Genomic DNA, 111156 nt, shown 5'->3' with positions numbered 1-111156 from the left:
TCTGGCGTTTCATCGGCAAGGCCGCATGGGCCGCCGCCCCGGCCGAGCGCATCAGCCCCGACAGCTGGCCGGACAGCTTGACCCGCGCCATTCGCGTGGTCTTGCCCCACGGCGAGTCCGGACGCAGCTGCAGCGTCAGGTCCAGTTCCGACAGGACGGCGGCGCACCATTCCGCGTCGGTCACGGCGGCCTGGGCCTCCGCCTCGCCCGGCGCCGACCCCAGGGCGCCCAGCCGCGCCACCCGTTCCGTCACCGAGGCCAGCAGCCGGTCGACGAAGACCGCCATCTCCGAATGGCTGAGCACCAGTTCGTTGCCGGCCGAGCGGCTGGTCCGGGTGACGACGCGCAGCATCCGTTCGGCGTCGGCCACATGGGCGAACAGGATGTCGACGATCCGCCGGCCGCCCTGCTCGCCGACGGCGTTGGCGTCCTGGATCAGCAGCCGCAGCCCCGCCGCCTGCTCGTCGTCGGGCCGCTCCAGCCAGGCCGGCAGGCGCGGCAGGGCGCGGCGCGCCAGCGGTCCCAGGTCGAAACAGCCGGCCAGTTCCTCGCGCGCCTCCCGCGGGGCGTCGGGCCAGACCTGGCCGTGGCGGTCGCGCACGGCGGCGGCGGCGGCGGCGCACAGCCGGTCGGCGGCCGTCGTCCAGTCGCCCTCGGTCGGGCCCGCCCCGTCCAGCAGCGGCAGCAGGTCGGCCTCGCGCTCGGCGGCGACGCGCCAGGCGCGGTCGCGCGCGCCCGGGGGGAAGGTCAGGCCGGCGACGCCGTCCTGGCGGGGCGCGAACATCGGGGCCAGGGGCGCCAGGGCGATGTCGCGACGGCGGCGGCCGCGCCACTCGTCCTCGATCATCCGGGCCAGGTCGGCGGTGCGGTCGTCGGCCGCCCCCTCGACCGGAAAGCCGCCGCGCAGGCCGTCCAGCACCGCGTCGCCGCAGCGCTGGATGAGGCCCGTCAGGACCGACCGTTGCGTTTCGGATAGCGTGGCCAACCCCGTCTCCGCCGTTCGGCGACATGGTGGGCCGCCGAGATTAACAAGCGCTTGGCGTCACAGTTCGGCGGCGGGCAGCTCCAGCACCACCTTCAGCCCGCCCATGTCGCTGTCCCCCAGCCTCATCCGGCCGCCATAGGCCCGCGTCAGGTCGTCGACGATGGACAGGCCCAGGCCCGATCCCGGCGCGTCCTCGTCCAGGCGCGCGCCGCGCTTCAGCACCTCGGCGCGGGCGGCCTCGGGCAGGCCTGGCCCGTCGTCCTCGATCACCGTGACCAGCCGTCCAAGCCCGTCCGGCCCCGCCGACACGCGCACGCGCCGTCGGCTGAACTTGGCCGCGTTCTCGATCAGATTGCCCAGGATTTCCTGCAGGTCCTGCCGCTCGCCCAGGAAGGCCAGGCCGTCGGGCGCGCGCCAGTCGATCTCCACCCCCTTGTCGCGGAACACCTGCTCGATCATCACCGCCAGTTCGTCCAGCACCTCGGGCACGTCGGTCTTCTCGCCCAGGCCGTGGGCGGCGCGGGCGGCGGCGCGGGCGCGGCGCAGGTGGTGATCGACCTGGCCCTGCATCACCTTGGTCTGGCGCCGGACCAGTTCCGGCAGCGTCCCCTCGGCCGTCCCCGCTTCGGCCATCATCACCGAGATCGGCGTCTTCAGCGCATGGGCCAGGTTGCCGACGTGGGTGCGCTGGCGCTCCACGACCTCCTGATTGTGGTCCAGCAGGCGGTTGACCTGCTCGGCCAGGGGCTGGATCTCGACCGGATAGCTGCGCCCGATCCGCGCCGCCTTGCCCTTGCGGACATCGGCGATCTCGTTCCTCAGATCATAGAGGGGGCGCAGGCCGACCTGGACCTGGATGAAGACCGCCGACACCAGGCCGAAGCCCATCACCAGCAGGGCGATCCAGGTCACGGTGGCGAACTGGCGGGTGTCGGCGTCGATATTCGACCGGTCCAGCGCGGCCAGGAAGACGACCGGCTCGTCGTAGCGCGGGATGGACTTCATGCTGGCGGCCGCGCGCAGGGGCTCGCCCTTGGGGCCCACGGTGTTGAAGCTGATGACGTCGCCGAAGGCCGCGTCCAACCGGTCGGGCAGGTCCGGCGGGGTGTCCAGGTCGTAGTTCCACAGCGAGCGGGACCGCTCCAGCATCACCAGCCGCCCGTCCGCCCCCTCGCGCGCGATCGCCCAGTACTTGCCCGACAGCAGGCGCAGGGTGCGGGCGTCCTGGATCTGGGGCACGGCCTGGTCGCGCGGCGTGCGCGCCGCCGCAACCACGATCTCGTCGACCGTCTCGTTCAGCACGTTTCCCAGCCGGCGCAGGGCCGATTCCTGGAAGGCCTGGGTCAGGAACAGGGCCGCGATCACCAGGGCCAGCAGGATCCACGCCGCCGCCAGCCAGATCAGGCGCCGGGTCAGCGAACGGCCGGGCCGCCCGAACCAGCGGCCCCAGTCCCGCCGCGGCGGCCGCGCGGACGCGGGGGCCGGGGCCTCGTTCACGCCGCTTCGGTCTCGCCCGGCAGGGGCGTCAGCCGATAGCCCAGGCCGCGCACGGTCTCGATCCGATCCGATCCGACCTTCTTGCGCACCCGGCCGATGAACACCTCGATGGTGTTGGAGTCGCGGTCGAAGTCCTGGTCATACAGGTGCTCGACCAGTTCGGTGCGGCTGATGACCCGGCCCTGGTGCATCATCATGTAGTGCAGCAGCCGGTATTCCAGGCTGGTCAGGCGCAGGGGCTCGCCGTTGACGCTGGCCCGCGCCGCGCGCGGGTCCAGCCGCAGGCCGCCGCACGACAGCGTCGCCGAGGCGTGGCCGGCCGAGCGGCGCAGCAGCGCGCGCAGCCGCGCCAGCAGCTCCTCGGTATGGAAGGGCTTGGTCAGATAGTCGTCGGCCCCGGCGTCGAAGCCCGCCACCTTGTCCGACCAGGCGCCGCGCGCGGTCAGGATCAGCACCGGCGTCGTCTTGCCCTCGCGCCGCCAGCGCTCCAGCACCGACACGCCGTCGATCTTGGGCAGGCCCAGGTCCAGCACGATGACGTCATAGGGTTCGTTCTCGCCCAGATAATGGGCTTCCTCGCCGTCCGGGGCGTGATCGTCCGCATAGCCGGCGTCGCCCAGGGCCGTCTTCAGCTGACGCGACAGGTCCGCGTCGTCCTCGACCAGAAGCACGCGCATCAGTTCGGCCTGCGACGCTGGGTGTTGTTGTCGTTTCCGCCCTGGCTGGTGCGGCCGGTCTGGCCGTCGACCACGACCTCGCGCACCCGGCCGTCGCGCTCGACCAGCACGGAATAGTCGCCGTTGCGGCGCGGCTGGGTGTCGATCACGCGGCCGCCGCCGGCCTGGCCGCCGCGTCGGCGGGCCTCGTCCGGGCTGACGCGCGGCGCGGGCCGCTCCTGCGACTGCTGACGTTGATCGCGCGACTGGGCGACCGCCTCCGTCGACAGGACGGGAGCGAAGGCCAGGGCCGCGACGGCGACGATGAGACTGGCGGGTTTGCGGAACATGGCGGTCGATCTAGCCCCGTGCGCCTGAACAGGCGCTGAATGGTCCGTATAGGTGAAATGGGCGGCGCGGCAAAACCAAGGAACGGTGATCGTGACCGATTTCTCATCTGGATGAACCGAACCTGATCGTCCCTGTTCAGATCGGGCTCAGCCGCCGGGTGGTCATCTGGCCTCATCGCTGGTCGCCCCGACCGGCGCCGAAAACGAGGAGTCCTCCCATGCGGAAGTTCGTCATCACCGCCGTCGCCCTGGCCGCCGTTTCGGTCGCCGCGCCGTCGTTCGCCCAATCCTATCATCGCCCGGCGCCGCACGCCGTCAGCTACGGCTCGTGGCAGTCGATCAACGCCCGCCAGGCCAATCTGGACCGCCGCATCGACCAGGGCGTCCGCACCGGCCAGCTGAGCCGCCGGGAAGCCACCCGGGTGCGCGGCGAATTCGCCAGCCTGCTGCGTCTGGAAGCCAACTACCGCCGCGGCGGCCTGAGCGCCTGGGAGCGCAACGACCTGGATCGTCGCTTCGACCGCCTGTCGGCCCAGGTCCGCTACGAGCGTCGCGACCGCGACAACCGCCGCGGCTGATTTCGTCACGACGACCTCAGGGGTCCGCGCGCTCCCGCAGCGCGCGGACCCTTTGTCTGAGGTGCGGCAGGACCTCGGCCTCGAACCAGGGATTGCGCTTCAGCCAGGCGGTGTTGCGCCATGACGGGTGCGGCAGGGGCAGGACCGCCGGGCCGTAGTCGCGCCAGGCCCGCACCGTCTCCGTCATGTTGGCCTTGGCCCGTCCGCCCAGCGCCCAGGCCTGGGCGTAGCCGCCGACCAGCAGGGTCAGCTCCACCCCCGGCAGGGCCTCCAGCAAGCGCGGCCGCCACAGCTCGGCGCAGCGCCGCGGCGGCGGATAGTCGCCGCCTTTCGGAGCGGTTCCCGGATAGCAGAAGGCCTGGGCCGCCACCCCGATGCGGGGATCGCCGTAGAAGGTCTCGTAATCCACCCCCATCCAGTCGCGCAGCCGGTCGCCCGAAGGGTCGGTGAAGGGCCGCCCGCTCTCGTGCACCCGCCGACCCGGCGCCTGGCCGCAGATCAGCAGACGCGTCTCGGGCGAGACCCAGACCACCGGCCGGGGCGTATGCGGCAGCGCCCCGGCGCAGGCGCGGCAGGCGCGGATGTCGGCGACGACCGCGTCGAGGTCAGTCGTCATCGCCTTCTTCGACCGGCGGGCGGCGGCTCAGGGCCAGGGCCGTCTCCTCCTCGGTCGGCAGCCGCAGCCGGGTCACGCCCCGGAAGTCGTCCGGATCGACGGGCTTGCCCTTCTTGGTGATGGTCAGACGGCCCTGGCGCATCAGCCCCAGCGCGGTCGTGCGCACCTTGGGCAGCATGCGCTGCCACTGTTCGGGCTGCAGCGCCTTGGCCACCTCGGCCGGCTCTATGCTCTTGCCCGGGCCGAGGGCGGACAGTTTTTCGAAAATTGCGGCTTCGATCGGATCGCTCATCGCGCCTATATGCTGCACCGCACGCTCAGAAGTAAGACCAAGACATGGCCAACAAGATCACCGTGACCGAGGGCGAGTTCGCCGGCTGGCAGACCTACGACCACCACGCCACCTTCGACACCGTCGTGGGACCCTTCTACGGCCGCCCGGACCCGGACGGCCAGATGCGCTGCGCCTTCCGCGCCGAGCCCAAGCACATGAACGCCGGCGGGCGGATGCACGGCGGCTGCCTGATGACCTTCGCCGACATCGCCCTGTTCCAGATTGCCTATCAGGAGCTGGAAGGCGCCTCGGGCGTCACGGTGCAGCTGGATTCCACGTTCATCGACGGCGCCTATGTCGGCGAACTGATCGAGGCGACCGGCCAGGTCAGCAAGGCCGGCAAGAGCCTGATCTTCGTGCGCGGCCAGATCACCGCCGGCGAGCGTCTGCTGATGACCTTCTCGGGCGTGATCCGGAAGTTCACGCCCAGGTGATCGGGTCAGACCAGCAGGACCTGGACGTCATAGTCGATCAAGGTCCGGTCGGACGTGACCAACGTCGCACCTTCTATCTGGGCCTGCGCGACGATCAATCGATCGAAGGGATCCCGATGAATCCAAGGCAGGCTGGAGACTTGCCAGGCATGACGAACGTTCACCGACAGGAACCGACAGTCCTGGGCCTGCAACTCCTCGATGAAGCGCTCGTTGATATCGAGCTTGCCGAGAGAGCGCTTGATCGCGACTTCCACCACGGACACGGCGCTGACGACTATTTCGTTGGACGTGTCGCCCAGTCGTTCAAGGGTTAAGCCCGACAATCTCTCGGGCTTCGCGATCAGCCAGATCGCGACGTTGGTGTCGAGCAGGTATCTCAATCCGTGGGGCTCGGATCGCCCGGAGAGATTTCGCTTTCATAGAACATGCGGGCGATCTCCTCGTTGGTTTCGGGGCTGTCCCAATCGTCCGCCAAGTGGATTTCGTCTCGCATCCGGCCGAACTCCCGCTTCCTTTTCGGACTCTCCTCCGGCTGGATCGGATTGAGCCGCACCAGCGGCCTGCCCGCCTTGGCGATCACCACCTCCTCGCCCGCCAGCGCGCGTTCGATCAGCTTCGACAGCGTGGTCTTGGCTTCGTGGATGTTCGCGGTGACGGCCATGCCGGTAAGCTAACCTAGCTAACCCGAATTTTCAATCACACCCCCGCCTGCGCCGCCGGCCGCGCGCGGCACGTCTCCAGCCAGCGCGCCAGGTTCTCCAGCTCGGCCGGCGGGCGGTATTTGATCAGCCGGCCGAAATCCAGGCCCACCACGGCGACGATGTCGGCGATGGTGAAGCGGTCGGCGATGAATTCGGTGTCGGCCAGGCGCCGGTCCAGCGTCTTCATGAACCTCTCGGCGCCCGCGCGATTGTACTCGGCCACCTGGGGCTGCGGCGTCTCCAGCACCGCCAGGGCCGGATGGCTGAAGCGCACGGTCAGCATCATCGGATTGGCCAGATAGATTTCGCACCGGCGCATCCACATCTCGATGACGGCCTGCTCCTTCGGGTCGCGGCCGAACAGGTTCGGCTCCGGATGCAGCGCCTCCAGATAGCGGCCGATAGCGATCGATTCCGTCAGCCGGGTTCCGTCAGCCAGCTCCAAGGCCGGAACGTGCGGCACGCCGAACTTCGCCCGGTAGTCGGGCGTGCGGTGTTCGCCCGACATGATGTCGATCTCGACGACCTCGACGTCCTGGATGCCCTTCTCGGCCATGATCCAGCGGACCCGGCGCGGGTTGGGCGCGCGGTGTGAGGTGTACAGCTTCATAGCGGCGTTCCCGTTGCGTTTGGAAACGCTACTGCGCGAACACCGCCGCGGGCAAGGCGCCGACGATGGCCGCGCTCATCAAGGTGGCCATGAAGCCGGCGAACAGGGCCTTCCAGATCAGGCCCAGCACCTCTTCGCGCCGCTCGGGCATCAGGACCGACAGGCCGGTCACCGTGATGCCGACCGAACCGATGTTGGCGAAGCCGCACAGGGCGTAGGTCATCAGCATCCGCGTGCGCTCGCTCATCTCGCCCGCCGGAATGCGACCCAGGTCGATGAAGGCGACGAACTCGGTCAGGGTCAGTTTGACGCCCAAGAGCCAGCCGGCCTTGCCCGCCTCGGACGCCTCGACCCCCGTCAGCCAGGCCAGGGGGGTGAACAGCACGCCCAGCATCCGCTCGACCGTCAGCGGCTCGCCGAACACGACGAAACCGCTCAGCATCACATTGACCAGAGCCACCAGCGCCACGAAGACGATCAGCACCGCCGAAATGTTCAGCACCACCATCAGCCCGTCCGACGTGCCTTTGGAGATGGCGTCGATGGCGCTGTCGTACTTCAGCGCGGAATCGTAGCTGATGGCCTGGGCGGCCTCCTTGTTGGGCTCCGGCACGATGATCCGCGCCAGCAGCACCCCGGCGGGCGCCGAGACGATGGAGGCGACCAGCACGTGCCCCGCCGCATTGGGCAGGGTCTGGGACAGGATGCTGGCGTAGGCCACCATGGTCGAACCCGCGACGGTGGCCAGGCCGACGGTCATCATCAGGAAGATCTCCGACCGGCTCAGCTTGTCCAGATAGGCCTTGATGACGATCGGGCTCTCGATCGTGCCCAGAAAGATGTTGGCCGCCACCGCCAGGGCCGAGGCGCCGCCCAGACCCATGGTCCGCTGGAACAGGAAGCCGAAGCCCCGGATCAGCCACTTCAGGATTTTCCAGTGCCACAGCAGGGCCGACAGGGCCGAGATCACCAGGATCAGCGGCAGCACGTTGAAGGCGAAGGTGAACAGCGCCCCCTCGTTGGCCACCGCATAGGGCTGCTCGCCGCCCGCCAGATAGCCGAACACGAACCGCGTGCCCTGGGCCGTGGCGGCCGCCAGGCCGTCGATGGCGCCCGTCACCGCCGCCAGCACGCCGCGCGATCCGGGGATGGCGAACAGGGCCAGGACCAGCGCCGCCTGCACCGCCACCGCGCCCAGCGCCAGCTTCCACGGGAACACCCGGCGGTTCTCCGAGATCGCCCAGCACAGGGCGACGATGACGACCAGGCCGAACAGGCTCTGGAGGTTCAGGAGGCTGAACATGAAGTCGGATTCCCACGCCGCGCGGCGGCTTCATCCGCTTCAAGGACAAGTTGACGCGGCTGGCAAGGGCGCCGGGGCCTCAGTCCAGACGGAAAACCCGATCCAGGCTGGCCGCGCCGGGCCCGCGCGCGATCAGATAGACCAGCGGCCCGGCCCACAGCAGGTGGGTGGGCCAGCCGGTCGGCACGACGAACAGCTGGATCACCGCCGTCATCAGCAGCAGGCCGATCGCCGCCGGCCGGGTCAGCAGGCCCAGCACCAGCAGGATCGGCAGGGCGTGTTCGGCATAGGTCGCCAGATGCGCCGCCAGGTCCGGCGGCAGCAGCGGCACGCGGTACTCCTCGGCGAACAGATACTCCGTTGACGGCGACAGGGTCAGCAGGCCGTCGACCTTGGTGCGGCCGGACAGGAAGAAGGGCGCGGCGACGCCGACGCGCAGCAGCAGGGCCAGCGGCCATTCGGGAACGGCGTCGGTGAGGCGCTGGTGGAAACGGGCGATGACGGTCATGGGTTCGGTCTCTGGATGGTTTCGAAGACGCCGAGCGCGATCAGGCCGGCGAACAGGGCGGGGACGTCCAGGCCCGGCTGGGCCGACTGGGCGGAAAGCGCGGCGGCGCCGAAGGCGCGGCCCTTGCGGCAGGCGCCCAGGAAGACCCATTCGGCGCGGGTCAGGCGGCGCGCCCGGACCTCGGCGTCCGGACGGTGGACCAGCAGGCCCTCCGGCTCGGCGCGCCAGGCCAGTTCGGCCCCGGACTGAGGATAGCGGTGCGCCAGCCACAGCGAAGGCGCGGTCCAGTCGAACCAGAACAGGCGCGCCGACGGGTGCAGCCGGGCGGGGACGCCGGTCAGGGCCAGGCCCAGGGCCGCGGCCTGACGGGCGTTCAGCGTGCGCGCGTCCGGCGCCAGGTGCGCCTCGGTCCAGGCGCGGTCCAAGCGCGCGGCCGGCGCCAGATAGGCCATCTCCCGCGCCGGCTCGAACCGGGCCAGCCAGTCGGGAAAGCCCGCGCCATAGGCGGCCAGGACGGGATCGTCGCCGGGCTGTTCCTCGACGAACTCGCGCGCGGCGGCGCGGAACCATTCGCCGCCAACCAGCTGCGACACGGTCGGATAGTTGGCCTCCAAGGCGTCGATGCGGCCTTTGATGGCGGTGTTGCGATAGACGGCGACGGCGCCCAGCGTTCGGTCGTCCGGCGCCAGATGCGGCCACAGATCGTCGAACCGGCCCTGAAGCGCGGTCTCGAAGGCGTCGTGAAAGGCGGTCATGCGTGGGTCTCCACGGCGGCCAGCGCGTCGGCGGCGCGGGCCTGTTCGGCCAGAAGCTCGGCAAAGGCGGGGACCTGTCCGTCCCGCTCGATCAGGGTCGGCCGGGCGCCGATGCGGTCGACTAGGCGCCGGTGCAGGCGCCAGACGGCCTCGTCGACCGGGGCGTCGTGGCTGTCGATCAGCAGGCTTTCGCCCCAGACCGGATCGGGGCGATGCCCCGCCAGGTGGATTTCGCCGACCAAGTCGCCGGGCACGGCGTCCAGCCACGCCTCGGCCGACAGGCCCATGTTGGCGGCGCTGACGTGCACATTGTTGACGTCCACCAGCAGGCCGCAGCCGGTGCGCCGGGCGATCTCGACCAGAAAGTCGACCTCGTCCCACTCATGACCGGCCATCGGCAGATAGGCGGTCGGGTTCTCGATCAGCAGGCGGCGTCCCAGATGTTCCTGCGCCTCTTCAACGTGGTCGCAGACCAGTCGCAGCATCTCGCGGCTGCGCGGGACCGGCAGGAGGTCAGGGTGATAGACGTTCCCGCGCCGCGACCAGGCCAGATGTTCGGACACCACGAAGGGCTCGAACCGATCGATCAGGGCGCGGAAGCGGGCCAGGTGCGCGCGGTCGGGGCGCTCGTCCCCGGCCAGCGACAGGCCCACGCCGTGCAGCGACAGCGGCCGGCGCGCGCGGATGCGCTCCAGCCAGGTCAGGCGCGGCCCGCCGGCGACCATGTAGTTCTCGGGATGGACCTCGAACCACAGGCCGTCCTGCGCGCCGACCGCCGGCTGGCCGTCCGCCTCGGCATAGTGCTGGGGCTTCAGACCGAGCCCGGCGGTCGGGGCGACGGACATCAGCGGTTCGGAATGGCGGTCAGCGAGCCATTGCCCTTGGGCGTCTGGATCGAGGTGCAGGTGCCCTTGGCGACCAGCTTCCAGGCGTTGCCCTGATAGTCGCGCACCGAGGTGCCGGCGCAGGTGGTGCCGGGGCCGGCGGCGCAGTCGTTCTGGCCGGCCTTGGCCACGCCGTAGCACTTCTCCATCGCGCGTTCCTGCTCGGCGGAGGGACGGTTTTGCGCGGCGGCGGCGTGGGCGCCCAGGGCCAGAAGGGCGCCGGCGCCGATCGCGATCTTGGCGGAGGTGGCGAGGGTGGTTTGCATCGGGGTCGTCTCCTGTAGGGGACCGGTCCGGGGCGGAGCGGCCTGACGGGAGAGGGTTCGTCGCGACGGCGGCGCAGGTTACGAAAAAAGTCCTCGAGGAATTTCCGCGCCGTCGTGTAACCATCGACCGGTCCGACGCGAATGGAACGCTGCGTGGTCGACAGGGAAGCCGAGCTCAAGCGTCTGATGTTGCGGGGTCTCGATGGCGACGCCGCGGCCTGGCGCGCCCTGCTGTCCGAGATGCGCGGCGCCCTGACCCCCTTCTTCAAACGTCGCCTGATCGGCTGCGAGGCCGATGCGGAGGATCTCGTGCAGGACTGTCTGATCGCCATCCACGCCAAGCGCGCGACCTATGACCGGTCGCTGCCGTTCACGGCCTGGGCCTATGCGATCGCCCGCTACAAGCTGATCGACCATTTCCGCCGCCTGGGCCGGCGCCCCGACGTGCCGCTGGAGGAGGCCTCGGTCCTTCTGGCCGAACACACGGTCGAGGACGGCGTCATCCGCCGCGACTTGAAGACGGTCCTGTCCATCCTGCCGCTGCGCCAGCGCCGCCTGATCGAGGACGTGCGCATCGGCGGTTTCAGCCTGGCCGAGGCGGCCGCCCGCAACGGCTTCACCGAGGGCGCGGCCAAGGTCAGCGTCCACCGCTCCATGAAGACGCTGTCCGCCAGCGTGAAGACCGATGAAGACTGACGACCTGATCGACGCCCTGGCGGCGGGACTGGAACCCGTCGCGCCCGCGCGGATGGACCCGGCATGGCTCTGCTGGGCGGGCGGCGCGGCGACGGTCGCGGTGGCCCTGCTCCTGGGCGTCCGCCCCGACCTGACCGAGGCGCTGCAGGCGCCGACGCCCTGGCTCAAGGCGATCTACACCGCCCTTCTGGCGGGGGCGGCGATCCGGCTGGCCACGCGCCTGGGGCGTCCCGGCATCGACGCGCGCCCGGCGGCGGCGATGCTGCTGGCGGTGGTGGCGGCCGCCGTCCTGTGGGGCGGGATTGAGACGGCGATGACCCCGGCGGACCAGCGCATGGCCGGCTGGCTGGGCGGAACCTGGACCGTCTGCGGGCGCAACATCGTGCTGGCGTCGGCCTTCGCCGCGCCGCTGGTCTTCCTGTCGGCGCGCAAGCTGGCCCCCACGCGCCCGACGGCGGCGGGCCTGGCGCTGGGCGTGGCGGCCGGCGGCATCGCCGCGACCGCCTACGGCCTGCTGCATTGCGGCGAGGCGACGGCAGCCTTCGTCGCCACCTGGTACACGCTGGGCGTGGCCGCGGCGGGCCTGATCGGCGCCGTGGTCGGCCGTTTCGCCCTGCGCTGGTGACGCCCTACAGCTGGCGGCGCACCAGCCTGCCGTAGTGCTCCATCAAGTCCAGCGACAGGGCGCCGGGCGTGAAGCGATAGTCGCCGATCTCGCTGACCGGGGTCACCTCGACCGCCGTGCCGGTCAGGAAGCATTCGGAGAAGTCCGACAGTTCCTCCGGCCGGATGTCGCGCACCACCACCTCGATCCCCTTGGCCTGGGCGATCTCGATCACCGTCTGGCGGGTGATGCCGTCCAGGATGTGGTCGACCCTTGGCGTGTGCAGCACGCCGTCCTTGACGAAGAAGACGTTGGCGCCGGTCGCCTCGGCCACGAAGCCGCGCCAGTCCAGCATCATGGCGTCGGCGAAGCCGCGCCGCTCGGCCGCGTTCTTGGACATGGTGCAGATCATGTACAGACCCGCCGCCTTGGCCGTGGTCGGGGCGGTGGCCGGATCGGGGCGGCGCCACTTGGACCATTCCAGCCGCAGGCCGCGCGCCTTGACCTCGGGGTCGAAATAGCTGGGCCAGTCCCACACGGCGACGGCCAGGTGCACCTTGTTGTTCAGGGCCGAGACGCTGGTCTGCTCCGGCCCCAGGAAGGCGACGGGCCGCACGTAGCAGTCGGTCAGGCCGTTCCGGGCGCAGGTGTCGTTGCAGATGGCGTCGATCTCGGCGACGCTGTAAGGGATTTCGAAATCGAGCAGTTCGGCCGACCGCTTCAGGCGCTCAGAATGGGGCGTCAGCTTGAAGATTTCGCCGCCATACATACGCTCACCCTCGAACACGGACGATCCGTAATGCAGGGCATGGGTCAGAACGTGCGTTTTCGCTTCCCGCCAGGGCACGAAATCGCCATCTACCCAGATCCAGCCGTCACGATCGTCGAAAGGAACGAAGGCCATTGCAATACGTCTCCCGCGGAACTGAGGGTGTTAGACCCGCCCGAATCGCTCAGGTCAACGCCTTGAGCGGGGAGAAGGCCGCATGAGCCTGACGGAATCGCGTCCTTACGGCCGTTCCGGGCCGATCGCGGGACCCGGCGTGGGCCGCCATCTGCTGATCGTCGACGACGACGACCGCATTCGTGAGCTGCTGAAGGAGTTCCTCTCGCGCGAGGGCTACCGGGTCACGGGCGCCGCCCACGCGGCGGCGGCCAAGCGGATGATGGAGCTGATCGAGTTCGACCTGGTCGTGCTGGACGTCATGATGCCCGGCGAAAGCGGCCTGGACCTGACCACCTGGGTTCGCGAGAAGGCCGAGACCTCCAAGACCCCCGTCCTGCTGCTGACCGCCCGGGGCGACGCCGAGGACCGGATCGAGGGCCTGTCGCGCGGCGCCGACGACTATATGGCCAAGCCGTTCGAACCGCGCGAACTGGTGCTTCGGATCGAGGCCATCCTGCGCCGCACGGGCGGCAAGCCCCTGACCCCGCGCGAGATCAAGCTGGGCGCCGCCGTCTTCGACATGGAGCGGCTGGAGCTGACCCGCGAGGGCAAGCCCCAGCGCCTGACCGAGGCCGAGGCGCAGCTGCTGAAGACCCTGGCGCTGCACGCCCACGCCCCGGTCGAGCGGATGAGCCTGTCGCCCGACACCGCCGACATCACCGGCCGCGCGGTCGACGTCCAGGTCACGCGCCTGCGCCGCAAGCTGGAGGCCGACCCCAAGAACCCGCGCTATCTCCAGACCGTGCGCGGCGTCGGCTACATGCTGGCGCCGGACTGAGCCCCGGAGCGCGCCCATGCGGCTGCTGCCCGCCTATCTGTGGCCGCGCTTCCTGAAGCGGCGCCTGCCCACCTCGCTGTGGGGCCGGTCGCTGCTGATCATCGTCCTGCCGGTGCTGGTGATGCAGACGGCGGTGACCTGGATCTTCTTCGACGCCCACTGGCAGACCGTGACCGCGCGCCTGTCGGAGGGGCTGGCCGGCGACATCGCCTGGGCGGTCGAAAGCTACGAGGACGATCCGACGCGCGAGAACCTGGACCGGATCGCCGAACGGGCCGAACGATCCATGTCCCTGTCCATCGCCTTGCAGGAGGACCGCACCCTGCCCACCGAGCAGCGCCGCGGGGCCATCGGCGTGGTCGACCGGGTGCTGGACCGGGCGCTGGCGGGCCGGCTGGACCGCCCCTACTGGTTCGACACCACCCGCTACCCCGCCTATGTCGACATCCAGGTGCAGGAGCCGCAGGGCGTGCTGCGCATCATCGCCCCGCGCGAACGGGCGGTGGCGACCCAGGCGCACATCTTCGTGCTGTGGCTGGCGGTGGCGACCATCCTGCTGATGGGGGTGGCCATCCTGTTCATCCGCAACCAGGTGCGCGCCATCGAGCGGCTGGCCGACGCCGCCGAGGCCTTCGGGCGCGGCGAGACCGTGCCGCGCTTCAAGCCGCACGGCGCGCGCGAGGTCCGGGCCGCCGCCACCGCCTTTCTGGCCATGCGCGACCGCATCCAGCGCCACATCGACCAGCGCACGGCTCTTCTGGCCTCGGTCAGCCACGACCTGCGCACGCCCCTGACCCGTCTGCGGCTGGAACTGGCCCTGGCCCCGCCCTTCAAGCGCCAGGCCGCCATGCGCGGCGACCTGGACGAGATGGAGCACATGATCGACGAATACCTGGACTTCGCCCGCGGCGAGGCCGGGGAGCCGCCGGCCCCCGTCGTCATCCCCGATCTGCTGGAGGCCGCCGCCGCGGACGCCCGCCGCGTGGGCGCCGAGGTCGAGGTGGTCGCCCCCGCCGGCCTGACCACGGCCGTGCGCCCCCTGGCCTTCAAGCGCGCCCTGGTGAACCTGACCGGCAACGCCGCCGCCCACGGCGACCGGGTGCGGCTGTCGGCCCGTCCCCTGGCCTCGGGCGGGCTGGAGATCCTGGTCGAGGACGACGGGCCGGGCATTCCCGAGGGGTTGCACGAGGAGGCGTTCCGCCCCTTCTCGCGCCTGGACGAATCCCGCAACCAGAACCGCAAGGGCGTGGGCCTGGGCCTGGCCATCGCCCGCGACGTGGCGCGCGGCCACGGCGGCGAGGTGACCCTGGGGCGCAGCGACCTGGGCGGGCTGAAGGCGATCATCCGCCTGCCGACGCCGGTTTCCACCGCCGCCCCCTCTAGCGAAACGGCGCCCTAGGGGTCATCTTCAGGTCCGACAGGGACTGGAGATGGATCACCATGCGTAAATCGCCTTTCTTCGCGCCCGCCGCCGCCGTGGCCGCCGCCCTCGCGGTCGCCGGCGCCGCCCAGGCGCAACCGGAGGCCGCTCAATCGGCCGTCAACGTCACCCTGGGCGCGGAGCTTCAGAGCCGCGTCGACAAGCTGGGCGACCGAGAAGTCGGCGAACAGGTCGCGCGCCTGCAGACCGAGGTCGAACAGGCCCTGTCCCAGCGCTATCCCGGCGCCTCGGCCCAACTGGTGCTGACCGACCTGAAGCCCAATCGTCCGACCATGCAGCAGATGCGCGACACCCCGGGCCTGGACCCGATCCGCAGCGTCTCGATCGGCGGCGCGGCGGTCGAGGGAACCATCGTCACCGCCGACGGCGAAAGCCGCCCGGTGAAGTTCTCCTACTTCTCGCCCAGCATCCGCGACGTCTATGGCTACGGGGTCTGGCACGACGCCGATCGCGCCTTCGACCGTCTGGGCGCGGGCATCGAGCGCGGGCGCTACTGACGCCTTAGAGCGTCAGCCCATCTCTCGGTTGCGGCGCACCGCCGCCGCAACCGTTTCCCGCAACGCCGTCGTCAGCCGGCCGTCCTGGTCCAGGGCGTCCAGACCCGCCCGGGTCGAGCCGCCGGGCGAGGCGATGCGCGCGATCAGGGTCTCCAAGGCGTCGTCGCCCATGGAGTCCGCCGCCGAACGCAGGGTCGCGCGCGCCAGCACGTCGGCCGTCTGCTTGTCCAGGCCCGCCGCCTGGCCGCCGCGCGCCAGCGCTTCGGTGAAGGCGTACACATAGGCCGCGCCCGATCCGGCGACGGCGGTCGCGGCGTCCATCAGGCCTTCGTCCGGCAGGTCGACCGTCTCGGCCATCGGCTCGAACAGGGCGCGTCCCAGCGCCCGCGCCGCGGGATCGGCCGCCCAGACCGAGGCCACGCCCCGGCCGCGCGACACGCCCGTCGTCGGCATCACCCGCCCGATGGGCCATCCGCCCAGCCCTTCGGCCAGGGTCGGCGCCGTCACGCCCGCCATCACCGACAGGATCACCGCCTGGTCGCCCAGGAAGGGCAGCAGCGGCGGCATCACCGTGCGCCACATCGCCGGCTTGACCGCGATCACCACGGCGCGCGCGTCCCTCAGCGCCTCGGGCTCGGGATTGATCCGCGCGCCGCGCGCCCGCGCCGCCTCCGAGGCCGGCTTTTCGGACGGGGTCAGGACGATCAAATCGGCGGGCGCGACCGCGCCGGTCAGCAGCCAGCCCTCCAGAATGGCGGACCCCAGCCGGCCGCAGCCGACCAGGACGACGGGACCGGAAACCGCCATCAGGCCGTGCCGACCGTCTCGAACAGGCAGGCGTCGATCGCCTCCTGCGGCTTCTTGTTGCCCCGGACCATGAAGTCGAAGGCGGGATAGTAGCGGTCCGCCGCCTCGATGGCCGCGTCGATCATCGACGCCGCCTGGGCCAGGGTCGGCCGCTCGCCCAGCGGCAGGGCCAGAGAGTGGCGGAAGACGATCTCGCCGTCCTCGGCCCACACCTCGAAATGGCCCATCCAGGTGCGCTGGTTGATCAGTCCGACCAGTTCATAGGCCGCCGTCTTGCGGCTCTTGGCCACGCGCAGGTCCAGGGCGCAGCACAGCTGCAGGCAGTCGCCCTCGGGCCGCCAGGCGAACCACAGCTCGTAGTCCTTCCAGTCGCCGGCCAGGGAAAAGGCCAGGTCCCCGTCGTCGGTGCGGTCGAACGGCAGGTTCTCGGCCGTCAGCACATGTTCGACGACTTCCAGCGGGTCGACGGGGATCTCCACCTCTTCGGGCCGGGCTGCGTCCATGGAGAGCAATCTCGATTCTGACTCAGGCCACGCGATTCGCGACCGTTAACGGGACGTTAGGCGTGTTCGCGGATTCGGCTCAACCGGCTGCGTCCTGCGGGGGAGTTCCGCCTGTGGACGTTCCCTTGCGAGGCTTGCCGGCGGGCTTTTCCGCCGCCTTCAGCGCCGCGATCTCGGCGCGCAGGGCCGCGATCTCGTCCTTCAGCACGTCGAATTCGTCGCGGCGCACCAGATCCATCTCGGCCGCCAGGCGGTCGGTCTGGGCGCGCCAGGCGGTCCTGGCCTCTTCCCCCGCCGCCTGGGCCAGGCCCATCGCCCCGGTCGTCAGCTTGGCGAACTCGTCGAGGAGGGGATTTCGGGTCTGCATGGTCGGCTCCGAATCGAGCAGGGTTAACGAAGGTTTGCGCCATATGGTGAACGAAACCTTGATGGCCATGCGATGGCGTCGCGCGAACGGGCGAAGCGCCCTATATCCCCGGCGATGACCGAGGAGCCGCTCACCGACCTTAAGGCCGCCGCGCTGATCGCCGACGAGGCGCGGCGCGCGCCCGACAAGCCGGGCGTCTATCGCATGTACGGCGAGGACGGGACGTGCCTCTATGTCGGCAAGGCCCGCAGCCTGAAGAAGCGCATCGTCCAGTACGCCCAGGGGCGGTTCCACACCCAGCGCATCGGCCTGATGGTGTCGCTGACCCGGTCGATGGAGCTGGTGGTCACGGCGTCCGAGACCGAGGCCTTGCTGCTGGAATCCAACTTCATCAAGAAGCTGAAGCCGCGCTTCAACGTGGTGCTGCGCGACGACAAGTCCTTCGCCGAACTGATGATCCGGCGCGACCACCGCGCGCCGCAGGTCCGAAAGCATCGCGGCGCCCACACCATCAAGGGCGACTATTTCGGCCCCTTCGCCTCCACCTGGGCGGTCAACAACACGCTGAACACCCTTCAGAAGGCCTTCCTGCTGCGGTCCTGCTCGGACAGCGTCTATGAGACCCGCACCCGCCCGTGCATGCTGCACCAGATCAAGCGCTGCTCGGCGCCCTGCACCGGCCTGATCAGCCTTGAGGACTATGGCGAGCTGGTCACCGAGGCCGAGCAGTTCCTGCGCGGCAAGTCGCGCGCCGTCATCGGCCGCCTGTCCCAGGAGATGCAGGCCGCGTCCGACGACATGGACTTCGAACAGGCGGCGCGCATCCGCGACCGCATCCGCGCCCTGTCGGCCATCGCCATGGAGAATTCCGTCAGCGCCGAGGGCCTGGCCGAGGCGGACGTCTTCGCCCTGCATTCCGACGGCGGCCAGGCCTGCGTCCAGGTCTTCTTCTATCGCGCCGGCCAGAACTGGGGCGGGCGCGCCTATTTCCCGCGCGTGGACAAGTCGGACACGGATCCGGAGATCCTGGCGTCGTTCCTGGGGCAGTTCTACGAGGACAAGCCGGTTCCGCGCCTGATCCTGTCCAACGTCCGCCCGCACGAGCTGGAACTGCTGGAAGAGGCCTTCTCGATGAAGGCCAAGCAGGCCGACGGCCGGCGCGTCGTCGCCATCGAGCGTCCCCAGCGCGGCGACCGCAAGGCCCTGGTCGACCACGCCCTGACGAACGCCCGCGAGGCCCTGGGCCGCCGCCTGGCGGAAAGCTCGGCGCAAGGGAAAATCCTGGACGAGGTGTGCGAGGCCTTCGGCCTGGAGGCCCGACCCGAACGGATCGAGGTCTATGACAACGCCCACATCCAGGGGACCAACGCCGTCGGCGGCATGATCGTGGCCGGGCCCGAGGGCTTCCAGAAATCCCAGTACCGCAAGTTCAACATCCGGGGCGACGACCTGACCCCCGGCGACGACTACGGCATGATGCGCGAGGTGCTGCGCCGCCGCTTCTCGCGCCTGGTCAAGGACGAGGCCGAGGGCGAGGAGGTCGTGCGCCCCGACCTGCTGCTGATCGACGGCGGCGCGGGCCAGCTGGCCGAGGTGCTGGCGGTGATGGCCGAGATGGGCGTCGACGACATCGCCGTGGTCGGCGTCGCCAAGGGGCCGGACCGGGATGCGGGCATGGAGAAGTTCTTCATGCCCGGCAAGCCGCCCTTCATGCTGCCGCTGAAGTCGCCGGCGCTCTACTACCTGCAGCGCCTGCGCGACGAGGCCCACCGCTTCGCCAACGGCGCCCACGCCAAGCGCCGCTCGATGGACATCAAGAGGAACCCGCTGGACGAGATCGAGGGCGTGGGCCCCGGCCGCAAGAAGGCCCTGCTGCACGCCTTCGGCTCGGCCAAGGGCGTGGGCCGCGCCTCGGTCGCCGACCTGGTGAAGGTGGACGGCGTCAGCCAGCCCCTGGCCGAACGCATCCACGCCTTCTTCCGCAAGGCGTGAGCGGCCTTCACCACTCCAGCAGCGTCAGTCCGGGAATGTCGCGGAAGTCGTCGCCGTTGCGTGTCACCAGAGCCGCCTCGGCCGCGATCGCTTGAGCGGCGATCATCCGGTCCAGAGCCTTCCGGCGCGAAAACCCACAGGTCTCGACAATGGTGCGATAAGCCCTCGCTTCGGCCTCGCCGAACGGCAGGACGGGCACCGCGTCCAGCAGGGCGTCCAGCCTTGCTCGCCGATTGTCGGCGTCTTCATCCGCCCGCCCGAGATCCGCCTCGAGCTCTATCCGGGTGATGACGGAAAGCAGAAGCGGCGGATCCAGAGCATCCACCCGTTCGTCGATCCGCTCGTCGCCATCCCGCAGATGGATGGCGACGTTGGTGTCGAGCATATAGGCCAAACCTAAAGACCTGAACGTTCGGGGATTTCGATTTCGTGGCGGACGCCGACGCTGGACGGCTTCGGCAAGCTCCGCAGCTTCGCCAGCATCTCTCTCACCGATTTACGCTTGGGTGAAATCGTCACCACATCGCCCTTGCGCTCGATTTCGACCTCCACGCCGGGGCCGAAGGAGATTTCCTTGGGCAGGCGCACGGCGTCGCTATTGCCGCTTTTGAAAGTTCGACTGGTGACGGCCATCGCGCGCTCCCTGGTATATACGCGTATACACGATTTTGCAGCGCCGCCCAAGGCGCTACACGACGCTGCATGTGCGACCATCATGACGACGAACTGACCGCCGGCTATCACCGTTTCCGGGCCGATCACTGGCCCGAAGCGCGCGCCGAGTACGAAACCCTGGCCGAGAAGGGCCAGAAGCCGCACACCCTGATCGTGGCCTGTTCCGACAGCCGCGCCGACCCGGCCCTGATCTTCGACGCCAAGCCGGGCGAACTGTTCGTGGTGCGCAACGTCGCCAATCTGGTCCCGCCGTATGAGCCGGACGGCAAGCTGCACGGCGTGTCGGCGGCGCTGGAGTTCGGGGTCAAGGTGCTGGGGGTTAAGCGGATCGTCGTCATGGGTCACGCCCACTGCGGCGGGGTCAACGCCATGATCAACGGCGCGCCCGACGTCGTCGCCGATTTCGTCGGCCCCTGGATCGCCCAGGGCGCGCCCGTCGTCCAGCACGTCGCCGAGACCGTCGCCCCCGACCAGCTGGAACGCGCGGCCGAGGAAGCCATCGTGCGCCTGTCGATCCGAAACCTGCGCACCTTCCCCTGGATCGCCGAGCGCGAAGCCAGCGGCGCCCTGCGGCTCAGCGGCCTGCACTTCGGCATCGCCGACGGCGTCCTGACCGCTCTGACCGACGCCCCCCGGTTCGAACCGTTGGCCTGAGTTGCGCAAAGTAGTGTCTTCCACTACTTTAATCGCATGGAACGCACGGTAACCGCGACCGAGGCCAATCGGGACTTCTCCCGCATCTTCCGCGATGTGGCGCGCGGCGAGCGCTATGTCATCACCGCCCACGGCAAGCCCATGGTGCGGATGGAGCCTGCGGCGGAGCCGGCGACAGTCGAAGACCGCGCCGCGCGCCTTCGGGTCCTGGCGGACGAACTGGCGGTCCTGCCTGGCCGGGCGCCGGGTCCGATCACCCGCGAAGACGGCTACGCTTGAAGGTCGCCCTGGACACCAACGTCCTGGGCTACGCCGCCGGCATCGGCGACGACGAGGTGAAGCGGCGGCTGGCGCTGGGGCTGATCCGGGCTCTCGCTGGATCGTCCATGGTTCTGCCGACCCAGGTCGCGGGGGAATTCTACAACATCCTGACCCGCAAGGGCGGCCACGACCCGAAGACAGCCCGCGGCGTCGTCCGGAACTGGGCGGACGCCATCGGCCTGACCGCGCCGACCGCCGCGACGATGGAGGCGGCTTTGGAAGGCGCGGCCTTCTTCAACCTGCAGATCTGGGATGCGCTAGTTCTGAGCATCGCCGCCGAGGCGGGCTGCGCGCTTCTGCTTTCCGAAGACATGCAGGACGGCTTCGTCTATCGAGGCGTGACCGTCGCCAATCCGTTCGCGGAAACCTTGCACCCCCTGCTGGCGTCGCTGCTGGAGACCCCGTCATGACCGCGCCCGCCCACCGCGCCAATCCCATCCCCAACATCCTGACGGGCCTTCGCCTGTTCGCGGGCGTGGTGATGTTCCTGATCCTGGCCGGCGCCACCAGCGGCTTTCCCTTCGCCGATCAGTGGATGAGCCCGGACGATCAGTTCGCCCTCTACCGGACGGGGTTCTGGATCTTCGTCATCGCCGCCTCGACCGACTGGTTCGACGGCTGGCTGGCGCGGCGCTGGAACGCGACCTCCAACTGGGGCGCCATCCTGGACCCGATCGCCGACAAGGTGCTGACCACCGGCGCCATCCTGGGCGTGCTGACCTCGGGCTCGGTGCCGCAGATCATCATTCCCTGCGGGCTGATCCTGTTCCGCGAATTCGCCGTCTCGGCCCTGCGCGAGACGATGGCCGGCCGCATCGAGCTGCCGGTCACCCTGGCCGCCAAGTGGAAGACGACGCTGCAGATGGTGGCTCTGGGCTGCCAGCTGTTCGCCCGCAACTGGGACGGCTTCGGCCTGTCGTTCGAATATCTGGACGAGTTCCAGTTTTTCTCGGACGTGCTGATCTGGCTGGCGGCCATCATCACCCTGTGGACCGGCTGGCAGTATTTCCGCGAGGCGCGCCGCCAGATGCGGGCGATCTAGGGCCGCAAAATCAGGGCCTCAGGGTCAGGCCGTGCGGCGTGGCTTCGAAGCCCGACAGCCGGCCCAGGAAGCTCATGCCCAGCAGCGAATAGGCCAGGCCTTCCTCGACCACCAGGGCCTCGACCGCCTCGACCCGCGTCCCGCCGACGGAGACGGAGGACAGCCGCACCGGCGCGGCCCGCGCCAGGCCCGAGGCCGTCTGCACCTGCCGCGTGAAGGCGTCCGGGCCGGGATCGACGCCCAGCCGGCGCGCGTCCTGGCGGGTCAGGGCCACCACCGTGGCGCCGGTGTCGACCAGCACGTCCACGGCCCGGCCGTCGATGCGGGCCTGGGTCCAGTAATGGCCGTCGGCGCCACGCACGACCTGGGCCGAGGCGCCGCTGGCCTGGGGCGGCCGGGGCGCGACCACGGCGGCCTGGGCCTGGCCCGCGCCGTCCAGGCTGCGCACCGCCAGCGCGGTGGCGCACGAGAGCGTCAGGGCGACGCCGATCACGATGACGGACTGCAGGTCGAACCGGATCATGGCCCCGGTCTAGCGGACCGGTCTTGGGATGCGGTGAAGCGACGTGGCTGACGAAACCTTACCCGCCCAGCTTGACCGGGTCGATGCGCCCCCGCCGCGACGGCAGGTCCGCCATCACCGCCGCCCGCTCCGCATCGCTCAGCGCCCGCCAGCCCGCGATCTCCTTCAGCGTGCGAAAGCATCCCAGGCACAGGCCGCTCTCGCCGTCGACGGCGCAGACCATCACGCACGGGCTGGCGATGGCGCGCGGCGGCCCCTCGCTCATTGTGACATCGAAGCGAATAATGCTCCGACCTCGGACTTATAAATTTGCAAATTCACGAAACCGCCTTATATTGTCCGATGACGCGAAACGACTGAGGGTGAGACCCCCATAAGTACGACGCGTCTCTTTTCATCGTTCTGCGAAAGGAGACGCCAAGATGAACGATAAGGAGCGCAACCTCCAGCACGCCATGATGTCCTTCGCCCTGTGGGGCGGGATGCTGGTGAACAGTCGGCATATGCCGTCGAACGCGGGCCGGGTGGTCAGCCATCCCTCCAACTTCGTCCCCTATCCGATCAAGAAACGCTGAAGCCGCCCGCGGCCGGCGATACGAAAGCCCCGGTTCGACCGGGGCTTTTGCAATTCCGGGCTTGCCTGACCCGGCGTCCAGCGTCGATGACGGGGCCAGCCGAAGGAGACGACGCATGGCCCCGGTCCCCGAACATCGCCTGATCCGTCACGACCGCCAGGGCGGCGTCCTGATCTGGACGCTGGACCGCGAGCATCGGCTGAACGCCCTGCCCGACCTGACCGACGGCGAGGAATTCGCCGCCGCCTGCGCCGAGGCCAATGCGGATCACGGCGTCCGCTGCGTGGTGCTGACCGGCGCGGGGCGCGCCTTTTCCGCCGGCGGCGACCTGACGGCCATGCGCGACGGGCGCGACCTGTTCGCGGGCTCGGGCGCCGAAATCCGCCAGCGCTATCGCCGCGTGGTTCACCGCATCGTGCGCGCGCTCTACGATCTGGAGGTTCCGCTGGTCTCGGCCGTCAACGGCCCGGCCATGGGCCTGGGATGCGGCATCGCCTGCACCGCCGACATCCGCATCGCCTCGGACCGGGCCAGCTTCGGCGTGCCCTTCCTCAAGCTGGGCATCATCCCCGGCGACGGCGGGGCCTGGCGGCTGCCGCGCGACGTCGGCTACGCCCGCGCCGCCGAAATGCTGTTCACCGGCCGCAGCGTCGACGCCGAGACGGCCGAGCGCTGGGGCCTGGTCAATCGCGTGGTCCCCCACGACCGGCTGATGGACGAGGCCCTGCTGACCGCCGGCCAGATCGCGGCCCAGCCGCCCCACGCCCTGCGCATGGCCAAGGCCCTGATGCGCCAGGGCCGCGACCAGACCTTCGAGCAGATCCTGGAGTTGTCGGCCGCCCTGCAGGCCCTGGCCCACCAGACCGACGACCACCGGGAAGGCGTCGCCGCCGTCCTGGAAAAGCGCCCCGCCGACTTCACGGGGCGCTAGTCGAGGTCGGGGGTCGTGCGGCCTACTGCGGCCGCACCATCGCCCGCTCGGGGCCGACGCCGACGGCGGCTTCGCGCTTGGCGCCCGCGGTCTCGCCCGGCTTCATGAACTTGACCAGGACGCGCTGGCCGATCAGCAGCGGCGCGTCGCCGGCCGAGGCCACCACCTCGACCACCCGCTCGTCGGTGCGCTGCGAGGGATCGTCGGACGCCAGCTTGCGCGCGCCGAACACCGCCGCCCGACGCATGACCGAGCCGACATAGACCTTGGACGGTTCGCCCTCCGGGGTGATCTCCACCGCCTGGCCGTCGGTCAGGTTGGGCAGGTCGCTCTCGACCACCTCGGCGCGGACGATGCGCGGCGCGTCGGGCTCCAGGTCGAACATGGTCGAGACGTTCAGGGTCGAGGCGCCGGCGCCGGGGTTGGCGTAGCGACGCACGATGCGGCCCGCGGTCGGGGCGCGGATGACCGTCAGCTCCTCGTCATAGCGGGCCTGGGCCAGCTGGGCGCGGGCGGTCTGGACGGCGGCGGTCTGCGATCCCAGCCGGGCCTGGGCCGTGGCGATGGCGTCCTGGGCCTGGTCCATGCGCTGGGCGGCGACGAAGTTGGTGGCGACCAGTCGCGACAGGCGATCGTGCTCGCGCTGGGCGGTGCGGATGTCGACCTGGATCTGGGCCAGTTGGCTCTCGGCCTGGTTGACGGCGGCCTGGGCGCTCTGCACGGCCAGGCGCGCCTCGTCGTCCTCCTGGCGGGCCAGGATCTGGCCGGCCACGACGCGGTCGCCTTCCTGCACCAGGACGTCGCGCACCACGCCGCCGCGCCGGGCGGCGATCTGGATGATGCCGCCCTCGACGTCCACCTTGCCGTTGGCGATGGCCGCATAGGGGCTTTCGACCTTGGTGGCGGCCGCCTTCTCGGCCTCGGCCTTCTTGGTCTTGGCGGCCGACTGGAACAGCATGAAGCCCACCACCAGCACGATGATGACCAGCAGGCCGAGCCAGGTGCGTTTTTTCTTCAGGAAGCCGGGCATGGGGCGTGTCGTCCTAAGGGGTTCGTCTTGGGGGTTCAGTGATGCGACGCCAGGACGGCGTCCGGGTCGGGATTACGGCGCTGATCGTCCAGGATCTTGCCGTCCTCGATGTGGATCACTCGGTCGGCCCAGGCTTCCAGGCGCGGGTCGTGGGTCACGCAGATGACGGCCGCGCCGTGTTCGGTGGCGGCCCGGCGCAGCAGCTTGATCACCACCTGCCCGTTCTCGCCGTCCAGGGCCGAGGTCGGTTCGTCGGCGAACAGGATCTTGGGATCCTTGGCCAGGGCGCGGGCGATGGCCACGCGCTGCTTCTCGCCGCCCGACAGGGCCGCCGGCCGCTGGTGCAGGCGATGGCCCAGGCCGACCTCCTCCAGCGCCGTCGTGGCGCGCTTCTTGGCCTGGCCCGAGGACAGGCCCTGGAACTTCAGCACCGTCTCGACCTGCTGCAGGGCGGTCAGCGACGGGAACAGGTTGAAGCCCTGGAAGATGAAGCCGCAGTTCTCCAGCCGGAACCGGTCGATCCGTCCGGTCGACAGCTTCCACAGGTCGTCGACGTCCAGGGCGTCGACGCGCCCTTCCTCGGGCTTCAGCAGGCCGGACAGCGCCGCGATCAGCGTCGACTTGCCTGAGCCGGACGGCCCCATGACCATGGTCAGGTCGCCGTGCCGCGCGTCGAAATCGACGCCCTTCAGCACCTCGACGAAGGCGCGGCCCGACTTGAACCGCTTGATCAGGCCGGTGGCCTCGATGGCGTAGTCGCCATGCTTGCCGTGGGTCTTGGTATGGATCATCGCAGCAAATCCGCCGGTTGGCTCTTCTTCAGGACGCCCAGCGACAGCAGGCCCGACCCCATGGCGATCAGGACCAGACCGACGCCGACCACCAGCAGCAGGCTGAACGGCAGGGCGATGATGACCCCGCCCATCCGCGCCAGCAGCGACAGCAGCCACGTCAGCAGGACGGCCGCCGCCACCCCCACCAGACCGACCCAGAAACTCAGTTCGACGACGATCCGGCGCAGGCTGCCCATGCCCACGCCCAGGGCCCGCAGCGAGGCGAACTCCTTGATGTTGGCCATGATGGCGCCGCGCAGGGTCTGCCAGGTGATGGCCACGCCGATGATGATGCCCAGCACCACGCAGCCGCCGATGATGATGACCAGTATGCCTTCCTCGAACATCGACTTGGCGTTGGCGTCGGCCAGCTCCTGACGGGTCCAGGCGCGCCACTGGCCCTTGCCCATCTCGTTCAGCTGGGCCGCGACCACCGTCGCCTTGGCCGGGTCGCGCAGCTTGATCATCAGCGGGCCGCCCATGGTGTTGCCCCACGACTGGCCCAGCATCCGCAGCGAGTCCCGCGACATCACGATGGTCGGCTGCATCATGTTGGGATAGCCGCGCAGCACCCCCACCACCGTCACCGTCTGGCCGGCGTAGATGGCGCGGTCGCCCAGCTTGACGCCCAGGGTTCCCAGCGCGGTCTCGTCCACCGCGATGGTGAAGGGCTGGCGCAGCGCCGCGACCAGTTCGTCGGAATAGTCGGTCGGTATGGTGACCGAGCCGGGCTGGGTGTCGATGACGTTGACCATCACCTGACGCGACTTGGGCGCGCCCTGGCGCGCGCGCTCGGCCTGGCTCATCGTCGGATCGACGTCGCGGACGTTCTGCAGGTTGCCGCCGTTGATCTCCATGGCCCGCACCTCGACCACCTCGGGGTGGTTGTAGGCCAGGGGGATGAACCGCCGGGGCACGCCCATGGAGCCGCCGAACAGCTGGGTCGCGCCGGGCTGCATGATGATGACGTCGGCGCGCGACCGCTCGATGGCGGCGGTGAACCCCTTGCCGATGCCGATGAACACCCCGGTCATGGCCAGGACCAGCAACCCCGACAGCGCCAGGGCCATGACCGCGGCCATGTAGCGACGCCATTCGAACAGCAATGTAGATAAAGCGAGCGACATGAAGCGCTGAAATCCCCCGAACCGAGTTCTATCTGACCGCGCGCTTGCTCGCGGCCAAGTTAAATCGGGGTAAGGCGGCGCCGACGCACCGACTTGCCCACGCCGCGGCGGCGGGTCTAGTTACAGAATAACGGCCGGATCGACCCGATCCCGGCGCCCGGAGAACACGCCCGATGTCCCTGCCTTCGCTTCGTCTCACCGCCTCGCTGGCCGCCCTGGGCGCCGCGACCGCCGTCCTGTCCGCGCCCGCCGCTCCGGCCAAGGCCGAGGAGGGAATGTGGACGTTCGACAACTTCCCGATCGCCACGGTGAACCAGACCTATGGCGTGAACATCGACCAGGCCTGGCTGGACCGGGTGCGTGAGGCGGCGGTGCGGCTGCAGGGCTGCTCGGCGTCGCTGGTGTCGGGCGAAGGCCTGATCCTGACCAACCACCACTGCGTCGTCGGCTGCGTCCAGGACCTGTCGGACGCCCAGCACGACTACGTCAAGAACGGCTGGATGCCCGCGACCCGCGAGGACGAGAAGAAGTGCCCCGGCCAGACGGCCGAGATCCTGACCGACATCACCGACGTCACCGAACGCGTCCAGGGCGCCGGCCAGGGCCTGGAGGGCGCCGCCTTCGTCCAGGCCCGCAACGCCGAGGCTGAGAAAATCCAGAAGGAAGGCTGCGGCGACGATCCGAAGTGGACCTGCCAGGTCATCAGCCTGTACCGCGGCGGCCAATACAAGCTCTACAAGTTCCGCAAGTACGACGACGTGCGCCTGGTCTTCGCGCCCGAGTTCCAGGCCGCCTTCTTCGGCGGCGATCCGGACAACTTCAACTTCCCGCGCTATGCCCTGGATAGCGGCTTCCTGCGCATCTACGAGGACGGCAAGCCGGTCGCCACGCCCAACCACCTGACCTGGAATCCGAACGCGCCCAAGGAAGGCGACGTCACCTTCGTCGCCGGCAACCCCGGCACGACCCAGCGCCTGCTGACGGTGGCCCAGCTGGAGGCGCTGCGCGACCAGCAGCTGCCGATCAGCCTGATCCAGTTCTCCGAACTGCGCGGCCGCCTGCTGGAGTATTCGACCACCGGCGATGAGGCCAAGCGCGTCGCCGTCGATCCGATCTTCGGCCTGGAGAACAGCTTCAAGGTCTATTACGGGCAGCAGGGCGCCCTGACCGATCCGGCCTTCATGGCCAGGAAGCGCCAGGAAGAGGCCGACCTGCGCCAGCGCGTCGCCGCCGACCCCGAACTGGCCGCCCGCATCGGCGACCCCTGGGCCGACCTGGAGCGCGTGGCCCAGGCCCAGCGCGACCTCTACCTGCCCTATCGCCAGCTGGAATCCGGCCCGCGTTCGCAGCTCTACAGCTACGCCAAGGCCATCGTCCGCGCGGCCAAGGAACGCGCCAAGCCGGTCGCCGAACGCCGCCCCGGCTACACCGACGCCGACATCGCCGCCCTGGGCCGCCGCCTGGCCCAGAACGCGCCGATCTCGAACGACATCGAGGAGATCTACATGGCGTTCTGGCTGTCCAAGACCCGCGAATACCTGACCGTCGACAATCCGCAGGTGAAGGCGCTGCTGGGCAAAGACAGCCCCGAACAGATCGCCCAGCGCACCGTCTCGGGCACCCGCCTGGCCGACCCGGCCTTCCGCGCCCAGGCCCTGGCCATGACGCCGGAACAGCTGGCCGCCTCGGGCGACGCCATGATCCAGTTCGTCCTGGCCAACGACGACGCGGCCCAGGCCATCCGCACCCAGTGGGAATCGGCCGTCTCGGGCCCGACCAGCCGCGCGGGAGAAAAGATCGCCCAGGCCCGCTTCGCCGCCTACGGCACCAATCTCTATCCGGACGCCACCTTCAGCCTTCGCCTGTCCTACGGCTCGGTCAAGGGCTGGACCTACCAGGGAGTGACGGTGGAGCCCTTCACCTACATCGGCGGCCTGTATGAGCGGAACACCGGCGCCGAGCCCTTCAACGCGGCCGAGGACTGGCTGGCGGCCGAGGACAAGGTCAACAAGCAGACCGTCTATGACTTCGTCTCGACCAACGACATCATCGGCGGCAACTCCGGCTCGCCGGTGATCAACGCCAAGGGCGAGGTGATCGGCGCCGCCTTCGACGGCAACATCCACTCGCTGGGCGGCAGCTTCGGCTACGACGGAAACCTGAACCGCACGGTCACGGTCTCCACCGCCGCCATCACCGAGGCGCTGCGCAACGTCTATCACCAGCCCCGCCTGCTGGAAGAACTGGGCGTGGAGTAAGAACTAGAACGCCCCTGGGTATCGCCTCCGGCGATCCCGAGGATAAACTCCGCAAGACGGATGAGGGGGCTGGTTGACCCGGCCTCCCTCTTTCCGTTCTGGATGCGGACAGAGCCCCCTCATCCGAGCCCTTCGGGCCCACCTTCTCCCTCAAGGGGAGAAGGATTAGGAGTTTTCCCATGCGCCTCGCCCTTCTCGCCTCCGCCGCCGTCCTCGCCTTCGCCGCCTCCTCGGCTCGCGCCGAGGAGGGCATGTGGACCTTCGACAACTTCCCCATCGCCCGCGCCAACCAGACGCTGGGGACAAACATCGACCAGGCCTTCCTCGACCGCGTCCGCCTGTCGTCGGTGAAGTTCGGCGGCTGCTCGGCCGGCGTCGTCTCGGGCCAGGGCCTGGTGATGACCAACAATCACTGCGTCGCCACCTGCGTCGCCAACCTGTCCACGCCCCAGGTCAACTACGCCGAGACCGGCTTCACCCCGAAGTCGCGCGAAGAAGAGCTGAAATGCCCCGGCGCCTCGGCCGAAATCCTGACCGACATCTCCGACGTCACCGAACGGATGCGCAAGGCCGGCGAAGGGCTCGAAGGCCAGGCCTTCACCCAGGCGCGCGACGCCGAGGCGGGCCGCATCGAGACGGAAGCCTGCGGCGACGACGCCAAGGTCCGCTGCCAGGTCGTCAGCCTGTATCGCGGCGGCCAGTTCAAGCTCTATAAATTCCGCAAGTACGACGACGTCCGCCTGGCCTGGGCGCCCGAGGATCGCGCCGCGACCTTCGGCGGCGACCTGGACAACTTCTCCTTCCCGCGCTTCGCCATCGATGCGGCCTTTATCCGCCTCTATGAGGACGGCCGCCCGGTCGAGACCCCGATCCACTTCGCCTGGAACGCCGACAAGCCGACCGAGGGCGAGGCCGTCTTCGTCTCCGGCAATCCCGGCGCGACCCAGCGCCTGCTGACGATGGACCAGCTGGCCACCATCCGCGACGTGGTCCTGCCGCTGGACCAGCTGATCGCCTCCGAACTGCGCGGCCGGCTGATCCGCTATTCGGAAGAGGGCGAGGAACAGGCCTTCATCGCCATGGACCCGATCGTGGGCCTGGAGAACACCTACAAGCGCGGGCGCGGCCGCATGGCCGCCCTGATCGACCCGGGCTTCATGACGGCCAAGGCCGCGGGCGAGGCCGACTTCATGCAGCGCTACGCCGCCGCCAACGGCGACGGGCCCGACCCGTGGGGCGCCCTGGAGGCGATCCAGCCAACCGCTCGCGAACTGTATCCCGCCATGGCCCTGCTGGAGGGCGGCACGGGCCTGGGGACCACCTCGGTCGCCGGCGGGTCGCAGCTGTTCGCTTACGCCCGCACCCTGGTGCGCGGCGCCCAGGAGCGGGCCAAGCCGTCCGACCAGCGCCTGCCCGAGTTCGCCGACAGCCGCCTGTCCGGCGTCCAGTCGCGCCTGTTCGCCGAGCGCCCGACCTATCCGGAGCTGGAGCAGATCCGCCTGGAATGGTGGCTGTCCAAGACGCGCGAGTGGCTGACGGTCGACAATCCCTACGTCGCCACGCTGCTGGGCAAGGACAGCCCCGAGGGCCTGTCGGCCCGTCTGGTCGAGAGCACGAAACTGGCCGATCCCGCCGTGCGCCGCGCCCTTTGGGAAGGCGGCCTGGCCGCCGTCCAGGCCTCCACCGACCCGATGATCCGCTACGCCCTGGCCGTCGACGCCGACGCCCGCGCCGTGCGCGCCGAATGGGAGGAAAAGGTCCAGGCCCCGACCGACCGCGCCTCCGAGGAACTCGCGACCGCCCGCTTCGCCGCCTATGGCGACAGCGTCTATCCCGACGCCACCGGCACCCTGCGCCTGACCTACGGCCTGGTCGAGGGGTCGGACGTGCCCGGCCAGCGGTTTTCCGCCTTCACCACCTTCGCCGGCCTGTGGGACCGCGCCACCGGCGCCGAGCCTTTCGCCGTCGCGCCCAAGCTGCTGGCCGCCAAGGACCGCATCGACCCGAACGCGGTGATGGACATGGCCGTGTCCACCGACACCATCGGCGGCTCCTCCGGCTCGCCCGCCATCAATGCGCGGGGCCAGATCATCGGGGCCAACTTCGACTCCACCGTCCTGACCCAGAGGAACGCCTACGGCTACGACCGCGCCGTCAATCGCAGCGTCATCGTCACCACCCAGGCGGTGACCGTGGCCCTGCGCGACGTCTATGGCATGGACCACCTGGTCGAGGAGCTGGGCGTCAGCCAGTGAGCGACCTGACCTTCCGCGCGGCGACGCCCTCCGACGTCGCCGCGCTCCATCCCCTGATCGAACGCGCCTATCGCGGCGAGACGGCCAGGGCCGGCTGGACGCACGAGGCCGACCTGCTGTTCGACGATCGCACCAGCGCCGACGAACTGTCCGCCCTGATCGCCGATCCCGACCGCGTCATCCTGCTGGCGCGCCGCGACGACCGCCTGATCGGCTGCGTCCAGGTCGCCCGCGCGGGTCCGGACCGGGCCTATCTGGGCATGCTGACGGTCGATCCGGCGCTGCAGGCCTCGGGCCTGGGCCGCCATATCCTCGCCGCCGCCGAACGGGAAGCCGTGGCCCGCTTCGCCGCCCGGCGCATGGAGATGACCGTCATCCATCGTCGCGCCGAGCTGATCGCCTGGTACGAGCGGCGCGGCTACGCCCCCACCGGCGAGCGCCGCCCCTTCCCCGTCGACCCGCCTCGCCCGGAGCTGGATTTCATGGTGCTGGAGAAGGGGCTGGCCTGACCCCTTGCAAAACGGACACGACTGTCCATTTAGCGGGACAGAATGTCGCGCCCCACCCGAAAAGACGCCGTCCACAACCGCGCCGCCCTGCTGAAGGCCGCACGCGAGGTGCTGTCCGAGCACGGTCTCGACGCGCCGCTGGAGCTGATCGCCGAGCGCGCCGGCGTCGGGCGCGGCACCCTGTATCGCCATTTCGCCGACCGCACCGAACTGGCCCTGGCCGTGCTGATCGACGGCGTCGACGACCTGGACGCCCGCACCCGCGCGCGCGGCGATGATCCGCAGGTCTTCTTCTGGTTCGTCGAGGAGCTGGCCGATCTGGTCATGCGCAACGCCGGCTGGTCCGACGTGCTGCGGAACGTCCGCTCGCCCGACGCGCTTACGCCCTTGCGGCAACGCTTGATGGAGGCGGGCGCCGGTCCGCTGGCGCGGGCCCAGGCGGCCGGCCTGGTGCGAAAGGACCTGGGGCCGATGGACGTGCGTCTGATCGCCACCCTGCTGGGCTCGGGCTTCCAGGGCGCCGACGAGGCCGAGCGCCGCGCCGTGTCCGCCCGCACCCGCCTGATCGTCCTGTACGGACTGAGAAGCCGCTGATGGCCCGCAACTGGCATCTGCCCTGGGAAGAATACGTCGAGACGCTGAAGCCGCACGAGCGGCCGATGATGCCCGGCAGCCCGGCGACCCCCGACCACCCCTGGCCCCGCCGCCTGCAGTACGCCGCGACCGGCGTGCTGGTCGCCCTGGTCGGCAGCCTGGGCAATGCGGCGGTCACCGCCAACATCCAGAACCTGCAGGGCGCGCTGGGGATCACGGCGACAGAGGCCGCCTGGCTGCCGGTCGTCTTCGTCATGACCAACGCCTGCATGAACCTGATCCTGGTCAAGTTCCGCATGCAGTACGGCCTGCGCCTGTTCACCCAGATCTTCCTGGGCGTATTCGTGCTGGTCTGCGCCGCCCACCTGCTGGTCGACAACTATGAGTCCACCCTGCTGGTCCGCGCCGTCGCCGGCATGGCGGGGGCGGGCCTGTCCAGCCTGGGCTTCCTCTACATCATCCAGGCCTTTCCCGCCGCGCACCGGCTGAAGGGGCTGATCATCGGCATCGGCCTGGCCAGCTTCGCCGTGCCGATCAGCCGCCTGGTCATGCCGACCCTGCTGGACCTGGACGGCTGGCGCGGCTTCTACATCTTCGAGTTGGGTTTCGCCCTGGTCGCCTGGGCCGCCGTCCAGGTGCTGAAGCTGCCGCCGTCCGAGCGGCTGAAGGTGTTCGACCGGCTGGACTTCGTCACCTTCGCCCTGTTCGCGCCCGGCGTCGCCCTGCTGACCGCCGTGCTGGGCCTGGGCCGCATCGTCTGGTGGACCGAGGCGGCGTGGATCGGCTGGGCCCTGGTCGGCTCCATCGTCCTGCTGACCGCCGCCCTGACCGTCGAGCACAACCGGACCAACCCGCTGATCAACACCCGCTGGCTGACCGGCGCCGACATGCTGCGCCTGTTCGGGGCCATCCTGCTGATCCGCATGGTGCTCAGCGAACAGACGTCGGGCGCCGTGGGCTTCCTGACCGTCGTGGGCCTGGGCCCGGACCAGCTGCACGGCCTGTTCGTCGTCATCCTGCTGGCCATGATCGCCGGCACCGCCGTCAGCGCCTTCACCCTGAACATGGAGAAGCTGAACAAGCCCATCGCCATCGCCCTCGGCCTCATCGCCGTCGGCGCCTTCATTGACAGCCATGCGACGGTCCTGACCCGCCCGGCCCAGCTCTATCTCAGCCAGGCGATGATCGCCTTCGCCTCGGCCATGTTCATCGGCCCGGCGCTGATGATCGGCATTTCCCGCGTCCTGCAGCAGGGCAAACAGAACCTGATCAGCTTCATCGTCATGTTCAGCGTGCTTCAGAACGTCGGCGGCCTGGCGGGCGGCGCCCTGACCGGCACGCTGCAGATCGTGCGCGAGAAATATCACTCCAACCAGCTGGCCGCCGACATCGTCGCCTCGGATCCACAGGTGACCCAGCGCCTGGCCCAGCTGTCGGGCGCCTATTCCCACACGATCACCGACCCCGCCCTGTTGCGCGCCGAGGGCGTGGCCCTGCTCAGCCGCCAGGTGACCCAGCAGGCCAACGTCCTGGCCTATGACGACGTGTTCCGCATCATCGCCGTGCTGGCGGCCCTGGGCTGCGCCTGGGTCACCGTCACCCATCTCAGGCCCCGTTGGCGCGCCCGCGCCGAGGCCCGTCGCACCGCTCGAACCCCCGACGCCTCCGTCGTCTCCGCCGCCGTCGACTGAAGACCCAGAAGAAACGATCATGACCGACACCCCGCCCCCCATCGCCTCCCAGCCCGCGCCCCAACCGGCCGCCGCGCCTCCGCCCGCCGCCGCGCCGGCTGCGCCCGCCTCCGAGCCGAAGAAGCGCGTCCTGTGGACCGTGGTCGCCGGGGCCGTCGCCGTGCTGGGGGTGCTGCTGGTGCTCTACGCCTGGCGCCTGCCGCCCTTCACCGGCGACATCCAGCGCACCGACAACGCCTATGTCCGCGGCCAGGTCACCCTGATCAGCCCCCAGGTGAACGGCTATGTCACCGACGTCCCGGTCAAGGACTTCCAGACGGTCCAGCCCGGCCAGCTGCTGGCCCAGGTCGACGACCGCATCTACCGCCAGCGGGTCGAACAGGCCGAGGCGACCCTGCACGCCGCCGAGGCCGCCCTGGCCAACTCGGCGCAGTCCCAGGCCTCGGCGCGCGGTTCGGTGGCGCAGTACCAGGCCTCCATCGCCGGGGCCGAGGCGACCCTGGCCCGCGCCCAGGCCGACGCGAACCGCGCCCGCACGCTGAAGGAAGGCGGCTGGGTGTCCCAGGCCAATGTCGATATCGCTGAGGCGGCGCTTCGCAGCGCCCAGGCCCAGGTCGCCCAGGCCCGCGCCCAGCGCGGCATCGCCGAGACCGGCGTCGAGAGCGCCGTGGTCAACCGCGACGCCCTGGCCGCCCAGGTCGAGAACGCCCGCGCCGCCGTGCGCCTGGCCCGGATCGACCTGGCCAACACCCGCATCGTCGCCCCCCGCGCCGGCCGCCTGGGCGAGGTCGGCGTCCGCCAGGGCCAATACGTCACCGCCGGAACCCAACTGATGGGCCTGGTCCCCGACACGATCTGGGTCACCGCCAACATGAAGGAGACGCAGATGCGCGACATCCGCGTCGGCCAGCCCGTCGAACTTTCGGTCGACGCGCTAGGCGGCCAGACCCTGCGCGGTCATGTCGAGCGCATCGCGCCCGCCGCCGGCAGCGAGTTCAGCGTCATCCGCCCCGACAACGCCACCGGCAACTTCACCAAGGTGGCGCAGCGCATCCCCGTGCGCATCGCCATCGATCCGGGCCAGGCGGCGGCGGAGCGCCTGGCGCCGGGGATGTCGGTGGTGGTCAGGATCGATACGGGCGCATGAGGAGCCGGGGCGGTTGATCAGGGAGCACGCCCCTCACGTCACGCCTCGCAACGCGCGCGACCGGCGTCACGCCTTTTCGATGGCCGCCGCGATCTGGTCGGTGGAGTGCCCGGTCAGGTCCTTCGCGACCTCTCCGACCAGGCGTGACGCAGTCTCCTTGTGCCAACCCTTGCGGAGCTGACCCAGGGTCTTGGGCGCGGCGATGACGAGCAGGTGCTCGACCTTGTTGGTCAACACCCATTTGTTGAGAACTTCAGCCACGCCCATGGCGAAGCCGTCTTCGGCCTGGGTGTCGTTATCGGGATTGGCTTCGCTGGAAATGCGGCCCGCCGCGCCAGATACGCGGTCCTCGATCGGCGGAGTCGGCACCGCCTCGAGACGGACGTCCTGCTGGCCCGTATTGCGAAACAGGGCGAGCTTTTCGCCATCAACGACGGCCACGAGGGCGTTTTGTGCAAGTTTCATGAGTGGACTCCGTAACTGTGGCCGCCTGAAACGATCCGCAGCCGCCGCGGTTGCCCTCAATGTCCAGATCGCCGCATCCCGACCGGATGACAAACGCCGGACCGCGGGCAAGGCGCGGGGGTCCATCCACCCCTCACCGCCTCCCCATCCGCGCCGCCAGCAGGTGCACCTCGTGCGCGCGCATCCGTTCGAAATTGCCCAGCCCCAGCGCCAGGGCGCGCAGGATCTCCAGGCGGCGGGTCTCCTCGGGGTGGAGGGGCAGGTCGGGTTCGGCGCGGGCCAGTTCCGCGTCCATCTGGCTCACCATGTCTGAAAGGGCTCGGTCGTTCATCTGATCCTCCGTCGCGCCGCCGACGGGACCAGAAAGCAGAACCAGAACGAAAAGGGAACACACATCCGCGCCCGCCCTGTGGGCGACCGCTTGACGCGTGTGGATTGCAGCGCGGGGTGGAACGGGCGCCCTCTCTCCCCAGCGCGGAGGAAGAAGCCGGGCTCTATCCGATCAGGGCCTCGGCCGCCGCGCGGGCGGCGTCGGTGATCTCGGCGCCCGACAGCATCCGCGCGATCTCCTCGCGGCGGCGCGCGTCGTCCAGGGCGACGACGGTGGTGGCGGTCAGGCCGTCGCGGTCGGCCTTCATCACCTTCCAGTGGGCGTGGCCGCGCGCCGCCACCTGGGGGCTGTGGGTCACGACCAGCACCTGGGCGCCGCCCGACAGCCGCTGCAGCCGCGTTCCCACCGCCTCGGCCACGGCGCCGCCGACGCCCTGGTCCACCTCGTCGAAGATCATCACCGGCTGGCGCAGCTCCTGCCGGCTGGCCAGCGCCGCCTTCATGGCCAGGGCGAAGCGGGCCAACTCGCCACCGGACGCAATGGCGTCCAGCGGGCCGAAGGCGGTCCCGGCGTTGGTGGCGATCTGGAAGCGGACGGTCTCCACCCCCTCGGGGCCCCGCCGGCCTTCGATCGGCTCCAGCGCCACGCGGAAGCGCGCGCGCTCCAGCTTCAGCGGGCCCAGTTCGCCCATCACCGCCTCGGTCAACCGCTCGGCCGCCGCCTCGCGCGCCGAGGTCAGCAGGGTCGCGGCCAGGTCGTACGCCTCCAGCGCGGCGGCCGCGTCGCGCCCGGCCTGGGCCAGGGCGTCGGCCCCGTCCTCGATCAGCCGCAGCTGCTCGCGCAGACGCTGGCGCAAGGACGGCAGGGCGTCGACCGTGGTGTTCAGTTTCCGCGCCGCCGCGCGCAGCGCGAACAGCCGCTCCTCGGCCTTGTCCAGCCGGCCCGGCTCGTAGTCGAAGGCGTCGGCGGCGGCGTCCACGGCGGCGATGGCCTCGGCGGCCTCCACCATCGTGCGGTCGATGGCGTCGACGGCGGCGGACAGCTTCTGGATCACCGGGTGGTCGCCCTCGGCGCCCGCCTGGCCGGCCCGCTGGCGGGCGTGTTCGACGGCGCGCAGGGCTGCGCCCAGCTTCTGGCTCAGCTTGTCGCCGCCCAGCTGGGTGCGCGCGTCGGCCAGGTCGGCGATGGCCTTCTCGGCCGCGCCCAGCAGGGCCCGTTCGCCGGCCAGTTCCGTCTCCTCGTCGGCGCGGGGATCGAGCGCGTCCAGCTCGGCCAGGTTCAAGGCGATTTCTTCGGCCCGCGCCGCCGCATCGGCCGCCTCGGCCTTCAGCTCCGCCAGCCGCGCCTCGGCCGCCTTCAGCTTCACGGACGCCGCCGCGACCCCGTCCAGCTGGGGCTTCAGGCCGCCGTAGGCGTCCAGCAGGCCGCGGTGGGTGCGCCAGTCCAGCAGGCCCACGGTCTCGTGCTGGCCGTGCACCTCGACCAGGGCGGCGCCGATCTCGCGCAGCGCCGTCACGCCCGCCGGCTGGTCGTTGACATAGGCGCGGCTGCGGCCGTCGGCCGACAACACCCGGCGCAGGATCAGCTCCCCGCCCGGCTCGATCTCGAAGCCGCGCTCCGCGATCAGCGCGATCAGGTCCGGATCGTCGGGCGCGGTGAACACCGCCGTCGCCACGGCCTGCTTCGCGCCGCTGCGCACCAGGCCCGCGTCGCCCCGCCCGCCCAGGGCCAGGCCCAGCGCGTCCAGGATGATCGACTTGCCCGCGCCCGTCTCGCCAGTCAGCACCGTCAGCCCGCCCTCGACCTCGAGGTCGAGCGCGTCGACCAGGACGACGTCGCGGATGGATAGGGCGGTCAGCATGGGCTCGGAACGATTCGCTTGGCTCGATCCTAGCGGGGTTCGCCCGCCGGCATCAGCCCGGGATGATGCGCTGCAGCCAGCTTTCGCGCTTGGCGCCCGGCGCCGTCTCCGGCCGCTGGCCGTTTTCGGTCAGCAGGGCGTAGGCCTCGGCGTACCAGGGGCTGCCGGGGTAGTTGTAGCCCAGCACCGCGCCGTTGCGGGTCGCCTCTTCCTTCAGCCCCAGCTGCAGGTTGACCTCGACCAGGCGGTACAGGGCCTCGGGCGTGTGCGAGGTGCGCTGGAAGTCCGGGTTGGCGATGACGGCCTTGTAGCGATTGATCGCCGCCAGCGGCTGGTTGGCGCGCTGGTAATAGCGGCCGATGTTCATCTCCTTGCCGGCCAGCTGGTCGTTGACCATGTCGATCTTGACCGCCGCGTCGGTGGCGTAGGGCGTGCCGGGATAGCGGCGGGCCACGTCGCGCAGGCCCGTCAGGGCGGCGTTGGCGTAGCCCTGGTCGCGGCCCACGTCGGTGATCTGCTCGAAATTGCACACCGCGCGCATATAGAAGGCGTAGGCCGCCGACGGATTGCCCGGGAACAGCTGGATGAAGCGATCGGCCGCGGCGATGGCCTCGGCGTAGTTGTTGTTCTGATAGTAGGCGTACACCTGCATCAGGATCGAACGGCGGGCCCAGTCCGAATAGGGGTGCTGGCGCTCCACCTCCTGGAAATAGTCCACCGCGTCGCTCCAGCGGTGCTGCTGAAGACGCTCGTAGCCGGTGTTGTAGAGCGCCTCGACGGGCCGCTCCTCATAGGCCAGCCGCGGCCGCTCGCGGCCCGCGCAGCCCGAGATCGTCATGGCGGCGAGCGCGGCGGCCATCAGCACCACGCCGGAACGGAACTTGGAAGCGAGCAAGGACGACCTCATGACCAGCGCAAGGCGCGCACCCCGGCGGCCTGTGGAACAACGCGGCGATCTCTAGCACCCGTGACCGAGACGCGCCATGCCGACAAAAACGCCGTGCACGACTTGCCCCGCCCGGCCTCGCTGGTAAAGAGCGCGCCAACCGACGTCCGTCATTGGGGGTCGGATGACGGCGAAAGGATGACCGGCCGATGAAGCTGCTTTCTGGCAACTCCAACCGCGCGCTTTCCCAGGCCATCGCCGACCACCTGGACGCCCCGCTGACCAAGGCCCAGGTCAAGCGCTTCGCGGACAACGAGGTCTTCGCCGTCATCGAGGAGAACGTCCGCGGCGAGGATGTCTTCATCCTGCAATCGACCAGCTATCCGGCCAACGACAACCTGATGGAACTGCTGATCATGACCGACGCGCTGGTGCGCGCCTCGGCCCGGCGCATCACGGCGGTCATGCCCTATTTCGGCTACGCCCGGCAGGACCGGAAGACCGGCGGGCGGACCCCCATCTCGGCCAAGCTGGTGGCCAATCTGATCACCCGCGCCGGCGCCGACCGGGTTCTGACGATGGATCTGCACGCCGGCCAGATCCAGGGCTTCTTCGACATTCCGACCGACAACCTGGTGGCCACGCCGGTGCTGGCGCAGGACATCAAGGAGAACTATCCGCGCGGCGACGACCTGATGATCGTCTCGCCCGATGTCGGCGGCGTGGTGCGCGCGCGCGCCCTGGCCAGCCGCCTGGACGCCGACCTGGCCATCGTCGACAAGCGCCGGCCCAAGGCGGGCGAGAGCGAGGTCATGAACATCATCGGCGACGTCGAGGGGCGTCGCTGCATCCTGTTCGACGACATCGTCGATTCGGGCGGCACGCTGGTGAACGCCGCCAAGGCGCTGATCGACCAGGGCGCGACCGAGGTGTCGGCCTACATCAGTCACGGCGTCCTGTCGGGCCCGGCGGTCCAGCGCATCACCGACGGGCCGCTGAAGGAACTGGTCATCACCAACTCGATCGAGCAGCCCCACGAAGTTTTGAACTGCAAGAAAATCCGAGCGGTTTCCGTGGCTCCGCTGATTGGTGAAGCTATCCGTCGGATCGCAAACGAGGAATCGGTTTCCAAGCTGTTCGATTAACCTTCGAACAACCACTTTTTGCGCGTTATAAGACTTCCGTAACCCTGACGTTCCCCCGCGTCCCCGTGTAACTGGAAGCTTAGCCGATGACCCAGCGTTTCGTGAGCCGCGGCCTGACCCTCGCCGCCCTCGCCGCCGTCTCCGTTCTCGCCGCCTGCGAAAGCGGTCCGTCGAAGGCCGAACTGGAGGCCCAGCGCCTGGCCGCGGAGGCCGCCGCCCGTCAACCACCGCCCATCGCGCTGAACGACGGCGTGGCCCAGGCCGCCTCCATCTACGTCGCCTATCTGCGCGAGGCGGGCACGATCCAGCCCGGCGGCTTCGACAGCGCCGAGGCTATCCAGTCCGCCCTGCGCAAGGGCGTGGCCTACGACCCGGCCCAGCTGTCGCGCGGCCTGATCGCCTATGGCGCCATCCTGGCGCTGCAATCGCCCGAGTTCGTCGCCGGCGTGCGCCAGTATGCGATCGACCCGGCCCAGCGCCAGCAGATCGTGGCCCAGATCGTGGCCGACCCCGCCTACGCCGCCACCTTCCCCGGCGCCGACGCGGCCGCGGGCCTGATCACCGACGCCATCAGCAAGGACGCCCTGGCGGTGCGCGTGATCGGCGAAGCGATCGAGCAGGACGCCTATACGATCCAGGAGCGCAGCGACCCGCGCCGTCGCTGGGCCGTCGCCCACATCCAGAATCGCGAGGAGCGGCTGGAGGGCGCCAAGACCCTTTCGGCGGCGCAGATGCTGCCGTCGGCCGAGGATTCCGCGCGGCTGCTGACCGCCGCCTCGTCCGGATCCGGCCTGGGCGTGACGCCGTCGCGCAAGGCGCCGCCCTACACCCCGGCGGTGACCCGGTCGCTGGCCATCGCCGCGCTGGCCGCCCTCGGCGCCGCCGGCGACGAGGCGCGCGCCAATACCGAGGCGCTGACGGTGGAGACCAACAACGAGTTCTGCCTGAACATGTCCAAGCTGATGCTGTACCAGTGCCTGGCGGCTTCGCGCCCCAGCTATGAGGACATGTTCTGCCTGGGCCGCCACGTGGTGCGCGACGTGGCCAGCTGCACCACCACCGCCGTCCTGTCGCCGATCATCACCGTGGGCGACCCGCAGGAGACGGGCGTGACGCCGGCCGCCAGCGCCGCCCAGACCGCCGTCGCCGTCACCCCGGCCCCGACGCAGACGCCCGCTCCCTCGAACTGACGGGCGTCTCTCGCCCGGTCAGTGGTTGTCCCTCGGCAGGCCCAGGGTGTCGACGATGCGGTGGTATTTGACGGCGGGCTCCAGCACGGCGCCGGTCTCCAGCTCGCCCACCATCGACCGCTGGATCTCCTGCCAGGGCGTCTGGGACGCCGGGTATCTGTAGCCGCCCGCCGCGTCGAAGGCCCGGCGACGTTCGGCCAGTTCTTCGGCGTCGATCAGCACATCGACCTTTCGCGTCTTCAGGTCGATGCGCAGGCGGTCGCCGGTCTTCAGCAGGGCGATGTTCCCGCCGGTCGCTGCTTCCGGCGAGGCGTTCAGGATGGACGGGCTGCCCGAAGTGCCCGACTGGCGGCCGTCGCCGACGCATGGCAGGGCGTGCACGCCCTGCTTGATCAGGTATGCGGGCGGACGCATGTTCACCACCTCGGCCGCGCCGGGGTGGCCCACCGGCCCCGCCCCGCGCATCACCAGGATGCTGTCGGTGGTGATGGCCTCGGCCGGATCGTCGATGCGGCGGTGATAGTCCTCTGGACCGTCGAACACGACCACCGCGCCCTCGAAGGCCTCAGGGTCGGACGGATCGGACAGGTAGCGGTCGCGGAACTCGGGCGAGATCACGCTGGTCTTCATCACCGCGCTGTCGAACACATTGCCCGACAGCACCAGGAAACCCGCGTCCTCGACCAGGGCGTCGTCGAAGGTGCGGATGACGTCGGGCAGCACGATGCCGGCGTCGCGGCAGTTGTCGCCCATCGACCGGCCGTTCACCGTCAGGGCGCCCTCGTGGATCAGGCCGTGCTTCATCAACTGGGCCACGACCGCCGGCACGCCGCCCGCCTGGTGATAGTCCTCGCCCAGATATTTGCCCGCCGGTTGAAGGTTCACCAGCAGCGGCACCTTGTGGCCGACCGCCTCCCAGGTCTGCAGCGGCAGGTCGACGCCGGCGTGGCGCGCCAAGGCGGTCAGGTGGATGGGGGCGTTGGTCGAGCCGCCGATGGCGGAGTTGACGACGATGGCGTTCTCGAACGCCTCGCGGGTCAGGATGTCCGAAGGCTTCAGATCCTCGCGCACCATGTCGACGATGCGCAGGCCGGTCTTGTAGGCCACCTGCGGCCGCTCGCGGTAGGGCGCGGGAATGGCCGCCGATCCGGGCAGGCTCATGCCCAGGGCCTCGGCCAGGCTGTTCATGGTGCTGGCCGTGCCCATGGTGTTGCAATAGCCGACCGAAGGCGCGGAGGTGGCGACCAGATCGATGAACTGCTCGTAGTCGATCTCGCCGGCCGCCATCATCTCGCGGGCCTTCCAGATGATGGTGCCCGAACCGACCCGCTCGCCCTTCAGCCAGCCGTTCAGCATCGGCCCGACCGACAGGGCGATGGCCGGGATGTCCACCGTCGCCGCCGCCATAAGGCAGGCCGGCGTGGTCTTGTCGCAGCCGATGGTCAGCACCACCCCGTCGATCGGATAGCCGTAAAGCAGTTCGACCAGGCCCATGTAGGCCAGGTTGCGGTCCAGGCCCGCCGTCGGGCGCTTGCCGGTTTCCTGGATCGGGTGGACGGGAAACTCCAGCGCGATCCCGCCCGCCTCGCGGACGCCTTCGCGGACCCGCTTGGCCAGCTCGATATGGTGGCGATTGCACGGCGACAGGTCCGACCCGGTCTGGGCGATGCCGATGATCGGCTTGCCTGAGCGCAGCTCCTCCAGCGTCAGGCCGTAGTTCAGATAGCGTTCCAGATAGAGCGCCGTCATGTCCGGGTTCGACGGATTGTCGAACCACGCACGGGAACGCAGAGGCTTGGTCATGAGTCACTCGGGCAAGCGAAGATTACTCAGACAAATAGACGCCCCCGATGCGCCTTGGCAATGCCGCTAGCGATCCTCCAGGGCCTCGGCCGCCTGAGCGCGCGAATTGGCCACCAGAACGTCCATCGCCTTTCGCGCGCCGCCCGCGTCTCCCGCCGCGATGGCGTCGAAGACGGCCCAGTGCTCCGGCATCGGGTCCGGCGGCAGCTTGTGCTTGCGGCCCTTGTAGAAGGTCGTCCAGCGCACGCCCGCGCCGATGGTCGAGGCGAGGCTGACCAGGGGCGCGTTGCCGGTCGCGTCCAGCACCAGCTGGTGAAAGTCGCGGTCGGCCGACTGACCGGCCTCGGTCTTCAGCCCCGCCCGCTCCATCGTCTGCAGGGCTTCGCGCATGGCCTCGATCTGGGGCCCCGTCCGGCGTTCGGCGGCCAGGGCGGCGGCGGCCGGTTCGACGATCATGCGCAGTTCGAACAGACCCTCGACCAGCGCCCGCGCGGGCTCCGCCTCGAAGAACCAGGCCAGCACGTCGGGGTCCAGCAGGTTCCAGCGGTTCATCTCGGTGACGCGCGTCCCCACCCGGGGGCGGCTCTCGACCAGCCCCTTGGCCGCCAGGATCCGCACGGCCTCGCGATAGGCGCTTCTGGACACCTGAAGCCGCTCGCTGAACTCGATTTCGTTGGTGAGGATGTCGCCGGGTTGGTGGCGGCCGGAAACGATCTCGACGCCAAGTTGATGGGCGATGGAGCCGTGCAGCCTTTCCTTGCCCGCCTTGCGGCGACCCGGCCGCGCCTGAACTGGAGATGCTGACATCGAAACCTTCCGTGAATCGCTCACATCTAGCACGGTGCGACACAAGGCGCCGATTGACGGCTAGAGCATATCCGACCTATCGTGAATGGTAGCGCTATCATCGCTGGACGGACGTCGGAACCGGCGGGGCACAGGGAGAGAAGATCATGACCATCGCCGATGGCCGCACCATCACGCTTGCTCGCCGCACCTTCGTCACGGGCCTGCTCGGCGCCGTCGCGGCGGCCCCCCTGGCCGGGCCGGCGCGCGCCCAGGCCGGTCGGCCGGAAGCGGGCGCCCTCTACAAGGACGCCGCCCAGCCCGTGGCCGCGCGGGTCGAGGACCTGCTGCGCCGCATGACGCTGGAGGAGAAGGTCGCCCAGATGGTCGGCATCTGGGAAAAGAAGGGCGACATCCAGACGGCCAACGGCGACTTCGCGCCGGACAAGGCCTCGCGAGCCTTCCCGCACGGCCTGGGGCAGATCTCCCGTCCGTCGGACTTCCGCGGCGTCGATCCCAGCCAGAACGGCGCGGCCGGCGCCTCGGGCGAGGCGGTCAATCGCGACGCGCGCCAGACCGCCGACTACATCAATGCGGCCCAGCGCTGGGCGGTCGAGCAGACCCGCCTGGGCATCCCGATCCTCATGCACGAGGAGGCGCTGCACGGCTATGTGGCGCGCGGCGCGACCAGCTTCCCGCAGTCGATCGCCCTCGCCTCGACCTGGGACCCCGAACTGGTCACCCGCGTCTTCTCGGTGGCGGCGCGCGAGATGCGGGCGCGCGGCGCCCAGCTGGCGCTGGCCCCGGTCGTCGACGTGGCGCGCGATCCGCGCTGGGGCCGGATCGAGGAGACCTATGGCGAGGATCCGCACCTGGTCTCGGAAATGGGCCTGGCCGCCATCCGCGGCTTCCAGGGCGAGACCCTGCCGCTGGCGCCGGACAAGGTGCTGGTCACGCTGAAGCACATGACCGGCCACGGCCAGCCCGAGAACGGCACCAACGTCGGCCCGGCCGACATCTCCGAACGGACCCTGCGCGAGAACTTCTTCCCGCCGTTCGAGCGGGCGGTGACCGAACTGCCGGTGCAGGCGGTGATGGCCTCCTACAACGAGATCGACGGCCTGCCGTCGCACGCCAACCGCTGGCTGCTGCACGACGTGCTGCGCGGGGAATGGAGCTACAAGGGTTCGGTGGTGTCTGACTATTTCGCCATCCGCGAGCTGAACACCCGCCACCAGATGTTCGGCTCGATCCAGGAGGCGGCGATGCGCGCGCTGGACGCCGGCGTCGACATCGAACTGCCGGACGGCGAGGGCTACAACCACCTGCCGGAACTGGTGCGGTCGGGCCAGGTGACCGAGGCCCAGATCGACGAGGCTGTGCGCCGCCTGCTGACCATGAAGTTCCTGTCGGGCGTGTTCGAGACCCCCTATGTCGATGCGGCGGCGGCGGAGGCCAAGGAAGCCACGCCGGACGCCGTGGCCCTGGCGCGCGAGACGGCGCAGCGGGCGATGGTGCTGCTGAAAAACGATCAGGGCGTCCTGCCGCTCAAGGCCGACCGCATCCGCAAGCTGGCGGTCCTGGGAACCCATGCGCGCGATACGCCGATCGGCGGCTATTCCGAGGTGCCGCGCCACGTCGTCAGCGTGCTGGAAGGCCTTCAGGCCGAGGGGCGCGGCAAGTTCGAGGTGGTCTATTCCGAGGCCGTGCGAATCACCGAGAGCCGCGTCTGGGCCGCCGACGAGGTCACGCTGGTCGATCCGGCGGTCAACGCCCGGCTGATCGAACGCGCGGTCGCCGACGCCCGCGACGCCGACGTGATCGTGATGGTGCTGGGCGACAACGAGCAGACCAGCCGCGAGGCCTGGGCCGACCAGCACCTGGGCGACCGCGACTCGCTGGAACTGCTGGGTCAGCAGAACGACCTGGCGCGGGCGATCTTCGCCCTGAACAAGCCGACCGTGGTGCTGCTGCTGAACGGCCGCCCGCTGTCGGTCAACTATCTGGCCGAGAACGCGCCGGCCCTGATCGAGGGCTGGTATCTGGGCCAGGAGACCGGCCACGCCGTCGCCGACGTGCTGTTCGGCCGCGTCAGCCCCGGCGGCAAGCTGCCGGTGTCGATCGCGCGGTCGGTCGGCCAGCTGCCGATCTTCTACAACTACAAGCCCAGCGCGCGGCGCGGCTATCTGTTCGACACCACCGCGCCGCTCTATCCGTTCGGCTACGGCCTCAGCTACACCACCTTCGAAATGTCCGAGCCGCGCCTGGCGCGCGCCTCCATCGGCATGGGCCAGAGCGTCCAGGTGTCCGTGGACGTGCGGAACACCGGCGGGGTGAAGGGCGACGAGGTGGTCCAGCTGTACATCCGCGACGACCAGGCCTCGGTCACCCGTCCGGTCAAGGAGCTGAAGCACTTCAAGCGCGTGACGCTGGAGCCGGGCGCGCGAACCACGGTGACCTTCGAGATCAGGCCGTCCGACCTGTGGTTCTGGAACATCGACATGGAGCGGGTGGTCGAGCCCGGGACCTTCACCATCAGCGCCGGCCCGAACTCGGCCGAGCTGAAGTCCACGACCCTGACCGTGACGGAGTAGGATCGATGCCGCGTCCTGTCGTCGCCGCCGTGACCCTTCTGCTGGCGGCGACGCCGGCGGTCGCCCAGACGCCCGCCGCCCCCAGTCTGGCGCCCCTCTTTTCCGACCACGCCGTGCTGCAGCGCGACCGGCCGATCCCGGTCTGGGGCGCCGGGACGCCGGGGGCGGCGCTGACCGTCGAGCTGGACGGCCGAACGGCGCGGACCGTCGTCGGCGCGGACGGCCGCTGGCGCGCGGAACTGCCGGCCCATGCGGCGGGCGGCCCCTATGAGCTGCGCGTCCGGGGCGCCGGGGGCGAGGCGACGGCCGGCGACGTGCTGGTCGGCGACGTCTGGCTGTGCTCGGGCCAGTCGAACATGGAGCTGCCGGTCGAGCGGACGCTGAACGCGCCCAGCGTGATCGGCGCGGCCAATGACGACGGCATCCGGCTGATCACGGTGCAGAAGGACTTCGACGTCGCGGCGCAGGACACGTTCCGCAATCCCCTGGCCTGGGCGGCGGCGTCGCCCGCCTCGGTCGGCGGCTTTTCGGCCGCCTGCTATTATTTCGCCCAGGAGCTGAGGCGCGACCACGACGTGCCCACGGGCCTGATCAGCAGCAACTGGGGCGGCTCGAACATCGAGACCTGGATGTCGCCCAAGGCGCTGGCGGCGCAGGGCTATGGCGACCAACTGTCGATCCTGTCGGAGATGGCGACCGATCCCGTCGCGGCCCAGGGCCGGTGGGGTCTGAGATGGCAGGCGTGGTGGGAAGGCCTGGCGACCGACAGGCCCTGGTCGCCGGATGACGCCGGCGAATGGACGCCGGTTCCCGTCATGGAGCCGTGGGAACGCTGGGGCGTCCCGGCGCTGGCGAACTACAACGGCATGGTCTGGTATAGGCTGGACATCGACCTGACGGCGGACCAGGCGGCGGCGGGGCGGACCCTGTCGCTGGGCGGCGTCGACGAGGCGGACCAGACCTGGGTCAACGGCGTGGCGGTGGGGGCGTCCGGATCGGGCGACCGCCTGTACGCCCTGCCCGCCGGCCTGCTGAAGGCCGGACGCAACACCGTGGTCGTCAACGCCTATGACACCTGGGAGGTCGGCGGCCTGTACGGGCCGGCCGAGAAGCGGGCCCTGGTGCTGGCCGACGGCGGGCGCGTGCCGCTGGACCCGGCGGGATGGCGCTATCGCGTGGCCGGCGACGTGACCGCCGCGCCGCCGAGAGGGCCGTGGTCGTCCACCTCGGGCCTGACGACCATCGCCAACGCCATGATCGCGCCGCTGCACGACTATGGGCTGCGGGGCGCGCTCTGGTACCAGGGCGAGTCCAACACCGGCGCGGGGAAACAGTACCAGGCGCTGCTGACCGGACTGATGGCCGACTGGCGCGAGCGGTTCGGGCCGGACCTGTCGTTCCTGGTGGTGCAGTTGGCCAACTTCGGCGCGCCGCCGTCGGCGCCCGGCCCCTCGGGCTGGGCCGAACTGCGCGAGAGCCAGCGGCTGGCGGTGGCGGCGGACGACAACGCCGGCCTGGCGGTGGCCATCGACCTGGGCGACCGCTGGGACATCCACCCGGCGCAGAAGCAGGAGCTGGGCCGGCGCCTGGCGCGGGCCGCGCGGCACGTCGTCTATGGCGACCCGGCGCCGCCATCGGGGCCGGTCCCCGCCTCCGTCCGGCGCGAGGGCGGCGAGATCGTCGTGGCCTTCGACGACGTGACCGGGACGCTGAAGACGCTGAGCGGCGCCCAGGCCATCGGCTTCGAACTGTGCGACGGCGACGCCTGCCGCTACGCCGCCTCGGCCGCCGCCTCGGGCGCGGAAGTGCGGCTGGCCGCGCCCGCCGGAGATTCGGTGTCGGAGGTCCGCTTCTGCTGGGCCGACAGTCCGGTGTGCAACCTCTATGACGCCGCGGGCCTGCCCGCCGGGCCGTTTCGGATGGAGGTCCGCTGATGCGACGGTCCCGCCTGTCTGTCGCGGTCGCGGCCGCCGCCCTGGTCCTTTGCGCCGGAGCGCCGGCCGTCGCCTGCCAGGGCCTGGTCGCCGTGTGCGAACAGGCGTCGGCGGACGGCGCGTCGCTGATCGTCGGAGGACGGCCGGCGCGGGTGCTGACCGATCCGGGCGACTGGCCCGGCGTGATCCGCGCCGCCCACGACCTGCAGGCGGACCTGGGCCGCGTCTCGGGCGGCGGCGCGCCGGCGGAGGACGGGCCGGTGGTGCTGGTCGGGACGGCCGGGCGCAACGCCGTCATCGACCGGCTGATCGCCGAGGGCCGCCTGCCCGCCCCGACCGGCTGGGACGGCTTTGTCCAGGCGGTGGTCGAGCGGCCTATGGACGGCGTCGCCCGCGCCCTGGTGATCGCCGGGGCGGACAAGCGCGGGACGATCTACGGCGCCTACGACATCTCGGAACGGGCAGGCGTGTCGCCCTGGGCGTGGTGGGCCGACGTGCCGGTCGCGGTGCGCCGCGACCTGTCGCTGACGCCGGGCCGGCGCGCCGATGCGCCGGCCGTCCGCTATCGCGGCGTCTTCCTGAACGACGAGGAGCCGGCGCTGGGCGACTGGGTGCGGCAGACGTTCGGCGGCTTCAACCACGCCTTCTACGAGAAGGTGTTCGAGCTGATCCTGCGGCTGAAGGGCAATGTCCTGTGGCCGGCCATGTGGGGCAAGGCCTTCTACGACGACGACCCGCTGAACGCCGTGATGGCCGACGAATACGGGGTCGTCATCGGCACGTCGCACCACGAGCCCCTGGCCCGCGCCCATGTCGAATGGGAGCGCTATGGCGAGGGCACCTGGGACTGGCGGACCAACCGCGAGGTCCTGAGCCGATTCTGGCGCGATGGCGTCAGACGACGCGGGACCACCGAAAGCCTGGTCACCATCGGCATGCGCGGCGACGGCGACGAGGCGATGAGCGAGGACACGGCCATCCCCCTGCTGGAAGACATCGTCCGTTCGCAGCGCCGGATCATCGAGGCCGTCACCGGACGGCCCGCTGCCGAGACGCCCCAGGTCTGGGCCCTCTACAAGGAGGTGCAGGACTATTACGACCAGGGCATGCGGGTCCCGGACGACGTGACCCTGCTGTTCGCGGACGACAACTGGGGCAACATCCGCCGCCTGCCCGCGCCCGGCGACCGGGCCGGCGGGTCGGGGGTCTATTATCACTTCGACTATGTCGGCGGGCCGCGGAACTACAAGTGGCTGAACACGACCCAGAACGAGCGGACGTGGGAGCAGATGCGGCTGGCGTGGCAGGCGGGGGCGGATCGGCTGTGGGTGGTCAACGTCGGCGACCTGAAGCCGATGGAGGTCCCCATCGACTTCTTCCTGGACCAGGCGTGGGACCCGCAAGGCATGACGGTCGAGCGGATGGCCGGGTGGTCGCGCGACTGGGCGCGGGCGCAGTTCGGCGAGGCGCAGGCGGACGAGATCGCGGAGCTGATCGACCTCTACACCCGCTACAACAGCCGCCGGAAACCCGAGCTGATCGGGCCGGACACCTTCAGCCTGGTCAACCACGGCGAGGCCGACCGGATCGAGGCCGAATGGGCCGAACTGGCGGCGCGGGCGGACAGGGTCCGGGCGAGCCTGCCTGCGGAATACGACGACGCCTTCGTCCAGCTGGTCTGGTTCCCGATCCAGGCCAGCGGCAATGTCACCGCCCTGCATATCGAGACGGGTCGCAACCGGCTGTACGCCGCCCAGGGTCGCTGGCAGGCGGCGCAGGCGGCGGCCGAGGCCGTGCGCGCCCGCTTCGCGCGGGACGTGGAACTGGAGGCGATCTACCACGGGCTGAAGGGCGGCAAGTGGGACCACATGATGTCCCAGACCCACATCAGCTATGACGACTGGCAGCAGCCGGAGCGGGACGTCCTGCCCGAGCTGGCGACGGCGCGGGCCGAGCGCGGGGCCCGGCTGGGCGTGGCGGTGGAAGGCCGGGCCGAAGCCGTGGCGGCGGGCGCCGGGGCGCGCCTGCCCGAGCTTTCGCCCTACAGCGCCGCCCGCTGGATCGAGGTGTTCGACCGGGGCGACCGGCCGGCGGATTTCCGCATCGAGGCCGGGGCGCCGTGGCTGAGGCTGTCGCGGACGGAGGGGCGCGCGGGAGAGACGACGCGGATCGCGGTGTCGGCCGACTGGGCCGCCGTCCCCGCCGGTCGGCACGAGGTCCCGGTGACCGTGACCGGGCCGGACGGCGCCGTCGTCGTCACCGCCGTGGTGACCAGGCCCGCCGAGCCCCCGGCCGCGGGACGCTTCGTCGAGAGCGACGGGGCGGTGGCGGTCGAGGCCGTGGATTACACCCGCGCGATCGGCGGGCCGGGTGTGGACTGGCAGGCGGCGCCTGGCCTGGGGCGCACGGGATCGGCGGTCACCACGGCGTCGTCGGACGCGGTCGGGTTGACGCCGGGCGGCGACGGGCCCCGGCTGGAGTACGACATCCACCTGACCGAGGCGGGCGAGGCGGAGGTGCAGCTGTGGCTTTCGCCCACGCTGGATTTCCGTGGGCGCGACGGCTTGCGCTACGCCGTGTCGATCGACGACGGCCCGGCCCAGGTCGTGACCCTGGACCTGCTTGCGGCCGGCGCCGGAGAGAATGCGGACTGGGACCGCGCCGTCTCGGACAATCTCGCGCGGACGGTGTCGCGCCATCGGGTCGCGACGCCGGGACCGCACACGGTCAAGGTCTGGCTGGTCGATTCCGGCCTGGTGTTCCAGCGGCTGGTGGTGGCGACGAAGCCCCTGCCCGACAGCTATATGGGACCGCCCAACAGCGCGAGGGCGGACTAGGTTCGATCGACATCCGGTTCCGGGACCAAAGCGGTGGCCAGCGACCGGCCCCTTCAATGTCGGTTGGGTCCAGGTCAGAACGCCGACTGGGCGAAGGGGCCGAAGACGGCGCCGACGAAGCCGCCGGCCGTGCGGGTGCTGAGCAGCGTGCCGTCCGCGCCCGCCAGGACGGTGGACCAGTCGCCGTCACCCTGCGCGACCGCGAAGTCGTAGGCGTCGCCGCGTCCGGCGATGCGGAACCGGATCGGCCCCTCGCCGGCCAGCGGCCGGCTGGCCAGCAGTTCGCCCCCGCTCGCCTGGTCGGGTCCGGCGCGGCGGCGCAGTTCGACGATGGCGCGGCCGTCCTGGCGCACCACGGACAGGGCGTACCAGTAGTCGTCGCTCTGGAGCACGGCGAGGCCGGCGCGGTCGCCCTCGCGCGTCGGCGCGGCGCGCAGCACGGTCTGGGCTTGCGCGTTCTGATGCTGCTGGCGGCGAGCCAGGAAGGAGGGGTTGGCGTTGTCGCCCAGGCCGACCGGCCGCGCCTTCAGCGTCAGGGCGCCGGGATGGCTGTCGAGGTCGAACCAGGCCTCGCGCGGATTGCGCAGCATCATCCAGTAGGGCGGCAGGGCGGGCCCGTCGAACGCGTCCACGACCTCGAAATCGCCGCTCGTGGGCACGTCCGGCGCGGGTTGGGCCGGCAGGTTCGGCCGCTGGCCGACATACGGAATGGCCTCGCCCCGCTTCAGGATCACGGGCCAGTCGCCCGACCAGTCCACCGGCAGCAGGAAGGTCTCGCGCCCGGTGTTGTAGAAGTCGCCCTCATAGGGCCGCACCGCCAGGAAGGTCGCCGCCCACGCGCCGTCGGGCAGTTGCACCAGGTCGGCGTGGCCGGCGGAGGTGATGGGATTGGGCCGATCGCGCGGCAGGTCGCGCTGGGTCAGGATCGGATTGCCGGACCAGGGTTCGTAGGGGCCGTCGGGCTTGCGCGAGCGCAGCACGACCTGGGAGTGGCCCTCGGCCGTGCCGCCCTCAGCGCAGACCAGATAATACCAGTCGCCCTTGCGGATGAGGTGCGGCCCTTCGATCCAGATCGGGTTGGTCGAGGGATCGACGCCGCCGTCCACCAGCACCTTGCGCGGCCCGACGGTCTTTTTCCCGACGGGATCGAAGCGCTGGATCCAGATGGCGCGGTGGCCCTCGTAGCGGGGCGTTCCCTCCGGCGGGCCGTTGTTGACGATCCAGGCCGAGCCGTCGGTGTCGAAGAACAGGCCTGGGTCGATGCCGCCCTTCAGATCGGGCAGCCAGACCGGATCGGACCAGGGACCGGCCGGACCGCTGGCGGTGATCAGGAAGTTGTCGCCGCAATCGACGCAGGTGTTCAGGATGTAGAAGGTCCCGTCCCTATGCTCGATCGTCGGGGCGAACACGCCGCGCGACAGGCCCAGGGTTCCGAAATCCAGCTGATCCGGCCGGTCGATGGCGTTGCCGATCTGGGTCCAGCTGACCAGGTCGCGGCTGTGAAAGACCGGGATGCCCGGGAAGTAGGCGAAGGTCGAGGTGACCAGATAATAGTCGTCGCCGACGCGCGTGATCGACGGGTCGGGATAGAAGCCCTGCAGGATCGGGTTGCGGTACTGGTCGGCCGTCGGTTCGGCGCCCTGATGCGCGGCGTCGGTTCCGCGATAGACGAAATGGTCGAACACCGCCTCCTGCGCCGTCGCCCCGCCCGCGACCGCCGCCAGGGCGAGGGCCGCCAGGGCCGCGCTGCCTGTCCTCCTCATCCGATTGTCCTCCCGCGATTATTTTTCACTTGTCTGAGTTTTTGCATTCGGCTCTTGTTAGCGCAACCACAAGGAGGAAGACGATGACCCAGGGCCTGACCCGTCGCGACCTGATGGCCGCCGCCGGCGCCGTCGCGATCGCCCCGGCCGCCGCGCCGGCCTTCGCCGCCGAGCCCAGCCTGAACGATCTGGCGCGCGCCAACGGCCGCTTCTTCGGCAGCGCGGTCGGCGCCGGCGACGCGGGCGTCACGGCGTCGCTGGGCGATCCGACCTATCGCCGCCTGCTGACGCGCGAGTGCGGCCTGCTGGTCTGCGAGAACGAAATGAAGTGGTACGTGCTGCGGCCCGACGCCCAGACGTTCGACTTCTCCCGCGCCGATCGGATCGCCGACTTCGCGCGCGAGAACGGCATGGACCTGCGCGGCCACACCCTGCTGTGGCACCATCCGCAGTGGTTCCCGGCCTGGGTGGCGAAGCACGACTTCGGGCCCCAGCCCGCCACGGCGGCCGAGGCCATGGTGGTCGATCACATCCAGCGCGTCGCCGGTCGGTATCCGCAGATCCGCTCTTGGGACGTGGTCAACGAGACGGTGGACGCCGAGACCGGCGAACTGCGCGAGACGCCGCTGTCGCGCGCCATGGGGCAGTCGGTGCTGGACGTGGCCTTCCACGCCGCGCGCGAGGCCGCGCCCCAGGCCCAGTTGGTCTATAACGACTACATGAGCTGGGAGGCCGGGCACGAGAAGCACCGGGCCGGGGTGCTGCGCCTGCTGGAGGGCTTGAAGGCGCGCGGCGTCCCGATCGACGCCCTGGGCGTGCAGAGCCACATCGGCTCGGGCAACAGCGACGACTCGGTCGGCTTCGACACCGCCCAGGAGCGCGAATGGGGCGCCTTCATGGACGAGGTCGTGGGCATGGGGCTGGAGGTCGTGATCACCGAGTTCGACGTCCACGACAAGAACCTGCCCGCCGATATCCCCTCGCGCGACGCCGCCGTCGCCGAACTGGGCCGGCGGTACCTAGATCAGATGCTGGCCTACCCGCAGACGACGGGCGTGGTCGCCTGGGGCATGGCGGATTCCCACAGTTGGCTTCAGGGCAACTGGCCCCGCGCCGACGGCCTGCCCAAACGGCCGACCCCCTATGACGCCGAGGGCCGCGCCAAGCCGCTGCGCACGGCGATCGCGGACGCCTTCCGCGCGGCCCCGCCAAGACCCGCATGAGCCGCCCTTGACGCTCGGGCGTCCGCCCGCGATGATAGCGCTAACACTCAAGAACCGCTTCGCATTGACGGAGCTGGCGGGGGGGAAATGACGACGCTTATCCACGATCTGCCCGGCGATTGGCGCGAGGGCGTCTTCCTCGGCCGGCTGGCGCTGCCTGAGGGACCGACGCCGGTCCTAGTCCGCAAGGGCCGGGTGCACGACATTTCGGCCTGGGCGCCCACCTCGGCCCAGGCGGCCGCCCGCCCCGACCTGGCCGACGCGCCGGGCCGGGACTTGGGCGACCTGGAAACGCTGGCGCTGAGCCCCGCGTGGAACGACGCCGACGTCGCGCCGCGCCTGCTGTCCCCCGTCGATCTGCAATGCATCAAGGCCTCGGGCGTCACCTTCGCGATCTCGGCCGTCGAGCGCGTCATCGAGGAGCGCGCGCGCGGCGACGCCGACAAGGCGCTGGCCATCCGCGAGGCGCTGGCGGATCGCGTCGGCGCGGACCTTTCGGCCGTGAAGCCCGGCTCGGACCAGGCTTACGCCCTGAAGGACGCCCTGATCGCCGACGGCCTGTGGTCGCAATACCTGGAAGTCGCCATCGGCAAGGACGCCGAGATCTTCACCAAGGCGCCGGTCCTGGCCTCGGTCGGCTGGGGCGAACTGGTCGGCGTGCGTCCAGACAGCGCCTGGAACAACCCCGAGCCCGAGGTCGCCATTCTGTGCGATCCGGCGGGACGTCCCGTCGGCGCGGCGCTGGGCAACGACGTCAACCTGCGCGACATCGAGGGCCGGTCCGCCCTGCTGCTGGGCAAGGCCAAGGACAATAACGCCTCGGCCGCCCTGGGCCCGTTCGTGCGCCTGTTCGACGACGGCTTCGGCATGGACGACGTGCGCGACGCGACGGTGTCGCTGGAGGTGCGCGGCGACGACGGCTTCGTGCTGGAGGGTTCGTCCTCGATGCGGCTGATCAGCCGCGACCCGCTGGACCTGATCGGCCAGACGTTGAACGAGAACCATCAGTATCCGGACGGCTTCATCCTTTACCTCGGCACCATGTTCGCCCCGATCAAGGATCGCGACGCGCCGGGCCAGGGCTTCACCCACAAGCCGGGCGACGTGGTGACCGTGTCGTCCGAACGCCTGGGAACGCTGCGCAACCGCGTGACCACCACCGACCGGGCCCCGCCGTGGACCGTGGGCGTGGTCGAACTGATGTACAATCTGGCCGGTCGCGGCCTTCTGCAGGAGCGATCGATTTGAGCGCCGCCGTCTATCCGTCCCTGAAGGGCAAGCTGGTCGTCGTCACCGGAGGCGGATCGGGCATCGGCGCCGGCTTCACCGAGGCATTCGCCCGGCAGGGCGCGCAGGTGGTCTTCCTGGACGTCGCGGTCGAGGACTCGGAGGCCCTGGCCGCATCGCTGTCCGGCCTGTCGCCGGCGCCGGCGTTCAAGCGATGCGACCTGATCGACATCGCCGCCCTGCAGGCCTGTTTCGCCGAGATCGCGAGCCAGTACGGCGACGTCGACGTCCTGATCAACAACGCCGCCAACGACGACCGCCACAGCCTGACGGAGGTCACGCCCGCCTATTGGGACGACCGCGTCGCGGTGAACCTGCGTCATCTCTATTTCGCCGCCCAAGCCGTGGCGCCGAGGATGCGCGAGCGCGGCGCGGGCGTGATCATCAACCTGGGCTCCATCAGCTGGCACCTGGGGCTGCCGGACCTGTCGCTGTACGAGACGGCCAAGGCCGGGATCGAGGGCATGACCCGGGCCCTGGCGCGCGAACTGGGCGTCGACGGCGTGCGCGTCGTCTGCATCGTGCCGGGCAACGTCCAGACCCCGCGCCAGATGAAGTGGTACACGCCCGAGGGCGAGGCCGAGATCGTCGCCGCCCAATGCCTGAAGGGACGGCTGCAGCCCGCCGACGTCGCGGCGCTGGGCCTGTTCCTGGCCTCGGACGACGCACGTTTGATTACAGGCCACGAGTATTTCGTGGACGCCGGCTGGCGATAGGGTTTCCTAGGATTTTCACGCCCGCGTCAGACGGGCTTCGGGAGGGTATTCAATGGCAGGACCGACGGGGGGCTCGGGCCCCGACATCGCGGGGAGCGACCGCGTCAACATGGCCTTCATCGCCCTGATCGTGGCGGTGGCCACCATCGGCGGCTTCATGTTCGGTTATGACTCGGGCGTCATCAACGGCACCCAGGACGGGCTGGAGGCGGCCTTCAACCTGTCGGCGCTGGGCACCGGCTTCAACGTCGGCGCCATCCTGCTGGGCTGCGCCTTCGGGGCCTTCGCCGCCGGCCGTCTGGCGGACGCCATCGGCCGCCGCACGGTGATGCAGATCGCCGCCGTCCTGTTCATCATCTCGGCCGTCTGGGCCGGGGCGGCGGACACCTCGGCCCACTTCATCATCGCCCGCTTCATCGGCGGCCTGGGCGTCGGCGCGGCCTCGGTGCTGTCGCCGGCCTACATCTCCGAAGTGACCCCGGCCTCGATCCGCGGCCGGCTGTCGTCGGTGCAGCAGATCATGATCATCACCGGCCTGACCGGCGCCTTCCTGGCCAACTACATCCTGGCGGCGACGGCGGGCGGATCGACCGCCGAGTTCTGGATGGGCTATCCGGCCTGGCGCTGGATGTTCTGGCTGCAGGTCATCCCGGCCGCCATCTACCTGCTGGCCCTGCTGGTGATCCCGGAAAGCCCGCGGTACCTGGTCGTCAAGAAGAAGGACGCCCAGGCCGAGGCCGTGCTGACCAAGCTGTTCGGCGCCGGCGCCGGCGGGCGCAAGGTGCAGGAAATCCGCGCCTCCCTGGCCGCCGACCACAAGCCCAAGTTCTCCGACCTGCTGGATCCCGTGACCAAGAAGGTCCGCCCCATCGTCTGGGCCGGCCTGATCCTGGCCGTCTTCCAGCAGCTGGTCGGCATCAACATCGTCTTCTACTACGGCGCGGTGCTGTGGCAGTCGGTGGGCTTCTCCGAGAACGACGCGCTGCAGATCAACATCCTGTCCGGCGTCCTGTCGATCGCCGCCTGCCTGGCCGCCATCGGCCTGATCGACAGGATCGGGCGCAAGCCGCTGCTGCTGATCGGTTCGGCCGGCATGTTCGTGACCCTGTCGGTCATGGCCTGGTGCTTCTCGCGCGCCGCCCTGGTCGACGGGTCGCTGCACCTGGACGACACCACCGGCCTGATCGCCCTGATCGCGGCCAACGCCTATGTCGTCTTCTTCAACTTCAGCTGGGGCCCGGTCATGTGGGTCATGCTGGGCGAGATGTTCCCCAACCAGATGCGCGGTTCGGCCCTGGCCGTCGCCGGCTTCGCCCAGTGGATCGCCAACTTCGGCATCTCGGTCAGCTTCCCGGCCATGGCCGCCGGCCTGGGCCTGGTGGTGACCTACGGCTTCTACGCCGTCAGCGCCCTGATCTCCTTCTTCCTGGTCCAGGCCTGGCTGAAGGAAACCCGCGGCCGGGAACTGGAAGACATGACCGGCTGACCTATCTAATAGTCTGAGTTATCCCTCACGGGCGGCGCTCCCCCGCCGCCCGTTTCCACACCGAAAGGACGCCCCCATGACCGACACGCTTGAACTCTCCCACTGGATCGGCGGCGAGAAGGTCGCGGGCGACCGTCCGGGCGAAAGCCACAACCCCTCCGACACGCGCGACATCGTGGCCCGCACGCCCAAGGGCGGCGCCGCCGAGGTCGACCAGGCCGTCGTCGCCGCGACCGACGCCTTCGAGGCCTGGTCCGAAGCCTCGCCCGAGGTCCGCTTCGACGTGCTGGACAAGGCTGGCAGCCTGATCATGGAGCGGCGCGAGCAGATCGGCCGCCTGCTGTCGCGCGAGGAGGGCAAGACCGTCCCCGAAGGCATCGGCGAGACCGTGCGCGCCGCCCGCATCCTGAAGTATTTCGCCGGCGAGGCCCTGCGCGCCCACGGCCAGAACCTGGCCTCCACCCGCCCGGGCGTCGAGGTCCAGACCTATCGCCAGGCCGTCGGCGTGTTCGGCCTGATCACGCCGTGGAACTTCCCCATCGCCATTCCGGCCTGGAAGATCGCCCCGGCCATCGCCTTCGGCAACACCGTGGTCATCAAGCCCGCCGGCCCGACCCCGGCGACCGCCGAGGCCCTGATCGCCGTGTTGCACGAGGCGGGCCTGCCCAAGGGGGTGGTCAACATGATCATCGGCGACGGCGACGTCGGCCGCGCCATCGTCGCCCACGAGGGCGTCACCGGCATTTCGTTCACCGGCTCGCAGGGCGTGGGCGCCGGCGTGGCCGAGGGCGCGGTCAAGCGCCAGGCCCGGGTGCAGCTGGAGATGGGCGGCAAGAACCCGCTGATCGTGCTGGACGACGCCGACCTGGACCGCGCGGTCAACATCGCCCTGGACGGCAGCTTCTTCGCCACCGGCCAGCGTTGCACCGCCTCCAGCCGCCTGATCGTGCAGGACGGCATCCACGACAGGTTCGTCGCCGCCCTGGCCGAGAAGGTCGCGGCGCTTCGCGTCGGCGACGCCCTGGATCCCGACACCCAGATGGGCCCCGCCGTGACCGAGGCCCAGCGGGACACCTCCTACAAGTACATCGACATCGCCCGGGAGTCGGGCGGCCGCATCGTCACCGGCGGCGACCGGCTGACGCTGGACAAGCCCGGCTGGTACGTCCAGCCGACCCTGATCGCCGACACGGCGCCGGACATGCGGATCAACACCGAGGAGGTGTTCGGCCCGGTCGCCTCGACCATCCGGGTTAAGTCCTACGAGGAGGCGCTGTCGGTCGCCAACGGGGTCGAATTCGGCCTGTCGGCCGGCATCGTCACCTCTTCGCTGAAGCATGCGCGCGACTTCCAGCGCCGCGCCAAGGCCGGCATGACCATGGTCAACCTGCCCACGGCCGGCGTCGACTACCACGTGCCGTTCGGCGGCTCGAAGAAGTCGTCCTATGGCGCGCGCGAGCAGGGCTTCGCGGCGGTCGAGTTCTACACCCAGATCAAGACCAGCTATTCGGCGGGGTGAGCATGAGCGAGGCCGAACTGGTCTGGGACGTCCAGGCCGAGCTGGGCGAAGGTCCGGTCTGGGACGCCGCCCGCAAGGCGGTGTGGTTTGTCGACATCAAGGGTCGGCGGCTGCATCGCTACACCCCCGCGACCGGCGACAAGGCGTCGTGGGACGCGCCGGACCAGATCGGCTTCGCCCTGCCCGCCGAGGACGGCGCCCTGGTCTGCGGCGTGCGCGGCGGCCTGCATCGGTTCGATCCGGACAGCGGCGTCTTCGCCCTGATCCTGCCGGTCGAGACCGACCGTCCGCAGAACCGGCTGAACGACGGCTTCGTCGCCCCCGACGGCTCCCTGTGGTTCGGCTCGATGGACGACAGCGAAGAGGTCAGGACCGGCGCCCTGTATCGCTGGGCCGACGGCGAACTGACGCGGCACGACGACGGCTATGGCGTCACCAACGGCCCGTGCCTCAGCCCGGACGGCAAGACCCTGTATCACCACGATACGCTGGAGAAGACGGTCCTGGCCTTCGATCACGACGACGGCGTCCTGTCCAACCGGCGCGTCTTCGCCGTGACCGAGGACGGTTTCGCCGACGGCCCCAGCATGGACGCCGAGGGCGTGCTGCACGTCGGCCTGTTCAACGGCTGGGGCGTGGCGCGCTTCTCGCCGGAGGGCGAGCGCATCGGCGCCATCCGCCTGCCCGTCCAGACGGTGACCAAGGCGGCCTTCGGCGGCGACGATCTTCGCGACCTCTATTGCACCACCGCCTGGCTGGGGAACGCCGACAAGCGGGGCGATCAGCCGACGTTGGGGGGCCTTTATCGCGTGCGGGTCGAGACGCCCGGACTGCCCCAGAACCTGATCCGACTGTGATCCGGCTGGAAGCGGGCGACTGGCGCGCCGAACTGGAGCTGCGGCTGGGCGGCGCGGTCCTGGACCTGACATACCGCGGCCGCCCGATCCTGCGTCCGACGCCCCAGGGGGCGGACGACCCGCTTCAGACCGCCTGCTTCCCCCTGGTTCCCTATGCGAACCGCATCGACCACGGCCGCTTCCGCTTCGAAGGCCAGGCCCACGATGTCGGCGCCACGCCGGGGTTCGAGCCGCACGCCCTGCACGGCGTCGGCTGGCGGACGGCCTGGACGGCGACGCAGGTCGATGCGCGCGCCGCCGTCCTGACGCTGCGCCACGCCGCCGGCGCCGACTGGCCCTGGGCGTTCGAGGCCGAGCAGAGGCTGGTCCTGTCGGACGAGGGCCTGTCGATCGCGCTGTCGCTGACCAACCGCGACGATCGTCCCGCCCCGGCGGGCGTGGGCCTGCATCCCTATTTTCATCGGCCGTTCGACGCGCGGCTTACGCTGGCCGCCCCGCGCGTCTGGCTGAGCGCCGACCTGATCCCGCAAGAGCTGGCCCCCGCCGACGCCCTGTTCGACTGGAGCCGGGGGCCCAGGGTCGCCGACGCCCCCTTCGTCGACAACGCCTATGACGGCTGGAGCGGAGAGGCGCGGCTGGCGTCCTCGGACGGCGTCGCGGTGATCGACGCGCCGGGCGTCGACCGCGTCCATGTCTATGCTCCCAAGGGCGCCGACTTCGTCTGCATCGAACCCGTCACCCATCGCCCCGACGCGCTGAACGCCCCGGGGGGAGAAGCGTCCGGGCTCGTCGTCCTGCAGCCGGGTCACAGCGTTTCCCTTTCGATGAGGATCGGCGTCGCGCCTGAGCCCATGCCTGAGGCCCATGACTGAGGCGCCGCCGCCCCTTCCCCCGTCGGCCGCAGGGCCTTAGGCAGGAGGTTCGCGGCGCCGGTTGCGCCATTGGAGGATCAGCGTGCAACGCAAGTCGACCAGGCGGAAGGGCGGCGGCCGGACGATCGACGACGTGGCGCGTCACGCCGGCGTCTCGCCCATGACCGTCTCGCGCGTCATCAACGGCGAACGCAACGTCCGCGACGCCACCCGCCTGCGCGTCACCGAGGCGATCCGGGAACTGGGCTACGCGCCCAACCAGGCCGCGCGCAGCCTGGCCAGCGCCCAGACGCTGAAGATCGGCCTGCTCTACAGCAACCCCTCGGCCGCCTATCTGAGCGAATTCCTGCTGGGCGGGCTGGACCAGTGCAGCCGCGCCGGCGCCCAGCTGGTGGTCGAGAAGTGCGAACCCGAGGCCGGCGAGACCGTCGCCATCGAACGAATGCTGACCGCCGGCGTCGACGGCGTGCTGCTGCCGCCGCCGCTGTGCGACTCGGCCTTGGTCGTGGACCGGCTGGAGGCGGCCGGCCTGCCCGCCGTCGCCGTGGCCTCGGGCGAACCCATGCCCAGCGTCTCGGCCATCCGGATCGACGACGAGGCGGCGGCCGAGGCCATGACGCGGCATCTGATCGGCCTGGGGCACCGTCGCATCGCCTTCGTGCGCGGCCACCCGAACCAGACTGCCAGCGGGCTGCGCTTCAAGGGTTACGCCCAGGCGCTGAAGGCCCACGGGATCGAGGTGGACGACCGGCTGGTGGCCCAGGGCTATTTCACCTACCACTCGGGACTGGACGCCGCCGACCAGCTGCTGACCCTGCGCCGCCGCCCGACCGCCCTCTTCGCCAGCAACGACGACATGGCGGCCGCCGCCATCGCCGTCGCCCACCGCCAGGGCCTGGACGTGCCGCGCGACCTGACCATCGTCGGCTTCGACGACACCGCCCTGGCCAGCACCGTCTGGCCGCCCCTGACCACCATCCGCCAGCCCGTCGCCGAGATGTCGCGCGAGGCCGTCAGCGTGCTGGTCGACGCGATCCGCCGCAAGGCCGACGGCCAGCCCGGCCTGGCGGCGCGCGAGCTGATGGGCTTCGCCCTGATCCGTCGCCAGTCGGACGGTCATCCGCCGGCCGAGCCGGGGGCGCCGCCGGCCAGGGCCCGCAAGGCGGCGTCGTGACGCCTGGCTTCCCCACGCCCGAGACGGCCTGCCCCGTCCTGACGCAGGTGGGTCGCGCGCAGTTCTTCGACGAGATCGTCCCGGCCGGACGGCCGGTGGTGATGCGCGGACTGGTCGGCGACTGGCCCGCCGTCCGCGCCGCCCGCCAGTCGCCCCAGGCGCTGGTCGACCACCTCGGCGCCTTCGATCAGGGCCGGCCCGTGCGGGTGATCGTCACCGACCCGTCCGAGGACGGACGCTTCTTCTATGACGACGCCCTGACGCGGCTGAACTTCCGCAAACACGAGGGGACGGTGTCGCAGGTGCTGGCCCGGCTGTTGGCGCCCTCCGACGGCTCCGCCTTCGCCGCCCAGGCCGTGACGGCGCCCGACATCCTGCCCGGGTTCAGCGCGGCCAACCCCTCGCCCCTGGTCGACGATGACGTGCCCGCCCGGCTGTGGATCAGCACCCAGGCCGTGGTCCAGACCCACTACGACCTCTACGACAACATCGCCTGCGCGGTCTCGGGCCGGCGGCGGTTCATCCTGTTTCCGCCCGAGCAGGCGCCGAACCTGTACCTCGGCCCGCTGGAGCATACGCCGGCCGGGGCGCCGGTCAGCATGGTGCGGCTGGACGCTCCCGACCTGGAGCGGTTCCCGCGCTTTCCGACGGCCTGGGCGGCGGCCCAGGCCGCCGACCTGGCGCCGGGCGACGCCCTGTTCATCCCCTTCATGTGGTGGCACCACGTCCAGTCGCTGGACCGGGTCAGCGTGCTGGCGAACTTCTGGTGGAACGCCACGCCGGATCGCGGCGCGATGGCGGCCGTGATCCACGCCATCGCCGCCGTCCGCGACCTGCCCGCGCGCCAGCGCCGGGCCTGGGCCGGCCTGTTCGAGGCCCTGGTGTTCGACGCCGAGACCCCGCCCGGCCGCCATCTGCCGCCCGAACGCCGCGGCGTCCAGGGCCCGCTCGACGCCGCGGCGCAACAGCGGCTGCGCGACACGCTGATCCGAACCCTGTCCCAGGCCTGAGCGCAAAAAGAAGGGGACGCGCCGCGCAAGCGACACGTCCCCGGGGAGGCGGAGAACCGGCCGGCCTAGAAGGTGGCGCGGGCGATCAGGGTGAAGCGACGGTCGTTCATGAACCACGAACGCGGCGCGCGCAGCAGGTCGTTGTTCAGGACCTGGCTGGTGCGGGTGATCTCGTTGGTCAGGTTCACCGCCTGCAGGCCGACCTTCCAGTTGTCGTTGACGGTGTAGAAGATCGAGCCGTCCAGCTGGCCCGTGTCCTCGTTCATGATCGGCGCATACGGGACGATGACGTCGCGCGGCGTGATCAGGAACTCCGAACGCCAGGCGTAGGCCAGGCGCGCCGAGATCCGACCCTTCTCGTAGAAGCCCGCCAGGTTGACCGTGTGCTTCGACAGGTTCTGCAGCGGCAGCAGGCTGGTGTCGACGTTGGACACGCGGCCGGCCGCCACGTCCGGATCGGTCGACGACAGGGTGCTCTGCGCCACGCCTTCGGAGTCGATGTAGGTGTAGTTGGCGTTGACGCCGAAGCCGTCGAACGGGGCGGGCAGGAAGTCGTAGGTCTGCTGATAGGCGACCTCGAAGCCCTTGATTTTGCCGGTCTCGTCCGAGTTGACCGGCGTCGTCACCACCGAGTCGAAGGTGGCACCGTTGTTGGTGAAGCTCAGGCGCTGGACGCCGTTGGTGATGACGTCTTCCAGCTCCTTGTAGAACAGCGACAGCGTCAGCTGGCCCACATCGGCGAAGTACCATTCCACCGAGGCGTCGTAGTTGGTCGAGAAGATCGGCTTCAGATAGGGATTGCCCACCGAGAAGCGGCCCGTCGGGCGACCGTCGACGATGTCCTGCGCGTTCGCCGACAGCGAGATGTTGTAGTAGTTGCGCGTCAGACCCAGGTCCGGCGGCGTGATGGCCTGCGACAGGCCCAGGCGGAACTGCAGGCCGTTGCCCACCTCCAGCTTGGCGTTGAAGCTCGGCAGGAAGTAGTCGTATTCGATATCGGCCGACGTCTCCTGGCGGGCGCCGTTGGCGAAGTTCCGCGCGCCCTGCCGCACGTCCGGCGCCAGTGCGCAGAACGGGCTGACCTCCTGCCCGGGGGGCACCGGCTCCAGGCAGGTCTCCTCGGTCGGGAAGGTGCCCAGGTTGAAGGCGGTGAAGCCCTGCGCCGCGCGCTCGGTCTTCACATAGCGGATGCCGTAGTTGCCGCTCAGGTTCCAGCCGTTGTCGAACTCCTTGCCGTAGCGGAGCATGACGTAGAAGGCCGTGGTGTCTTCCTGGATCGGATTGACTTCCTGCGGCAGGAAACCGTCGGCGTCCGCGTCGCAACGCAGCCCCAGCGGGACCCAGTTCTGGGGACAGGCCGCGCCGGCGGCGTTGCGCGACCGCCACTCGTCGCCATAGGCCAGGGCGTAGTCGGCATAGGCCTGATAGTTGTCGATGATGTTCTGGTTGTAGAACAGGCGGGGCTGGTCGCCGGTCGGGACCGGCGCCTGTCCGCGCATGAAGTTCTCGAACGAGAACACCTCGTTGTAGTCCATGGGGTTGAAGCCGGTCGTCCCCGGCGCCCCATCGACCTGCGGCACGCCGTCGACCAGGTCGCTCAGCCAGACGGGACCATTGTCGCCCCACTGCTCGGAGAGAACGCCCCAGTTGTAGGTGGTGAAGCGCGCGACCTGATCACGCTTGTTGTAGCGCGCGCCGAAGCGGATAGACCGGATCCAGTCCTGATCGAACGAATAGTCCGCGTCGATGCGGAAGGCGTCGGACTGGCCCTCGCTCATCTCCTTGTGGTCCATCGCCGCGCGCGAGAAGCTGTTATAGGGCGAGGAGAAGTTGGCGTTGTCGCCGCGATAGTAGCCGGGGCAGGCGGCGGTCGCCGGCCCCTCGCAGGGCGTGCCGTTCAGGAACGGCGGCAGGAAGGTCACGACCGGGACGTCCGACCCCCGGATCTCGATCGCGGCGTTCTGGTAGGTGGAATTCCACAGGGCCGCGTCCAGATTGTCCAGCTCGGAATCGACGTGCTGGTAGTCGAAGTTCAGCGACAGCCGATCGGTCGGGGTCCATTTGAAGTTGAAGCCGTAATCCGTCGTGACCGATTGCTGATAGACGTCGCGGCGCTGGTTGTTGCTCTGCAGGCCGTTGATCGGCGTGCGGGGATCGGGGCCGTTCTGGTCCGCGCGCCACCCGGTGGTGCCGGTGATGACGCCGTTGGTGAACAGGCCGTCCTCGCCGAAATCCAGGGTCGTGCCGGCCTGGGCCTGGGAGTCGCCGTTGGAAGTGACGTTGTCCGTCGCGATCTCCATCGCGTGTTCGGTCCAGGCCTGGGTCGCATCGGACCGCAGGAACTGGGCCGTGGCGATCATGGTGCGGTCGTTGCTGCGCCACTGGCCCGCGGCCGCATAGCCGCGGCGTTCGCGATCGAAGGTCTGGGACCGGAAGGCCGCGCCGCGCGGGAACCAGACGTCGGCGACCTCGGTCGCGCCGTCGCTCGGCACCACGTCTCCGTTCGAATAGAGGGTGCGCGGGCCGTAGTTGGAGATCTGCTGGCCGTCGCCGCGCGACTTCAGCTGCGAATAGACGGCGTTCAGCATCAGGCCGAACTCGCCGAAGCTGGTTTCCCAGCGATCGCTGATCAGGCCCGAGAAGGTCGGGGTGACCTCCTCGACGAAGTCGCCGTAGCTGGCTTCCGAGGAGAAGGCGACGACGCGGCCGGGGCTGTCGAAGGGCACGCGGGTGCGCAGATTGACCGTGCCGGCGATGCCGCCCTCGATCAGGTCCGCCGAGGGGTTCTTGAACACGTCCACGCCGCCCATCAGCTCGGCGGGCACGTCGGCGAAGCTGAGCGAGCGGCCGTTGTTGGCGGTGAAGGTGTCACGCCCGTTCAGCTCGGACCGCACGAAGGTCAGGCCGCGCACGACCACGCCCGAGCCTTCGACCGAGAAGTGGTCGGGGTCGACGCCGGCGGCGAAGCGGTCGATGGCCACGCCGGGCACGCGTTGCAGCGCCTCGGTGACGGATCGGTCCGGCAGGGCGCCGATGTCTTCAGAGGTGATCGAATCAACGAAGACGTCGGAGTTCTGCTTGATCGCCTGGCTGGAGCGCAGGCTGGAGCGGATGCCGGTGACGACGACTTCCTCGACCTCGGAAGCCTGGGTCTCGTCGGTCTGTTCCTGGGCCAGCGCCGGAAGCGCGGCGGCGCTGACCGCCGCGACGGCGATCAGGGAAACGCCTCCCTTGAGGAAGCTCCCCCTCTTGAACGCAGGACGAATTGCGGGCGTGACGACACGCATGATGTTTAACCTCCCCAAGTCAGCATTTCTTTTGTTAGCGCTACCATCAGGCAGCATGGAAATGTCTGAGTAATCTCGATATCGCAGTCTTTCGCATCGCGCAAGCCCGTTGATTTCGTCAGTCTGCGGGCGGAAGGTCGGGCTGAAATCGCCCCGGAGAGGGCCAAAGGGGAGGCAGTCGAATGGCGAACGGACCGATCCGCGACATCGTCATCGTCGGCGGGGGAACCGCCGGCTGGATGGCGGCGGCGGCCCTGTCGCGGCTGTCCGGCAACGGCGTCACCCGGGTGGTCCTGGTCGAGTCGGACGCCATCGGCACGGTCGGGGTCGGAGAGGCGACCATTCCGCCGATCCGCACCTTCAACGCCATGCTGGGCCTGAACGAGGCCGATTTCGTCCGCGAGACGCGCGGGACGTTCAAGCTGGGGATCGAGTTCGTCGGCTGGACCCGGCCCGGGCACGCCTACATGCACCCGTTCGGCGCCTTCGGCGCGGACCTGGAAGGCGTGAAGTTCCACCAGGCGTGGCGTCGCCTTCACGACAAGGGCCTGGCCGGGCCGTTCGGCGACTACAACATCTGTGAGGCGGCCGCCCGCGCCGGCCGGTTCGGGCCGGGCGACCCGCGCAATCCGGTCACGCGCACGACCTGGGCCTACCATTTCGACGCCGGCCTCTACGCCGCCTATCTGCGCCGCTACAGCCAGGCGCGCGGCGTGGTTCGTCATGAGGGCCGGGTCGTCTCGGTCGAGCAGCGGCCCGAGGACGGCTTTCTCAGCGCGGTCGTGCTGGAAGACGGGCGGAGGCTGGAGGGCGACCTGTTCATCGACTGCTCGGGCTTCGGCGGGCTGCTGATCGAACAGACCCTGAAGGCGGGATACGAGGACTGGAGCCGCTGGCTGCCGTGCGACAGCGCCGTCGCCGTCGCCTGCGCCCATCGGGATCCGGGCGTGCTGGACCCCTACACCCGCGCGACGGCCCGGGCGGCGGGTTGGCAGTGGCGCATCCCGCTGCAGCACCGCGTCGGCAACGGCTATGTCTATTCCAGCGCCCACGTCTCGGACGAAGACGCGCGCGCCCTGCTGCTGAACCATCTTGAGGGCGAGCCGCTGGCCGAGCCCCGGCGTCTGACCTTCACCACCGGTCGCCGAAAGCGGGCGTGGGTGAAGAACTGCGTCGCCCTGGGCCTGGCCTCCGGCTTCCTGGAGCCCCTGGAATCGACCAGCATCCATCTGATCCAGGCCGGTATCACCAAGCTGCTGGCCCTGTTCCCGGACCGCGGCTTCGACCCGCGCGACATCGCCGAATACAACCGCCTGACCGACCTGCAGATCGAACAGGTCCGCGATTTCATCATCCTGCATTACAAGGCCAACGGCCGCGTCGGCGAACCGTTGTGGGACCATTGTCGCGCCATGACGGTTCCCGACAGCCTGGAGCGTCGCATGAACCTGTTCCGCCACAAGGGGCGCCTCTTCCGGCACGAGGACGAACTGTTCGCCGAATCGAGCTGGCTGGCCGTCCTGCTGGGACAGGCGGTGACGCCCCAGGGCCACGACCCCCTGGCCGACGCCCTGCCCCTGCCCGCGCTGGACGCCGCCGCGCGCGAGATCCGCGACCGGGTCCGCGCCGTCGCCCTGGCCATGCCGCCCCAGGCCGAGGTGATCGCGCGCTTCTGCGCCGCGCCGGAGGCCGCGTGATGGACGACCTGCGCATCCGCAAGATCGTCATCGTCGGCGGCGGCACCGCCGGGTGGATGACCGCCGCCGCCCTGGGCAAGCTGCTGGGTCCGGACTACGCCGAAATCGTCGTCGTCGAATCCGACGAGATCGGCATCGTCGGCGTCGGCGAGGCGACCATTCCCCAGATCGGCATGTTCAACCGGATGCTGGGCCTGGACGAGGACGACTTCGTCAGGAAGACGAAGGGCAGCTTCAAGCTGGGCATCCAGTTCGTCGACTGGGGCCGCAAGGGCCAGACCTACTTCCACCCGTTCGGCCCGTTCGGCGTGGACATGGAGGGCGTCTCCTTCCACGCCTTCTGGCTGCGGCTGGCGCAGGCCGGCGCGCCGCATCCCATCACCGACTATTCGCTACAGGCCGTCGCCGCCGAGGACGACCGCTTCATGCGCGCCGTCGACGCCGGGCCCAAGTCGCCGCTGTCGAAGATCGCCTACGCCTTCCACTTCGACGCCGGCCTGTACGCCCGCTTCCTGCGCCAGTTCGCCGAAGCGCGCGGCGTGCGTCGACAGGAGGGCAAGATCGTCCGCGTCGACCAGCGCGCCACCGACGGCTTCATCGAGGCGGTGGCGCTGGAAAGCGGAGAGCGGATCGAGGGCGAGCTGTTCATCGACTGCTCGGGGTTCCGCGGCCTGCTGATCGAGCAGACGCTGAAGGCCGGCTACGAGGACTGGAGCCACTGGCTGCCGTGCGACCGGGCGGTGGCGGCGCCGTGCGAAAGCGCGCCGGTGCTGACGCCCTACACCCGCTCCACCGCCCGGGACGCCGGCTGGCAGTGGCGCATCCCGCTGCAGCACCGCACCGGCAACGGACACGTCTATTCCAGCCGCTATATTTCAGACGACGAGGCGGCGGGCGTCCTGTTGTCCAACCTGGACGGACGGCCCCTGGCCGACCCCCGCTTCCTGCGGTTCGTCACGGGGCGGCGCAAGCAGGCCTGGGTCAAGAACTGCGTCGCCCTGGGCCTGGCGTCGGGCTTCATCGAGCCGCTGGAATCGACCAGCATCCACCTGATCCAGAGCGGCGTCGCCAAGCTGCTTCAGATGTTCCCCGACCGCACCTTCCCCCAGGCCGACATCGACCGCTTCAACCGCGCCACCCGGCTGGAGATGGAGCAGGTCCGCGACTTCATCATCCTGCACTACAATCTCAGCGAACGGGACGACACGGCCTTCTGGCGCCACTGCCGCGACATGGACGTGCCTGAAACGCTGAAGGAGAAATATCGCCTGTTCGAGACGACCGGCCGGATCTTCCGCGAGAACGACGAACTGTTCAACGACACCAGCTGGTTCGCGGTGATGATCGGCCAGGGGATGCGGCCCAAGCGCTTCGATCCCGTCGCCGAGGTGCTGTCGCTGGACGAGACCCAGCGGCGGCTGGCCGAGGTTCGGCGGGTGATGCGCACCTGCGCCGACCAGATGCCCCCGCACGCCGAATTCATCCGCCGGAACTGCGCCGCATGAGCGCGCCCGTCCGCCTGGGCCGCCCGTTGCCGGAAGTCGCGGCCGCCACGCCCGCCGACGTCGTCGCCTGCGCGGCCGAGGGGCGGCCCATGGTGCTGCGCGGCCTGGTCGGCGACTGGCCGGCGGTCCGGGCGGCGCGCGAGAACCGACTGGCCGACTATCTGCGCAGCCTGGACCGGGGCGGGGGCGGCGACGTGATCCTGGGCGGCCCCGAAATCGAGGGACGGCCCTTCTACAACGCGGACCTCTCGGGGCTGAACTTCGAACGCGCGCGCCGCCCCCTCGCCGCGCTGCTGATGGCGCTGGAGGCGGCGGCGGACCAGGCGCGTCCGCCCACCCTGTACATGGGATCGGTCCCGGCCTCGGCCCTGACGCCCGACTTTTCCGCCGCCAACCCGGCGCCCGGCACGCCCGCCGGCGTCGAGCCCCGGCTGTGGATCGGCAACGCCACCACCATCCAGACCCACTATGACCAGTCGGACAACGTGGCCTGCGCCGTCGGCGGACAGCGGGTCTTCACCCTGTTCCCGCCCGAACAGGTGGCCAACCTCTATGTCGGCCCGCTGGACTTCACCCCGGCCGGCCAGCCCATCAGTCTGGTGCCGTTCGATCGCGGCGACTGGCGAGAGGACTGGCCGAGGTTCGACGCCGCCGCCGAGGCCGCCCGCCACGCGGTGCTGGAGCCGGGCGACGCCATCTATATCCCGTCGCTCTGGTGGCATCACGTCCAGGCCACGGCGCCGCTGAGCATGCTGGTCAACTACTGGTGGACCGTGGGCCGTCCTGGCGCCCCGTCGCCCTTCGACGCCCTGGTGCTGGCCATCGGCGCCCTGGGCAATCTGCCGCCGGAACGCCGACGCGCCTGGGCCGCCTTCTTCGACCATTATGTCTTCGAGACGGACGCGCGCACCCACGCCCACCTGCCGCCCGAGCGCCGCGGCGTCCTGGGCGAATCGACCCCGGTGATGCTGGAGCGTATCAAGCGGTTCGTGATGAACGGGCTGGCGCGTCGCTGAGGCCTTGCCAAACGCCCGATTATTGTCTGAGTATTCGCGGACGGCGCGCAGACGCCGATCGGGAGGCGACATGCTCAACAGAATCCTCGGGGCGGCGGCGGCCGTCCTGCTTGCGATCGTTCCCTCGACCGCGCCGCGGGCGCAGGACGACGACATCCTCAAGAACCTCATCAACAACCCCAACGTCGCCAGTTGGCAGGTGCTGGGCGTCAACCGCCCGCCCCGCCCCCAGCATGCCGAGGGCGTCCTGGGCGAGCGGGCGATCCGCATCGCGGCGCGGCGTTCTGACCAGCCCTGGACCGTGGCCGCGCAGATGCCCGTCACCGGCGCCGTCAAACAGGGCGACACCGTGCTGCTGGCCGTCTGGGCCCGCCTGGCCGTCGCCCCGCCCGGCGCCGAGACCAGCCGCCTGCCGCTGCGGGTGCAGGAAAGCACGCCGCCCTACGCCGCCCTGGCCGAGGACGCCGGGACGGTGGGATCGACATGGACCATGATCTACGCCTCGGGCGTCGCCACGAAGGATTATGCGCCCGGTGCGGCCAACCTGGCGGTCCATCTGGCGGGCGCCGACCAGACCGTGGAGCTTGGGCCGGCGCTGCTGCTGAACTTCGGCCAGGACTACGACGCGTCCAAACTGCCCCGGAACACGCCATGAAGACCGCCCTGTCCGCCTGTGTCGCCGCCGCGGCCCTGATCGCCGCCGCGTCGCCCGCCCAGGCGGCGGACCGCCCCGCCATCCGCCTGAACCAGGCGGGTTACGAGGCGGGCGGGCGCATCGGCATGACGATCGCGGCCGACGACGCGGCGCCGCTGCGATGGCGGGTGACGGACGGGGCCGGCACGGTCCGGGCCGAAGGTCTGACCCGGCCGTTCGGCGCCGATGCAGCGTCCGGCGAGCGTGTCCACCAGGTCCGGATCGACGCCCTGCAGGCGGGCGACTACAGCGTGGCCGTCGATGGCCGCCGGCGCGCCTTCCGCGTCGCGCCGCGCCCGTTCGCGACGTTGAAGCGCGACGCCCTGGCCTACTTCTATCAGAACCGCGCCGGGGTCCCGATCCTGGCCCGGCACGTCGAACGTCCGGACCTGGCGCGCGCCGCCGGCCATCCCGAAGAGGTGGTGACCTGCTTCTCCGGACGCGACCAGCGGGGCGCCGACTGGCCGGGCTGCGACTATCGGCTGAACGTCACCGGCGGCTGGTACGACGCCGGCGACCACGGCAAGTACGTGGTGAACGGCGGCATCGCCGTCTGGACCCTGGTCGACGCCTATGAGCGCGGACGCCGGCGGAACCTTGCGCCCTTTGCGGATGGCGCCGCGGACATTCCCGAGGCCGGCGACGGCGTCGACGATCTGCTGAACGAGGCGCGCTACGAGCTGGAGTTCCTGCTGGCGATGCAGATTCCGGACGGCGCGCGGACAGCGGTGCTGGTCGACGGCGCGCCCCGCGTGATCGACGCCGGGGGCCTGGTCCATCACAAGGTCGCCGACCGCGCCTGGACGGCCCTGCCGATGGCGCCGGCCGACGATCCCCAGCCGCGCTTGCTCTATCCGCCCAGCACCGCCGCGACGCTGAACCTGGCCGCCGTCGCCGGCCAGTGCGCCCGGGTTTGGCGGGACGTCGACCCCGCCTTCGCCGATCGTTGCCTGGCCGCCGCACGGCGCGCCTACGCCGCCGCCAAGGCCCGCCCCGGCCTGCTCGCCGACAACCGGTTCGACGGCAGCGGCGCCTATGGCGACGACCAGGTCGCGGACGAATTCTATTGGGCGGCGGCCGAGCTGTGGGCCACGACCGGAGAGGCGGCCTATGCGGCCGACGCGCGCGCCTCGGCCTATTGGCTGGGCGCGCCGGGCGCGGGCGCGTCGTCGACCGGCGACATCTCCTGGGGCCAGGTCGGCGCGCTGGGGACCATCGCCCTGGCCTCCGCACCGGCGCTCCCAGAGGCCGAGCGGCGCGCCGCGCGCGACGCTCTGACGGCCGCGGCCCGCGCCTATCTGGCCGAGGGCGAAACCCAGGGCTACGCCCTGCCGCGCGGCGGCGACCGGTTCGAATGGGGATCCAACGGCGCCCTGATGAACCGCGCCATGATCCTGGGTCTGGCTCATGACTTCACCGGCGAGCCCGCATTCCGCCAGGGCGTCGTGGACAGTCTGGACTATCTGCTGGGCCGCAACCCGCTGGATCAGTCCTATGTCTCGGGCTGGGGCGAGCGGCCGATGCGTCATCCGCACCACCGCTTCTGGGCGGCCGGATCCGGCCCCGGCTGGCCCGAACCGCCGGCCGGCGCCCTGTCTGGCGGCCCCAACAACACGGCCATGTCGGACGAGATCGCCAGGCCGATGCGGGGCCATTGCGCCCCGCTGGCCTGCTGGGCCGACCACATCGACGCCTATTCGCTGAACGAGGTCGCCATCAACTGGAACGCGCCCCTGGTCTGGGTCGCGGCCTTCGTCGATCCCGACCCTGTCCCTGCGGAGGCTCAGACGGCTTCGGCCGCGCAGTAGCGGGCGATGTAGGCGTCCTGCGTCGGCAGGCTGTCGGCGGCCCGGCGGATGGCGTCGCGCATCCGCTGCAGCCCCGCCCTCAGGCGGACTGGATCCTCGGCGGCCACGAGGGGGTGCGCCCGCGCCGGCGTCACGTGCTGGCCCAGCAAGACGGCGATCCAGGACGGGTGCTGGAACAGGCCTTCGCGATAGTCCTGGACCACGCCCTTCTGGCGGAACAGCGCGATCCTCTCGGCCAGGCTGTCGGGCGGCGGCGTCTCGCGCACGGCCCGCCACAGCGGAGAATCGTCCCGCTGGGTCGCCTGGTAGTGCAGAATGATGAAGTCGCGGATCCGTTCGTACTGCAGGTCCATCTGCCGGTTGAACGCGCGCGCGGCCGCCGCGTCGCGGGCGTGGGCGGGCCACAGCTCGGTCAGCTTGGTGATCGCCGCCTGGATCAGATAGATGCTGGTCGATTCCAGCGGCTCGATGAAGCCCGAGGCCAGCCCCACCGAGACGCAGTTGGCCGCCCAGTTGCGGGTCCGCTGTCCCGCCAGGAAGCGCAGGTGGTTGGCCTCCTTCAGCGCCTCGCCTTCCAGCAGCCCCCTCAGCCGCGTCTCGGCCGCATCGGCCTCCAGGAAGGCGCTGGCGTAGACATAGCCGTTGCCGATCCGGTGCTGCAGCGGGATGCGGAACCGCCAGCCGGCCTCCAGCGCCACGGCCTGGGTATAGGCCCGCTTCGGCGCGTCGGAGGCGCACGGCAGGGCCACGGCGCGGTCGCAAGGCAGCCAGCGCGACCAGTCGGTGTAGCCCGCCTTCAGCGTCTGCTCGATCAGCAGGCCCCGAAAGCCGGAGCAGTCGATGAAGAAGTCCCCGGCGATCTCTCGCCCGTCCTCCAGGCTCACGGACCGGATCGTCCCGTCTTCCGGGGCCTGGGCCACCGAGGCGATCCGGCCGTCGATGCGGGTCACCCCGCGCGCCTCGGCGAACCGCCTCAGGTAGGCGGCGTAGAGACCCGCGTCGAAATGATAGGCGTAGTCGTACGTCGACAGGACCGAGCGCCGGTCGTCGACGGGCGGGGCGAACCGCCCTTCCCGCGCCGCGACGATCGGCAGGGCGTAGTCGTCGATCGACCCGACCCGATCCGCGCCGCCGCCGTGCAGCCAGTAGTGATGGAAGGGCGCCGCGCCGCCCAGCGCGCCGTAGTCGCCGAAGGGATGATAATAGCTGTCGCCGATCCGTCCCCAGTCGTCGAAGCGGATGGCCAGCTTGAAGGTCGCCTGGGTCGCCCGCATGAAGTCGGCTTCGTCGATGCCGAGCTTCTGGTTGAAATCGCGGATGTGCGGCAGGGTGGATTCGCCCACGCCCACCGTGCCGATCTCGCTGGATTCGACAAGTGTCACCCGCACGCCGGTCGGCGCGACCAGCACGGCCAGCGCCGCCGCGCTCATCCAGCCGGCGGTCCCGCCGCCGACGATGACGACGTCCTCGATCCGCGTCCTGCCGCCCGTCACGCCCGCCCCATTTGTCCGACCTTTTTACGATCTATGACCCAGCTTCGCGGCGGGGCCAAGTCGGGGCGGAAAGCATCAGTCGCGCAGCAGTTCGTTGACCCCGGTCTTGGCCCGGGTCTGGGCGTCCACGCGCTTGACGATGACGGCGCAATACAGCGACGGCCCGCCGTTGGCGTCCGGCAGGGATCCCGGCACCACGACCGAATAGGCCGGCACCTCGCCCCGGAAGACTTCGCCGGTCGCGCGATCCACGATCTTGGTCGAGGCCGACAGATAGACGCCCATCGCCAGGACCGCGCCCTCGCGTACGATCACGCCCTCGGCCACCTCGGCGCGGGCGCCGATGAAGCAGCCATCCTCGATGATGGTCGGATTGGCCTGCAGCGGCTCCAGCACGCCGCCGATGCCGGCGCCGCCCGACAAGTGCACGTTCTTGCCGATCTGGGCGCAGGAGCCGACCGTGGCCCAGGCGTCGACCATCGCGCCCTCGTCGACATAGGCGCCGATGTTCACGAAGGACGGCATCAGCACCACGTTGCGGCCGATGAAGGCGCCCTGACGCACGATGGCGCCGGGGACCGAGCGGAAGCCGGCGGCCTGATAATCGGCCGCCGCCCATTCGCCGAACTTGTTGGGCACCTTGTCCCAGAAGGGCCCTACGCCGGGCGCGCCGGAGAAGGACCCCAGGCTGGCCGGGCCGTGGTCGCCCGCGCGCATGATGCGGTTCTCGTTAAGGCGGAAGGACAGCAGCACCGCCTTCTTCAGCCACTGATGCGTCGTCCACACGCCGTCGGCGCCGCGCGAGGCGACGCGGGCCTGGCCCGAATCCAGCAGTTCCAGCGCCGTCTCGACGGCGTCGCGCACCTCGCCGTGCGTGGCGGGCGAGACGTCGGCGCGGTCGTCCCAGGCGGCCTCGATGACGGTTTCCAGATGCGACAGGTCGGTCATGCGGCGTCCTTGAAGGTCAGGTCGGAAAGGAAATCGAGCAGGTCGGGCGCCTGGTGGTCGATGTGGTCGCCAAGCGGCTTGCCGCGCCCGTCGCCGATCAGCACCGTGGCCATGCCCAGCGCCTTGGCCGGCTCCAGATTGCGCGGCGTGTCCTCGAAGAAGGCGGCGCTGCGCGGCTCGAAGTCGAAGCGCTCGATCATGCGTCGGAAGGCCGACGGCGCCGGCTTGGGCGTCAGGTCGCCGTCCTCGATGGCGAAGACGCCTTCGAAGCAGTGGGCCACCCCCAGCCGGTCCAGCACCCGACCGGCGTAGTCGCGCGCGCCGTTGGTGAAGACGAACCGCCGCCCCGGCAGGCGCATCAGCTGTTCGGCCAGGCGCGGATTGGGCTCCAGCCCGTCCATCGGCACGTCGTGCACCATCTCCAGGAAATGCTCCGGCTCGATGGTGTAGTTGGCCATCAGCCCGGCCAGGGTCGTGCCGTGCTCGTCCAGGAACTGGCGCTGCAGCACGCCGGCTTCCTGCGGCTCCAGCCCCACGGCCTCGACGACATAGGCGTTGATCCGCGCCTGGACGAGGCCCAGCAGGCCCTGGTCGGGCGGGTACAGGGTGTCGTCCATATCGAACACCCAAGCGGTCATGTGCGAGAGGTCGTTCAAGACGCCTTCACCAGGGTGCCGGCGCCGAATTCGGTGAACAGCTCGACCAGCATGGCGTGCGGGCGGCGGCCGTCCAGGATCACCACGGCCTCGACCCCGGCCTCGACCGCGGCCATGGCGGTCTCCAGCTTGGGGATCATGCCGCCGGTGGCGACGCCGTCGCGGATCAGCTGCTTCGCCTCGGGCACGGTCATCTGGCGGATGATCTCGCCGTCGGCGCCCTTGACCCCCGCCACGTCGGTCAGCAGCAGCATCCGCTTGGCGTTCAGCGATCCGGCCACAGCGCCCGCCACCGTGTCGGCGTTGACGTTGTAGGTCTGGCCGTCCTCGGCCACGCCGATCGGGGCGATGACCGGCACCCAGTCCTCGGTCTCGGAGGCGATCAGGCCGGCGATCAGCTTGGGGTCCACCTTGGTGGGTTCGCCGACGAAGCCCAGGTCCACCTCGTGCTCGATCATGCTGTCGGGGTCGCGCTTGGTCCGCCTGGTCTTCTCGACCGTCAGCAGGCCCGCGTCCTTGCCCGACAGGCCCACGCCGCGCACGTCGGCCTCCTTGCCGGCCATGGTGATCCAGTGGGCGATCTCCTTGTTGACCGCGCCGGACAGGACCATCTCGGCCACTTCCATCGTCGCCGGGTCGGTGACGCGCAGGCCGTCCACGAAGCTGGACTTCACCCCCGCCTTATCCAGCATGGCGCTGATCTGCGGCCCGCCGCCGTGCACCACGACCGGGTTCACCCCCATCAGCTTCAGCAGCACCACGTCGGCGGCGAACTGCTTGGCCACCGCGCTCTCGCCCATGGCGTGGCCGCCGTATTTGATGACCACGGTCTCGCGGTCATAGACCTGGATATAGGGCAGCGCCTCGGCGAGCGTCTTCGCCGTCTCCCAGCTGCGTTCCTCGGACTGGCGTTCGGTTTCGTTCATGGCGCGCGCATAGCGGGCGCGCGGGGCGCTGTCACGGCGAAACCGGGAGAAAGCGTCAGACGTCCGCCGCGATCCTTCGGTCGAACTCGGCGCGCACGGCGTCCAGTTCCCCATGGATCGCCGGCTCCTCGCCATGACGCGCCAGATGCGTCAGGGCTTGCCAGGCGCGGATCGCCAGCGGATCGTCGCCGGGCGCGCACGCCGCCTGATGGCGCAGGTCGCGCGACAGGAAGTCATCCACCGCGTGGGGCTGATCCCTGGCCGGCGCGTCCAGCCGCAGGGCCAGCCGCGTCCTGAGCGTGTCCGCAACCGCCCTCCAGTCGGCCAGGAAATCGGACCAGGGCAGGAAGACCCGCGGTCGCCCCCGGCTGGCCGCCTCGGCGTCCAGCACATGCCGCAACCATAGGCCAAGCCCCTGGCGCGGCGGGAACCCGTTGCGACGGGTCAGGGACGCGGCGACCTCCGCCGGGTCGCGCAGCGGGCTGACCACCGCGACATCGTGGCCGGTCGCCTCCAGGACTTCGCCCCAGAACGGGAACAGCCGGCAGACGCGGGGGTCCTTCATCACGATCAGGGACTGGTCGTCGAATTCCGCCCGCAGCAGATGCGCCGCCTCCTGGGCGAAGCCGTCCACGCCGGAAACCGCCGCCAGGTCGAACGGCCGAGGATCGTCCCAGCGCGAGCCGCCGGCGGCCAGAAGACGGTCGTTGAAATCCGCCAGGACGACGCTTTCCCAGAAGCCGCGCGGATTGTCCTGGGCCGGGGACATCAGGGTTCGCGGAGGCGCGGCGCCCAGCATGGACAGCGCGCCGGCGACGGACGACGTGCCGCTGCGATGCATGCCCAGGACCACGATGGCGCTGCGACCCATGAGAACCTCCGTTGGGGCGTGTCGGTCGCGCATAGGCCGTCAGGCGTGCAAATCACAGTCTTTAATGGCGCTCAACCTGCGGCTAGACAGTGTCCATGGCGCTCTATCCCGTGATCATGTGCGGCGGGGCCGGAACGCGGCTCTGGCCCGCCTCCCGTCCGTCGCGCCCCAAGCAGTTCATTCCCCTGGCCGGGAATCGCTCGCTGTTCCAGGAAACCGCGCTTCGGGTCGCCCCCCTGGCCCAAGAGGACGGCCGGCTGATCGTGGTCGGCGGGGTGGGCCATCGCGGCTGGATCATGGACCAGCTGGCCGAGATCGGGGTCGAGGACCGGGTGGAGATCCTGCTGGAGCCCCAGGCGCGCGATTCCGCCGCCGCCATGGCCGCCGCCGCCCTGTGGACCCACGCCCGCGACCCGATGGGCGTCAACATCTTCGTCGCGTCCGATCACCACATCCCCGACCACGACGCCTTTCGCGAAGCCTGCGTCGTCGCCGCGGAGGCGGCCCGCGACGGGCGGATCGTCACCCTGGGGGTGCGTCCGTCCGAACCCTCCTCGGCCTATGGCTATATCAGTCCCGAAGGACCCGGCCTGGCCCCGGTGCGGGCCTTTCGCGAAAAGCCCGACGCGCGCACCGCGGCCGACTACATCGCCGCCGGCTACCTGTGGAACAGCGGCAACTTCATCGTCACCGCCGCCACCTTGCTGGACGAGTTGAAGGCCAATGCGCCGGGCGTGGAGATCGCCGTGCGCCAGGCGGTGGCCAATCCTTCGGCGGCCGACCGCGCCGTGCTGGGCCCCGCCTTCGCCGACGCGCCCAAGATTTCCATCGACTATGCGGTGATGGAAAAGACCCGCCACGCCAGCGTGCTGGAGGTCGATTTCGAATGGTCGGACCTGGGCGCCTGGGACGCCATCGCCGCGACCGGCGAAGGCGACTTCGGCCAGCACATCTTCGAGGACGCGGAAGGCTGTCTGGTGCGCGCCCCCGACGGCATGCTGGTCGCAGCCCTGGGCGTGCGCGACCTGGCCATCATCGCCGAACACGACGCCGTCCTGGTGTGCGACCTGGACCGGGCCCAGGACATCAAGCGTCTGGTCGCCCGCATCCAGACGAGTTCGCCCCAGCACCTGGATTTCGCCCGCGACGCGCCGGAAACGCTGGACGCGGGCGCAAGGCGCCTGGCCGACTGGCTGCGGCTGCGCGCCCTGCCGCTGTGGAGCAGCGTCGGCGCCTTGGACGACGGGGCCTTCGCCGAGGCGCTGAGCCTTGACGGCCGCCCGGTCCAGGGCGCCCGCAGCGCGCGGGTCCAGGCCAAGCAGATCTGGGCCTACGCCGAAGCCGGCCGCCTGGGCTGGCAGGGGCCGTGGCGTCGCCTGGTGGTGAACGGCGCGGAACGGTTGCGGACCCATTTCCTGCGCGCCGACGGCCTGTGTTGCGCCCGGCTCGGCGACGACGGGACGCCGGCGGACGGCACGGCCGCCGCCTACGACCAGGTCTTCGTCCTGCTGGCGCTGCGCGCCGCGTGGGGCGTGGCGCCCAACGCCGCCGCGCTGGAGGCCTGCGCGGTTTCCATCCGCGACCAGATTCAGGAACGGCTGCTGCTGGAGGCGCGGGCGCCGACGCCCGGATCCAGCGATCCCGTCCACATCGACATCCATCTGCTGGAGGCCTGCCTGGCGTGGGAGGCCGTCGGCGACGCCCAGTGGATCGCTGTCGCCGACACCCTGGCCGCCCCCGCCCGCGCGCGTCTGGAGGCGGCGACAGAACGGGCCTATCCCGGAGGCGTCGCGCCCGGACGCCTGTTCGAGTGCGCGCGCATCCTGGACCGGCACGCCCGTGCGCGCCGCGGCGCGCCGACCCAGCCCCTGACGATGCGCCTCTACGACGTCGCCACGAAGGGCGTGGACACCCGCATCCGCGCCGTGACCGAGGCGCTGGACGAGCAGGGCCGTCCCCGAGGGGGCCGCACCCGCCTGTGGGCGCAGGCGGAATGGCTGAGGGCCGCGCTGGCGCTGTCGATCGACGCCGCACCCGGCGATCGCGTCCGCCTGGAGCGGGACGCCCAGGAGGCGCTGGCCGCTCTCTGGCGTCACCTGACGCCGGATGGTCTTTGGCGCGACACCCGCCTGACCGCCGACAGGTTCATCGACGAAGCCGCTCCCGCCCGCGGCCTCTACCACCTTGTCGGCGTTCTTTCGGACATCGCCGACCACACGCCGATCCTCCAGGCCCCGGCCGACGCCGCCCTGAGGTGACAGGCGGCGGCTACGCCGGCTTCACCGCGTAGAAGGTGTAGGAACCGAATACATTGATCCAATTGTCGGGCATCAGGTCCACGATATTCAGGCCGGCCCGGCGAATTTCGTCCAGCACCACGGCCTTGGGCAACCCATGCACCTCCATATTGGGCGATGGGGACGCCAGATAAGGCTCCATGCCGAAGGCGTACCCGGGCATCTCGGTGGGAATCTGGAACAACGCGCCGCCGCCGGGCCTCACCTTGCCCAACAGGGTGCGAAGGATCGCCTTCTGGATCGGCGGCGAATTGTGCTGCAGAACGATGATGGAATAGAAGAAGTCGAAGTCTGGAAGGGCGGCGAAATCCTCGATGCCGCTGACGGACTGGGTCGTGACGTTCTTGGCGCCGATGCTCGCCATGCGCTCGTTGCAGAGCTTCAGATTGCCCGGCGATATGTCGACGCCGATGACCTGGTCGAAACGCCTGGCCAGATGTTCGGTGATGCGGCCGACGCCGCAGCCGAGTTCGAGGCAAACGCCGTGGCGCGCCCTCACGCCGGTGCGTTGCTCGAACAGGTCGATGAGACGAGCGGGATCTTCGCCAGACCTGTAGAAGGAGTCGACGGCTGCTTCCGTCAATTTTTCGGACTTGAACTCGTCATTTGTCAGAACGGACCAATGCGGCTCGGTCTCCCCCAACAGGGTCCACTGCGCACGAATGCGATCGACCAGTCGCCCCATGGCCTCAGATGTAACATCGTGCTCGATTTCGCCCGGCAGCGACCAATACGATTGGCGCAGAACCGACATGACCACAGCGTTGTGGCTTTCGCGAACCCGAGTGCGGTATTCATCGCTAACACGGACTATGTTGATAAATTCGGAAAGAGAAACTTTTCTATCTAAATGAGAGGCTACAACCCTTTCCGACTCAGGATCTCGCCCCAATAGGCTTCGATAAACTTCAGCGATTTCATGCTCTGTGACAGAGAGCTGATCTCTATCTTCGACAACAATCGAAGCCATCAACAGTTTTCCTTTTTAAAATAGACGAAACAGATCCAATCAAATTGCCTTCCAAAGACCTTACTTTGGATCCCTCAAATAATATGCGGCCCTACTAGCGGGCTATATGACGCCCGACCGATCATATCGGAATGCGGGGTGGAAGGGGCCAGGAATCTCCCGACCCCATTTCTTTACATGTTCGTCGCTCTTCATGATGTCACGAATGTAGGTCGCAATCCGCTTCCCTTCATCGGCCAGACAGGGATCCGGTTCCCGCGCCGACGAATCCGGCCAACGCAACAACAGTGTTTCATACGTCGCCTCCACAAGCCGACGTAGGCCATGCCGACGGAAGTGGTTGAGCGCAAAAACGGTCAGAAGTTCAACGCTGGGACACAGGTCGGCCGAACGCGCTCGCGACAGTAGTTCGGCCACCGTCAGCATTCCCGCTTCTGCGTCGGGCGTCATCGCCTGTTCAGCGGTCACGGTCATTAAGATCTCGCCGGTAACCCCACAGCGGAGGGTGACAGCGTCGGAAAGGGCGAAGGCCTGCTTCGCGCCCGCAATCTCGAATCCGCACCAACCGCCCCGGAAGCCGTCCATAGCTGCGGCGGGGGCGTAGCGCGTGGCGCGCGCGAATGCGACAGGAGTTTCGTCCGCCAGCAGTTTGACTAGGCAAGGCGCATCGCCGCTGCCTGCCGCGTAGCCGCTTATGGGATTGGATCCGTCATCGAATTTGAAGGCGGTAACAGGGGAGTAGACGTTGTACGACATCTAGTCTTCCTTCACCCAAGCCGCCACCTGGCGATAGCATTGGTCCCAGCCATGGGGTCTAGCTCTCTCGAGAATGTCTGAGATCGATTGAGCTCGCGACCGGGACTGCGCGGCGCGCAACTCTGCAGTCCGCATCGCCTGGGCGAACTGGAAGATATCTCCCGGATCAAAAAAGACGCACGTTTCGGGCGCTACCTCCGGCATGCTCGAACTGTTGGAACAGACCGTGACCTTGCCCAGAGCGCCCGCCTCGAGCACGGGCAGGCCGAACCCCTCGAAAAAAGAGGGATAGACGCAAAAGGCGCTGTTTAGCATCAGCGCGGTCCGCTCGGCGTTCGTCACATAGCCGGTGAATTCGATCCTATCCGAAGAGACCCCGACCTCGGCCAGCCGAGCCATCAGGCGATCCCGTTCGTTCATCCAGCCGTCCCGCCCGATGAAGACCACCTTGTACTGACCAGAGAAACCGGGATTCTCGACCAGGTAGTCGAAGATCAGCCCCCCGTTCTTGCGCGGCTCCAAGGTGCCGATCACGGCTATATACGGCTCGACCGTGACTCCCTGGTTGATTTGCAGCATTCCGGCGCTCAGTTCAGCCGGGTCGAACTCGGCACCCAACCGGATGACCGACATCTTCTCCTCCGGCTGGCCGAAATAGGCGCCGACGTCGCCCTTGGTCGCCTCAGATACGCAGAACAGATGATCTGAGGTGGCGATGTCCTCGCGAATACGATTGGCGAAGTGGTTGATGTTGTCGGCGTTGTGAAACTCGGGCGTCACCAGCGGGCTGAGATCATGTACAATCATCGCCTCCCGCCCGAAGTAGCCACGCACGGGCTTGATGTGTGGGAACACCACAGACATCCGCGCGGCGTCGTGACGGGATATGGGATGCGCTTGCCAAACCCGGCCTGACAGAGTTTCGAGACCGCCAGTTCCCGACCTCTGACTTAGGAAGCCTTCGACTATCTGGCGGGGCATAGGGACCGTCTCATACGCATAGGTCCAGCCGATCTGATCGTCAGACAGCGCGCGTTCCGCCAGCGCGGCGACCACATTGGGAATGCCCGTCCAGTTGCTCTCGAACAGCGGACCGACTTCCAGAACCGCTTTCACGCGATCGCTGCTCATTGGGACGACCCCGCTTGAAGTTGATCAACAAGGGCGTTGAAACGCTCCGCAAAGGCATGGAGCCCAAACTGTCGCCTGACCTCCTCGAAGGCCGCGGCGGAACGACGGGCGTAATCGGCGTCTGCCATTGACACCGCTCGGCGCAGGGCCGCAGTCACCTCGTCGGCTTCCACGTGATGTGTTTCAGCCCCGAACATTCCATATCGCCGCGTCAAACGAATGCCGAACGGGCGCGGCGTCGACGGTATGATGACCGCGTCGTTTTCCGATAGATAGTCTTCCATGGCGGTATGGCCCACCGAGACGGGCACGACTCCACGTCCCATCGCCTCGATCAGCGGCAGGTTCTGGCCCTCCGCGTGCGACGTGCAAAGGTAGAAGGCGGAGATGTCGTAGAGGCGGTTCAACTCCGCCCGCGACAGCACGTCGTCGGTCATCCAGACCCGCTCGCTGACCATGGGCCGCAACATTCGGCCCGCGTCCGCGATCTGTTCCTCCATAAGATTGCGGTTCGGATGCCCTCGCCAAGGAGTCGTCATCTTCATCAGCAGGATCGCGCGATCGTCCGTTTCGGCGAAACGAAGAAAGCCTTCCACCAGCGGCTCGATCTGTTTTCGATAGTCGTGCACGTTGAAGATGCTGAGGAACACCACGGGATCGCCATCGACCGCCGTAGACAGAATGGACGGCAGCGGCGCGGCCCGAGATCGCGCGGCGGAATCCATCGTGTCTTGAATACGGGGCAAAATGGACAGCGGCTGCCATGTGGGCCCCGATGCGTCGCGTGCGGCGCGCGCGATGTCGCGGGGGCTAGGCCGGCCCGAGCGGGCATGGCGCGACAGATGTGACAGGATTGGAGCCGGCACGCGATGCACAGGCTTGGTCACGCCAGCACGAACCGCTTCGGCGCCATGCTGGGAGGGCACCCACAACTCGTCGGCGATATCCAGCATCGTCGTCTGGTCGGCGAAGGCATGGTGAGTCTGAACTTCCTCAGGCAGACGCAGTCGGTCGAACTCCCAAGCGAAGCAGTTGACGTTGTAGGCACCCTTCAGCACCCGTATCCGCTCGGGCGGATAAAAGCCCAGATGAATGTTGGTTTCGGCCCCGGACCGCGCGCGAATGTCGGCGACGTTCTCTGGCCGGTCGATCACCGTATAGTCGATCTCCATCTCCTCCAGCGCCTCTATGAAACCGCGCATGGCGAAGGCGTAGGAATAGTCGGACCGCCCCAGCCCCTGCGAGGCGGAGGCGCGGTCGGTTTCGTTGACGGGTTTGGCCGGCGCCGACAGGAAGACCCGCAACGGAACCTTGTCGCCCTCGCCGCCTTCTCCCCAGAAGATGCGGCTGTTGTCGATCTTGCGCAGCAGCTTCAGTTCGAAATCGATGTGATCCGGATCGGAGTGCCCCGCCGCCCGCGCCGCCTCGAAGCAGCGTTGGGCTTCGGCGAAATCGCCGCGCACCTTGGCCAGGTGTCCCAACTGCAGGGTGATCTCAGGATCGCCCGGCTTCAAGGCCAGGGCGCGCTTGTAGGCCTCGGCCGCGCGCGCATGAAAACCGGACTCCTTGAGCGCATGGCCGTACTGCACCCAGGCGCCCAAGCGCTCAGGCTCCATCTCGCAAATCTTGCGCCGGAAGAAAGCGTCTCGGGCCCAGTCGTGCTGAGCACGGGCCTGGTCGGCGTAGCGGCGCAGTTGCGCGGGCGTTTCGCGGCCATTCAACTGCGCCGCGATGCCCGTGATGCTCTTTTTCAGCGCTCGGCCGACATTGGGGCTTCGGCTCATGAAAACTCCGGATGATCGCCGTCGGGTGGAGCGACGAAGGGTGAAGGATGATTAATCCATCCCTCGGCGCTTGTCGCCCCATCCTTGGCCGAAACCGACGGGGTCAGGCAAGCGAAGGAACAGTGACATCCGCGGTCGCAAGGGAAGCGGCGGTCGACGCCGGTCAAGCGTCGCGTTACACCGGCCGGATGATCGCGACAGAGCCTGTTTCGCCGCCCCCGTCCCCTACCCTGGATCAGATGGTCGACGCCTCTGCGGTCCGGCAACTCTACAGACTGTTCCTGAATCGAGAGCCGGAATCGGAGACGGCGATCGACAATCTTCTTCACCGCCCCCTGTACGCGGCCGTCCATTCGCTGGTCGCTTCCGCCGAGTTCGGTCGAGGGCCGAGCGCCGACCTGACCGTGGGCCGGCCGCTGTGGGGCGGCGCGACGCCCGATCCCGCGCTGACGGCATGGGCCGGCGACGCCCTGCCCCTTGGCGAAGAGACGAGAGAAGCCGTGCGCGCCCGCGCGCGGTCGTGGGCGGCGCTTTACCTGGCCCTGGCCGAGGATGAGATCCTCGGCCCCATCCTGTCCGACACGGGGGCCTTCACCCCCGACCGTCTCGCCGCCCTGCGCAACGTCGCCGCCCTTGTCGGAAGGCTGGAGGAGGCCGACGCCGACCGTGTGCGCGGCTGGGCCGTTCGGACCGATGCGCTCGACACGCCGGTCGCCCTCGAACTGTGGGCCGACGGAGTCTTCTGCGCCGCAGCGTTAAGCGACGGGTTCCGCCGTGACGTGCAGGATCAATTCGGCGGATCGGGCCGCGCCGGCTTCGACATCCTCGTACCGCCGGCGATGCGATCGCGCCGCCCCCAGCTTCTGCTGGAGGTCCGGGCCGCGGGGGCGCCGATGATCGTGGGTCGGGCCAGCGTCGAGACGGGGACGCCCGGCGTCGACCTCCTGGCGGCGACCCTTGACGAGGTCCGGCACGCGCGCTTGGCGCTGGAACGCCTGGAGGCGCGGCTGCCCTATCTGGAGACTCGGCTTTCCGTTCCGTTCGCCGCCTATGACGCCTATCGGCGCGCCTGGCCGGCGACGGGCGACGAGGCGACGGCGGCCGGCCCCGACAGGGACGCGGACATGGACGTAGTCGTCGACATCGGCGCGGCGACGGACCGAGAACTGGACCAGACCGTTCGCGCCCTGCTGGAGCAATCGCGTCCCGCGCGGCGCCTGGTGCTGGTCGGGGACGAGGCGCGTCGCCCGCTGGCGCTGGACCTGGCCAATCGCGCGGCCTGGCGCGACGGATCGGCGATCCGCTTTGCGCCAAGCGGCGCGCCGACGCCGGCCGAGCGGATTTCGGCCGGGCTGGAGCAGGCCTCGGACGCCTCGACGGTGCTGCTGCTTCGCGCCGGCGACGTGCCCGCGATCGGCGCCCTGGCCTGGCTGGGCGCCGCCTTCGCCCGATCGGCGCAGGTGGAGGCGGTCTATATGGACGAGGACGTGCTGGCCCCCGGCGAGGAGGCGTTCGATCCGGACGAACGCCGCCGGGTCGGGCCGCGACTGAAGCCCGGCCCCGATCCCGACCTGCTGGCGCAGACGCCCTATGTCGGCGCGCCCCTGGCGTTTCGCCGGTCGGCCCTGGATCGGGTGGGTCTGGACGCCAAGGCGGGGGCCCTGTGCGGCGCCGACGCCCTGCTGGCCCTGCCCCCCGCCGCCGTCGCCCATGTCCCGCGCGTGCTGGTGTCTTCGCCCGCGCGCGCAGACGACCTGGCGCCCTGGGCCGGGTGCGTGGAGCGCCGGCTGGGCCTTGCGACCGAGCCGCGAACCGACATCCTGGGCGCCGACATCGCCGGCGCGGTTCGCGTGCGCCGCCCGACGCCACCGGTCCGCGCGGCCGTCATCATCCCCACGCGAGACGCCCTGGACCTTCTGCGCCCCTGCGTCGACAGCGTGATGGCGCACGCCGCGTCGAACGGCGTCCATGCCGACCTGCTGATCATCGACCACGAGAGTCGAGATCCGGGAACCCTGGCCTATCTGTCCGACCTGGCCACAGGCGGTCACGCCCGCGTCCTGCCCCACCAGGGAGAGTTCAACTGGGCGCTGATGAACAATCTGGCGGCGGCCGAGACGGACGCGGACGTTCTGGTCTTCCTGAACAACGACACCGTGGTCCTGAGCCCGGACTGGCTGGATGAACTGGCCGCCCAGGCCATGCGGCCCGAGGTCGGCGTGGTCGGCTGCCGCCTGGTCTATGGCGACGGGGCGATCCAGCACGCGGGGTTCGTCGCGCGTGAACAGCGCGAGGGCTTCCTGACCCACGAAGGCGTCGGCGCGCCGGGAAGCGATCCCGGCTATCTGGGCCGCCACGGCCTGCTGCGATCGGCCGTCGCCGTCACCGGCGCCTGCATGGCCGTGCGCGCCGAGATCTTCCGGCGCCTGGGCGGGTTCGACGCCGCCAGTTTCCCGGTCGAGGGCAACGACGTCGACCTCTGCCTGCGGGCCCAGTCCGAGGGCCTGCGCGTCCTCTATGATCCCTACGCCACCCTCTATCACTTGGAATCCCGGACCCGCGGCTTCAACACCGATCCGGAGCGCCAGGCGCGCGCCGACGCCGCCAACGCCATCCTGTGGGCGCGCTGGGGTCAGCGGTTCGGACGCGATCCCGGCTTCAATCCGCACTTCGACCGCACCCTGCGGCCGTTCTCTCGTCTTCGCCCGCCGCCTGCGGGCGCTTGAGCCGGGGCCGGAGTCCGGCCTAGAAGCGTCCGCCAGATCAGGAGCCCCGCATGCGCCCCATCCTTTCCGCCGCCTGTTGCGCCCTGGCGCTGGCGGTCGTGCCCGCCGCGGCCCACGCCCAGTCCGAACCTTCGCCGGCGCCCAGCGAGGTCCCGCCTGCCGCCGCCGCCGAGAAGTCGTCGGAAGAGCGGGCGATCGAGGCCAAGGCGGCCGCGCTGCGCGACGGCCTGGTGCGGATGCAGGACGAACTGGTCGCCGCCTGGCCCGACGGCGACAAGGAAGCGATCATCGCGCCCTATCGCGCCCAGGCCGACGACCTGGCCGCCTCGGCCGAGGCCTTTCTGAACGCGCGGGCTGAGGCGGCGACCGACGCCGAAACCGCCGAGGCGCTGAGGAAGGAGGCTGTCGAAAACGGTTCCAAGATCCGCGCAATGCCCGATCTGATCGCCCGGACCGTGATGCACGCCCTGGCCAATCCCAGGCCCGCGCCCGAGCCGCAACCCGAGCCGCAGGCCCAGCCGGACACGCCGGCGCAGTAATCCGTCGACCGCCGGACGGCCGGGGGCGCTACTGGTCCTCGTCGAATTTTCGCGCGACCAGGTCGGACAGGGCCGCGATCGCCTCTTCGGCGTCGGAGCCTTCGGCCGACACCTGGATGTCGCAGCCGATGCCGGCGCCCAGCATCAGCAGCCCCATGATCGAGCGGGCGTCCACCGTCACGCCGTCGCGCGAAACCTTGATCTCGCTGTCGAAGCTGGACGCCAGCTTGACGAACTTGGCGGAGGCGCGAGCGTGCAGGCCCCGCGCGTTGCAGATGTTCAGCGTGGTCGTGGTGCTCATTTCTCGCCCGCGAGCACCCAGGAGGCGACCGAGATGTATTTGCGCCCGGCGTCCTGGGCGTGGGCGACGCAGGCCTCCAGCGTCTCGCGCCCGCGCACGCTGGCCAGCTTGATCAGCATGGGCAGGTTCAGGCCGGCGATCACCTCGGCGCGGGTCTGCTCCATCACCGAAATGGCCAGGTTGGACGGCGTGCCGCCGAACATGTCGGTCAGCAGGATCACGCCCTCGCCGTCGTCGACGGCGGCGGCGGCGTCGACGATGTCGCGACGGCGCCGCTCCATGTCGTCTTCCGGGCCGATGCAGATGGCGGCCACCCCGCGCTGCGGGCCGACCACGTGCTCCATCGCCGAAAGGAATTCAGAGGCCAGGCCCCCGTGGGTGACGATGACCAGACCGATCATAAGGACTTCACTCGCATCCCCGTCCCGAAGCGTCGTCCCCGGACGTTCCCCCGACCGGATGGGAGCCCGGCCGCGTCCGATCGGAACCGCAAGGCGGCTGTCATAGACCCGTTGCGCGCGGGTTCAAACCCTTTCGAGGGCGGCTGCGACCATCTCGACCGCCGAGGCCGGGCGCGGATCAAGCGCCAGGACCGGCGTCTCGACCCCCGCGAACCGCCGGAACTCAGGCTCCGGCAGGCGCTCGACCGCCTCCGGCAAAAGGGCGACGGCCAGCAAGACGCGGGCGACCGGGCGTGTCGCGACGGACACGATCCCGACCCCGCGCGCCTCGATCCGTCCCGCGATTCGTTCCGGCGCCGTCGCATAGAGCGCGCCGTCCGAGGCCCACATCCGCGTGTAGTCGTCGCTGACCAGCCGCCAGCCCCGGCCGATCAGGCGCAGCGCCAGGTCGCTCTTGCCCGCGCCCGACGGCCCCAGGATCGCCACCCCCGCCCATTCGCCCCGGCGCCGGATGGCGACGGTCGAGGCGTGCACGGGCGGTTCGCCGGTCATGGCCGGCGTCCGACGCCGGGCAGGGCGACCTCGAAGCTGGCGCCGACGACCTGGCCCGCCTCGTCCTTGCGGTTCTCGGCCCAGACGCGGCCGCCGTGCGCCTCCACGATCTGGCGCACGATGGACAGGCCGAGCCCGGAGTTGGAGCCGAAAGCCGCGCCCTTGGGCCGGGAGGTGTAGAAGCGCTCGAACACCGTCTCCAGATTGTCGGGCGGCACGCCGGGGCCGTCGTCCTCGACCCGGATGCGGACCGGCAGATCGTCTTCGACGTCCTGCAGCGTCACGGCGACCGCGCCGCCGGCCGGGCTGAAGGACCGGGCGTTGTCGATCAGGTTGCGCACCACCTGGCCCAACGGGCCGTCGCGCCCCATCACCCGCATCGTGGTTTCGGTCGTGGCCAGAACGACCGGAATGTCGCCGGGCTTGGCGGTCGTCTCGTAAACCCCGACGATGTCGGCGATCAGGCGGTTCATGTCGACGGGGCGCGGCCGGTCGCGCGACAGTTCGGCGTCCAGGCGCGAAGCGTTGGAGATGTCGGTGATGAGCCGGTCCAGACGCCGCACGTCCTGCTGCAGCAGGGCCGTCAGCCGGTCGCGCTGATCGTCGGTCTTGACCAGGGGCAGGGTCTCCAGCGCCGAACGGATCGAGGTCAGCGGATTCTTGATCTCGTGCGACACGTCCGCGGCGAAGCGCTCGATCGCGTCCATCCGCGTCGACAGGGTGTCGGTCATCGATTCCAGCGAGCGGGCCAGATCGCCGATCTCGTCGCGCCGCTCCTCCAGGTCGGGCAGGGAGATGGCGCGCGCGCGCTGCAGCTTGACCTGGTCCGCCGCCGCCGAGAGTCGCAGGATCGGCCGCGCTACGAAGAGGTGCAACAGCAGCGACGCCAGCAGGTTCACCCCCAGCGCCACCAGGGCGAAGGGCACCAGGGCGCTGCGTTGCGCCGCCAGGATTTCGTCGACGTTGCCCGCCTCCAGCGTCAGCACGCCCAGCACCTGACGCACGTGGCGGATGGGCAGGGAGACGGACACCACGCGCTCCCCCTCCTCGTTGCGCCGCACGGTGGCCTGGGGTTCCCCGGCCAGGGCGCGCTCGACCTCGGCCTGGACCTGGCGGTCGGACTCGCGGGTCAGGGCCTGCTGGCGGGCCGCGCGCTTTTCCATCCCGGCCGGCGGCGGGGATCCGGCGGGACGCGCGGCCGGCAGCGGTTCGCCGGGAATGTTCTCGGTCACCTGATAGCTGTCGATCAGCGGCAGGCCGTTGATGTCGTACAGCCGCACCCGCTGTCCCTGGGGCACGAAATTGTCCCGCAGCCAAGCCGAGGCCTCGTAGGGGTCCAGTTCCGGGCTGGGGATGCCCCGGCTGATGCCCAGCTCGCCCAGCACGTTCGCCAGCAGCTCAGCCTGGACCGTGAGCGATTCCTGGCGCGCCTGGACCAGGCCCCGGTTCCATTCGTTCAGGGCCAGAGCCCCGCCGAACAGGATCAGCAGGCTGAGAAGGTTCAGCGCCAGGATGAAGCCGCCCAGCCGCGATCCGCCGAAGCGGAACCGCGACCGGCGGGGGGCGGCGTCGTCCTCAGGCTCGCGCCCGGCGGGATCAGCTTTCGCGGTAGCGGTAGCCGACGCCATACAGGGTCTCGATCGCGTCGAACTCGGGATCCACCACGCGGAACTTCTTGCGCATCCGCTTCACGTGGCTGTCGATGGTGCGGTCGTCGACATAGACCTGATCGTCGTAGGCGGCGTCCATCAGATTGTCGCGGCTCTTCACGAAACCCGGACGTTGGGCCAGGGCCTGGAGCAGCAGGAACTCGGTCACCGTCAGCTTGACCGGCTTGCCGTCCCAGGTGCTCTCGTGGCGGGCCGGGTCCATCGTCAGCTTGCCGCGCTTGATCGCCTTGCCGGAAATGTCGGCCGAGGGCTCGGCCTCGCCGCCGTCGGCGCCGGTCCGACGCAGCAGCGCCTTGACCCGTTCGATCAGCAAGCGCTGGCTGAAGGGCTTGTGGATGTAGTCGTCGGCGCCGAGGTTGAACCCCAGGATCTCGTCGATCTCCTCGTCCTTGGAGGTCAGCATGATGACCGGAATCTGCGAGGTCTGGCGCAGGCGGCGCAGCACCTCCATCCCGTCCATGCGCGGCATCTTGACGTCGAGGATGGCCAGATCCGGCGGCGAGCTCTCCAGGGCCGCAAGACCCGAGGCGCCGTCGTGATAGGCGGTGATCTTGTGACCGTGGCTTTCCAGCGCCAGCGAAACGGAGGCCACGATGTTCTCGTCGTCGTCGACCAGAGTGATGTTCGCCAAAGGCCTTATCTCCTGAACTTCGCCGTTCCCGCGAGCGAGAACGCACGACAAGCGTAACCGTTCGATCGCGTTGACATTAGGGCGATCTGAGATGGGCCGCCAGCCGGCGGTTTTCAACGCATCCGCCGCCGCAGCCGGACGGGCCTTGCGATTTTCGTCTGCAAACCTCGCCTTAAAGCCTTGCGGCGCAGGCTGGGGTCATGGCCGGCCCCATCCATTATGAAGTCTACGTCCGCAAGACCGCGCCCTCGGCCTGGTCGCTGCTGATCGCCACCGAGGACCGCAAGCACGCCATAGAGACGGCCGAGGACCAGATGGCGGACCGCCTGGCTGCGGCGGTGCGGGTCTGCAAGGAGACGCTGGACCCGGACACGATGGAGTTCAGCAGCCTGACGATTCTGGAACTCGGCGCGCCCGAGCCGAAGAAGAAGAAGGTCGCGGAGACCGCGCCGCGACCCGCCTGCGGCAGTCCGGCCGAGCTTTACGCCCCCCACGCGCGCGGTCTGATCGGGCGGGTGCTCGAGGATTGGCTGCGCCGGCAGGGCGCCACCGCGTTCGAGCTGCTGCACCGCCCCGACCTCGCGGAGCGGCTGGAGGCCTCGGGCGTGGAACTGCAGCACGCCATCCAGAAGGTCGCCGTGCCCGAAAGCCAGGCCACCGGTCAGGACCTGCACGGCATGATGCGGCACTACCAGAAGCTGTCCGAGCAGGCGATCGCCCAACTTCTGAAGGCGGGACGCGCGGGACTGTTTCCCGATCTGGCGGAACGGTCGGTGGCCGACCTGGCGCATCGGCTGGGCGGCGCGCCGGACCGGGCCTTCGTCATGGGCGGGGCGATCGCCGGCAGCCTCAGGGGCTGCAAGGGCGCGAGGGAACGGCTGGACCGGCTGATGGACCTGATGGAGGCCTCCCCGCCGGACGGGCCGCCGCGCGCCCTGGTCGTGGTTGCGGTCGAACAGATCGCCGCCGAAATGCTGGCCGTGCGCGCCAATCTATCGGAAATCCTGGGTCCTTCGCTGGATCAGGGCGCCAGTCTCGCCGCGGTGGTGCGCATGGTGGCGCCCCAGGAGGTGGACGCCGTGCTGTCGCGCGACCCGCGCATGGCGCTGATGACGCCCCCGATCGAGGGACCGGCCGCGCGCCTGGGCCAGCGACTGTCGGCGGGCGAGTTCCCGCTGTTGGCCGCGACCCTGGCCCGGATGGTGCTGCGCGAACTGTCCAGCGCTCGCCGGCTGCGCCCCAACGACCCGCAGGGCGAGATCGACATTCTGCGGGTCCTGGCCATGACGCTGACGGCGGCGTCCAGGCGGCTTCTGTCCCTGGACGAGGTGCAGGCCGCCTTCGTGGAGCGCTCCAAGTCGCTGATCACGGCGGACTTCGTCGCCGCCTACGTCAAGGACTGCCCCACCGTCCTGACCGAGGCCGAGCACCTGACCCGGTTGTGCGAGAATGTGACCGGCGGCGCCAACAAGCGGGCGGCCGCGCGCTGGCTGGCGGCCTGCGTGACCTCGCTGCGGTTCGAGACCGAGATGCGCCAGGCGACGCCGGGCGGGGCCAGCGCCTCGCAGAAGCTGGCGGTGCTGGCCCGGCTGCAGCGTTCGGTGCAGGCGGCCCAGCTGGGAGAGTTGGAGCAACGCCAGATCCAGGAAGCCATCGGCGCCGTCGGCGGCGCCCTGGAAGCCGACGTCGGCCTCAGCGCCCAGATCGCGCGCGCCGCGGTCGGTCCGGTTCAGAAGCTGACCGCCCTGCTGAGGCTCGCGGTGGGCGAGGCCGCGCCGCTGGGGCCGGCGGCCGATCGCGCCCGGACCGAGGCCGGCCGTCTTCTGCGCGCCCCCGCCACGCGCGCGGCGCTGGACCAGGCGCCCGAACAGGTGGCGGCCCTGCGAGGCCTGATGCAGTCCGCCGGCGTCGCCGCCTGAAGAGCGGTCAGTCGAAGATGTCGAAGATGCTGTCGCGCTTCTTCTTCTTGTAGCGGTAGCCGTCGTCGCGATACCGGTCGTCCTTGTAGCGCCGGTCGTCCTGATACGGGTGACCGCCCCAGGGCGGTGCCGGAGCCTGGGCCTGAGGATGGGCGGGCGCGGGCGCATGAGGCTGGACCGCCGGGGCGGAGGCGCGGCCTTCCTCGGTCGCCGAGGCCATCAGCTTCTCCAACTCGCCGCGATCCAGCCAGACGCCCCGGCAGGTCGGGCACATGTCGAACTGCACGCCGCCGCGCTCCAGGGTCTGCATGGCGGCGTCGTCGTTGGGGCACATCAGAAGAGGCATCGGGCGTCCTTGCGATCAAAAGGGGTCGGGGCGCCGGCGCGGCCCTTGGGGGGAAGGCGGGGCGCTGTGGCCCAACCGCGCGCGGCGCTCCCGAGCGGTCCGACATCGCGCCGCACCCGTCCGAGAGAGGGAAGGAGGTCCCGGATCGGCAACGGCGCCAGAGGGGCCCGTCCCGCCTCTCCAAGCTAGGCGCCCGCCGCGCGGCCCGCCATGCGTCGCGGCGCCACAGGGCCGCCGAGGGATCAGCAGGCCTGCCCTGCGGCCCAGCCCGACGACCAGGCCCATTGAAAATTGTATCCGCCCAGCCAGCCGGTCACATCGACCGCCTCGCCGATGAAATAAAGGCCGGGGACGCTCCGGGCCTGCATCGTCTGCTGGTCCAGGGCGGCGGTGTCGATCCCGCCCAGGGTCACCTCGGCCGTGCGATAGCCTTCCGATCCCACGGGCTTGACGCTCCAGGCGTTGATCGCCTGGTCCAGCCGTCGCAGCGCCTTGTCCGAGGCGTCGGCCAGATTGCCCGACACGCCCTCTCGCGCGCAGACGTATTCCGCGAGGCGACGCGGCACGATGTGCGCCAGGGCGTTGTGCGCCGCCTGGCGGCCGTTGTCGGCTCTTGCCGCCTTGAGCGTCTCGAACACGTCCAGCTCCGGCGCCATCGCGGCGACGATGGCCTCGCCCTCGCGCCAGTAGGAACTGATCTGCAGGACGACGGGTCCGCTGAGGCCGCGATGGGTGAACAGCATCGCCTCGTCGAAACGGGCCTTGCGCCCCTTGTCGGCCGGGGCCGAGGCGATCCGGGCGTCGACGGCCACGCCCGCCAGCGGCGCCAGGGTTTCCAGCAACCCCGCCTCGAAGGTCAGGGGGACCAGCGCCGGCCGGGTCTCCGTCACCCGGATGTCGAACCGGCGCGCGACGTCATAGGCCCAGCCGGTCGCGCCCATCTTGGGGATCGACTTGCCGCCGGTGGCCACGACCAGCGACGCCGCCGCGACTTCCGACCCGTCCGATAGGCCGACCGACCAGCCGTCGCCCGAGCGCGACAGCCGATCCACGCCGGTCTTCAGCCGCAGATCGACCCCCGCCTCGGCCATGTCGTCGGTCAGAAGGGCCACGATCTGCTTGGCGCTGCCGTCGCAGAACAGCTGGCCCAAGGAACGTCCGTTCTGGGTCTTCTCATGCCAGGCGATCCCGGCCCTGTCGACGCGCTTGATGAAGTCGTGCTGCGTGAAGCGCCGCAGCGCCGAGGTGGCGAACCGGGGATTCTCGCCCAGGAAGTTCGCCGGTCCGCAGCCCAGGTTGGTGAAGTTGCACCGACCGCCGCCGGAGATGCGGATCTTCTCGCCGGGCCGGGCCGCGTGATCCACGACCAACACCCGACGGCCGCGCCGGCCGGCCTCCACGGCGCACATCATGCCGGCGGCGCCGGCCCCGACCACCAGGACGTCGAACGACGCCCGGCTCACGAGACCGGCTCCGGACGGCGCGCCTCAGTAGCGGTAGTGTTCGGGCTTGAACGGCCCTTCGACCGGCACGGAGATGTAATCGGCCTGTTCCTTGTTCAGCACGGTCAGCTTGGCGCCCAGCTTGCCCAGGTGCAGGGCCGCGACCTTTTCGTCGAGGCGCTTGGGCAGGGTGTAGACCTTGGTCTCATAGGCCGACTTGTTGGTCCAGAGCTCGATCTGGGCCAGCGTCTGGTTGGTGAAGGACGCCGACATCACGAAGGACGGGTGGCCCGTCGCATTGCCCAGGTTCACCAGGCGGCCCTGCGACAGCAGGATGATCTTGTTGCCGTCCGGGAACTCGACGTGGTCGACCTGGGGCTTGATCTCGTCCCACTTGAAGTTCCGCAGGCCGGCGACCTGGATCTCGGAATCGAAGTGGCCGATGTTGCAGACGATGGCGTTGTTGCGCATCCGGCGCATGTGATCGACGGTGATCACGTCCTTGTTGCCGGTGGCCGTGACGAAGATGTCGGCCTTGTCGCAGACGTCGTCCAGGGTCTGGACGTCATAGCCTTCCATCGCCGCCTGCAGGGCGCAGATCGGGTCGATCTCGGTGACGATCACGCGGGCGCCGCCCTGGCGCAGCGAGGCGGCCGAGCCCTTGCCCACGTCGCCATAGCCGCACACCACCGCGACCTTGCCCGACAGCATGACGTCGGTGCCGCGGCGGATGGCGTCGACCAGGCTCTCACGGCAGCCGTAAAGGTTGTCGAACTTGGACTTGGTGACACTGTCGTTGACGTTGATGGCGGGGAAGGGCAGCTCGCCGCGTTCCGACATCTGATACAGGCGGTGAACGCCCGTGGTCGTCTCTTCCGACACGCCGCCGATAGCGTCGCGGATGGCGGAATAGAAGCCGGGCTTCTCCTTCAGATACCGCCTCATTACCTTGAAGAGGGCCTCTTCTTCCTCGTTCTGCGGGTTGTCGAGGACGCTGGCGTCCTTCTCGGCCTTGGGACCCAGCACGCACAGCAGGGTGGCGTCGCCGCCGTCGTCCAGGATCAGGTTCGGATAGCCGCCGTCGGCCCATTCGAAGATCTTGTGGGCGTAGTCCCAGTACTCTTCCAGCGTCTCGCCCTTGATCGCGAACACCGGCGTGCCGGCGGCGGCGATGGCGGCGGCGGCGTGGTCCTGGGTCGAGAAGATGTTGCACGAGGCCCAGCGCACTTCGGCGCCCAGGGCTTCCAGCGTCTGGATCAGCACCGCCGTCTGGATGGTCATGTGCAGGCTGCCGGCGATGCGGGCGCCCTTCAGGGGCTGTTCGGCGCCGAACTCGTCGCGCAGGGCCATCAGGCCCGGCATCTCGGTCTCGGCGATCGCGATTTCCTTCTTGCCCCAGTCGGCCAGGCCAATGTCGCGGATGATGTAGTCGGTCATGGCTGGACTCCCGGCCGTTCGAGCTTCGTATGGCCGCCCTATAGCCCGCCGCCGCTCGCTGGGCAACGAAGGCATAAGGATATCCTTATGCGATGCCGCTGCGACCTTAACCGTCCGTAAAACCCTTCCGTCTATGCGGATATTCGCCGTGACGGGGGCGTCCGGCCGATTTGAACGAGCGTCCGCATGACCCAGTCCCTCCACCTGCGCGCCGCATTCGCGGGCCTGTCCGCGCGGAGCCCCGCCTATGCGGCCCTGGGCTCCATCATTCGCGAGGCCCTGCCGCGAGCGCTGGACGCCTTTTACGAACGCGTGCGCGCCACGCCAGAGACCCGCCGCTTCTTCCGCGACGACGCCCAGATGCAGGGCGCCAAGTCCGCTCAGGTCGGCCACTGGGACGCGATCGTCGCGGGGCGCATCGACGCCGACTACGCCGCCGCCGTCACCGCCATCGGGCGCACCCACGCCCGCATCGGCCTGGAGCCGCGCTGGTATATCGGCGGATACGGCCTGGTGATGGCCGAACTGATCCGCGCCGTCGTCGGCCGGCCCCGGCCGCGCTTCGCCGGCGCCGCCCATGATCGCCAGACCGCCGAGGGCCTGGCCGAACTGACCCAGCGGGCGATGCTGGACATGGACCTGGCCATCTCGACCTATCTGGACGCCCTGCAGGCCGAACGGGATCGCGTCGCCGCCGCCAAGGCCGAGGCGGACGCGCGTCAGCAAGCCGTCGTCGCCGCCCTGGGCCAGGCGCTGAAGACCCTGGCGGACGGCGATCTGACGGCCCGCATCCACCAGGACTTTCCGTCCGAATACCGGTCCCTGCGAGACGACTTCAACGCCGCTTCCGACAGCCTGCGCCGCGCCTTCACCGCCGTGGCCGACAGCGTCGCCTCCGTCCGCACCGGCTCGGAGGAACTGGCCGCCGCCTCCGATGACCTGGCCAGCCGCACGGAGCGGCAGGCCGCCGGGCTGGAACGCACCGCCGCCACCGCCGAGGAGATCGCCGAGGCGGTGTCGCGCACCGCCGGCGGCGCCCAGGACACGGCCGAGGCCGTCGCCGAGGTGCGCCGCGACGTGTCCGACGGCGGCGAGGTGGTGCAGGAGACCACCGACGCCATGGCCGCCATCCGGGATTCCTCGGTCGAGATCGGCCGGTTCACCTCCCTGATCGACGAGATCGCCTTCCAGACCAATCTTCTGGCCCTGAACGCGGGGGTCGAGGCGGCCCGCGCGGGCGAGGCCGGGCGCGGCTTCGCCGTGGTCGCCCAGGAGGTGCGCGCCCTGGCCCAGCGCTCCGCCGAGGCGTCCGGCGAGATCCGCACCCTGATCGCCACCTCCGCCGAACAGGTCGCGCGCGGCGTCGCCCTGGTCCAGCGGGCCGGCGAATCCCTGGACCGCATCGGCGGGCGGGTGGCCGCCGTCGACGACCTGGCCGGGGGAATGGCCGCCGCCGCGCGTCAGCAGGCCGATCGCCTGGCCGAGGTCCGCCAGGCCCTGAGCCAGTTGGACGAGATCACCCAGCAGAACGCCGCCATGACCGAACAGGCCACCGCCGCCAGCCGGCAGTTGGCCGGCGAAGCCGAGACACTGGCCCGGCAGGTCGAGGCGTTCCGGCTGGAGGCCGCGACGCCAGGCGGTTGGGTCCAGGCCGCATGAGGCGTTTCTTAACGGGGTCGCGCTAGGGTCGCCGCATGGATCGCCGCGCCCTCATCGGCCTCGCCGCCGTCGCCCTGACCCCCGCCGCCGTGGCCCCCGCCGCCGCCAAGGCCTCGTCCGGGGGGGCGCCCGCGTCGGCAGACACCTACTTCCGTCTTCCCGTCGTCACCGCCAGCCTGCTGTTCGCCAACGGAAGGCGCGGCGTGCTGTCGATCGAGACCGGCCTGGACGTCCCGGACGCCGCCCTGCGGACGCGGGCGCAACAGTCCCAGCCGCGCCTGCGCGCCGCCTTCAACACCGCCGCCCAACGCTTCGCCAACAGCCTTCGCCCGGGCATGGCCCCCAACGTCGATCAGCTCGCCGGCGAACTTCAGGCCGCCGCCAACGCGACCCTGGGCCGTCAGGGCGCACGCGTGCTGCTGGGCACGGTGATGGCGGTCTAGAGGAACGAGTAGGGGTCGACGTCCACCGTCAGGCGCACCGAGCCGGGCGCCTTCACCCGGCCCAGCCAGGCGCGCAGAAAGGCCTGGATGTCCACATCCCGGTCCGCCCGCACCAGCAGACGCTTCCGGCGCCGTCCGCGCACCAGGGCCAGGGGCGCGTCGGCCGGGCCATAGACCTCCAGCCGCTCGGCGTTGGGGATGGCCTGGGCCAGGTCGGCGGCGACCTTCTCCACCGCCGCCGCGTTCTCGCTGGACAGGATGATCGCCGCCAGCCGGCCATAGGGCGGAAGCGACGCGATTTCGCGCTCGGCCGTCTCGGCCTCCACGAAGGCGTCGCGGTCGCCTGCGGCCAGGGCCTGGAGCACCGGATGCTCGGGCGTCCAGGTCTGCAGCAGGGCGCGGCCCGGCTTGTCGGCGCGCCCGGCCCGGCCGGTCGCCTGGGCCAGCAGCTGATAGGTCCGCTCGGCCGCGCGCAGGTCGCCGCCGCGCAGGCCCAGGTCGGCGTCCACCACCCCCACCAGCGTCAGGCCGGGAAAGTTATGCCCCTTGGCCGCCGCCTGAGTGGCGACAAGGATGTCGATCTGGCCGTCCGTCATGCTCTGGATCAGGGCGCGCGCCGACTTGCCGTCGGGCACGGTGTCGGAGCTGAAGACGGCGACGCGGGCCTCCGGGAACAGCTGGCGCACCTCTTCTTCCACCCGCTCCACGCCCGGTCCGACCGAAACCAGCGAATCCTCGGCCCCGCACGAGGGACACAGCTTGGGACGCGGCATGGAGAAGCCGGTCAGGTGGCAGACCAGGCGGCCGGTGTAGCGATGCTCGACCAGCCAGCTGTCGGTGTCCGGCGCCGTCAGCCGGTGGCCGCAGGCGCGGCACAGGACGACCGGCGCATAGCCGCGCCGGTTCAGGAACAGCAGGGTCTGCTCACGCCGGGCCAGCGTCTCGCCGATCGCCTGGCGCAGCGGCTGGGACAGCCAGGTCTGGGGATCGGGCGGGCTCTGGCGCAGGTCCAGCAGCTGGATGTCGGGCAAGACCGCCGCCCCGTGCCGCGCGCGCAGCTTCAGCCAGCCGTAGCGGCCCTGGCGCGCGTTCCACAGCGTCTCCAGCGACGGCGTCGCCGAGGCCAGGACCACCGCCGCCCCCTCGATCCGCGCGCGCGCCACCGCCAGGTCCCGGCCGTGATAGACCAGCCCCTCCTCCTGTTTGAACGAGCTGTCGTGCTCCTCGTCCACCACCACCAGGCGCAGGTTCACGAAGGGCAGGAACAGGGCCGAGCGTGCGCCGACCACGATGTTGCAGCGCCCGGCGACCACCGCCTCCCACACCTGGCGACGGCGCGGCGGGGCGACGCCCGAATGCCATTCGGCCGGCGCCGCGCCGAACCGGGCCGTGATCCGCTCGATCACCGCCTGGGTCAGGGCGATCTCGGGCAGCAGGATCAGGATCTGCGCCGCCGGATCCGCGCGCAGGGCCTCGGCCGCCGCCTCCAGATAGGTCTCGGTCTTGCCCGAGCCGGTCACCCCGTCCAGCAGGAAGGGCCGAAAGGCGCGCGCCATCACGCCCTCGGCCATCGCCTGGGCGGCCGCCGCCTGGTCCGCATTCAGGCTGGAGGGCGCATGGTCCGGGTCCGGCGGGTCGAAGGCGGCCTGGGCCGACACCTCGAAGATCTCCAGCACCCCCTCGTCGACCAGGCCCTTGACCACGCCCGACGAAACGCCGGCCGCGCGCGCCAGGTCGGCCGCCGTCAGGGCGCGGTCGCCCAGCGCCGCCAGCACCGCCGTCCGGGCCGGGGTCGCGCGGGCCGGCTGGCGCTCGCCGACGCGGCGCACCCGCCGTTCGGGCCGGGGGGGCGGCGCGCGCAGGCCCTTCAGCGCGGTCGCGGCCATCTCGCCCGGCGCAGCCAGGGTCCAGCGACCGGCCCATTCGACAAAGTCCACCGTCGAGGGCGGCAGCGCCGGATCATCCAGCACCGCCTCCACCGCCTTCAGCCGCCGGTTCGATCCCGTGGTCTCGAACACTTCCGAGACGATCCCGCGCATCAGCCGCGGCCCCAGCGGCACGGCCACCTGGTCGCCGCGCGCCACGACCATCTCGTCCGGCACGGCGTAGTCGAACGCCTCCGGCACCGGCAGGGGAATCAGGACCGAGGCGACTTTCACCGAACCGCGCCCTCGGCTATGACGCCGCCCATGAAACTCTTTCTCGACACCGCCGACGTCGCCGTCATCAAGGACATGGTCCCCACCGGAATGGTGGACGGCGTCACCACCAATCCGTCGCTGATCGCCAAGTCGGGTCGGAACATCGCCGAGGTCATCGCCGAAATCTGCGCCCTGGTCGAGGGCCCGATCTCGGCCGAGGCCGTCTCGCTGGATTTCGAGACCATGGTCAAGGAAGGCGACAAGCTGGCCGCCATCGCCCCGAACGTGGTCGTCAAGCTGCCCCTGACCTGGGACGGGCTGCGCGCCTGCCGCGTCTTCACCGACAAGGGGATCAAGACCAACGTCACCCTGTGCTTCTCGGCCGCCCAGGCCCTGATGGCCGCAAAGGCCGGCGCGACCTTCGTCTCGCCCTTCGTCGGCCGGCTGGAGGACCACGGCGCCGACGGGATCGCCCTGCTGGAGGAAATCCGGGTTCTGTACGACGTGCACGGCTTCGAGACGCAGATCCTGGCCGCCAGCCTTCGCAACGTCGGCCACGTCGCCGCCGCCGCCGTGGCCGGGGCGGACGCCGCCACCTTCGGCGCCGACACCTTCAAGGCCCTGGTAAAGCACCCGTTAACCGACAAGGGGCTTGATGCCTTCATGGCTGACTGGGGCAAGACCGGGCAGTCCATACTGTAATCGTCGCCCTTCCCGGAGAGGTCTGTTGAGCGGCTCATTGGACCTTTTCGCGACGTCGGAAACGGACGGAGCGGCCGCGCTTCACTGGCCCGACGTGCGGGCCTGGCTTCAGGCGCACCCGCAGACCCTGCTGGACGACCGCTCCCTGCTGGAGGAAGTGGGCCTGCGCCCGCACGGTCGCAACGTCGTCGACTTCGGCGCCGCGGCCCTGACCCGGCTGGAAGCGGTCGCCGAGCGCGAGGCCGGCGCCCGTCGCGAACTGGAGATGATCGCCCGCGCCAACTTCGCCGCCCAGACCCAGACCCATGTCGCCACCCTGGACCTGATGGAGGCGCGCAATCACTCCGACTTGGGGCGTCGCCTGGATGCGGCGGCGCAGGGGCGGTTCGGCCTGGCCGGCGCCGCAATCGCCCTGGAGAAGCCCGGCGGCGTGCCGTTCGGCTGGCGCGTGCTGGAGCCCGGCGGCGTCGACGCCCTGCTGGGCGAGCATGGCCTGGCCTGGCTGGGACCGCATTTCGAAGGCCTGGACCTGTTCGGCGCCGCCGCCGACCAGGTGCGGTCCGTGGCATTGATCCGCATGGCGCCCCAGCTGACGCCGGGCGAGCCGCCGCGCCCGGCCCTGTGCGCCTTCGGCTCGCTGGAGGACGAGGGCTTCACCCCCGCCATGGGCTGCGAGCTGGCCGCCTTCCTGGCGCGCGTCGTCGAACGCATGGCCGAGCGTTGGCCGGTGCTGAACTGAACCGATGACCGCCGCCGAGGCCCTGTCCGCCTGGCTGGCGCACCTGGCGCACGAGCGTCGCCTGTCGCCACGCACGCTGGAGGCCTACGGCCACATCGGGCGGCTGTACCTGGCCTTCCTGGAGCGTCATCGCGGCGGACCGCAGTCGCTGGCGGACCTGACGACGGTCACGGCCGCCGAGGTGCGCGCCCACATGGCCGAGCGGCGATCCGGGGATCGTCCGCTGGGCGCCCGGTCGCTGAGCCAGAGCCTGTCGGCGATCCGGAGCCTTCACGCCTTCCTCGACCGCCGCCTGGATGCGCCGGCGCCGCAACTGGCCCTGGTGCGCGGTCCGCGCATCAAGCCGTCCCTGCCCCGCCCCGTCACCGAGGACCAGGCGCGCGGCCTGCTGGAGGAGCCCGAGGCCGACCCCGACGCCGATCCGTGGGAGGCCGCGCGCGACCGCGCCGTCCTGACCCTGCTCTACGGCTGCGGCCTGCGCATCTCGGAGGCCCTGTCCCTGACCCGCGCCGACGCCCCCCTGGCCGAGACCCTGCGGATCGTCGGCAAGGGATCCAAGACGCGGATGGTCCCCGTCCTGCCCGCCGTGCGGATGGCGGTCGACGACTATCTGGCGCGCCAGCCCTTCGCCCTGACGCCCGAGGACGCCCTGTTCCGCGCCCGGCGCGGCGGCCCGCTCAGCCCGCGCCACGTCCAGGCCTCGGTGCAGCGCCTGCGCGGCCGGCTGGGCCTGCCCGAGCGCACCACGCCCCACGCCCTGCGCCACAGCTTCGCCACCCACCTGCTGGGCGCCGGCGCCGACCTGCGTTCGATCCAGGAACTGCTGGGCCACGCCAGCCTGTCGACGACCCAGAAATACACCGGCGTCGACGCCGAACGCCTGCTGGGCGCCTATGCGGCCGCCCATCCGCGGGCCTAGCGCGCCATTCAGAGCGCCGGAACGGTCCTTTCGGGCTGGCGCGGCGGCGTGCGCGAGGCGTTGTCCGGGCTCAGCAGGTTTCGTCCCAGGGCCTGGCCCGATCCGTTCACGGGAAAGCTGATCGGAAGCGGACAGTTGTTCTGGTCCCGGCGGTCCAGCAGCAGGTATCGCCGCACCGCCTGCGGCCGGACCGATCGGTCCAGCAGACTGGGCAAGGCCGCCGACCGATCCTGCGGCTCCAGCCCCGCCCGCGTCGTCTCCGACGGACATCGCGCGGGCGTCTGGCCGAGATTGGGCACGAGGGCGACCTGAAGCGACAGGCTCAGCACGACGGCGGTCAGCATGACCTCTCTCCTTGCGGCTGCCGCCAGCCTACACCCGCAACCGAAGATTGATCAATCGCCGCCCGCTCAGATCGCCCGGACCGCGCCCCCGTCCAGCCGGATCAGCGAGCCGGTGATGTAGGCCGCCAGCGGGCTGGCCAGGAAGGCGGCGGTCGCGCCGAATTCCTCGGGCGTGCCGATGCGGCCGACCGGGATCGACTTCACCGACTCGGCGCGCGCCTGTTCCGGCGTCACGCCCGCCCGCTCGGCCGCCGCCTGGTCCAGCCGCGCGATGCGCGGCGTGTCGATCCGCCCGGGCAGCAGGGTGTTGACCGTCACCCCGTCGGGGCCGACCTCGCCCGCCAGGGTCTTGGCCCAGGCCGCGATCGAGGCGCGCAGGGTGTTCGACACCCCCAGCGCCGCCGACGGCTCCACCACCGTGATCGAGGCGACGTTCAGGATGCGCCCCCAGCCCTCGGCCCGCATCGCCGGCAGGACCCGGTCGGTCAGGCGAAAGACCGACAGCACCATCGATTCGAAATGATCGCGCCAGACCTGGGGATCCAGGCCCGACACGCCCGACGGCGGCGGCCCGCCGGTGTTGTTCAGCAGGATCTGGATCGCCCCGCCCAGCCGGTCCTCGGCCGTGTCGACGGCCTTCAGCAGCGCGGCGTGATCGGCCAGGTCGGCGGCGGCGACCACCGCCCGCCCCGGCCCGGAGGCGTTCAGCGCCTCGGCGGTCGCCTTCAGCCGGGCCTCGTCGCGCGACAACAGGGCCACGTGGGCGCCTTCCGCCACCAGGGCGGCCGCCACGGCGCGGCCCAGGCCGCTGGAACCGCCGCAGACCAGGGCGCGCCTTCCGGCGAGTTGCAGATCCATGGCCGTCTCCTCGTCGTCGTCGGGGCCGCCTCATATCGGCCGCACCGGGCCGACGCGCAACGCCCCGTTAACCGGCGAGGCGCAACCTCGATCCCGTGCGGCCGCCAGCGCCGTGGGACAGGCCGGGGAGGGCCCGCCCGTGTCGACCAAGATGACCTCCAGCATCCGCCGCTACAGCGATCATTTCGAGCCGCAGGACGCCGATCCCCAGGAGCAGCGCCGCCTGCGCGGCCAGCTGGAGCAGATCGACTACGCCGCCTATGTCGCCAACAAGGAGGTGATCGCCCAGTCGCTGACCGGCCTGGACGCCGCCTCGCTGCAGAAGCTGGCCGTCGTGACCGCCCAGGCCCGCGCGAAGTGGGTGGCCGAGGCCCTGCGCCTGGCCCACTCCGGCTCGCCCGTGACCCCCGACCAGGCCGCCCGCCTGACCGCCGCCCGCACCGCCTATGACGAACTGGTCGAAGCCTACGAAGCCCTGCGCCGCCTGGTCGAACGCGGCTACGTCGTGCTGCGCTGATTGTCTGAAAACCGCCTGGTGGAGCCGAGGGGACGGCCGTGTGGTCGCTTTCGTCGGTCATGGTGGCAGTGCGCGACTCGGTTGGTTAGGAGATCGCCAAGGCTCTGATCGGACGCGGAGAAGGTCAACGTGTGGAAGCTGGATCATGTCGTCCCGGCGTCCGATGTTGACGCCGAGGAGCAGCGGCTCGCCGATGTGCTGTCCAAGGCGGGCTACGACGTCAGGAAGCTGTCGCTAAACGCGCTGGCGCAGCAGGTGCTGGCCGAGCGGGCGAAGGCGGTAGTGATGGCTATCGGTATCCAGCCGTCGAACTGGCCGCACTACCCGCTCGGCAATGGCGGCGTCGAGGTGCGCTTCCAGTTCAGCCGCGAGGAAGATCAGGTGAACGCAAAGCTGGCGCTGGCTTAGGCCTACGGCAGGGGCACGATAGTCCGCCCATCAGGTCGGCCTATCGCTGATCGGTCCCGCCAATCTGCGGCTCTGCATCTTGGTCGAGCACTTCGGCTTTCTCGCGCAGATGGCTCGCAGCGGCATGCATGAGCGCATCAACACCTTGCCTCCAGACGGGTGGAATTTTGGAACTTCCTTGAAGTGCGGCGATTTTCAAACCGCACGTTATCAGGAGAAAAACCGTGGCCGACAAAACCCTCGACGACCTTTTCCACGACACCCTCAAGGACATCTATTACGCCGAGCGGAAGATTCTGAAGTCGCTGCCGAAAATGGCGCGCGCGGCTCAAGATCCGCAACTCAAGGCCGCTTTCGAAAAGCACAAGGATCAGACTGAAGGCCAGATCGAGCGCCTTCAGCAGGTGTTTGAGATCATCGGAAAAGCACCGCGCGGCAAGACGTGCGACGCCATCGAGGGCATCCTCGCCGAGGGCGATGAGATCATGGAGGAATACAAAGGCACGCCTGCTCTCGACGCCGGTCTATTGGCCGCCGCGCAGGCGGTGGAGCACTACGAGATCACTCGCTACGGCACACTGCGCCGCTGGGCCAACGTGCTTGGTTTGAAGGATGCGGCCAAGCTCCTCGAAGAGACGCTCAACGAAGAGTCGCAGACGGACGAAGACCTGACCACCATCGCCGATGCGGCGGTCAACAAGGACGCCCTCGCCTCCAAGTCCTGATCTCGTGGGGTGGAGGAGGGGGCGGATAAAACGCTGCCTTCTCCACGCCCGACTGACTTCCGATCCTTGCCCGGAGGGTCAGCCCCCAAGGGTCGCCCGACCGGTCTGGAGGTTCTGGTTAGGCTCCAAACTGGTGGCGAACGTCACGCGACGACTACATGGTCGTTGAAACGCGATTGGACGGCCGCTGGTCTGGTCGTCGAGGTTTCATTCCCGGTTCAGCCCGTGGCCTCGTCCGCCTGACGGAAGTTCGACCGGCAGAGCGCACACAACGCATTGGTCAGCGACCGACCCTCAAGCTGCGCCCGGATGCCCGTGAAGCCTTCGCGTTTGAGGGCTGCGGCGATCTCGCGAAGGTCACGGCACGAACCGCTTTCGGCGAGTTGATAGGCACGTTCGAGGCAGGTGGGTCGGCTTGACATAGTGAAGGTCTCGGCAGGGCAAGAAGTCCGTCAGGATGCGGTCTCGGCTCACGTCGTCAAGCGGCGTAGCTTATTTGCATCGACGCTCGCGACGGCCTTCCTAAACCGTCTCCAGAGACCGCTTGATGGTCGTCACAGTGGTCGTGGAGGCCCGGTGAAGTCGGGCTGTGGCGCGGATGCCCTGACCGTTGATCAACGATTTCCTGATCGCTTCCACACGGTCGTCAGGCATGGGTTTTCGACCGCTCTTCTTGGTCGTGCGACGAAGCCCGGAAAGCACGCGCTCCCTATGGATGGCTCGTTCGAATTCGGCGAACACGCCCAACATCGAAAACATCATCCGACCAGATGACGTCGAGGTATCGAGGCCCTGCGTGTGAACGTAGAGGTCCACGTTCTTGGTCTGGATATCGCCAAGGAAGTGGATCAGGTCGGGCAAGGATCGGCCAATCCGGCAGACGGAAAAGCACGCGATCAGATCAAAATCCCTGCGTGCCACACCCTTCAGCAGGTTGTCGAAGCCGGGCCTCTTCTCACGCCCCTTGGCCCCCGAGATGCCCTCGTCGAGGAAGGTGGCCACGATCTCCCAGTCCTGCCGCTCCGCGACGGCTCGCAGATCGCGAAGTTGGTTCTCCACGGTCTGGTTTTTGTCAGCCGTCGAGACGCGACAGTAGAGGGCCACGCGCTTGGTCAGGGGTGTTCTCCGATCTGGCGTTGGGAGAACAGACTCTCACGGATCGGCCGGGCGTCAACGAGAAGGCGCGCGATCTCCGTCCAGCGGCACGACGAACATCCGGCTGTAGCCATGGTGGCCGTCGCTCGTCGGGAAGACCACGAAGTCCTCGCCCGCGTGATCGACGGCCTCGCGCACCAGAGCGCTGAACTCCTCCAGACGGTCAGGCTTGCCGACCAGAGAGAAGCCATCGTTCTCGGCCTTCACCTCGCAAGCCGGGGTGCCTTGGATCAGTTTGTCGAGCAGCCTCCGCATGCCCAGAGAAGAACACCGGTCTTTGGGGCGGTCAAGATGCGCTCCCCGTCTTCGGAAACGGATGGAAGCGGGCACATCGACGGGCGGCTCTGAAGGCCCGTGTTTCCGGGGCGCGAGACAATCGGATTCCGGGGGTGTTTGGGAGAACGCCCTCCAACCCGTTCGTGGCGTGCTTGATCGGCCTTCGGCCTCATCACCTGAATTCTCTGGCGCCGACGAGATCAAATCGACCGAAGGCCAATCGCCGGTCGAAGGCGAGCGGCTCGTCCGCGACGACATCGACCAAGGCGAACGACGCCGTGACCGACAGGGAGCGGCTCGTCCAGATCAACCCGATCAGGCTGAAGCCTCCCGCGCCAATCTGCCGGTCGCCCGCTGAAGCGGTCACCCGATCCGGGCGAGTCTCCCATGGCCTTCGTTCCCCCGCCTCGCTGCCGCTCGTCTCCTCCACGAAGCCCAGCCCCGGCTCACCCGGATAATTCTCTGTCGAGGTCATTGGTCCCGGCTCCTCGTCGAGAACCCATCCTCCACAACCCGTTCGCACCTTTCTCTATAAGCACGCTGCGAACGGGTTGCCCTTGAACCCTTCTTTCACTCCGTTCGGGCCACAGGGTCGAGGAGGATAAGCTTGAGCGTGAAGGACAACGGCGTGGCGAAGATGAAGGTGACCGTGCTTACCGGGCTATGATTTCGGCTCCCATGGCCAGCCGCCATAATGCTTCCAAGCGTTGTGCTCCTCCGCTCGGGTATCTGGACAAGCCGCTGCGCGAGCACGGGCTGCTTCAGGCCATCGCGCGGACCAATCGGACATGCTCGATCAAGCGACCGGACGGCTTGACCGTCGATAAGCCGCACGGCCGGATCGTGGACTACATCGGGGTCACCCAGCACCTCGACGACGCCCTGTCGTCCTATCGCGCCGACGATGTGCAGAACGCGCTGCGCGATCTCGACCTGCTGCGTCGCGACCTGCGGAAAACCTATGCCGAGTTCAAGCGTCAGCTTCGGCTTCTCGGCCTCGTCGGCATGGACGAGAAGGCCGCCGCCTACGCCATCGAGAAGCTGGTGGCGGATGGCCGCGAAGACGACTGGTTCGAGCTTCAGCGGCTGGGTCGCCACTTCGTGCGGACCTATGGCGACCTCTCGCCCGATCCGGCGATCCTCGACTTCACCGAGGACATGAAGTGGGCCGCGACCTTCCTGCGGCTGGCGCAGCAGGGGATCACCAAGGACGAGAGCCTCGATCACCTGACTTACTCGGGAAAGATCAGGGACATGCTGGAGGAGCACGTTCGGGCCACCGGCCTGACCACGACCGTCCGCCTCCGCAACATCACCGATCCCGACTTTAAGGACGACTTCCAGACCGAGGAGAAGTCGGAAGAGGAGCTTCATGAGGCGTTCGTGCGGAAGGCCGCCGAACTGAAGCGCGTGACCCGCGAACTGGTCGATAAGAACCCGGCCCAATACGGCCGCTTCTCCAAGCGGGTGCTGGAGATCATCCGTCGCTTCGAGGAAGGACAGATCGCCGCCGCCGAAGGCCTCAAGGACTTCGAAGACCTGACCGGCGGCATCGACGCCGAGGCGGGCGCCCATGAAGAACTGGGCATGGACGAGCGCGCCTTCGCCATCCTGCGGATCATGGAGCCGCATGCGCCCGACTCCGACCACTCGCCTCGATGCGCGACCTGCTGGAAGCTGGCCGGAAATACCGAAACTGCCTCGCTCACCGGCTGGCCGACGTGGCGGCGGGAAAGATGGCCATAGGTGAGTTTCGCGGAGAATGCCTCGTGGAGTTCCGGCCCCTGACCCAAGGGACGGGCTGGCTGCTGCGCGACGTCCACATCGAGCGCAATAGTCCTGTCCCGCTGGCCTTAATCGGAGAGGTGGAGGCCAAGTGCGACGCTCTCGGCATTCCCCGCATCGAGGAGACGGGCGGCGGCGACGGTTGGAAGAGCTACCGCCGGTTCACGCACGAGTTGGACTGGGGGTGATTGGGGGTAGCTGAAGTCGGTTCCCTTTTCGGCGCCCCCTCGGCATGGTGCTCACGACATGCCTTCGTCGATTCACACAAACCGGTCAGCACTTCAGGCCGTTCAAGCCGTGAACTCGGCGGGCCGCGACCTCAAGGCCGCGCACAACCGAATTTCTACCGGCTTCAAAGTCGGCGGCGCGAAGGACAACGGCGCAATTTTCGCCGTTGCTTCCGCGATGCGGGCTGAGTCTGGCGGTTGGGGCGTTGTGGCGACGGGACTGAATCGCGTCCAATCCATTACCGACGTCGCCCTGATGGGCGCAGAGCGCATCAGCGAACTGCTTGGAGAACTCCAGCAGCACGCTGTAGCCCTCAACGACTCGCTTTCCGCCACCGCCCGGCAAGCGGTGATCGATCAGATGACCGGGATGATCGCCGAGATCGACAGGATCGCTCGCTCGACCGAGTTCGACGGGATCAACCTCTTAACCGGCAGGCCGACCACGGTCACGACCACGACCACCACCTATGGGTTGCCCTCGACCCCGCTTTCGCAGCCCGCCTTTCCGCAAATGGCCGCTCTGCCGCCGGGGTCATTCTCCTCGACGACAAGCTCCGTGAGCTACTCGCTCCCGGTTTCCCCACTCACACCGCCAACCTTCGACGCGGCGGTCGCATCGATCTCTGGCTCGAACAGTCAAACGGTCGTCGCGGATGCCGGAGCGACGGCCGGGCGCGTGAGTCTGCTGCTCGATGCTTATGGTGCGCCTGACGTCGTGGAGATTTGGCAGAATGGCGTGCGGGTCGCAGCCTCCGGCCAGCCTTCCGCACCAAACGGCGATCCCGTCGCGGCCGGAACGGCGGTGACGGGGCCAAACATCCTAAGCTTCGACTATGATCCGGCGAAGGGGCAGGCCCTCGAATTCCGGTTCAATGAAGGACTGAGCGTCACTGGCACCGCATGGACGGTGGGAGGTCTAATCCTTCAAGACCCCAGCGAACCGCCCCCAACGGCGGTCCAGACGTCCACCCCGACCGGAACTCTGCAAACGACAGCAGCTTTCGATCCGCCGTTGGCGTCCGCAAACCCCGAGCAGGTCGCCGTCGCCTTAGATGAGAAGCCGAGCGGCGTAGCGACTTCTTATGGCTTTTCGGCTGGCGCCGTAGCCGGTCGCATCGACATGGTGTTCGACGCCTTCGACATCCCTGACACAGTTGAAGTCTGGCAGGGCGGCGCCCGTATCGCCGCTTCAGGACGGACCTACACTCCCGGCGGCGCGGCCGTTGGTTCGGGCGTGCCGATCACGGGTCAGAACGTCATCTCGTTCGACTACGATCCAGCCAAGGGAGCGTTAGATGTGCGCTTCAACGACGCTGGCGCCGACAGCGACAGCGGGTGGGTCGTAGGAGCCATATCGCTCAGTCCGCTCGGCTCGCCCGTGACGACGGCGAGCGCGGTTGTCTCGTCCTTCCAATCGGCGGGATTCGGTCCGCTCAA

The 111156-nt window shown here is 69.7% G+C and carries 110 protein-coding genes (2 of these 110 cut by a window edge); 54 read left to right on the top strand and 56 right to left on the bottom strand.

Features of this window, described 5'->3' with window-relative positions:
* The 4 genes in view from M8231_RS01445 to M8231_RS01430 are tightly spaced (at most 57 nt apart) and all read right to left on the bottom strand, a layout consistent with a single transcriptional unit that may run on beyond the window.
* A protein-coding gene (locus M8231_RS01445; RefSeq protein WP_249751489.1) for a hypothetical protein crosses the window boundary here: on the bottom strand, positions 1-985 show its 5' portion. 377 nt of this gene lie to the left of the window's left edge; the window shows 985 of its 1362 coding nt (coding positions 1-985); the start codon lies at positions 983-985; the stop codon falls past the left edge of the window.
* 57 nt (positions 986-1042) lie between these two features.
* Positions 1043-2482, bottom strand: coding sequence for a sensor histidine kinase (locus M8231_RS01440; RefSeq protein WP_249751490.1), 1440 nt, complete (start codon positions 2480-2482; stop codon positions 1043-1045).
* A complete protein-coding gene (locus M8231_RS01435; protein ID WP_250202098.1) occupies positions 2479-3159 on the bottom strand; it encodes a response regulator transcription factor in 681 nt (226 codons plus the stop codon). The genes M8231_RS01440 and M8231_RS01435 overlap by 4 nt, the downstream gene beginning before the upstream one ends.
* Complete coding sequence (locus tag M8231_RS01430) at positions 3159-3488, bottom strand: hypothetical protein (RefSeq protein ID WP_249751492.1); 330 nt, start codon at positions 3486-3488, stop codon at positions 3159-3161. The genes M8231_RS01435 and M8231_RS01430 overlap by 1 nt, the downstream gene beginning before the upstream one ends.
* A gap of 218 nt (positions 3489-3706) precedes the next feature.
* Here M8231_RS01430 and M8231_RS01425 point away from each other — a divergent pair, with 218 nt between their 5' ends.
* A complete protein-coding gene (locus tag M8231_RS01425; RefSeq protein ID WP_249751493.1) occupies positions 3707-4066 on the top strand; it encodes a hypothetical protein in 360 nt (119 codons plus the stop codon).
* A 16-nt stretch (positions 4067-4082) separates the two neighbouring features.
* Here M8231_RS01425 and M8231_RS01420 read toward each other — a convergent pair whose 3' ends face one another.
* Both M8231_RS01420 and M8231_RS01415 read right to left on the bottom strand, forming a co-directional pair.
* Positions 4083-4682 (bottom strand): uracil-DNA glycosylase family protein, encoded by a 600-nt coding sequence (locus M8231_RS01420; RefSeq protein WP_250202097.1) that lies wholly within the window; start codon positions 4680-4682, stop codon positions 4083-4085.
* Positions 4672-4974, bottom strand: a complete 303-nt coding sequence (locus M8231_RS01415; RefSeq protein ID WP_249751495.1) for a DUF3253 domain-containing protein — start codon at positions 4972-4974, stop codon at positions 4672-4674. Before M8231_RS01415 ends, M8231_RS01420 begins: the two co-directional genes overlap by 11 nt.
* Positions 4975-5018: 44 nt before the next feature.
* On the opposite strand from M8231_RS01415, the gene M8231_RS01410 reads away from it, so the two are divergent.
* Positions 5019-5450, top strand: a complete 432-nt coding sequence (locus M8231_RS01410; protein ID WP_249751496.1) for a PaaI family thioesterase — start codon at positions 5019-5021, stop codon at positions 5448-5450.
* Positions 5451-5455: 5 nt separating this feature from the next.
* Here M8231_RS01410 and M8231_RS01405 read toward each other — a convergent pair whose 3' ends face one another.
* The 8 genes from M8231_RS01405 to M8231_RS01370 all read right to left on the bottom strand — a co-directional run bounded on the left by M8231_RS01405 (position 5456) and on the right by M8231_RS01370 (position 10480).
* Positions 5456-5833, bottom strand: coding sequence for a type II toxin-antitoxin system VapC family toxin (locus tag M8231_RS01405; RefSeq protein ID WP_249751497.1), 378 nt, complete (start codon positions 5831-5833; stop codon positions 5456-5458).
* A complete protein-coding gene (locus M8231_RS01400; RefSeq protein WP_249751498.1) occupies positions 5830-6114 on the bottom strand; it encodes a type II toxin-antitoxin system Phd/YefM family antitoxin in 285 nt (94 codons plus the stop codon). The genes M8231_RS01405 and M8231_RS01400 overlap by 4 nt, the downstream gene beginning before the upstream one ends.
* Positions 6115-6149: 35 nt before the next feature.
* Positions 6150-6764 (bottom strand): glutathione S-transferase family protein, encoded by a 615-nt coding sequence (locus M8231_RS01395; RefSeq protein ID WP_249751499.1) that lies wholly within the window; start codon positions 6762-6764, stop codon positions 6150-6152.
* A gap of 28 nt (positions 6765-6792) precedes the next feature.
* Positions 6793-8067 carry a NupC/NupG family nucleoside CNT transporter gene (locus M8231_RS01390; RefSeq protein ID WP_250202096.1) on the bottom strand — a complete coding sequence of 425 codons (1275 nt, stop codon included), beginning with the start codon at positions 8065-8067 and terminating at the stop codon, positions 6793-6795.
* Between the two features lie 79 nt (positions 8068-8146).
* Positions 8147-8575, bottom strand: coding sequence for a DoxX family protein (locus M8231_RS01385; RefSeq protein ID WP_249751500.1), 429 nt, complete (start codon positions 8573-8575; stop codon positions 8147-8149).
* Positions 8572-9330 carry an HvfC/BufC N-terminal domain-containing protein gene (locus M8231_RS01380; protein ID WP_250202095.1) on the bottom strand — a complete coding sequence of 253 codons (759 nt, stop codon included), beginning with the start codon at positions 9328-9330 and terminating at the stop codon, positions 8572-8574. The genes M8231_RS01385 and M8231_RS01380 overlap by 4 nt, the downstream gene beginning before the upstream one ends.
* Positions 9327-10175, bottom strand: a complete 849-nt coding sequence (bufB, locus tag M8231_RS01375) for an MNIO family bufferin maturase (protein ID WP_250202094.1) — start codon at positions 10173-10175, stop codon at positions 9327-9329. The genes M8231_RS01380 and bufB overlap by 4 nt, the downstream gene beginning before the upstream one ends.
* Positions 10175-10480, bottom strand: a complete 306-nt coding sequence (locus M8231_RS01370) for a BufA1 family periplasmic bufferin-type metallophore (RefSeq protein ID WP_249751502.1) — start codon at positions 10478-10480, stop codon at positions 10175-10177. Before M8231_RS01370 ends, bufB begins: the two co-directional genes overlap by 1 nt.
* 153 nt (positions 10481-10633) lie before the next feature.
* On the opposite strand from M8231_RS01370, the gene M8231_RS01365 reads away from it, so the two are divergent.
* Complete coding sequence (locus tag M8231_RS01365; RefSeq protein ID WP_250202093.1) at positions 10634-11176, top strand: sigma-70 family RNA polymerase sigma factor; 543 nt, start codon at positions 10634-10636, stop codon at positions 11174-11176.
* Positions 11166-11801 (top strand): NrsF family protein, encoded by a 636-nt coding sequence (locus tag M8231_RS01360; RefSeq protein WP_249751504.1) that lies wholly within the window; start codon positions 11166-11168, stop codon positions 11799-11801. The genes M8231_RS01365 and M8231_RS01360 overlap by 11 nt, the downstream gene beginning before the upstream one ends.
* A 4-nt stretch (positions 11802-11805) precedes the next feature.
* Here the strand turns inward: M8231_RS01360 and M8231_RS01355 are convergent, their stop codons facing one another.
* The gene (locus M8231_RS01355; protein ID WP_249751505.1) at positions 11806-12684 is read right to left on the bottom strand and encodes a branched-chain amino acid aminotransferase; all 879 of its coding nucleotides are present in this window, start codon (positions 12682-12684) and stop codon (positions 11806-11808) included.
* Positions 12685-12766: 82 nt separating this feature from the next.
* Between M8231_RS01355 and M8231_RS01350 the strand changes: the two genes are divergently transcribed.
* Genes M8231_RS01350 through M8231_RS01340 form a run of 3 tightly spaced genes read left to right on the top strand, consistent with a single transcriptional unit; the run spans position 12767 to position 15442 of the window.
* Entirely contained in the window at positions 12767-13504 is a 738-nt protein-coding gene (locus tag M8231_RS01350; RefSeq protein ID WP_249751506.1) for a response regulator, read from the top strand.
* Positions 13505-13520: 16 nt separating this feature from the next.
* On the top strand, positions 13521-14903 hold the full coding sequence (locus M8231_RS01345; protein ID WP_250202092.1) for an ATP-binding protein: 1383 nt from the start codon (positions 13521-13523) through the stop codon (positions 14901-14903).
* Positions 14904-14944: 41 nt separating this feature from the next.
* Positions 14945-15442: a hypothetical protein gene (locus M8231_RS01340; protein ID WP_249751507.1), complete on the top strand. Its 498-nt coding sequence runs from the start codon at positions 14945-14947 to the stop codon at positions 15440-15442.
* 12 nt (positions 15443-15454) lie between these two features.
* Here the strand turns inward: M8231_RS01340 and M8231_RS01335 are convergent, their stop codons facing one another.
* The 3 genes from M8231_RS01335 to M8231_RS01325 all read right to left on the bottom strand — a co-directional run bounded on the left by M8231_RS01335 (position 15455) and on the right by M8231_RS01325 (position 17119).
* Entirely contained in the window at positions 15455-16249 is a 795-nt protein-coding gene (locus tag M8231_RS01335) for a pyrroline-5-carboxylate reductase family protein (protein WP_249751508.1), read from the bottom strand.
* On the bottom strand, positions 16249-16752 hold the full coding sequence (locus M8231_RS01330) for a type III secretion system chaperone family protein (RefSeq protein ID WP_249751509.1): 504 nt from the start codon (positions 16750-16752) through the stop codon (positions 16249-16251). Before M8231_RS01330 ends, M8231_RS01335 begins: the two co-directional genes overlap by 1 nt.
* A 79-nt stretch (positions 16753-16831) precedes the next feature.
* Complete coding sequence (locus M8231_RS01325; RefSeq protein ID WP_250202091.1) at positions 16832-17119, bottom strand: accessory factor UbiK family protein; 288 nt, start codon at positions 17117-17119, stop codon at positions 16832-16834.
* Between the two features lie 114 nt (positions 17120-17233).
* On the opposite strand from M8231_RS01325, the gene uvrC reads away from it, so the two are divergent.
* Positions 17234-19111 carry an excinuclease ABC subunit UvrC gene (gene uvrC / locus M8231_RS01320; RefSeq protein ID WP_249751511.1) on the top strand — a complete coding sequence of 626 codons (1878 nt, stop codon included), beginning with the start codon at positions 17234-17236 and terminating at the stop codon, positions 19109-19111.
* Positions 19112-19118: 7 nt separating this feature from the next.
* Here uvrC and M8231_RS01315 read toward each other — a convergent pair whose 3' ends face one another.
* Together M8231_RS01315 and M8231_RS01310 are read right to left on the bottom strand one after the other, a co-directional pair.
* Complete coding sequence (locus tag M8231_RS01315; protein ID WP_249751512.1) at positions 19119-19496, bottom strand: PIN domain-containing protein; 378 nt, start codon at positions 19494-19496, stop codon at positions 19119-19121.
* Positions 19497-19507: 11 nt separating this feature from the next.
* Positions 19508-19744 carry an antitoxin gene (locus M8231_RS01310; RefSeq protein ID WP_249751513.1) on the bottom strand — a complete coding sequence of 79 codons (237 nt, stop codon included), beginning with the start codon at positions 19742-19744 and terminating at the stop codon, positions 19508-19510.
* A gap of 69 nt (positions 19745-19813) precedes the next feature.
* Between M8231_RS01310 and M8231_RS01305 the strand changes: the two genes are divergently transcribed.
* From M8231_RS01305 to pgsA, 4 genes are read left to right on the top strand one after another with little or no spacing between them, the layout of a single operon-like run.
* A complete protein-coding gene (locus M8231_RS01305) occupies positions 19814-20440 on the top strand; it encodes a carbonic anhydrase (RefSeq protein WP_249751514.1) in 627 nt (208 codons plus the stop codon).
* A gap of 36 nt (positions 20441-20476) precedes the next feature.
* On the top strand, positions 20477-20719 hold the full coding sequence (locus M8231_RS01300; RefSeq protein ID WP_249751515.1) for a type II toxin-antitoxin system Phd/YefM family antitoxin: 243 nt from the start codon (positions 20477-20479) through the stop codon (positions 20717-20719).
* Positions 20716-21171, top strand: coding sequence for a PIN domain-containing protein (locus tag M8231_RS01295; protein WP_249751516.1), 456 nt, complete (start codon positions 20716-20718; stop codon positions 21169-21171). The genes M8231_RS01300 and M8231_RS01295 overlap by 4 nt, the downstream gene beginning before the upstream one ends.
* Positions 21168-21803 (top strand): CDP-diacylglycerol--glycerol-3-phosphate 3-phosphatidyltransferase, encoded by a 636-nt coding sequence (pgsA, locus tag M8231_RS01290; RefSeq protein ID WP_249751517.1) that lies wholly within the window; start codon positions 21168-21170, stop codon positions 21801-21803. Before M8231_RS01295 ends, pgsA begins: the two co-directional genes overlap by 4 nt.
* 10 nt (positions 21804-21813) lie before the next feature.
* On the opposite strand, the gene M8231_RS01285 is transcribed toward pgsA, so the two are convergent.
* Entirely contained in the window at positions 21814-22326 is a 513-nt protein-coding gene (locus M8231_RS01285; protein ID WP_249751518.1) for a TIGR02281 family clan AA aspartic protease, read from the bottom strand.
* 58 nt (positions 22327-22384) lie between these two features.
* Positions 22385-22591, bottom strand: a complete 207-nt coding sequence (locus tag M8231_RS01280; protein ID WP_249751519.1) for a DUF1289 domain-containing protein — start codon at positions 22589-22591, stop codon at positions 22385-22387.
* A 157-nt stretch (positions 22592-22748) separates the two neighbouring features.
* On the opposite strand from M8231_RS01280, the gene M8231_RS01275 reads away from it, so the two are divergent.
* On the top strand, positions 22749-22901 hold the full coding sequence (locus tag M8231_RS01275) for a hypothetical protein (protein ID WP_249751520.1): 153 nt from the start codon (positions 22749-22751) through the stop codon (positions 22899-22901).
* Between the two features lie 115 nt (positions 22902-23016).
* On the top strand, positions 23017-23832 hold the full coding sequence (locus M8231_RS01270; protein WP_250202090.1) for a crotonase/enoyl-CoA hydratase family protein: 816 nt from the start codon (positions 23017-23019) through the stop codon (positions 23830-23832).
* A gap of 22 nt (positions 23833-23854) precedes the next feature.
* On the opposite strand, the gene M8231_RS01265 is transcribed toward M8231_RS01270, so the two are convergent.
* From M8231_RS01265 to M8231_RS01255, 3 genes are read right to left on the bottom strand one after another with little or no spacing between them, the layout of a single operon-like run.
* Positions 23855-24862 carry an HlyD family secretion protein gene (locus M8231_RS01265; RefSeq protein ID WP_250202089.1) on the bottom strand — a complete coding sequence of 336 codons (1008 nt, stop codon included), beginning with the start codon at positions 24860-24862 and terminating at the stop codon, positions 23855-23857.
* Between the two features lie 35 nt (positions 24863-24897).
* A complete protein-coding gene (locus tag M8231_RS01260; RefSeq protein ID WP_249751521.1) occupies positions 24898-25653 on the bottom strand; it encodes an ABC transporter ATP-binding protein in 756 nt (251 codons plus the stop codon).
* Positions 25650-26822 carry an ABC transporter permease gene (locus tag M8231_RS01255; RefSeq protein ID WP_250202088.1) on the bottom strand — a complete coding sequence of 391 codons (1173 nt, stop codon included), beginning with the start codon at positions 26820-26822 and terminating at the stop codon, positions 25650-25652. The genes M8231_RS01260 and M8231_RS01255 overlap by 4 nt, the downstream gene beginning before the upstream one ends.
* 173 nt (positions 26823-26995) lie before the next feature.
* Here M8231_RS01255 and M8231_RS01250 point away from each other — a divergent pair, with 173 nt between their 5' ends.
* From M8231_RS01250 to M8231_RS01220, 6 genes are all read left to right on the top strand, one after another.
* A complete protein-coding gene (locus M8231_RS01250) occupies positions 26996-29080 on the top strand; it encodes a S46 family peptidase (RefSeq protein ID WP_249751524.1) in 2085 nt (694 codons plus the stop codon).
* A 179-nt stretch (positions 29081-29259) separates the two neighbouring features.
* Positions 29260-31335, top strand: a complete 2076-nt coding sequence (locus tag M8231_RS01245; protein WP_249751544.1) for a S46 family peptidase — start codon at positions 29260-29262, stop codon at positions 31333-31335.
* The gene (locus M8231_RS01240) at positions 31332-31844 is read left to right on the top strand and encodes a GNAT family N-acetyltransferase (RefSeq protein ID WP_249751545.1); all 513 of its coding nucleotides are present in this window, start codon (positions 31332-31334) and stop codon (positions 31842-31844) included. Before M8231_RS01245 ends, M8231_RS01240 begins: the two co-directional genes overlap by 4 nt.
* Before the next feature lie 42 nt (positions 31845-31886).
* Complete coding sequence (locus M8231_RS01235) at positions 31887-32438, top strand: TetR/AcrR family transcriptional regulator (protein ID WP_249751546.1); 552 nt, start codon at positions 31887-31889, stop codon at positions 32436-32438.
* Complete coding sequence (locus M8231_RS01230; protein WP_249751547.1) at positions 32438-34129, top strand: MFS transporter; 1692 nt, start codon at positions 32438-32440, stop codon at positions 34127-34129. Before M8231_RS01235 ends, M8231_RS01230 begins: the two co-directional genes overlap by 1 nt.
* 19 nt (positions 34130-34148) lie before the next feature.
* Positions 34149-35276, top strand: coding sequence for an HlyD family secretion protein (locus M8231_RS01220; protein WP_284150801.1), 1128 nt, complete (start codon positions 34149-34151; stop codon positions 35274-35276).
* A gap of 66 nt (positions 35277-35342) precedes the next feature.
* On the opposite strand, the gene M8231_RS01215 is transcribed toward M8231_RS01220, so the two are convergent.
* The 4 genes from M8231_RS01215 to M8231_RS01200 form a co-directional block, all read right to left on the bottom strand.
* Positions 35343-35717 carry a host attachment family protein gene (locus tag M8231_RS01215; protein ID WP_249751548.1) on the bottom strand — a complete coding sequence of 125 codons (375 nt, stop codon included), beginning with the start codon at positions 35715-35717 and terminating at the stop codon, positions 35343-35345.
* 157 nt (positions 35718-35874) lie between these two features.
* Entirely contained in the window at positions 35875-36072 is a 198-nt protein-coding gene (locus M8231_RS01210) for a hypothetical protein (protein WP_250202086.1), read from the bottom strand.
* Between the two features lie 163 nt (positions 36073-36235).
* Complete coding sequence (recN, locus tag M8231_RS01205) at positions 36236-37933, bottom strand: DNA repair protein RecN (RefSeq protein ID WP_250202085.1); 1698 nt, start codon at positions 37931-37933, stop codon at positions 36236-36238.
* A 52-nt stretch (positions 37934-37985) separates the two neighbouring features.
* Positions 37986-38840 (bottom strand): outer membrane protein assembly factor BamD, encoded by an 855-nt coding sequence (locus tag M8231_RS01200; protein WP_249751550.1) that lies wholly within the window; start codon positions 38838-38840, stop codon positions 37986-37988.
* 188 nt (positions 38841-39028) lie between these two features.
* Here M8231_RS01200 and M8231_RS01195 point away from each other — a divergent pair, with 188 nt between their 5' ends.
* Complete coding sequence (locus M8231_RS01195; protein ID WP_250202084.1) at positions 39029-39964, top strand: ribose-phosphate pyrophosphokinase; 936 nt, start codon at positions 39029-39031, stop codon at positions 39962-39964.
* Between the two features lie 86 nt (positions 39965-40050).
* Positions 40051-41154, top strand: a complete 1104-nt coding sequence (locus M8231_RS01190; protein ID WP_249751552.1) for a hypothetical protein — start codon at positions 40051-40053, stop codon at positions 41152-41154.
* 18 nt (positions 41155-41172) lie between these two features.
* Here M8231_RS01190 and M8231_RS01185 read toward each other — a convergent pair whose 3' ends face one another.
* Positions 41173-42957: an IlvD/Edd family dehydratase gene (locus M8231_RS01185; RefSeq protein WP_249751553.1), complete on the bottom strand. Its 1785-nt coding sequence runs from the start codon at positions 42955-42957 to the stop codon at positions 41173-41175.
* Between the two features lie 66 nt (positions 42958-43023).
* Positions 43024-43764 carry a FadR/GntR family transcriptional regulator gene (locus M8231_RS01180; RefSeq protein ID WP_249751554.1) on the bottom strand — a complete coding sequence of 247 codons (741 nt, stop codon included), beginning with the start codon at positions 43762-43764 and terminating at the stop codon, positions 43024-43026.
* Positions 43765-43910: 146 nt separating this feature from the next.
* Between M8231_RS01180 and M8231_RS01175 the strand changes: the two genes are divergently transcribed.
* From M8231_RS01175 to M8231_RS01165, 3 genes are read left to right on the top strand one after another with little or no spacing between them, the layout of a single operon-like run.
* Positions 43911-46337 carry a glycoside hydrolase family 3 N-terminal domain-containing protein gene (locus tag M8231_RS01175; RefSeq protein ID WP_250202083.1) on the top strand — a complete coding sequence of 809 codons (2427 nt, stop codon included), beginning with the start codon at positions 43911-43913 and terminating at the stop codon, positions 46335-46337.
* A gap of 5 nt (positions 46338-46342) precedes the next feature.
* The gene (locus M8231_RS01170; protein ID WP_250202082.1) at positions 46343-48271 is read left to right on the top strand and encodes a sialate O-acetylesterase; all 1929 of its coding nucleotides are present in this window, start codon (positions 46343-46345) and stop codon (positions 48269-48271) included.
* Positions 48271-51108: a glycosyl hydrolase 115 family protein gene (locus M8231_RS01165; RefSeq protein WP_250202081.1), complete on the top strand. Its 2838-nt coding sequence runs from the start codon at positions 48271-48273 to the stop codon at positions 51106-51108. The genes M8231_RS01170 and M8231_RS01165 overlap by 1 nt, the downstream gene beginning before the upstream one ends.
* A gap of 74 nt (positions 51109-51182) precedes the next feature.
* Here the strand turns inward: M8231_RS01165 and M8231_RS01160 are convergent, their stop codons facing one another.
* Positions 51183-52871: a glycoside hydrolase family 43 protein gene (locus M8231_RS01160; RefSeq protein WP_250202080.1), complete on the bottom strand. Its 1689-nt coding sequence runs from the start codon at positions 52869-52871 to the stop codon at positions 51183-51185.
* 83 nt (positions 52872-52954) lie between these two features.
* Between M8231_RS01160 and M8231_RS01155 the strand changes: the two genes are divergently transcribed.
* From M8231_RS01155 to M8231_RS01115, 9 genes are all read left to right on the top strand, one after another.
* Complete coding sequence (locus M8231_RS01155; protein ID WP_250202079.1) at positions 52955-54094, top strand: endo-1,4-beta-xylanase; 1140 nt, start codon at positions 52955-52957, stop codon at positions 54092-54094.
* A gap of 87 nt (positions 54095-54181) precedes the next feature.
* The gene (locus M8231_RS01150; protein ID WP_249751557.1) at positions 54182-55342 is read left to right on the top strand and encodes a fumarylacetoacetate hydrolase family protein; all 1161 of its coding nucleotides are present in this window, start codon (positions 54182-54184) and stop codon (positions 55340-55342) included.
* On the top strand, positions 55339-56097 hold the full coding sequence (gene xylB / locus M8231_RS01145) for a D-xylose 1-dehydrogenase (RefSeq protein ID WP_249751558.1): 759 nt from the start codon (positions 55339-55341) through the stop codon (positions 56095-56097). Before M8231_RS01150 ends, xylB begins: the two co-directional genes overlap by 4 nt.
* A gap of 52 nt (positions 56098-56149) precedes the next feature.
* On the top strand, positions 56150-57583 hold the full coding sequence (locus M8231_RS01140; protein WP_250202078.1) for a sugar porter family MFS transporter: 1434 nt from the start codon (positions 56150-56152) through the stop codon (positions 57581-57583).
* Between the two features lie 76 nt (positions 57584-57659).
* On the top strand, positions 57660-59102 hold the full coding sequence (locus M8231_RS01135) for an aldehyde dehydrogenase family protein (protein ID WP_249751560.1): 1443 nt from the start codon (positions 57660-57662) through the stop codon (positions 59100-59102).
* Positions 59103-59104: 2 nt separating this feature from the next.
* Positions 59105-59959 (top strand): SMP-30/gluconolactonase/LRE family protein, encoded by an 855-nt coding sequence (locus M8231_RS01130; protein ID WP_249751561.1) that lies wholly within the window; start codon positions 59105-59107, stop codon positions 59957-59959.
* On the top strand, positions 59956-60831 hold the full coding sequence (locus M8231_RS01125; RefSeq protein WP_250202077.1) for an aldose 1-epimerase: 876 nt from the start codon (positions 59956-59958) through the stop codon (positions 60829-60831). The genes M8231_RS01130 and M8231_RS01125 overlap by 4 nt, the downstream gene beginning before the upstream one ends.
* 82 nt (positions 60832-60913) lie before the next feature.
* Complete coding sequence (locus tag M8231_RS01120; RefSeq protein ID WP_250202076.1) at positions 60914-62005, top strand: LacI family DNA-binding transcriptional regulator; 1092 nt, start codon at positions 60914-60916, stop codon at positions 62003-62005.
* The gene (locus M8231_RS01115; protein WP_250202075.1) at positions 62002-63015 is read left to right on the top strand and encodes a cupin-like domain-containing protein; all 1014 of its coding nucleotides are present in this window, start codon (positions 62002-62004) and stop codon (positions 63013-63015) included. The genes M8231_RS01120 and M8231_RS01115 overlap by 4 nt, the downstream gene beginning before the upstream one ends.
* Before the next feature lie 65 nt (positions 63016-63080).
* Here the strand turns inward: M8231_RS01115 and M8231_RS01110 are convergent, their stop codons facing one another.
* Positions 63081-66302 (bottom strand): TonB-dependent receptor, encoded by a 3222-nt coding sequence (locus M8231_RS01110; protein ID WP_250202074.1) that lies wholly within the window; start codon positions 66300-66302, stop codon positions 63081-63083.
* A 182-nt stretch (positions 66303-66484) separates the two neighbouring features.
* Here M8231_RS01110 and M8231_RS01105 point away from each other — a divergent pair, with 182 nt between their 5' ends.
* The 5 genes from M8231_RS01105 to M8231_RS01085 all read left to right on the top strand — a co-directional run bounded on the left by M8231_RS01105 (position 66485) and on the right by M8231_RS01085 (position 73022).
* Complete coding sequence (locus tag M8231_RS01105; protein WP_250202073.1) at positions 66485-67999, top strand: tryptophan halogenase family protein; 1515 nt, start codon at positions 66485-66487, stop codon at positions 67997-67999.
* On the top strand, positions 67999-69504 hold the full coding sequence (locus M8231_RS01100; RefSeq protein ID WP_250202072.1) for a tryptophan halogenase family protein: 1506 nt from the start codon (positions 67999-68001) through the stop codon (positions 69502-69504). Before M8231_RS01105 ends, M8231_RS01100 begins: the two co-directional genes overlap by 1 nt.
* Entirely contained in the window at positions 69501-70520 is a 1020-nt protein-coding gene (locus M8231_RS01095) for a cupin-like domain-containing protein (protein WP_250202071.1), read from the top strand. The genes M8231_RS01100 and M8231_RS01095 overlap by 4 nt, the downstream gene beginning before the upstream one ends.
* A 70-nt stretch (positions 70521-70590) precedes the next feature.
* Positions 70591-71175, top strand: coding sequence for a hypothetical protein (locus M8231_RS01090; protein WP_249751567.1), 585 nt, complete (start codon positions 70591-70593; stop codon positions 71173-71175).
* Complete coding sequence (locus M8231_RS01085) at positions 71172-73022, top strand: glycoside hydrolase family 9 protein (protein ID WP_250202070.1); 1851 nt, start codon at positions 71172-71174, stop codon at positions 73020-73022. Before M8231_RS01090 ends, M8231_RS01085 begins: the two co-directional genes overlap by 4 nt.
* On the opposite strand, the gene M8231_RS01080 is transcribed toward M8231_RS01085, so the two are convergent.
* The 5 genes from M8231_RS01080 to M8231_RS01060 all read right to left on the bottom strand — a co-directional run bounded on the left by M8231_RS01080 (position 72998) and on the right by M8231_RS01060 (position 77916).
* Entirely contained in the window at positions 72998-74515 is a 1518-nt protein-coding gene (locus M8231_RS01080) for a tryptophan halogenase family protein (protein WP_348521882.1), read from the bottom strand. The genes M8231_RS01085 and M8231_RS01080 overlap by 25 nt on opposite strands.
* A gap of 75 nt (positions 74516-74590) precedes the next feature.
* Entirely contained in the window at positions 74591-75463 is an 873-nt protein-coding gene (dapD, locus tag M8231_RS01075) for a 2,3,4,5-tetrahydropyridine-2,6-dicarboxylate N-succinyltransferase (RefSeq protein WP_250202069.1), read from the bottom strand.
* Positions 75460-76101, bottom strand: coding sequence for a pyrimidine 5'-nucleotidase (locus M8231_RS01070; RefSeq protein ID WP_250202068.1), 642 nt, complete (start codon positions 76099-76101; stop codon positions 75460-75462). Before M8231_RS01070 ends, dapD begins: the two co-directional genes overlap by 4 nt.
* 14 nt (positions 76102-76115) lie before the next feature.
* On the bottom strand, positions 76116-77045 hold the full coding sequence (gene argB / locus M8231_RS01065) for an acetylglutamate kinase (protein WP_250202067.1): 930 nt from the start codon (positions 77043-77045) through the stop codon (positions 76116-76118).
* Between the two features lie 55 nt (positions 77046-77100).
* Positions 77101-77916 carry a sulfotransferase family protein gene (locus M8231_RS01060; RefSeq protein WP_250202066.1) on the bottom strand — a complete coding sequence of 272 codons (816 nt, stop codon included), beginning with the start codon at positions 77914-77916 and terminating at the stop codon, positions 77101-77103.
* A gap of 95 nt (positions 77917-78011) precedes the next feature.
* Here M8231_RS01060 and M8231_RS01055 point away from each other — a divergent pair, with 95 nt between their 5' ends.
* The gene (locus M8231_RS01055) at positions 78012-80174 is read left to right on the top strand and encodes a sugar phosphate nucleotidyltransferase (protein ID WP_250202065.1); all 2163 of its coding nucleotides are present in this window, start codon (positions 78012-78014) and stop codon (positions 80172-80174) included.
* A 10-nt stretch (positions 80175-80184) separates the two neighbouring features.
* Here the strand turns inward: M8231_RS01055 and M8231_RS01050 are convergent, their stop codons facing one another.
* The 4 genes from M8231_RS01050 to M8231_RS01035 all read right to left on the bottom strand — a co-directional run bounded on the left by M8231_RS01050 (position 80185) and on the right by M8231_RS01035 (position 84854).
* Positions 80185-81183, bottom strand: coding sequence for a class I SAM-dependent methyltransferase (locus M8231_RS01050; protein WP_250202064.1), 999 nt, complete (start codon positions 81181-81183; stop codon positions 80185-80187).
* Between the two features lie 102 nt (positions 81184-81285).
* Positions 81286-81939, bottom strand: coding sequence for a hypothetical protein (locus M8231_RS01045; protein ID WP_250202063.1), 654 nt, complete (start codon positions 81937-81939; stop codon positions 81286-81288).
* Positions 81940-83070 carry a glycosyltransferase family 4 protein gene (locus M8231_RS01040; protein ID WP_250202062.1) on the bottom strand — a complete coding sequence of 377 codons (1131 nt, stop codon included), beginning with the start codon at positions 83068-83070 and terminating at the stop codon, positions 81940-81942.
* Positions 83067-84854, bottom strand: a complete 1788-nt coding sequence (locus M8231_RS01035; RefSeq protein ID WP_250202061.1) for a tetratricopeptide repeat protein — start codon at positions 84852-84854, stop codon at positions 83067-83069. The genes M8231_RS01040 and M8231_RS01035 overlap by 4 nt, the downstream gene beginning before the upstream one ends.
* A gap of 239 nt (positions 84855-85093) precedes the next feature.
* Between M8231_RS01035 and M8231_RS01030 the strand changes: the two genes are divergently transcribed.
* On the top strand, positions 85094-87580 hold the full coding sequence (locus tag M8231_RS01030) for a glycosyltransferase family 2 protein (RefSeq protein WP_250202060.1): 2487 nt from the start codon (positions 85094-85096) through the stop codon (positions 87578-87580).
* Positions 87581-87630: 50 nt separating this feature from the next.
* Positions 87631-88119 (top strand): hypothetical protein, encoded by a 489-nt coding sequence (locus tag M8231_RS01025; protein WP_249751577.1) that lies wholly within the window; start codon positions 87631-87633, stop codon positions 88117-88119.
* Positions 88120-88147: 28 nt separating this feature from the next.
* Here M8231_RS01025 and M8231_RS01020 read toward each other — a convergent pair whose 3' ends face one another.
* The 5 genes from M8231_RS01020 to chvI form a co-directional block, all read right to left on the bottom strand.
* A complete protein-coding gene (locus tag M8231_RS01020; protein WP_249751578.1) occupies positions 88148-88420 on the bottom strand; it encodes an HPr family phosphocarrier protein in 273 nt (90 codons plus the stop codon).
* Positions 88417-88821, bottom strand: coding sequence for a PTS sugar transporter subunit IIA (locus M8231_RS01015; RefSeq protein WP_249751579.1), 405 nt, complete (start codon positions 88819-88821; stop codon positions 88417-88419). The genes M8231_RS01020 and M8231_RS01015 overlap by 4 nt, the downstream gene beginning before the upstream one ends.
* Before the next feature lie 123 nt (positions 88822-88944).
* Positions 88945-89373: an HPr kinase/phosphorylase gene (locus M8231_RS01010; RefSeq protein WP_250202059.1), complete on the bottom strand. Its 429-nt coding sequence runs from the start codon at positions 89371-89373 to the stop codon at positions 88945-88947.
* On the bottom strand, positions 89370-91001 hold the full coding sequence (gene chvG / locus M8231_RS01005) for a two-component sensor histidine kinase ChvG (RefSeq protein WP_250202058.1): 1632 nt from the start codon (positions 90999-91001) through the stop codon (positions 89370-89372). The genes M8231_RS01010 and chvG overlap by 4 nt, the downstream gene beginning before the upstream one ends.
* Complete coding sequence (gene chvI / locus M8231_RS01000) at positions 90970-91674, bottom strand: two-component response regulator ChvI (protein WP_249751580.1); 705 nt, start codon at positions 91672-91674, stop codon at positions 90970-90972. The genes chvG and chvI overlap by 32 nt, the downstream gene beginning before the upstream one ends.
* A 200-nt stretch (positions 91675-91874) precedes the next feature.
* On the opposite strand from chvI, the gene M8231_RS00995 reads away from it, so the two are divergent.
* Positions 91875-93593, top strand: a complete 1719-nt coding sequence (locus M8231_RS00995) for a hypothetical protein (RefSeq protein ID WP_250202057.1) — start codon at positions 91875-91877, stop codon at positions 93591-93593.
* Positions 93594-93600: 7 nt separating this feature from the next.
* Here M8231_RS00995 and M8231_RS00990 read toward each other — a convergent pair whose 3' ends face one another.
* The 3 genes from M8231_RS00990 to ahcY form a co-directional block, all read right to left on the bottom strand.
* Positions 93601-93939 carry a TFIIB-type zinc ribbon-containing protein gene (locus M8231_RS00990; protein ID WP_249751582.1) on the bottom strand — a complete coding sequence of 113 codons (339 nt, stop codon included), beginning with the start codon at positions 93937-93939 and terminating at the stop codon, positions 93601-93603.
* 242 nt (positions 93940-94181) lie between these two features.
* Positions 94182-95402 (bottom strand): BaiN/RdsA family NAD(P)/FAD-dependent oxidoreductase, encoded by a 1221-nt coding sequence (locus M8231_RS00985; protein WP_431307119.1) that lies wholly within the window; start codon positions 95400-95402, stop codon positions 94182-94184.
* 24 nt (positions 95403-95426) lie between these two features.
* Positions 95427-96818, bottom strand: a complete 1392-nt coding sequence (ahcY, locus tag M8231_RS00980; RefSeq protein ID WP_249751583.1) for an adenosylhomocysteinase — start codon at positions 96816-96818, stop codon at positions 95427-95429.
* A 186-nt stretch (positions 96819-97004) separates the two neighbouring features.
* On the opposite strand from ahcY, the gene M8231_RS00975 reads away from it, so the two are divergent.
* Both M8231_RS00975 and M8231_RS00970 read left to right on the top strand, forming a co-directional pair.
* A complete protein-coding gene (locus tag M8231_RS00975) occupies positions 97005-98477 on the top strand; it encodes a methyl-accepting chemotaxis protein (protein ID WP_250202056.1) in 1473 nt (490 codons plus the stop codon).
* 35 nt (positions 98478-98512) lie between these two features.
* On the top strand, positions 98513-98920 hold the full coding sequence (locus M8231_RS00970) for a Tat pathway signal protein (RefSeq protein ID WP_250202055.1): 408 nt from the start codon (positions 98513-98515) through the stop codon (positions 98918-98920).
* Here the strand turns inward: M8231_RS00970 and M8231_RS00965 are convergent.
* The gene (locus M8231_RS00965) at positions 98917-101079 is read right to left on the bottom strand and encodes a primosomal protein N' (RefSeq protein ID WP_250202054.1); all 2163 of its coding nucleotides are present in this window, start codon (positions 101077-101079) and stop codon (positions 98917-98919) included. The two genes, M8231_RS00970 and M8231_RS00965, sit on opposite strands and share 4 nt — an antisense overlap.
* A 30-nt stretch (positions 101080-101109) precedes the next feature.
* Between M8231_RS00965 and fsa the strand changes: the two genes are divergently transcribed.
* The 3 genes from fsa to M8231_RS00950 are packed head-to-tail and all read left to right on the top strand — an operon-like array spanning position 101110 to position 103421.
* Entirely contained in the window at positions 101110-101763 is a 654-nt protein-coding gene (fsa, locus tag M8231_RS00960) for a fructose-6-phosphate aldolase (RefSeq protein WP_249751587.1), read from the top strand.
* A 37-nt stretch (positions 101764-101800) separates the two neighbouring features.
* Positions 101801-102502: a DUF484 family protein gene (locus M8231_RS00955; RefSeq protein WP_249751883.1), complete on the top strand. Its 702-nt coding sequence runs from the start codon at positions 101801-101803 to the stop codon at positions 102500-102502.
* A 4-nt stretch (positions 102503-102506) separates the two neighbouring features.
* On the top strand, positions 102507-103421 hold the full coding sequence (locus tag M8231_RS00950; protein ID WP_249751588.1) for a tyrosine recombinase XerC: 915 nt from the start codon (positions 102507-102509) through the stop codon (positions 103419-103421).
* A gap of 8 nt (positions 103422-103429) precedes the next feature.
* On the opposite strand, the gene M8231_RS00945 is transcribed toward M8231_RS00950, so the two are convergent.
* Positions 103430-103765, bottom strand: coding sequence for a hypothetical protein (locus M8231_RS00945; protein WP_250202053.1), 336 nt, complete (start codon positions 103763-103765; stop codon positions 103430-103432).
* 66 nt (positions 103766-103831) lie between these two features.
* Positions 103832-104623, bottom strand: a complete 792-nt coding sequence (locus M8231_RS00940) for an SDR family oxidoreductase (RefSeq protein ID WP_250202052.1) — start codon at positions 104621-104623, stop codon at positions 103832-103834.
* A gap of 139 nt (positions 104624-104762) precedes the next feature.
* Between M8231_RS00940 and M8231_RS00935 the strand changes: the two genes are divergently transcribed.
* The 3 genes from M8231_RS00935 (at position 104763) to M8231_RS00925 (ending at position 106273) form a co-directional block, all read left to right on the top strand.
* Positions 104763-105140 (top strand): hypothetical protein, encoded by a 378-nt coding sequence (locus tag M8231_RS00935; RefSeq protein ID WP_249751590.1) that lies wholly within the window; start codon positions 104763-104765, stop codon positions 105138-105140.
* Positions 105141-105269: 129 nt separating this feature from the next.
* Entirely contained in the window at positions 105270-105548 is a 279-nt protein-coding gene (locus M8231_RS00930; RefSeq protein WP_250202051.1) for a hypothetical protein, read from the top strand.
* 224 nt (positions 105549-105772) lie between these two features.
* Positions 105773-106273, top strand: coding sequence for a YciE/YciF ferroxidase family protein (locus tag M8231_RS00925; RefSeq protein ID WP_250202050.1), 501 nt, complete (start codon positions 105773-105775; stop codon positions 106271-106273).
* A 522-nt stretch (positions 106274-106795) separates the two neighbouring features.
* Here the strand turns inward: M8231_RS00925 and M8231_RS00920 are convergent.
* The 3 genes from M8231_RS00920 to M8231_RS00910 all read right to left on the bottom strand — a co-directional run bounded on the left by M8231_RS00920 (position 106796) and on the right by M8231_RS00910 (position 108179).
* Positions 106796-107332 (bottom strand): recombinase family protein, encoded by a 537-nt coding sequence (locus tag M8231_RS00920; RefSeq protein WP_250202049.1) that lies wholly within the window; start codon positions 107330-107332, stop codon positions 106796-106798.
* Between the two features lie 111 nt (positions 107333-107443).
* The gene (locus M8231_RS00915; protein ID WP_250202048.1) at positions 107444-107683 is read right to left on the bottom strand and encodes a hypothetical protein; all 240 of its coding nucleotides are present in this window, start codon (positions 107681-107683) and stop codon (positions 107444-107446) included.
* A gap of 193 nt (positions 107684-107876) precedes the next feature.
* Positions 107877-108179: a hypothetical protein gene (locus M8231_RS00910; protein ID WP_250202047.1), complete on the bottom strand. Its 303-nt coding sequence runs from the start codon at positions 108177-108179 to the stop codon at positions 107877-107879.
* A 338-nt stretch (positions 108180-108517) separates the two neighbouring features.
* On the opposite strand from M8231_RS00910, the gene M8231_RS00905 reads away from it, so the two are divergent.
* The 3 genes in view from M8231_RS00905 to M8231_RS16975 are tightly spaced (at most 58 nt apart) and all read left to right on the top strand, a layout consistent with a single transcriptional unit that may run on beyond the window.
* Positions 108518-109450, top strand: coding sequence for a type I restriction enzyme endonuclease domain-containing protein (locus M8231_RS00905; RefSeq protein ID WP_250202046.1), 933 nt, complete (start codon positions 108518-108520; stop codon positions 109448-109450).
* A 23-nt stretch (positions 109451-109473) separates the two neighbouring features.
* A complete protein-coding gene (locus M8231_RS00900; RefSeq protein WP_250202045.1) occupies positions 109474-109677 on the top strand; it encodes a hypothetical protein in 204 nt (67 codons plus the stop codon).
* Positions 109678-109735: 58 nt separating this feature from the next.
* Positions 109736-111156, top strand: the 5' portion of a protein-coding gene (locus M8231_RS16975) for a flagellin N-terminal helical domain-containing protein (protein ID WP_431307118.1). It continues 382 nt past the right edge of the window; 1421 of the gene's 1803 nt are visible here — the first part of the coding sequence; the start codon lies at positions 109736-109738; the stop codon falls past the right edge of the window.

Origin of the sequence: Brevundimonas albigilva (assembly GCF_023573565.1) — a bacterium.
GTDB lineage: Bacteria > Pseudomonadota > Alphaproteobacteria > Caulobacterales > Caulobacteraceae > Brevundimonas > Brevundimonas albigilva.
Note: the sequence above shows the minus strand (reverse complement) of the source record. Positions and strands in the feature narration are given on the sequence as shown.

What these genes read in the sequence shown, in the direction of transcription:
- M8231_RS01435 (WP_250202098.1), bottom strand. Translation starts at nt 3,159, where the DNA reads ATGCGCGTGCTTCTGGTCGAGGACGACGCGGACCTGTCGCGTCAGCTG.
- M8231_RS01430 (WP_249751492.1), bottom strand. Translation starts at nt 3,488, where the DNA reads ATGTTCCGCAAACCCGCCAGTCTCATCGTCGCCGTCGCGGCCCTGGCC.
- M8231_RS01425 (WP_249751493.1), top strand. Translation starts at nt 3,707, where the DNA reads ATGCGGAAGTTCGTCATCACCGCCGTCGCCCTGGCCGCCGTTTCGGTC.
- M8231_RS01420 (WP_250202097.1), bottom strand. Translation starts at nt 4,682, where the DNA reads ATGACGACTGACCTCGACGCGGTCGTCGCCGACATCCGCGCCTGCCGC.
- M8231_RS01415 (WP_249751495.1), bottom strand. Translation starts at nt 4,974, where the DNA reads ATGAGCGATCCGATCGAAGCCGCAATTTTCGAAAAACTGTCCGCCCTC.
- M8231_RS01410 (WP_249751496.1), top strand. Translation starts at nt 5,019, where the DNA reads ATGGCCAACAAGATCACCGTGACCGAGGGCGAGTTCGCCGGCTGGCAG.
- M8231_RS01400 (WP_249751498.1), bottom strand. Translation starts at nt 6,114, where the DNA reads ATGGCCGTCACCGCGAACATCCACGAAGCCAAGACCACGCTGTCGAAG.
- M8231_RS01395 (WP_249751499.1), bottom strand. Translation starts at nt 6,764, where the DNA reads ATGAAGCTGTACACCTCACACCGCGCGCCCAACCCGCGCCGGGTCCGC.
- M8231_RS01390 (WP_250202096.1), bottom strand. Translation starts at nt 8,067, where the DNA reads ATGTTCAGCCTCCTGAACCTCCAGAGCCTGTTCGGCCTGGTCGTCATC.
- M8231_RS01385 (WP_249751500.1), bottom strand. Translation starts at nt 8,575, where the DNA reads ATGACCGTCATCGCCCGTTTCCACCAGCGCCTCACCGACGCCGTTCCC.
- M8231_RS01380 (WP_250202095.1), bottom strand. Translation starts at nt 9,330, where the DNA reads ATGACCGCCTTTCACGACGCCTTCGAGACCGCGCTTCAGGGCCGGTTC.
- bufB (WP_250202094.1), bottom strand. Translation starts at nt 10,175, where the DNA reads ATGTCCGTCGCCCCGACCGCCGGGCTCGGTCTGAAGCCCCAGCACTAT.
- M8231_RS01370 (WP_249751502.1), bottom strand. Translation starts at nt 10,480, where the DNA reads ATGCAAACCACCCTCGCCACCTCCGCCAAGATCGCGATCGGCGCCGGC.
- M8231_RS01360 (WP_249751504.1), top strand. Translation starts at nt 11,166, where the DNA reads ATGAAGACTGACGACCTGATCGACGCCCTGGCGGCGGGACTGGAACCC.
- M8231_RS01355 (WP_249751505.1), bottom strand. Translation starts at nt 12,684, where the DNA reads ATGGCCTTCGTTCCTTTCGACGATCGTGACGGCTGGATCTGGGTAGAT.
- M8231_RS01350 (WP_249751506.1), top strand. Translation starts at nt 12,767, where the DNA reads ATGAGCCTGACGGAATCGCGTCCTTACGGCCGTTCCGGGCCGATCGCG.
- M8231_RS01345 (WP_250202092.1), top strand. Translation starts at nt 13,521, where the DNA reads ATGCGGCTGCTGCCCGCCTATCTGTGGCCGCGCTTCCTGAAGCGGCGC.
- M8231_RS01340 (WP_249751507.1), top strand. Translation starts at nt 14,945, where the DNA reads ATGCGTAAATCGCCTTTCTTCGCGCCCGCCGCCGCCGTGGCCGCCGCC.
- M8231_RS01335 (WP_249751508.1), bottom strand. Translation starts at nt 16,249, where the DNA reads ATGGCGGTTTCCGGTCCCGTCGTCCTGGTCGGCTGCGGCCGGCTGGGG.
- M8231_RS01330 (WP_249751509.1), bottom strand. Translation starts at nt 16,752, where the DNA reads ATGGACGCAGCCCGGCCCGAAGAGGTGGAGATCCCCGTCGACCCGCTG.
- M8231_RS01325 (WP_250202091.1), bottom strand. Translation starts at nt 17,119, where the DNA reads ATGCAGACCCGAAATCCCCTCCTCGACGAGTTCGCCAAGCTGACGACC.
- uvrC (WP_249751511.1), top strand. Translation starts at nt 17,234, where the DNA reads ATGACCGAGGAGCCGCTCACCGACCTTAAGGCCGCCGCGCTGATCGCC.
- M8231_RS01315 (WP_249751512.1), bottom strand. Translation starts at nt 19,496, where the DNA reads ATGCTCGACACCAACGTCGCCATCCATCTGCGGGATGGCGACGAGCGG.
- M8231_RS01310 (WP_249751513.1), bottom strand. Translation starts at nt 19,744, where the DNA reads ATGGCCGTCACCAGTCGAACTTTCAAAAGCGGCAATAGCGACGCCGTG.
- M8231_RS01305 (WP_249751514.1), top strand. Translation starts at nt 19,814, where the DNA reads ATGTGCGACCATCATGACGACGAACTGACCGCCGGCTATCACCGTTTC.
- M8231_RS01300 (WP_249751515.1), top strand. Translation starts at nt 20,477, where the DNA reads ATGGAACGCACGGTAACCGCGACCGAGGCCAATCGGGACTTCTCCCGC.
- pgsA (WP_249751517.1), top strand. Translation starts at nt 21,168, where the DNA reads ATGACCGCGCCCGCCCACCGCGCCAATCCCATCCCCAACATCCTGACG.
- M8231_RS01285 (WP_249751518.1), bottom strand. Translation starts at nt 22,326, where the DNA reads ATGATCCGGTTCGACCTGCAGTCCGTCATCGTGATCGGCGTCGCCCTG.
- M8231_RS01280 (WP_249751519.1), bottom strand. Translation starts at nt 22,591, where the DNA reads ATGAGCGAGGGGCCGCCGCGCGCCATCGCCAGCCCGTGCGTGATGGTC.
- M8231_RS01275 (WP_249751520.1), top strand. Translation starts at nt 22,749, where the DNA reads ATGAACGATAAGGAGCGCAACCTCCAGCACGCCATGATGTCCTTCGCC.
- M8231_RS01270 (WP_250202090.1), top strand. Translation starts at nt 23,017, where the DNA reads ATGGCCCCGGTCCCCGAACATCGCCTGATCCGTCACGACCGCCAGGGC.
- M8231_RS01265 (WP_250202089.1), bottom strand. Translation starts at nt 24,862, where the DNA reads ATGCCCGGCTTCCTGAAGAAAAAACGCACCTGGCTCGGCCTGCTGGTC.
- M8231_RS01260 (WP_249751521.1), bottom strand. Translation starts at nt 25,653, where the DNA reads ATGATCCATACCAAGACCCACGGCAAGCATGGCGACTACGCCATCGAG.
- M8231_RS01255 (WP_250202088.1), bottom strand. Translation starts at nt 26,822, where the DNA reads ATGTCGCTCGCTTTATCTACATTGCTGTTCGAATGGCGTCGCTACATG.
- M8231_RS01250 (WP_249751524.1), top strand. Translation starts at nt 26,996, where the DNA reads ATGTCCCTGCCTTCGCTTCGTCTCACCGCCTCGCTGGCCGCCCTGGGC.
- M8231_RS01245 (WP_249751544.1), top strand. Translation starts at nt 29,260, where the DNA reads ATGCGCCTCGCCCTTCTCGCCTCCGCCGCCGTCCTCGCCTTCGCCGCC.
- M8231_RS01235 (WP_249751546.1), top strand. Translation starts at nt 31,887, where the DNA reads ATGTCGCGCCCCACCCGAAAAGACGCCGTCCACAACCGCGCCGCCCTG.
- M8231_RS01230 (WP_249751547.1), top strand. Translation starts at nt 32,438, where the DNA reads ATGGCCCGCAACTGGCATCTGCCCTGGGAAGAATACGTCGAGACGCTG.
- M8231_RS01220 (WP_284150801.1), top strand. Translation starts at nt 34,149, where the DNA reads ATGACCGACACCCCGCCCCCCATCGCCTCCCAGCCCGCGCCCCAACCG.
- M8231_RS01210 (WP_250202086.1), bottom strand. Translation starts at nt 36,072, where the DNA reads ATGAACGACCGAGCCCTTTCAGACATGGTGAGCCAGATGGACGCGGAA.
- recN (WP_250202085.1), bottom strand. Translation starts at nt 37,933, where the DNA reads ATGCTGACCGCCCTATCCATCCGCGACGTCGTCCTGGTCGACGCGCTC.
- M8231_RS01200 (WP_249751550.1), bottom strand. Translation starts at nt 38,840, where the DNA reads ATGAGGTCGTCCTTGCTCGCTTCCAAGTTCCGTTCCGGCGTGGTGCTG.
- M8231_RS01195 (WP_250202084.1), top strand. Translation starts at nt 39,029, where the DNA reads ATGAAGCTGCTTTCTGGCAACTCCAACCGCGCGCTTTCCCAGGCCATC.
- M8231_RS01190 (WP_249751552.1), top strand. Translation starts at nt 40,051, where the DNA reads ATGACCCAGCGTTTCGTGAGCCGCGGCCTGACCCTCGCCGCCCTCGCC.
- M8231_RS01185 (WP_249751553.1), bottom strand. Translation starts at nt 42,957, where the DNA reads ATGACCAAGCCTCTGCGTTCCCGTGCGTGGTTCGACAATCCGTCGAAC.
- M8231_RS01180 (WP_249751554.1), bottom strand. Translation starts at nt 43,764, where the DNA reads ATGTCAGCATCTCCAGTTCAGGCGCGGCCGGGTCGCCGCAAGGCGGGC.
- M8231_RS01175 (WP_250202083.1), top strand. Translation starts at nt 43,911, where the DNA reads ATGACCATCGCCGATGGCCGCACCATCACGCTTGCTCGCCGCACCTTC.
- M8231_RS01170 (WP_250202082.1), top strand. Translation starts at nt 46,343, where the DNA reads ATGCCGCGTCCTGTCGTCGCCGCCGTGACCCTTCTGCTGGCGGCGACG.
- M8231_RS01165 (WP_250202081.1), top strand. Translation starts at nt 48,271, where the DNA reads ATGCGACGGTCCCGCCTGTCTGTCGCGGTCGCGGCCGCCGCCCTGGTC.
- M8231_RS01160 (WP_250202080.1), bottom strand. Translation starts at nt 52,871, where the DNA reads ATGAGGAGGACAGGCAGCGCGGCCCTGGCGGCCCTCGCCCTGGCGGCG.
- M8231_RS01155 (WP_250202079.1), top strand. Translation starts at nt 52,955, where the DNA reads ATGACCCAGGGCCTGACCCGTCGCGACCTGATGGCCGCCGCCGGCGCC.
- M8231_RS01150 (WP_249751557.1), top strand. Translation starts at nt 54,182, where the DNA reads ATGACGACGCTTATCCACGATCTGCCCGGCGATTGGCGCGAGGGCGTC.
- M8231_RS01140 (WP_250202078.1), top strand. Translation starts at nt 56,150, where the DNA reads ATGGCAGGACCGACGGGGGGCTCGGGCCCCGACATCGCGGGGAGCGAC.
- M8231_RS01135 (WP_249751560.1), top strand. Translation starts at nt 57,660, where the DNA reads ATGACCGACACGCTTGAACTCTCCCACTGGATCGGCGGCGAGAAGGTC.
- M8231_RS01130 (WP_249751561.1), top strand. Translation starts at nt 59,105, where the DNA reads ATGAGCGAGGCCGAACTGGTCTGGGACGTCCAGGCCGAGCTGGGCGAA.
- M8231_RS01110 (WP_250202074.1), bottom strand. Translation starts at nt 66,302, where the DNA reads ATGCGTGTCGTCACGCCCGCAATTCGTCCTGCGTTCAAGAGGGGGAGC.
- M8231_RS01105 (WP_250202073.1), top strand. Translation starts at nt 66,485, where the DNA reads ATGGCGAACGGACCGATCCGCGACATCGTCATCGTCGGCGGGGGAACC.
- M8231_RS01100 (WP_250202072.1), top strand. Translation starts at nt 67,999, where the DNA reads ATGGACGACCTGCGCATCCGCAAGATCGTCATCGTCGGCGGCGGCACC.
- M8231_RS01095 (WP_250202071.1), top strand. Translation starts at nt 69,501, where the DNA reads ATGAGCGCGCCCGTCCGCCTGGGCCGCCCGTTGCCGGAAGTCGCGGCC.
- M8231_RS01090 (WP_249751567.1), top strand. Translation starts at nt 70,591, where the DNA reads ATGCTCAACAGAATCCTCGGGGCGGCGGCGGCCGTCCTGCTTGCGATC.
- M8231_RS01085 (WP_250202070.1), top strand. Translation starts at nt 71,172, where the DNA reads ATGAAGACCGCCCTGTCCGCCTGTGTCGCCGCCGCGGCCCTGATCGCC.
- dapD (WP_250202069.1), bottom strand. Translation starts at nt 75,463, where the DNA reads ATGACCGACCTGTCGCATCTGGAAACCGTCATCGAGGCCGCCTGGGAC.
- M8231_RS01070 (WP_250202068.1), bottom strand. Translation starts at nt 76,101, where the DNA reads ATGACCGCTTGGGTGTTCGATATGGACGACACCCTGTACCCGCCCGAC.
- argB (WP_250202067.1), bottom strand. Translation starts at nt 77,045, where the DNA reads ATGAACGAAACCGAACGCCAGTCCGAGGAACGCAGCTGGGAGACGGCG.
- M8231_RS01060 (WP_250202066.1), bottom strand. Translation starts at nt 77,916, where the DNA reads ATGGGTCGCAGCGCCATCGTGGTCCTGGGCATGCATCGCAGCGGCACG.
- M8231_RS01055 (WP_250202065.1), top strand. Translation starts at nt 78,012, where the DNA reads ATGGCGCTCTATCCCGTGATCATGTGCGGCGGGGCCGGAACGCGGCTC.
- M8231_RS01050 (WP_250202064.1), bottom strand. Translation starts at nt 81,183, where the DNA reads ATGGCTTCGATTGTTGTCGAAGATAGAGATCAGCTCTCTGTCACAGAG.
- M8231_RS01045 (WP_250202063.1), bottom strand. Translation starts at nt 81,939, where the DNA reads ATGTCGTACAACGTCTACTCCCCTGTTACCGCCTTCAAATTCGATGAC.
- M8231_RS01040 (WP_250202062.1), bottom strand. Translation starts at nt 83,070, where the DNA reads ATGAGCAGCGATCGCGTGAAAGCGGTTCTGGAAGTCGGTCCGCTGTTC.
- M8231_RS01035 (WP_250202061.1), bottom strand. Translation starts at nt 84,854, where the DNA reads ATGAGCCGAAGCCCCAATGTCGGCCGAGCGCTGAAAAAGAGCATCACG.
- M8231_RS01030 (WP_250202060.1), top strand. Translation starts at nt 85,094, where the DNA reads ATGGTCGACGCCTCTGCGGTCCGGCAACTCTACAGACTGTTCCTGAAT.
- M8231_RS01025 (WP_249751577.1), top strand. Translation starts at nt 87,631, where the DNA reads ATGCGCCCCATCCTTTCCGCCGCCTGTTGCGCCCTGGCGCTGGCGGTC.
- M8231_RS01020 (WP_249751578.1), bottom strand. Translation starts at nt 88,420, where the DNA reads ATGAGCACCACGACCACGCTGAACATCTGCAACGCGCGGGGCCTGCAC.
- M8231_RS01015 (WP_249751579.1), bottom strand. Translation starts at nt 88,821, where the DNA reads ATGATCGGTCTGGTCATCGTCACCCACGGGGGCCTGGCCTCTGAATTC.
- M8231_RS01010 (WP_250202059.1), bottom strand. Translation starts at nt 89,373, where the DNA reads ATGACCGGCGAACCGCCCGTGCACGCCTCGACCGTCGCCATCCGGCGC.
- chvG (WP_250202058.1), bottom strand. Translation starts at nt 91,001, where the DNA reads ATGGCGTCGGCTACCGCTACCGCGAAAGCTGATCCCGCCGGGCGCGAG.
- M8231_RS00995 (WP_250202057.1), top strand. Translation starts at nt 91,875, where the DNA reads ATGGCCGGCCCCATCCATTATGAAGTCTACGTCCGCAAGACCGCGCCC.
- M8231_RS00990 (WP_249751582.1), bottom strand. Translation starts at nt 93,939, where the DNA reads ATGCCTCTTCTGATGTGCCCCAACGACGACGCCGCCATGCAGACCCTG.
- ahcY (WP_249751583.1), bottom strand. Translation starts at nt 96,818, where the DNA reads ATGACCGACTACATCATCCGCGACATTGGCCTGGCCGACTGGGGCAAG.
- M8231_RS00975 (WP_250202056.1), top strand. Translation starts at nt 97,005, where the DNA reads ATGACCCAGTCCCTCCACCTGCGCGCCGCATTCGCGGGCCTGTCCGCG.
- M8231_RS00970 (WP_250202055.1), top strand. Translation starts at nt 98,513, where the DNA reads ATGGATCGCCGCGCCCTCATCGGCCTCGCCGCCGTCGCCCTGACCCCC.
- fsa (WP_249751587.1), top strand. Translation starts at nt 101,110, where the DNA reads ATGAAACTCTTTCTCGACACCGCCGACGTCGCCGTCATCAAGGACATG.
- M8231_RS00950 (WP_249751588.1), top strand. Translation starts at nt 102,507, where the DNA reads ATGACCGCCGCCGAGGCCCTGTCCGCCTGGCTGGCGCACCTGGCGCAC.
- M8231_RS00945 (WP_250202053.1), bottom strand. Translation starts at nt 103,765, where the DNA reads ATGCTGACCGCCGTCGTGCTGAGCCTGTCGCTTCAGGTCGCCCTCGTG.
- M8231_RS00940 (WP_250202052.1), bottom strand. Translation starts at nt 104,623, where the DNA reads ATGGATCTGCAACTCGCCGGAAGGCGCGCCCTGGTCTGCGGCGGTTCC.
- M8231_RS00915 (WP_250202048.1), bottom strand. Translation starts at nt 107,683, where the DNA reads ATGCGGAGGCTGCTCGACAAACTGATCCAAGGCACCCCGGCTTGCGAG.
- M8231_RS00910 (WP_250202047.1), bottom strand. Translation starts at nt 108,179, where the DNA reads ATGACCTCGACAGAGAATTATCCGGGTGAGCCGGGGCTGGGCTTCGTG.